The sequence below is a fragment of the Nocardiopsis ganjiahuensis DSM 45031 genome (assembly GCF_000341085.1).
GTDB classification, from domain to species: domain Bacteria; phylum Actinomycetota; class Actinomycetes; order Streptosporangiales; family Streptosporangiaceae; genus Nocardiopsis; species Nocardiopsis ganjiahuensis.
Genome location: NZ_ANBA01000006.1, coordinates 113,719 through 225,504, shown reverse-complemented (window position 1 = coordinate 225,504; position 111,786 = coordinate 113,719). Strand labels below are relative to the sequence as shown.

The window sequence follows — 111,786 nt, the reverse complement described above, 5'->3', positions numbered from 1 at the left end:
GGGGTGCCGAACCGGACGGAGCCGTTGCCGGAGGCCAGGGTACGGCTGCCCTGGCAGCTGGTGCCCGCGAAGAGGGCGAACCGGGACTCGCCGTCGATCTCGACGACCCCGCCCTGGCCGGTCTCCAGGACACGGCAGCCGCCGTTCTCCACGGTCTGCTCGTGTCCGGACTCGAAGGTGATGCGGACCGGCGCGGTCTCCTCCTTGCTGGTCATCCCCGAAATGGCTCCGGCGATGGTCGCGGACATGGTGGCAAGGTTCGCAGGGCGGATCGGCACGGGATTCCCCTCTTCACCGGGCTCACGCGAGCCCTCAAGACACAGGTACTGAAGACGCGGCCGGGCACCGAAGGCGCTGCCGAGTGCGGAGTTGGTTACTCTGTGTCATTTAGCTACAGGATCACGCGAAAGGAGGGGACCGACGGCGGAGTGTCGGCGGATTTCTCCGTGGGGTGAACAGGGCTTTTGTCGGCATCATGACGGCTGGGTAGGATCGGTTCCCATACACGGGAAGGGAGGGCACGCGTGCACTACCTGCTGCCCCTCTTCGAATTCCTGACCTTCGGCTTTCTCCCGGGCGACCTCCCGCTGCCCGGCGCGGACGGCGGCGCCCTGACCCTCCTGGTCGTGGCGGTCGGCGCGGCCCTGGCCCTGCTCGTCCTGCGCGGTACGGCCCTGTGGCCGGTCGGCGACACCGCCACCGGAGCGGCGCACGCGATGCGCCGCAGGTCGAAGAAGCTCCCGGTCCTCACCCTGTGTGACCCCGACGCGGCGGGCAGACCGCGCCCCCGAGCACCCGGCACGGGGCCCTCGGCCGCTCGCTGACCAGCGTCCGGGGCCGGTCCCCGACGGGACACGACCCGTGGAACAGCCCCTGCCGCGTTGCGGCTCCGAGCGGCCTGACGTCTGAACTTCCCACCCGGACGAAGGGCCTCAACCTTGTACACCCTCGGGCCGATCGCGGCCGCCATCAACCTGCTCTCCGCGGTCCTCGCCGCCCTGACCGAACTGCTCACCCCGCTCACCGGAGCCCTGGCCGCCGGGCTGGCGGTCGTCGGCCTGACCGTGGCCGTCCGCCTCCTGCTCCTGCCTCTGGGGGTGGCCCAGGTGCGAGCGGAGAAACAGCGCGCCCGGATCGCGCCCGAGCTCGCCGAGATCTCCGAGCGCCACGGCAAGGACCCGGAGCGAATGGTCGCCGAACAGCGCAGGGTCTACGCCGAGGCGGGCACCTCGCCGCTGGCCGGATGCCTGCCGGGCCTGGTGCAGATCCCGCTGGTCATCGCCCTGTACGGGCTTTTCGTCGGGGCCGGCCCGGGCGAGGAGCCGCTGCTCGCGCACACCTTCGGCGGTGTCGAACTGGGCTCCACCCTGGTCGGCGGTATCGAAGGGCTCCTGGTCTCCCCGGTCTTCGCCGCACTGCTGCTGCTCCTGGCCCTGGTGGCCTGGGCCCATCGCCGCTACGTGGTCCTGCCGATGACGAAGGCCGGTCCCGCGCAGCCCCCGGTGCTCGGGATGCTGTCCTACATGCCGTTCATGACGGTGGTCATCGCCGCGTTCGTGCCGCTGGCCGCCGGGATCTACCTGTTCGCCTCGACGACCTGGGCACTCGCCGAGAAGGTGGCTCTGCGCCGGATTCTGCCGGACTGACCCGTTCCCGGACGGTGCCGGTCGGAGCCGGCGCCGACTAGAACTCGACGGTCACACAGGCGAGGCGATCGCCGGCGGTCCCCGCGTGGCCCTCGTGGGTGGCGGTGTGCTCGTCGTGCAGCACCAGGGAGTGGGCCTCGCCCTCGCGGAACTCCCACTCGACGGTGGACGTGACGTAGGCGTTGCCGCTGTCGTCGGTGGTCATGTCCAGCCAGACCTCGTTCTCGGGGTTGGCGTACTCGGGGTCGGTGGAGGGCTCGCCCTCCGCCGCCTCGGGGTCGACCTCGTCCTGGTAGTGGGGACCGGCGTCGTCGGGCTCGTCACCGCACGGCTGGGTGTGCACGTGGGCGCCGAAGTCCCGGTCCGCCTCCAGGTCGGTCCCGGTGAACTGCACGAATGTGGAACCGCCCTGGACGCGGACCTGGACGTCCGCGGTCGCGCCCTCGGGCACCGCGGTCTCGTCGTAGGTGATCGCCCCGGCACTCTGCCCCGGGGGGAGGAAGATCGAGGCGGTCACGCTCGGGGAGGTCGTGGGCTGGGCGGCGGGGTTGTCCGTGGAGGACGCGCCGCTGGTGGAGGGTGCGCCCTGCGAGCATCCGGTGGCGAGAAGTGCGGTCAGGATCAGACCGACGGCGGGCGGGGTGGTGCGCATGTCGGGACTCCCGGGTGTTCGGCGCTGTGGATGTCCGCAACGTTACCCAAGGTGCATACCAGATAACTACGAGTGCGGGAACTGTGGTGTGGCCGGAGGGTCGAAGCTGTCCCTGAGGGTGAACGCCTCTGCGGTGGGGCCCTTGGTGTGCAGGGTGTCCAGGCGTTGTCGGCCCTCCTCCAACGTGGGGACCGTACCAGCCGGAATCCACCACAGCACCAGGTGAGCTCCGGAGAACCGGTCGAACCAGGTCCTCCGCCTGCGCAGGAGCTCCAGGTGCTCCGTGCGGTAGGTGAAATCCCACAGCGCCCCGACGCTCTCCCACACCGAGAAGTTGACCAGCAGGTCGTCGCCGAACGGCCGCAGCCGGGTCGCGTCCGGCTCGCCCTCCTCGGTCAGTCGCCAGACGAAACCGGGGGAGCGGTCCGCCAGGGCGTTGATCGGGTCGAGGAGTTCGACGAACGCCGCCATCGACGGCTCGTCCAGCGGTGCCTTGAGCAGGCCGACGTTGATCTGCGCGAGGTGGTGGGAGACGGATTCGGGGTGCGGGGAGGGGGAGGGCGGGGAGTGGCTCATGGCGTCAGGAGACCACGGCCCGCACTTCTATGTCAATCAATATTGTTTTTGGAAATCAGCACGCAGCAGCGACCGCTCCCGGGGGCCAACCGGGTCTCGGGGGCCGCCCCGCCCCGTCTTTCGGCGTGGGCTGCGAGCATGCCCCTGACCAACTCCAGGTTGAGGCCGCAGGCCAGCGGCGGGAAGTCCCGGGCCAGCCGGTGGAACGGGCAGTTGCGCAGGCTGACCTCCGCCTCGCCGCCGGAGCCGTCCCCCCGCTCGTCCCGGGGCCCGTCCTCCGGTTCGTAGCCCCGGGCGCGCAGCAGCTCCAGCACCGATTCCGCGTCGGTGCCCGCGCCGATCCGCCGCCCCTCCTCCCGGGCGGCCGCGTGCAGGGCCTCCTCGGCGCCGTGCCGCTCCACCGCCTCGGCCAGGACCCGGGCGGCCAGTTCGTAGTCGCGCGGCGGCAGCTGGATGGACACCTCGCGCTCGGAACGCCGGTACAGCTTGGCCGGGCGCCCCGACCCGGGACCCTCCCGGCCGCTCACCTTGCGCCGCACCACGTCCAGCAGCCCCGCCTCCACCAGCCGGTCCAAGTGGTGCGCGGCCAGGGTGCGCTGGATGCCGAGCGCCTCCGCGGCCTCGGCGCGGCCGACCTCGCCCCCCGAGTCCGCGACGTGCTCGTACAGCCGGCGCCGAAGGGGATCGCCGAGGGCCCGGGCGGCGTCGATCGATGAGTCGTCCATGCCCCCATTGTGCTCCCGGAGAGGGTCGGGCCCGGAGGGCTCAGGCCGGGTCGTTCCCTCGCACCCGGCCCGGTCGGCCGTGTTCGGGCGCGACCGGGCGGGTGGCGGTCACGCACAGTCCGACGATCAGCGCCACCTCGCCCAGGTTGGCCAGGACCAGCGGCACGGCCGGGGCCGCAGCGGCCGCGAACATGACCGCGGCCCCGACGCCCATCCACACGCCGCCCCGGCGCAGAAGGGCCGAGCCGACGAGGACGAGGACCAGGATCGCCGCGATCGAGGGCACCGGAGGGGAGGACTCGACCGCCGTGTAGCGCAGGGCGTCCCCCTCGCGTCCGGCGGCCAGTTCCAGCCCCGACACCTCGAAGGCCAGACCGTAGGCGATGAGGGCGGTCGCCAGGGCGCAGAAGGCTCCGTGGACCCACCGGGGGCGAGCCCAGGGAGCTCCCGCGCGGCGTGCCAGCCCGACCGCGGCGATGATCAGCAGCGGTGTGACCAGGGCGTGGACCAGGAAGCGAGGGTGGTTCAGGCCTTCGAGCAGGGCCCCCTCCCCGACCAGGCGGCCGACCGCCACGATCCCGTTGTCGTAGACCAGTCCGAGCGTGACCAGTGCGACCAGTGCCAGGTAGGGGGAGCGGTCGGTCCAGGCGCGCCGCGCCAGCCACCCGGTCAGGGCCGCGTGGATCGCGGCGACCGCGGCGAAGAGGAGGGAGACCATATCTCTCGCTTTCTAAGTATCTAACTTTTCGAGATAATAACCGGGTGAGGAGGACAACGCCATCCCTTCGGGGCGGGAGGCCGAAGATGGCGGACCCTCCGGGATGGCAGACTGGTGCGGCCCACCACGACCCCTCCTGAACAGGCGACATGCGAACGATCAGACGCGGCGGCGAACACGAGGTCGAGATCAGGAAGTCCCGGTTCATCTGCGCCATGGCCAGGGTGGACAGCGAGGACGCCGCCCGTGCGTTCATCGCCGAACGGCGCAAGGAGCACTGGAGCGCCAACCACAACTGCACCGCCTACGTGCTGGGCGAGGACGGCGGGGTACAGCGGTCCAGTGACGACGGCGAGCCCGCCGGGACCGCCGGGGTGCCCATGCTGGAGGTGCTGCGCCACCGCCGGATCACCGACACCGTCGCCGTGGTCACCCGCTACTTCGGTGGAACCAAGCTCGGTGCCGGCGGCCTCATCCGCGCCTACGGGAACTCGGTGTCCGCCGCGGTCGAGGAGTTCGGGCTGCTGGAGCGCCGCCGTTTGCAGGTGGTGGACGTGTTCGCCGACTACGTGCTCGGCGGCCGGCTGGAGAGCGACCTGCGCGACTCCCCGCTCACCGTCCGGGAGGTCGCCTACGAGGACCGGGTCCGCATCGAGGTGGCCCTGCCCGAAGCGGACCTGCCCGACTTCGAGGTCCGACTGGCCGAGCTCACCGGAGGCAGGGCCGAGTTCGAGGTGAGGGGCACCACGGTCATCGAGGTGGAGCCCGACCCCGGACCCTGACCGACGGGGACCGTGCGTTCACGGAGCGGTAACGAGTGACGGGCTCCGTGTACCCACTTGACCGTTCCCCGGCTTAGGATTTGCCGTAAACGTCATCGTTTCGTGGGGAGAGACCGTCAATGCGCAGCTCACGCGTGCCCCAGGCACTGACCTGGGGCCTTGTGGCGCTGCTGGTCGCGGGCTGTACCGGTGATCCGGAACCGCCCGAACCCGCACCGGAGGAGGAGCCCTCCCCGGTTCCCACCGCCTTCGAGGGCGAGGTGCCCCCCGGTATCGAGGGCGACGTCCTGCGCCACCTGCACGGTGACGACGCCGACGTCCACGACATCCTCGACGACCCCCTGGGCGTGCGGATCAGCCCCGTCGGCGGCGCCTTCCTGATCAGCTCCGGCGGCGAGGACCGCCACCTGCTGCACGACGCGGCCACCGGCGACACCCTCTGGGAGGGTGGGGCGCGGTTCCGCGGTTTCGACGTCGACTCCGAGGGCGACCCCGTCCTGCTCATGGCCGACGACGACACCCCCTTCGTGCTGGGCGCCGACGGCCGGACCCGCTGGCGGCCCGCCGAGGACGGTGACGTCTACCTGGACGGGGTGGCGGTGCGCCGCCCGGCCGAGTGGAGCCAGGAGGAGCCGTACGGCGACTACGCCGTGCTGGACACCGAGGGCGACGAACTGTGGTCCTACACCTTCGAGCCCGAGGACGAGCCCGAGGAGGACGGCGAAGGCGAGGAGGAGGACTCGGAGCCCGGCGGCGACGAGGACGAGGACACGGCCGAGGACGCCCCGGAGCGCTTCGGTGTTCCGGTGGCCGCCTGGGGCGACACCGTCCTGCTGGACTCCGGTGACTCCGCTCTGAACGCCCGCTCCATCGGTCCCGACGACGCGGGCGAACCCCTGTGGTCGGTGTCCGCGGCCGACGAGGAGCTGGATCTTCCCGCCACCGCGCCGGTCCCCGTTCCGCAGATCCTCGGCGTCTTCGCGACCCCGGTCCCCGAGGCCGAGGAGACGGAGGGTGGCGAGGACGCGGAGGACGGCGAGGAAACCGAGGGCTCCGAGGACGGCACCGGTGGCGATGAGGCCCCGCGGACGGTTCTGCTGCGCTGGGCCCAGCCCGAGGCCCCCTCGGTCCTCACCGCGCACGACGCCGACGACGGCGAGCCGCTGTGGGCCCTGGAGGAAGCCGGTACCAACCCGGTCTCCCAGCACTACGCCGAGGCCGGGGTCCCGGGTGTCCTCTACGACGCCGACACCGCGACCCTGCTGCTGCCACAGGCCAGTGGCGAGGCCACGATGGTCGCCGTCGACCTGGTGGCGGGCGAGGTGCGCTGGGGGCTGGAGGAGGACGCCGGTTCGATCTCGCCGGCCTTCGCCCACGCCGGCCTGGTCTACGGCGACTCCCGCTCCAATGAGGACGGCGACCGGCAGCTGGTGCTGGACGCCGAGACCATGGAGGTGGTCGGCGACGACCTCTCCGCCTACGTGGAGGCGATCACCGAGACCGGGCACGCCATCCTCGTCCAGGACCGCCAGCGGTTCGTCTTCGGTCCCGAGCCCGAGGACGAGGACGAGGGCGACGAGGACACCGGCACCGAGTCCCCCGAGGACACCGATCCCGAGGGCAGCGAGTCCCCCGAGGACGACGAGGGCTAGGTCGGGTCCGTTCGGGGTTCGCGGACCCGCCGGGTCGGCACGGGGCGTCACCGCCCGTTCTCTCCGAGGTCCCGATTTCGGGTTTGGCCGGAACCGGACAGGCCCGGGGGCGTCTTTTCGTGCCGCAGGGAGCGACCGGACACGGAAGCAAAGATCCCTTTGGCTACTATTCAGTGCCTGGATAGCTTTGGCACAAGGCGTCCCGGTTTCCTCTGGAACCCCTCCACTCCACCCCCGCATCTGTGAGCACCATGAGTCCTGCCCAGAACGCAGCCCTCCTGCCGGCTACGGCCACCGACCTCCTGCCCACCGACCCCGCCGAGATCGGCCCGTACCGGCTGCTCAAACGCCTGGGCGCGGGTGGCATGGGCGCCGTGTACGCCGCCCGGGCCCAGGACGGGTCCCTGGTCGCGCTCAAGGTCGTCCACCCGGAGTTCGCGGCCGATCCCGAGTTCCGGAGCCGCTTCGCCCGCGAGGTCGAGATGCTCGCCCGGGTCGGCGGCGCCTGCGCGGTGCCGCTGCTGGCCGCGGACACGGAGTGCGCCCAGCCCTGGCTGGCCACCCCCCTGGTCCGCGGGCTGACACTCAACGCCTACCTGCGGGAGAACAAGGGCCCCATGGCCCCGGCACTGGTCCACGGCCTCGCGGTGGGCATCGCCGAGGCCCTCGCGCAGATCCACTCCGCCGGGGTGGTCCACCGCGACCTCAAGCCCGCCAACATCGTGGTCTCCCCGGAGGGCCCCCGGGTACTGGACTTCGGCATCGCGCGCGCCCTTGACCAGACCGCGCTCACACGTACCGGGTCCGTGCTCGGCTCCTCGGGCTGGATCAGCCCGGCGCACTACCGCGGTGACCCGATCAGTACCGCCGACGACATTTTCGCCTGGGGCGCTCTGGTCACCTACGCGGCGACCGGACGGCCCCCGTTCGGCGGCGGCGACCCCGCCGCCGTGGCGCACCGGGTGATGAGCGGCGAGCCCGACACGGAGGGCTTCGACGGCCCCCTCGCCGACCTCGCCCGCCGGGCGCTGGACAAGGACGCCGACCGCAGGCCCACCGCCATGGCCCTGGTGATCGGGGTGATGCAGCTGGTCCACCTGGGCCGTCCGGTCTCCGTCATCGACGGGCCCACGTCCGCGGGGGCCGCTGTCGCCCAGACCCTCCAGGCCACCTGGCACGGGGTACGCGCCCCCGTGGAGCAGGAGGTCGCGGTACCCAGAGGGCGCCGTGGAACGGGCCAGGGCAGGGGGCGCCGAACCGGGCTCGTGGTCGCCGCCGCCGTCACCGCCCTGCTGCTCGTCGGAACGGGTGTCGGCGGGGCCGCGGTGGCCGGCAACTGGGACTCCCTGCCGATCGCGGCCTGGTTCGGCGCCGACGACGAGGGCGGGGACGGTACGGCGGACAAGGGGAGCGCGGGGGACTCCGGCAGATCTGCCGCCACGTCCTCCGGGGGCCCTTCGGAGGAGCCCCCCGGCGACCCCTCCGATGAGGACGGGGACACCGGGGACGAGGCGGGCGGGGAAGGTGCCGGGGAGGAGGACGGCGCCGACGGCGAGGACGGCGGCGCCATCACCACGATGGCCACGGTCGGCGCCGGGGTGAGCGCCTCCGGTCCGCGCCCCCCGGGCACCCACGTGGTGGCCTTCGAGCCCTCGAACGGCTCAGGCCGGTACGCGGTGCTGGACGGCGCCACGGTGGTGTGCGCGTGGAGCTTCTGCCAGGGGCAGGGCGGTGCTGTCGGGGACGGCGACGCCGGTTCGGTGGCCTCCAGCCCGACCGCGCTGACCGGTTACGTCAACAGTGGCAGCCGCACCGTCTCGGCCGAGATCACCTACACCGAGAGCGGCGGCACCGTCACCATCACACGGCTCGTGGAACACCACAGGACCAGCGGCAGCGGAACCCCGCCCTGGTAGGAGGAGGACAAGTGCTGAAGTACCTCGCCCGCTGGGTCTCCTGCGGGCTCGCCATCACCCTGACCGCGGTCCTGGCCAACCCGGCGCCGGCCGCCGCCGCGCCCTACAACGGGGCCTGCGGTGACGGTTACAACGTGAACAACAGCGCCTCCGTCAGCGGCGGCACCGTCTACCTCGCCTACAACAACTCCACCGGGCGCAACTGCGTCGTCGTCGTGCGCTCCGACGCCGGGGCCGCGATGAACATGGACGCGGTCCTCAAGCAGAGCACCTCCACCTCCTGGACGCGGGACCCCGGTGACTGGACCTCCTACGCAGGTCCGGTCCACCTGGAGGCCGCGGGCCAGTGCGTGGACTGGGGCGGCGTGATCGGTGACGAGTGGGTCGTGCGCAACGCCACCAACTGCGGCTGACCCGGGCCGCGGTCCGGGCCCCGGCAGCAGGCGCACGGTCGGGGAAAGCAGGAGCGGCCCCGCCGAACGGCGGGGCCGCTGTGGCCTGTCGGTGCCTCGACCGGACGGTGAGGCCGGTCAGACCCGGTAGAACGAGAAGGCCCCGTACTGGGAGATGCTCAGTTCCCACTCGGTGACGTCCCCGGTCGCCTCGTCCAGGCTCTGGCAGAGGAAGGGCGCCTCCTCGCCGGGCACGCCGCGCTCGAGGTCGGTGGCCATGTCGCAGAGCACGTACTCGGTCTCGGCGCTCACGCGCAGCGTGTCCTCGACGACCTCGCGGATGAGCGGGCCCTCGGGGAGGTCCCACTCGTAGTTGATGAGGACGCCCGAGGACGTGATGTCGATCGAGTAGTCCCAGTCCTCGCCGAGGAAGTTCACCGTGCAGGTGATGGACTCACCCTCCTCACCGGCGATCTCCGGGCAGGTGTAGGTGGCCTCGGGGTCGGTCGTCGACGCGAAGGTGGAGACCGACTCCAGGGCGTCCCAGGCGATCCGGTCACCCAGCGGGGCCGCGGAGTCGGGTTCGGCGGGCAGGTCCGCCTCGTCGATCTCGGGGGCTTCGGCGGGGATGGGGCCTTGGTTGAACGCGGAGGCGTCGACCTCGGGGGCCTCTTCCTCCTCGGGCTCCTCGACAGCGGCCGTGTCGGTCCCGGTGGGCGCGGGCTCGTCGGCACCACAAGCGGCGAGGGCCAGGGCGGAGCCGGCGGCGACGAGACCGAGGGCGACGCGGTGTCTGCGGGCGGAGTTCAACATGGAGGTTCCTGTAGAAAGTGCGGACTGGAGTGAATGTTGGGGTCCCTGACCGGCGCCTTTGGTTCTCCGATCGGGGCCTATGTGTCCCATGTCACACTCTGGGGCCGGGGTGGCGCACTGGGGCCGACCGGCTGACCCCCGACCCCGCCCGGCGCGGAGTCGGCCTGTGCCGAGCACCACACCCCGGCTCGCCCGAACCGAACCCGGTTCTCTACCATCTCGGAGTATGGACGTCCCTGAGAGCGGGGCCGCCGGAACAGCGGCTCCCAACCTGGCCGAAGGCTTCCCGGCGGCCACACGCGAGCGGTGGCGCGAACTCGTCGCCGGAGTGCTCCGCAAGAGCGGTGTCGCCGAGGACCGCCTCGCCGACACCCCCGAGTCCGTGCTGGCCACCCACGGCTACGACGGGTTCGACATCGAGCCCCTCTACACCTCCGAGCCCTCCGCGGCCGACCCCGGCTATCCGGGTCTGGCCCCCTTCGTCCGCGGTTACCGCCCGGGCGGGGGAGTGGCGGGAGGATGGGACATCCGCGCCCGGCACACCGACGCCGACCCCGCCGCACTCCGCCGCCGCGTGCACAACGACCTCATGAACGGCGTGAGCTCGCTGTGGATCGCGGTGGGAGAGGCGGGGGTGCCCACCGACCAGCTGGGCGAAGCCCTCGCCGACGTCTACCTCGACCTCGCCCCGGTGGTGCTCCGCGCCCCCGGCCCGGAGGCCCTCGACGCCGCCACCGCCCTGCTGCGGGCCCACACCGACGCCGACGTCCCCGACGGCCGCGTCATCTCCCACCTGGGCCTGGACCCCCTCAGCACAGCGGCCCTGGCCGGCGAGCGCCCCGACGTGGCGGACCCGGCCCGCTTCGCCGCCGAACACGCGGCCCGGTACCCCCACCTGGGGCTGTTCGTCGCCGACGGCACTCTCGTCCACAACGCGGGCGGCTCCGAGGCCCAGGAGATCGGCTCCGCGATCGCGGCCGGTACCGCCTACCTGCGCGCCCTGGCCGCCGCCGGACTGGATCTGGCCGACGCCGCCGGCCGGATCGAGTTCCGGCTGGCCGCCAACGCCGACCAGTTCTCCGTCATCGCCAAGCTCCGGGCCGTCCGCGCCATGTGGAACCAGGTGCTGGAGGCCTCCGGCGTCCCCGCCGACCGACGCGGCATGAGCCTGCACGCCACCACCTCCGACGCGATGCTCACCCGCCGCGACCCGCACGTGAACATGCTCCGCACCACCGTGGCCTGCTTCGCCGCCGGGGTGGGCGGCGCCGACGCGGTCACCGTCGCGCCCTTCGACTCCGCGGTGGGCCTGCCCGACGACTTCGCCCGCCGCATCGCCCGCAACACCCAGTCGCTCCTCATCGAGGAGTCCCACCTGGCCCGGGTCGTCGACCCGGCCGGGGGCTCCTTCTACGTCGAGGCCCTCACCCGCGACCTCTACAACGCCGGGTGGGCCTTCTTCCAGGAACTGGAGCGCGCCGGGGGCATCGCCGAGGCCATCGGACACGGCGAGCTCCGCACCGCCGTGGACCGCGTCTGGGAGCTGCGCCGCCGCGACCTCGCCCACCGCACCGCCCCGCTCACCGGGGTCAGCGAGTTCCCGGACCCGCACGAGAAACCCCTCGTCCGAGAACCCGATCCCGCCCGCCCTGTCCGGGTCCCCGGCGGTTTCCCGGTCCGCCGCTACGCCCAGGACTACGAGTCCCTGCGCGACCGCTCCGACGCCCACACCGCCGACAGCGGCCGACGGCCCACCGCCTTCCTGGCCACCCTCGGCCCGGTCGCCGCGCACACCGCCCGCGCCTCCTTCGCCACGAACCTGCTCGCCGCGGGCGGGATCGCGGTCCACGACCCGGGCCCGCTCGACGGCGCCGGGGCCGCGGCCGCCGCCTTCACCGCCTCCGGCAGCCGGGTCGCGGTGATCTGCTCCTCGGACAAGGTCTACGCCGAACACGCCGAGGCGGTCGCCCGCGCGCTCAAGGGGGTCGGGGCCCGCCGTGTCCTCCTCGCCGGATCGCCCCGAGACGCCTACAGGGAGGCCGGGGTGGACTCCTTCGCCCACAAGGGCTGCGACGCCGTCGCCCTGCTCACCGACCTGGTCGACGTGATCCTCACCGATCCCCCGCCCACCCGTCGCCCACCATCGCCCGCCGAGGGCGCTTCGCGCGGGGACGGGCTACCGCCCTCAACGGACGCCTCCGGCGCAGTACCGCCCACCCGTCGCCCACCATCGCCCGCCGAGGGCGCTTCGCGCGGGGACGGGCTACCGCCCTCAACGGACGCCTCCGGCGCAGTACCGCCCACTACGAACGACTCCACCCAGGGGGAGAGAGCATGATCCCCGACTTCTCCACCGTGGACCCCCGGCCGCCCGCCTTCACGGCGGACGGCCAGGGCGCCCAGGGCGAGGCCGACTGGCAGCGCGCCCTGGAGGAAGCCACCGGAAAGGCCGCCGACGCCCTGGAGTGGGAGACCCCGGAGGGCATCGGGGTCAAACCGCTCTACACGCCCGCCGACCGCGCGGGCCTGGACTTCGTGGACGGCCTGCCGGGCATCCCGCCGTACCTGCGCGGGCCCTACCCGACCATGTACGTGAACCAGCCGTGGACCATCCGCCAGTACGCGGGTTTCTCCACCGCCCAGGAGTCCAACGCCTTCTACCGGCGCAACCTGGCCGCGGGCCAGAAAGGCCTGTCGGTCGCCTTCGACCTGGCCACCCACCGCGGCTACGACTCCGACCACCCCCGGGTGTCGGGCGACGTGGGCATGGCCGGGGTGGCCATCGACTCCATCTACGACATGCGCCAGCTGTTCGACGGGATCCCGCTGGACCGGATGAGCGTGTCCATGACCATGAACGGCGCGGTGCTGCCCGTCCTGGCGCTGTACATCGTGGCCGCCGAGGAACAGGGTGTGTCCCCCGAGAAGCTGTCGGGGACCATCCAGAACGACATCCTCAAGGAGTTCATGGTCCGCAACACCTACATCTACCCGCCGAAGCCGTCGATGCGGATCATCTCCGACATCTTCGCCTACACCTCGCGGCGGATGCCGCGGTTCAACTCCATCTCCATCTCCGGCTACCACATGCAGGAGGCCGGGGCCACGGCCGACCTGGAGCTGGCCTACACCCTCGCGGACGGTGTGGAGTACATCCGCGCGGGGCAGAAGTCCGGTCTGGACGTGGACGCGTTCGCGCCCCGGCTGTCGTTCTTCTGGGCGATCGGGATGAACTTCTTCATGGAGGTCGCCAAGCTGCGCGCGGCCCGCCTCCTGTGGGCGCGCCTGGTCAAGGACCTGGGCGCCGCCGAGGACAAGTCGCTGAGCCTGCGCACCCACTCCCAGACCTCGGGCTGGTCGCTGACCGCGCAGGACGTGTTCAACAACGTCGGGCGCACCTGTGTGGAGGCCATGGCCGCGACCCAGGGCCACACCCAGTCGCTGCACACCAACGCCCTGGACGAGGCGCTGGCCCTGCCCACGGACTTCTCGGCCCGCATCGCCCGCAACACCCAGCTGCTCCTCCAGCAGGAGTCCGGGACCACGCGCGTGGTCGACCCCTGGGGCGGCAGCTACTACGTGGAGAGCCTCACCCAGCAGCTGGCGGAGAAGGCGTGGGCGCACATCCAGGAGGTCGAGAAGGCCGGGGGCATGGCCGCCGCGATCGACGCCGGACTGCCCAAGATGCGCATCGAGGAGGCGGCCGCCCGCACCCAGGCGCGCATCGACTCGGGCCGCCAGCCGGTGATCGGCGTCAACAAGTACCGGCCGGACACCCCCGACGAGATCGACGTGCTCAAGGTCGACAACTCCAAGGTCCGCACCGAGCAGCTGGACAAGCTCCGCCGCCTGCGCGAGGAGCGCGACGACACCGAGGTGCGCGCCGCCCTGGACGCCCTCACCGAGGCGGCCGGGCGCGAGTCCAGGGCCGACGAGGCCCTCACCGGCAACCTGCTCGCCGCCGCCGTGGACGCGGCCCGCGCCAAGGCGACCGTCGGTGAGATCTCCGACGCCATGGAGAAGGTGTTCAACCGCCACTCCGGCCAGATCCGTACGATTCAGGGTGTGTACAAGAACGAGGCGTCCGGGAGCGCGGACGCGGCCGACCTGATGGACCGGGTGACCGCCCGGGTCGACGAGTTCGCCGAGGCCGAGGGCCGCCGGCCCCGCATCCTCGTCGCGAAGATGGGCCAGGACGGCCACGACCGCGGCCAGAAGGTCATCGCCACCGCCTTCGCCGACCTCGGTTTCGACGTCGACGTGGGACCGCTGTTCCAGACCCCGGCCGAGGTCGCCGTCCAGGCCGTGGAGGCCGACGTGCACGTGGTCGGGGTGTCCTCGCTGGCCGCCGGACACCTGACCCTGGTGCCCGCGCTGCGCGAGGAGCTGGCCGGGCTCGACCGGGAGGACATCATGATCGTGGTGGGCGGGGTGATCCCGCCGGGGGACTTCGACGAGCTCCGGGAGGCCGGGGCCGCCGCGATCTTCCCGCCCGGCACGGTGATCGCCGAGGCCGCGACCGACCTGCTCGACCAGCTGGAGGAGCGGTTGGACCCGGAACGGGCGGAGCAGCCCGAACAGGGGTCCGGCCGGGAAGGGGAGTGACCGTGGCGGTGCGCGGGAGGCGTCCGGTGGACGTGGACGCCCTGACCGAGGGGGTCCTGTCCGGGCACCGGCCGACCCTGGCCAGGGCGATCACCCTGGTGGAGTCGCGCCGCCCGGACCACGCGCGGGCCGCCCAGGAGCTCCTGGTGCGGTTGCTCCCGCACACCGGCAAGGCGCAGCGGGTCGGGATCACCGGCGTGCCCGGGGTGGGCAAGTCGACCTTCATCGACGCGCTCGGCACGCGGCTGACCGCCGCCGGGCACCGGGTCGCTGTGCTCGCCGTCGACCCGTCCTCGACCCGCACCGGCGGCAGCATCCTCGGTGACAAGACGCGCATGGCCGCACTCGCGGTGGACCCGAACGCCTTCATCCGGCCCTCGCCCACGGCGGGCACGCTCGGCGGTGTGGCCCGCGCGACCCGCGAGACCATGCTGCTCATGGAGGCGGCCGGGTTCGACGTGGTCCTGGTGGAGACGGTGGGTGTCGGCCAGTCCGAGGTCACGGTCGCCGCGATGGTCGACTGCTTCCTGTTCCTCACGCTGGCCCGCACCGGCGACCAGCTCCAGGGCATCAAGAAGGGTGTGCTGGAGCTGGTGGACGTGGTCGCGGTGAACAAGGCCGACGGCCCGCACGCCGACGACGCCCGCAAGGCCGCCCGGGAGCTCTCCAGGGCCCTGCGCCTGCTCCAGCAGGTCCATCCGCGGTGGCGGCCGCCGGTGCTGACCTGCAGCGGCATGACCGGTGACGGGCTGGACGAGGTGTGGGAGACCGTGCTGGAGCACCGGCGGGTGCTGGAGCTCGACGGCTCCCTCGCCGACCGTCGCAGCTCCCAGGGGGTGAGCTGGATGTGGGACCAGGTCCGGGACCGGCTCATGGACGCGTTCCTGCGGGACGAGGGGGTGGCAGGGCTCATTCCGAGGATGGAGTCGCAGGTGAGGTCGGGGGACACCACGGCCACCCTGGCCGCGCGCACGCTGTTGGATTCCTTCACTCAGAGTGATGGAGTTCGGGAACGGGAAACGGAACGTGACCGGTCCGAGGGTGACGGCGCGGACGCGTGAGGGATGGTCGATCACACCGGGTTCCATGTCGTGAAATAACCCATGGTGAACGGTCGATAACCGGGCATCCGAAGGGGGTTCTCGCCCATGAGGCGAAAATTTCTTGCCCGATGGCATTCCCGTATGGGCGGTTCGCTTATACCGTGTGTGTCCAACGACTTACCAGATCGTTCGGGCGCGCAGGTGTTTCCCTCACCGGACCGGCTCTGTGGGAGTGGAGCCGGGTCCGGTAGTCGTTCCCGGTCGGGCTGCGTATGGTTAAGCGAGGGACCCCTCACCATCTGAACGTGGGGCCGGGAGGAGTGAACGTGCACAGGCTTGGGCTGAGCACGCGGTTCGAGAGCCGCAGCGTCATCGTCGCGATCGAGGGAGAACTCGACATCGCGACCGCCGCCGACCTCCAGGAACACATCAAGACCGCGATCGACGACCACGGTCCGTGGCTGATCCTGGACCTGTCCGCTCTGGACTTCATGGACTCCAGCGGGCTGAACGTCATCATCAACGCCTATCGGAACGTCCGTGAGCTGGACGGTTCCCTGTCGTTGGCGGCACTCAACGAACGTGTCACCAAGGTCGTCCGCCTGGTCGGCCTGCACCGCCAGGTTCCGGTCCACCAGACCGTCGCCACCGCCGTCGCGGCGATGGAGGCCCTGGAGGCCAAGCGCCAGGCCGGCTGACCGCTCCGCGGACAGCCGGCGCCACACGCAGCAGCCACGACAGGTGTTCCCCTCCCGGGTCCGGTGAGCCCCTCCCGGGACCACGACAGCCGCAGACGCCACCGACCCCGTGCCCGGTCCGGGCACGCGCTCAGCCCTGCCCAAGGCAAAGGGAACGCAGCGTTCCCGGAACGCTGACGCCCGTCTCGCGTAGGGCGCGGACATGAACGGGCACACGGCACACCCCCGGACCGCTCGCCGACATCCCAGGGCCCTCTTCGGCCAGATGCAGATCCACGCGCAGAACCACCCGCGCGCCTACGCCGTCAGGGCCGTCCCCGTCGTCTTCCCGCCGGTCCTCCTCCCGCCACCGGTCTTCTGCGTGATCCTGCTCGACAACTGGTCGCAGACGGTGCCGATCCTCCTCGGGGCGGTTGTTCCCGTGGTGGTCCTCGGTGCCCTGATGGTCCTCTTCGTGCCGTGGCTCACGCGCCGGATGCCGGGCGCCTCGGAGCACAGGGCTTCAGGGGCGGCGCGCCTGAGGGGCGTACGGCCCCGGTGCCTCGTGCCGTGACCGGGGTCCCTGTTCCTTGTTCTCCAGCCGTCCGGCGCTCATCACCCCGACCAGCAGCAGGGCCACACCGGCGGCGACGAGGGCCCCGGACCCGATTCTGACCGCGTAGAGGACGGCCGGGTCGACGGGAAGGACACCGAAGGGTGCCATGGAGGGGTCGGGCATCAGGACGAACCGGGAGTAGATCTCCCAGCCGGTCAGTACCAGGCCCGCGAGGACCAGCAGGCCGCCGCCGACGGCTGCGGGGACCTTGCCGCTGGGGGCGCCGAAGGAGCGCAGGAGGGCGATGGCGCCGACCACCAGCGGCGGCAGGCAGCCGAGCAGGAGGCTGAGGATGAGGTCGATCATGTCCGCGTGTTCTCCGGGTCTCGTGCGGTCAGCGGGAGGAGGGGCCGTGCGGCGGCTGGGGGCCGGAACCGTGCGGCGGACGCGGTCCGGGCTGCTGGGGGTCGGAACCGTGCGGCGGACGCGGTCCGGGCTGCTGGGGCGGCCGCGGGGCCGCTCCGGGTGAGGGCAGGGGGCCCTGTTGCTGCGGCGGTCGGGGGCCCGGGTACTGCGGGCCACCCTGCCGCGGTCCCGGCCGCGGTGCCCCGTGGGGCCCCTGCTGCGCGTACGGGGCCTGGTGCCCGTGGGCCCGGTGTCCGTACGGTCCGTGAGGGCCGGACGGCACCGGCGGTCCCGGGGTGGCGCGTGGCGCTGACAGCCGTTTCGTCGCGGCCAGTGCCACGAGCAGCAGTCCCACCGCCCAGAGGAGGTCGTCGATCCGGTTGAGGACGTTCAGGACGATGAACGCGGTACGGCCGCCGTTGAGGCCGCTCACCGTCTCGTAGATCGGGGCGCTCGCCAGGGCCAGCGTCAGGGAGAGGACGGCGGCCGCCACCAGCAGGGCGCCACCGGAGCAGGTCAGCCCCCGCCTGCCCCGCGGCGCGGTGAAGCCGGTGAACAGCGCGGCCGCACCGGCGATCAGGAGCAGGACGGTGCCGATGAGAAGGATGGGATCCGGGGCCACGCGGGTTCCTTCCGGGTGGGGTGTGGGGCCGGGGCCGGTGGTGCCGGGTTCCCCGTGAGTGGGTAGACGCACGGTTCCGGCCGTCGGTTGCGGACGGCGTCGGGTCGAGTCTGCTGCAGGAGCGGGCCCCGCGCCAGACCGGCACCGTGGCCGCTCGGCATCGGCGGGCGGTGCCGCGGGGCAGTAGGCTCGGCGGGGAGTTCCGCCCGGGGACCGTTTCCTCTGGGCATTGCGCCCGGGGCGGCGAGGTGCGTAACATTCCATCGAATCGATTCGACAACGGACGGGGCGGTGCGGTGCGGATCTCCGATGTGGCCCGGCACGCGGGGGTGTCACCGAGCACGGTCTCCTATGTGCTCAGCGGGAAGCGGTCGATCTCCGAGTCCACCACCCGCCGGGTCCGGGAGAGTATCGAGGCCCTGGGCTACCAGCCCCACGCGGGGGCGCGCTCCCTGGCCAGCCGCCGCAGCAACGTCATCGCGCTGGTCGTCCCGTTGCGCGACGACGTCCACGTCCCCGTCGCCATGCGCTTCGCGGTCTCCGTCGTCACCGCCGCCCGTACCCACGACCACGACGTCCTCCTGCTCACCCAGGGGGAGGGGCCGGACGGCCTGCGCCGGGTCGCGGGCAGCGCCATGGTGGACGGCGTCATCGTCATGGACGTGGAGGCCGACGACGCGCGTGTGCCGGTCCTGCGCTCCCTCGACCTGCCCTCGGTGCTCATCGGGGTCCCCGAGGACACCGACGGCCTGACCTGTATAGACCTCGACTTCTCCGCCGCCGGTGCGCTCTGCGTGGACCACCTGGCGGACCGGGGCCACACCGACATCGCCTTCGTCGGCCAACCGCCGTCGGTCTACCAGCGGCGCACGGGATTCGCCGAGCGGACCCTCGCCGGGTTCGAGTCGGCCGCCGCCCGCCGGGGGGTCCGCGCCACCCAGCGCCCCTGTTCGCCCGAGACCGCCGCTGAGGTCGCGGGCGCCCTTCTGCGCGAGCGGCCCGGTCTGACCGGGCTCATCGTGCACAACGAACCCTCCGTGGCCCCGCTGCTGGAGGCCTTCTCCGAACACGGCCCCACCACCCCTGACCTGTCGACGGTCGTCATCGGACCCGCCCCCGCCGGTCTGCCCGAACTGACCTCCGTGGACCTGCCGGCCGAGGAGCTCGGCGGCCGCGCGGTCGGCCTGCTCATGGACAAGATCGACGGCCTCGGTAAACCGGGGACCACCCTGCTGGAGCCCGGACTCACCGACCGGGGCAGCACCGCGCGCCGGTCCTGAGAACCGGCGGCACGGCCCTTCCGGCCCACCCGCTTCCACCTCTGCCACCCACCCCCTCTCGAACCAGGTTCATCGTCGAAGCGCTTCGACACCCCTGCCACCCCCTACAGGAAGGACCCACGTGTTCAACGAGATCGAGGACGGCTTCGAGTGGCGCGGCAGCCACCAGGTCCTGCGCGCCCAGGCCTGGGGAACCGACGGCATCCGCGTCCGGGCCGCGCTGTCCACCCTCCGTGAGGACCTGCCCGGCGCGCTGGACCGACGGCCGCCGGGCCCGGCCCGGGTGAGCCTCGGTGACTCCGCGGTCCTGGTCAGCGGATCCCTGACCCTGGAGGTGAGCGCGGACGGCATGCTCCGGTTCACCCGCGACGGCGAGGAGCTGCTCGCCGAGGAGCGGGCCCACTTCTGGTGGCCCGGCCCCCGTGTCTACACCTCCACCGGCAACGGCTACTACCGGATCGAGCAGCGCTTCCGGGCCCACGAGGGCGAGCGGATCCACGGCCTCGGGCAGCACACCCACGGACTGTTCGACCAGAAGGGCGCGGTCATCGACCTCGTCCAGCGCAACGCCGAGGTCACCATCCCCTTCCTGGTCTCGTCGCGCGGCTACGGGATGCTCTGGAACAGCCCCGCCACCGGCAGGGTCGAACTGGCCGACAACGGGACCCGCTGGGTGAGCGACAGCGCCCGCCAGATCGACTACTGGGTCACCACGGGCGACGGCCCCGCCGACATCATGGCCCGCTACGCCGAGGCCACCGGCCACCCCCCGATGCTGCCCGAGTTCGCCTCCGGCTTCTGGCAGTCCAAGCTCCGCTACCGCACCCAGGACGAGCTCATGGCGGTGGCCCGCGAGTACCGGCGCCGCGGGCTTCCGCTGTCGGTGATCGTCAGCGACTTCTTCCACTGGACCCACCTGGGCGACTGGAAGTTCGACCCGCGGGAGTGGCCCGACCCCAAGGCCATGGTGGACGAACTCCGCGAGATGGGTGTGGAGCTGATGGTCTCCGTGTGGCCCTCGGTGAGCCCGCTGAGCGAGAACCACGCCGAGATGCTGGCCAGCGGCTACCTCGTGGCCACCGAACAGGGTCCCCCCGTGCACGCGGACTGGGCCGACAAGGGGGTGGAGGCCCACGTCCAGGTGGGCTTCTACGATCCCACCAACCCCGACGCCCGGGCGTACCTGTGGGAGCGGATCCGCCGCAACTACCACTCCCTGGGGATCCGGGTCTGGTGGCTCGACGCCTGCGAGCCCGAGCTGAAGCCCGGCCACCCGGAGAACCTGCGGTACCACGCCGGGCCCGGCACCGAGGTGGGCAACATCTACCCGCTCGAACACGCACGCGCCTTCCACGAGGGCATGCTCGCCGCGGGGGAGGAGCAGGTGATCAGCCTGTGCCGCTCGGCCTGGGCGGGCAGCCAGCGCCACGGCGCGGCCCTGTGGTCGGGCGACATCGCCCCCACCTTCGCCTCCCTGCGGACGCAGGTCCGCGCCGGACTGAACGTCGCGATGTCCGGGATCCCCTGGTGGACGACGGACATCGGCGGGTTCCACGGCGGTGACCAGGACTCGCCGGAGTACCGGGAGCTGATGGTCCGCTGGTTCCAGTACGGGGTCTTCTGCCCGCTGTTCCGTCTGCACGGGTACCGGGAACCGTTCTCGCACGACCTCTACCCGGAGATGTCCGGCGGACCCAACGAGGTGTGGTCCTACGGAGAGGAGGTCTACGAACTCGTGAGCGGGCTGCTGTTCCTGCGCGAGCGGCTCCGCCCCTACGTCATGGAGCAGATGCGCCTCGCGCACGAGAGAGGGCTGCCGCCGATGCGCCCGGTGTTCGTCGACTTCCCTGAGGACCCGAACGCCTGGCAGGAGGGCGACCAGTTCCTCTTCGGTCCGGACGTGCTGGTCGCCCCGGTGACCGAGTACGGGGCGCGGACCAGGGACGTCTACCTCCCGGAGGGCGCCTCCTGGACCGACCCGTGGACGGGGAACGTCCACCCGGGCGGCACGGTGGTCACGATCGCCGCGCCGCTGGACCGGGTCCCCGTACTCCTGCGGGAGGGGGCGGACCTCCCGATCACGGGCTGAGCCGGCCGTGCAGCACCGCGACCCCGCCTCCGGGTACGGTCAGCCCTTCGGCCGCCGTGTCCGTCAACAGGTCCACGGCGCCGGGGGCGAGCCCCAGCGAGGCGGGGGCGACCGGATACGGGGCACCGGTGTGGTTGAGCACGAAGATCCAGGTGAGGGCGCCGTCCTCGCGTCGTACGACCTCCACACCCGCCTCCGGGGCGGAGGGGGTGGCGGGGCCGGCGCGGAGGTCGGCGGCGGTGGCCCGCGCTCCGAGCCCGGCCAACAGGGCGCCCAGGGCGGCGTCGTCCAACCGCGCGGACAGGTACCAGGCGGTCCCCGAACCCCTGCGGTTCCGGGTCAGCACGGGCTGCCCCGCCAGGTCCCCCGACCGGTGGACGGCCACCGGCTCGGCCCCGGTCAGGCGGACCGCCTCGGTCCAGCCGCGGACCGTGCCGAGGTCGGTGTCGGACAGTTCGGTGTCCGGGGCGGGGCGCAGTTCCTCCACCCGGACACCGAGCAGGTCGCGCAGCGCGCCCGGGTGGCCCCCGGTCCGTACGGTGCCGTGGGGGTCGGCGATCCCGCTCAGGGGGGTGGCCACGAGGGTCCCGCCCCGCTCCACGTAGTCCGCCAGGTGCGCGGCGGCGGTGTCGGACACCAGGTAGAGCGAGGGGACGACCAGCAGCGGTACCGGGGGCAGGGGCCGGTCGGGGCGTACGAAGTCGACCGTGCGGCCCGACCGCCACAGGACGCGGTGGACCTGCCGTACGGCGCCCAGGTAGTCGAGGTCCGCGTCGGGCAGGGAGGCCGCGCCCATCGCCCACCAGGACTCCGGGTCCCAGGTGACGGCGGCGTCGACCGGGACACGGGCGTCGGCGGCCCCCGCGACCCTGGGCAGGAGGGCACCGAGCTCGCACACCTCGCGGAAGATCCGGGAGTCGGGGCCGGCGTGCGGCACCATCCCCGAGTACCACTGCTCGGCACCGCCCCGGGAGGCGCGCCACTGGAAGAACATGGCGCCCCGGGACCCCCGCGCCACGTGGGACAGGCTGTGCCGGACCAGCTCCCCGGGGGCCTTGGAGACGGTCCGCCCGGGTGTGTACAGGACCCCGGCGGCCTGCTCCGTCAGCAGCCACGGGCGGCCCTTCGCGGGCACGCGCGCGGCGTAGGAACGGGCCAGGTCGGCGGCGAAGGCGGTCTGGGCGGCGGCCTCGGCGCCGGGCGCGGACGGGTAGTCGTCCACCGCCACCAGGTCCATGTGCTCGGCCCACTTCCAGGCGTCGACCGGGACCCAGTCGCCGAAGGCCAGGTTGGTGGTGACCGGCACGGCCGGGTCCGCGGACTTGAGGATCGTGCGCTGGGCCAGGTAGTGGTCGAGCATCGCGTCGGACAGGAAGCGCCGGAAGTCCAGGACGTGCGCCGGGTTGGCCAGGTACTGGGTGGCGCGCGGGGTCCGGACGTGCTCCCAGTCGGAGTAGTGCTGTCCCCAGAAGGCCGTGGTCCAGGCCTCGTTCAGCGCTTCCAGGTCCCCGTGCCGCTTCCGGAGCCATCCGCGGAAAGCCCGGTCCGCGTGGGCGGAGTGGGACCAGGTGCCGTACTCGTTGTGCACGTGCCACAGGCGCAGGGCCGGGTGCGCGGAGTAGCGCTCGGCGAGCGCCCGGACGATCCGCTCGCAGGCCGCCTGGTAGGCGGGGGCGGTCACGTCGTAGGTGTCCCGGCTTCCGTGGGTGAGGCGTACGCCTTCGGCGGTCACCGGCATGGCGTCGGGGTGGGCCGCCCCGAACCAGGGCGGCGGCGAGGCCGTGGGCGTGGCCAGGGCGACCCCCACCCCGGCGTCCGCGAGCCGGTCCAGTTCGCGGTCCAGCCAGCCGAAGTCGAACTCCCCCTCCCGGGGCTCCAGCAGCGACCACGAGAAGACCCCGACCGTCACCAGGTTCACCCCGGCCCGGCGCATGAGTCCGGTGTCCTCGGCGCGTACCTCCTCGGGCCACTGCTCCGGGTTGTGATCGCCGCCGAACCACAGGACGGACATGGCACACGCTCCCTCGAACCCGCTGACACGACCAGGTAAGGATGCCCCCATGACCCACTCCTGCGACAGACCCCCCGGCCGGACGGTGCGCACCCGTTCGCCCGTCCGGGACTGGGAGGACGCGTTGATCAGCGGGAACGGGCGCCAGGGCGCGCTCGTGCATTCCGGGCCGGACCGGACCCGGATCACCCTGAGCCACGAACGCCTCTTCCTCCCGGTCCGGGAGCCGTTGCCCGCGCCGCACACCGCACCGGTCCTGCCCGAGCTCCGCGCGCTCCTGGGCGAGGGGCGTTCCCGGTCGGCCGCGGAACTGATCACGGAGGTGGCGGCGGGGGAGGGGTACGAGGGCACGCACTGGATCGACCCGCTGGTCGGTGCCGCGGTGCTCTCCTTCGCCCCGGAGCGCCCGGGGTCCGGAGCGGTCACCCGGACCTGTGACCTGGACACGGGGGAGGTCACCGAGGAGCTGCCGGACGGGACCGTCCACCGGGTCTTCGCCTCGCGCGCCGACGACGTGGTGGTCTGCGACCTCCACCGGCCGCACGGACTGGACGGGAGGCTGACCCTGGGGGTGCTGGCGGAGGAGCCGCCGGTGGCCCTGCGGGTCCGTCCGGGGGCCGGCGCCGGCCGGCTCTCACTCACCGTGTCCTTCCCCGACCGGCCGGAGGGCGGCCTCGCCGGGTACACGGTGACCTGCTCGGTCACCGCGGAGGGCGGCACGGCGGAGCCCGACGGGGAAGGGCTCCGCGTACGGGGCGTCCGGCGGCTCGTGCTCCTGCTCCGGACCGAGACGGCCGCTCCGGGCGCCGAACGGGCGCCCGCGACCGCCGAGCTTCCCGCGGGCCCGCCGGCCCTCCTGCTGGAGCGGCACCGCCGGCTGCACGGGGAGCTGATGGGCCGGTTCCGGCTGCGGTTGGCCGGGGCCGCCCCGGACGGAGGCCGCGGGCTCCGGCCGGAGCCCGGTCACGGGGCCGCGCCGGAGCTGGTCACCCGTCTGGTGGACGCGGGACGGTACGCCGTCGTCTCCAGCTGCGGAGACCTCCCGCCCACCCTCCAGGGGGTGTGGAGCGGTACCCACGATCCGCCCTGGCGCTCCGGGTACACCTTCGACGGCAACCTGCCCTCCGCCCTGGCGGGACTGCACCCCACCGGGACCCCCGAGCTGATGACGCCGCTGTTCGACCTCCTGGACGGGTTCGCCGAGGACCTCCGGGAGAACGCGCGGCGTCTGTACGGGTGCCGGGGGATCCTCGTGCCCGCGCACGCCTCCACCAGCGGCCGCCACAACCACTTCGGCCCCGAGTGGTGCCTGACCTGCTGGACCGCGGGAGGGGCGTGGCTCGCACGGCTGTACTGGGACCACTACTCGTACACCCGGGACCGGGGCTTCCTGCTCCGCAGGGCCCTGCCGTTCCTGACCGAGGCGGCCGAGTTCCACGAGGACTTCCTCTGCGAGGGCGGCTTCTCGCCCTCCTACTCGCCGGAGAACACCCCGGCCGACGGGGACGGTCAGGCCTGTGTCAACGCGACCATGGACGTCGCCGCCGTCCGCGACCTGACGCGCAACCTGGTGCGGGCGCACCGGGCTCTGGGGATACCCGGGGCCCGCAGGTGGGTCCGGCTGGCCGCCCGGCTCCCCGGCTACCGGATCGGCCCCGACGGCTGCCTGGCCGAGTGGGCCGGACCGGCCGGGCCGGTGGCGCAGACCGACCGGCACGCGCACCGGCACGCCTCCCACCTGTACCCGCTCTGGTACGAGCGGGATCCGGCCTTCGCGGACCCCGTCCTGGCCGGGGCGGCGGCCCGCGCGGTGCGCGCCAGGCTCGCCTGGTGGCGGGGGCAGGAGGCGGACGAGATGGCCTTCGGCCTGGTGCAGCTGGGTCTGGCCGCGGCCGGGCTGGGGATGGCCGAGGAGGCCCACGAGGCGCTGTCCCTGCTGGCCGGACGGTACTGGCGGCCGACGATGGTGCCCACGCACAACCGGGGGCGGATCCTCAACGTGGACATCGGCGGGGGGTTCCCGGCTCTGGTGGCGGCGATGCTGGTGGGTTCGGCCGAGGGTCGGATCGAGGTGCTGCCCGCGCTGCCCCGGGAGTGGTCCTCGGGGTGCGTGGAAGGGCTGCGGGCCCGCGGGGGCGTGGTGGTGGACCGGTTGGAGTGGGACGCGGGCGGGGTGTCGGTGGAGCTGCGGTCCCTGGAGGGCGGACCGCTCCTCGTCCGAATGCCGGACGGGGACCGGAGGATCCGATTGTCGGACGGATCGCCGGTGCGGATCATCGGGAAATTGCCGACGAACTGGAAACACTCTTGAGCTCAGGCCAGGTTTCGAAGCGATTCGAAATAATCACCGGAACCCCCGTTGACGTTCTGTCACCGCGAATACACACTGGCAGGGAAATTCCCGCCGGGGGACAGTTCCTCGCACGGACCGGCGGGATGGACCCCCCACCGAGGAGCCCCGCTCATGCCCGGATCCAGGACACCTCTCAACCGAAGATGGAAGCGCTCCCATGAGGGAGGGGACCGCAGAACGAGGACGGTGACGGCCACCGCGACCGCCCTCGCCGCCGCGGCCGCCGTCACCGTCTCCCTCACCGGGGCCGGAGCGGCACCCTCCGCGCACGTCGCCTCCGCCGAAGCGGCCGAAACCCCCTACACCTGGGACAACGCCCAGATCGCCGGCGGCGGCTTCGTCCCCGGGATCGTCTTCAACGAGACCGAGCCCGACCTCGTCTACGCCCGCACGGACATCGGCGGTGCCTACCGTTGGGATCCGGCCACCGAGCGCTGGGAGTCCATGCTCGACTGGATCGGCTGGGACGACTGGGGGTGGACCGGCATCGTCAGCCTGGCCACCGACCCGGTCGACCCGGACCGCGTCTACGTCGCGGCGGGGACCTACACCAACGACTGGGACCCCAACAACGGGGCGATCCTGAGGTCCGAGGACCGGGGCCTGACCTGGGAGGCGACCGAGCTGCCCTTCAAGCTCGGCGGCAACATGCCCGGTCGGGGCATGGGCGAGCGCCTCATGGTCGACCCCAACGACAACAGCGTCGTGTACTTCGGCGCGCGCGGCGGCCACGGCCTGTGGCGCAGCACCGACCACGGCGAGACCTGGGCCGAGGTCGAGGAGTTCCCCAACCCCGGCGACTACGTCGAGAACCCCGACGACGAGTGGGGCGTGCACGACGACATCACCGGGGTGACCTGGGTGGAGTTCGACCCGCGCACCGGCTCCGAGGGCTCGGTCACGCAGGACGTCTACGTGGGTGTCGCCGACCTCGAGAACACCGTCTACCGGAGCCGCGACGGCGGTCAGAGCTGGGAACCGCTGCCCGGAGCCCCCACGGGACACCTGCCCGCGCACGGCGTGCTCGACCACGAGGGCGGGCAGCTCTACGTGGCCACCACGTCCACCCCCGGTCCCTACGACGGGGACTCCGGCGACGTGTGGCGCTACGACACCGAGGAGGAGGCGTGGACGCGCGTCAGCCCGGTCCCCTCCGACTCCGAGGACAACTACTTCGGCTACGGCGGCCTCACCGTCGACCGGCAGAACCCGGACACGCTCATGGTCGCCACCCAGATCTCCTGGTGGCCGGACATCCAGATCTTCCGCAGCACCGACCGCGGCGAGACCTGGACCCAGGCCTGGGACTACGGCGCCTACCCCGAGCGGGAGAACCGCTACGAGATGGACGTCTCCACCGCTCCGTGGCTGGACTTCGGCGGCGGCGCCGAACCGCCCGAGACCCAGCCCAAACTGGGCTGGATGACCCAGGCCATGGCGATCGACCCGTTCGACTCCGACCGGTTCATGTACGGCACCGGGGCCACCGTCTACGGCAGCGACAACCTCACCGAGTGGGACGCCGACGCCACCTTCGACATCGAGGTGAAGGTCCACGGTCTGGAGGAGACCGCCATCCACGACCTGGCGAGCCTGCCCGGCGGCCCGCTGGTGTCGGTGATGGCCGACATCGGCGGCTTCGCCCACCACGACCTCGACGAGGTCCCCGAGCAGATGCACCAGCAGCCCTACTGGGGCAACGGGACCAGCGTGGACTTCGCCGAGCTCGACCCCTCCCTGGTGGTCCGCACCGGTGACGCCGAGGACGAGACCACCTCCCACATCGGGGTCTCCGACGACGGCGGCGACAGCTGGTGGCAGGGACAGGAGCCCGGCGGGGTGACCGGCGGCGGGACCGTGGCCGTCTCCGCGGACGGCTCGGCCGTGCTCTGGAGCCCCGAGGGCACGGGGGTCCACGTCTCCACGACCCGGGGATCGTCCTGGACCGCCTCGACCGGTGTTCCCGAAGGCGCGCGGGTGGAGGCCGACCGGGTCGACCCGGACGTGTTCTACGCCGTCGCCGACGGGGTCTTCCACACCAGCACCGACGGCGGGGCCACGTTCACCGCGTCCGGCTTCGACGGCCTGCCCGCGGAGGGGAACGTCCGCTTCGGCGCGGTTCCGGGCCACACCGGCGACGTGTGGGCCGCGGGCGGGGCCGAGGACGGCACCTACGGTATGTGGCGCACCACGGACGCCGGCGCCACCTTCGAACGGATCGGGGCCGTGGACGAGGGCGACGCCGTCGGCTTCGGCGCCCCGCCGCCCGGGGAGGGCTACCCGGCCGTCTACACCAGCTCCCGGATCGACGGCGTACGCGGGATCTTCCGCTCCGACGACGCGGGGCGGACCTGGGTGAGGATCAACGACGACCTCAACCAGTGGGGCTGGACCGGCTCCGTCGTGACCGGCGACCCGGACGTCTACGGGCGGGTCTACGTCGGTACCAACGGGCGCGGGATCGTCTACGGCGACCCGGCGGAGGGGGACGGCGGGCCCGGTCCCGACCCGACCCCGTCGCCTTCGCCCACCGCGGACCCGGACCCCTCGCCTTCGCCCACCGCGGGTCCGGGCGCGTGCGAGGTCGATTACGACGTCAGCGCCACCTGGACCGGCGGTTTCCGGGCGGACGCGGCGGTGACCAACACCGGTTCGGAGACCGTCGAGGGCTGGGAGCTGGCCTGGGACTTCACCGCGGATGAGCAGGTGACGAGCCTGTGGAACGGTTCCCACACCCAGACGGGATCCACCGTCGTGGTGACCGGCTCCTCCTGGAACGGCCGGATCGAACCGGGCGGGACGGTGTCGGTGGGCTTCAACGGGTCCGCGGACGGTGAGCCCGCCGTGCCCGAAGGGTTCACGCTGAACGGCCGGGCGTGCGACTGACCCGCTGAACCGGAGCGTCCGACACAGGGGGCCGGGAACCGAATGCACGGTTCCCGGCCCCACAACGGTCTCGCTCCGGTCCCTCAGCCCTTCACAGCGCCGATGATGACGCCCTTGGTGAAGTGCTTCTGGACCAGCGGGTAGATGAACGTGACCGGGACCAGGGCCACCACCACGATCGCCATCTGGATGGCCAGGTTCGGCGCCGACGCGGTGCCCTGGACCGCGTCGCCCACCACCGAGTTGGAGCTGAGCTGCTGCCCCTGCTGGACGTACTGGCGGAGCACCAGCTGCAGGGGCCACTTGGCGTTGTCGTTGATGTACAGGATGGCGTTGAAGAAGGCGTTCCAGTAGCCGACCGCGTAGAACAGGCCGATCACCGCGGTCACACCCTTGGACATGGGCAGGACCAGCCGGGTCAGGATCGTCCACTCGTTGGCCCCGTCCACGCGCGCGCTGTCGGAGATCTCCCCCGGCAGGTTCATGAAGAACGCCCGCATCACCACCAGGTTGAACGCGTTCACCGCCGTCGGCAGGATCAGCGACCAGTAGCTGTCGATCAGGCCCAGGTCGCTGACCAGCAGGTACAGCGGAATCATGCCGGGGGCGAACAGGAAGGTCAGCAGGAAGGCGAACAGGATCGGGCGGTGCCACAGCGAACCCGGCTGGGAGAGCCCGTAGGCGGCCAGAATGGTCGCGCCCAGGCTCACCAGGGTCCCGACCAGGGTCACCCCCAGGCTCACCAGCACGGCCCGGCTGACCACGCCGCCGCCGAAGAGGTCGGCGTAGGCCTGGAACGAGAGCCCGTCCGGGACCAGGACCAGGCCGCCCGCCGCGTTGACCGCCGACGCGGGCGACAGGCTGGTCAGGACCACCACGTAGAGGGGGAAGACCACGACCACCGCGATGCCCGCCAGGACGGTGTTCTTCGCGAGGCGTGAGGGGAGGCTGGGGCGTTCCGCCCACACGGGGCGGTCCTTGAAGAGTGTGCTCATGCTCGCCTGTAGATTCCGTTCTCACCCATCCGGTGGGCCATCTTGTTGGCGACCAGGATGAGTACGAGGCCGACCACGCCCTTGACCAGGCCGGCGACCGCCCCCGCGCTGAAGTTCCCGGTGACCAGGGTCTGGTGGTAGATGTAGGTGTCGAGCACCTCGGACACGCCGGAGCCGAAGGCGTCCCGCTGCAGGAAGAACTGCTCGAAGCCGACGTTGAGGATGTCGCCGAGCTTGAGGATGAGCAGCAGGATGATCACCGGGCGCAGGCCGGGCAGGGTGATGTGCCACATGCGCCGCCAGCGCCCCGCGCCGTCCACGGCGGCCGACTCGTAGAGGTTCGGGTTGATCGCGGCCAGCGCGGCCAGGAAGATGATCGTCCCCCAGCCCGCGTCCTTCCAGATCATCTGGGAGGTGACCACGAACAGGAACGCGTCCGGGTCGGACATGATCTCCAGCGGCGCGTACCCGTTCTGCCGCAGCATCTGCGAGAACAGCCCCGCCCCGCCCAGGATCTGCTGGAACAGTGTCACCACCAGCACCCAGGAGAAGAAGTGCGGCATGTACACGACGCTCTGCAGCAGCAGCCGCAGCCGGGGGCTGAGCACGCTGTCGAGCAGGATCGCCAGCGCGATCGGGATGGGGAAGAAGAACACCAGCTGGACGGCGGCGATGGTCAGGGTGTTGCCCGCCGCGCTCCAGAACCGGGGGTCGCTGAAGAGCCGTTCGAACTGGGCGAACCCCACCCACGGGCTGCCGGCCACGCCGTCCCAGGGGTTGTAGTTCTGGAAGGCGATGACGTTGCCCAGGGTCGGCGCGTAGTGGAAGACCGCCAGCAGGACGAGGGCCGGGAGCGCCATCAGCAGCAGCTGCCAGTCACGGCGCAGCCTGGCCCCGAAGGAAGGGCCGCGCCCGGTACCCCGTCCGCGCCCGCTCCCGCGCCGGGGCCCGCGTGCGGTCCGGCCGCCGTCCCCGCCGTCCCCGGGGGACGGGGCGACGGCGGTCGCCGCCCCGCCGGTGCGGTCAGTCACGGCCGTGTTCCTGGAGGACCTCCAGGTAGAACTCCCGGCCCTCCTCACCACCGTCGCGACGCCAGTCGTCGATCACGGTGTCCAGCTCGGACAGGTCCTCGCGGCCCCGGATGATGTTCTCCACCTGGTCGGTCAGCGGCAGCTCAGCGGCGGAGAAGCGCTCGGGCCGCTGGATGCGGATCCCCGCGAAGGGGTCGTCCTCGGCGTAGGCGATCGCGTCGTTGTACCAGGCGGTCTTCCAGTCCACGAAGTCCGGGTACTGGCTCTCGGTGATCGCCGAGGGCCTGCCGCTGATGAAGTAGTAGCCGTCGTTGACCTCCGAGTTGCCGAGGTCGGTGAGCTCGGGGGCGCCGTGCTCGTTGCGTTCGTGGTGGACCCCCTCCTCCCCGTACCGGTAGTCCATGTACTCCTGGGTGCCGAAGGGCGCCGCGCAGAAGTTCACGACGGCGAGAATCTCCTCGATCTGCTCCGGTTCCATGTCCTTGCGGATGAACACGGACTGCGTGGAGGGGTCGTTGCGGTGCAGGACCGGGTCGTTGCCGCCCTGGCCGAAGGCGGGCATCAGGTCCAGGCGGAAGTCGGGGTTGTCACCGAGGACCTGCGAGTAGGCCTCGTGCCATCCGCCCAGGCCGTCCTGGGCGAAGAGGATCTGCCCGGAGTTGAGGAGCTCCTTGGAGTTGTCACCCTGGGACACCATGTCGGGGTGGATGAGCCCGGCGTCGAAGACGCGCCGCATGTACTCCACGCTGGCGCGCCACTCCTCGGTCTCGAACATGTGGGTGAGCTCGCCGTTCTCGTACCGCCACTGCCGGGGGGCACCGAAGATCTGCCGGGCGCTCAGGGTGATGTCGCCGAAGGCCCAGCGGTTGTTGTCGGGGTCGTTGAGCTCCTCCCCGAGCTCGAAGAGCTCATCGGCGCTGGTCGGGGCCGCCAGACCGAGCTCCTCCAGGATGTCGCGCCGGTACAGGACCCAGTTGCTGAAGGGCTCGGAGGGCCAGGGGATGCCCTGGAGGCGCTCGTTGAAGACGTTCGCGCGCCAGGCGTCGCTGTCCAGGTTGGCCAGCAGGGGGTAGGCCAGGGCCGCGTCCCCGGCCAGGTAGGGGGTCAGGTCCTCGAAGAGCTCCCCGACCGCCCGGTTGAACTGGGGGATCAGGTTGATCACCCAGTCCGGGAACATCGTGATGTCGGAGACGTCCCGGCCGGCGACGACGGCGTTCATCTTGTCGATGATCGTGTTGCCGTCCTGGAAGTTGAACTCGACCGTGGTGCCGATCCGTTCGTTGACGTAGTCGTAGAAGGAGTTGTTGCCGAGGCCGGGCGGCAGCGGCCCCCACATGGGTGTCATCGCCGTGTAGTGGCCTCCCGCGCCCCGGACCTCCCCGGCTGCCCGGACGAAGGCGTCGGGGTAGGCGGTGAAGCCGTCGGGTGCGCCGCCGACCCCCGGGATGTCGGGAACGACCGCCTCGAAGGCACGGAAGGTGGGGATCAGGTCGTCCAGGTCAGTGGCTGACGACGCCGAGCCTCCGCCGCCCGTGCCGGCGTCGCCGGAACAACCGGAGAGCAGGCCGGCGGAGAGCGCGGTGGCGCCGGTGGCGCCCATCAGACCGAGGAAGCGACGGCGGCTGTGTGCCGGAGTCGGGGGGAGTGACATCACGGTCGTTCCTTTGGTTGGCCAGGGCGATAATGCCCGGGGGTAGGAAACGCTTGGCCATTTTGCTATGAATTGTGTTGACTGATTTGAGAGTCAAATTACTGCACCGTGATCTAGCACACAAGGCCTCTGTGGCTCGGAGTCGAAGCGGTTCGATTTTGGCTGCGCCCGGCCCGGTCCGAACTGGGAGACACCACCCTGATGAGCACCCCCCACCACCGCCGGCAGACCACCGAGGAGCGGGTCGAGGACCTGCTGCGGAGCCTGACCCCCGAGGAACGCCTGGGGTTGCTCCACCAGCACCAGGCCCCGATCGAGCGTCTGGGGATCCCCGCGTTCCGTACCGGCACGGAGGCGCTCCACGGGCTGGCCTGGCTGGGTGAGGCCACGGTCTTCCCCCAGGCCGTCGGTCTGGCCGCCGCCTGGGACCCGGACCTGCTCCGCCGGGTAGGCGAGGCCACCGCGACCGAGCTCCTCGCCGTCCGCCGCCGCGATCCCGGGGCCGGGCCCAACGTGTGGGCCCCCGTGGTCAATCCGCTGCGGGACCCCCGGTGGGGGCGCAACGAGGAGGGCTACTCGGAGGACCCCTGGCTCACCGGGCTGCTCGCCACCGCCTACGCCCGCGGCCTGGCCGGGGACGGACCCCGTCCGCGTACGGCGCCCACCGTCAAGCACTTCCTCGGCTACAACAACGAGACCGACCGCTGCACCACCTCCAGCGACCTGCCGCCCCGGGTGCTGCGCGAGTACGAGCTCCCCGCCCACCTGCCCGCCCTCCGGGAGGGCGCGGCCGTCGCGGTCATGCCCTCCTACAACCTGGTCAACGGCAGGCCGGCCCACCTGAGCCCGCTCATCAACAGGGTGCTGCGCCGGGCCGCCCCCGACCGGATCCTCGTGGTCAGCGACGCCCACGCGCCCGCCAACCTCTTCGGCCTCCAGGGCTTCCACCCGGACGCGCCCACCGCCTACGCGCACGCCCTGCGCGCCGGGCTGGACAGCTTCACCCAGGACGACGACCGCCCCGAAGCCACCCTCGCCCACCTGAGGGCGGCCCTCGACCGCGGGCTGATCGGCCAGGAGGACGTCGACGAGGCGGTCCGCAACGTGCTCTCCGTCCGGATCCGGCTGGGCGAGTTCGACCCCGAACCCCCGGCCGAGGAGGTGCCCGAAGCGGCGGTGAACAGCCCGGAGCACCGGGCCCTGGCCAGGGAGGCCGCCACCCGTTCCCTCACCCTGCTGCGCAACGACGGCCTCCTGCCGCTGCGGGCTCCGCTGCGGATCGCCGTGGTCGGCCAGCTCGGCGACACCGTGCTGGAGGACTGGTACAGCGGGACCCTGCCCTACGCCGTCACCGCGCGGCAGGGCCTGGCCGAGCACTGCGAGGTGGAGTTCGTCGAGGGGACCGACCGGATCACCCTGGAGACCGCCGCCGGACCGGTGGTCCTCGACGCCGAGGGCCGGCTCCGTGTGCCCGGCGGCCCCGAACGGTCCGGGGAACCCGCCGGGTTCGACCTCTTCGACTGGGGCGGCGGCGCGCACGCCCTGCGTTCGGCCGACACCGGGCGCTACGTGGACGAGGGGACGGGGGGCGCCCTGGCCTGTACCGCCCCCGGACCGGGTACCTGGGAGGTCCGGCAGACCTTCCGGCTCGCCGAACTGCCGGACGGCCGGTTCCGACTCGTGCAGGTGCACACCGGGCGCGCCGTCACCGTCGCCGACGACGGCGGTCTCCGTGTGACTGACGGCGACGCTCCGGAGGAGGAACGGGAGGGGACGGCCTTCCGGATCCACGGCTTCGGAAGCGGGGCCCGGGCGGCGGCCGAGGCCGCGAGCCGTGCCGACGCCGCCGTCGTCGTGGCGGGCGACCACCCCATGGTCAACGGCCGGGAGACGGAGGACCGCGCCGACCTGGACCTGCCCGCCGCGCAGGAACGGGTGCTGAAGGCGGTGCACGGGGCCAACCCGGCCACCGTCCTGGTGCTGAGCAGCGGGTACCCGTACGCCGTGACCTGGGCGGACGAGCACGTCCCGGCGATCGTGTGGTCCGCCCACGGCGGTCAGGAGTACGGAAACGCGCTGGCCGACGTCCTGCTCGGCCGCGCGGAGCCCGCGGGGCGCCTCACCCAGACCTGGTACCGGGACACGGACGGACTCCCCGACCTCCTGGACTACGACATCATCACCTCGGGCGGGACCTACCTGTACTTCGACGGGACGCCGCTGTACCCCTTCGGGCACGGTCTCGGGTACGCGTCGGTCGAGTACGGCCGGGCCGAGGTGACGGTCTCCGGCGGCCGGGTGACCGTCGAGGTGCCCGTCACCAACACCGGGGACCGCACCGCCGAGGAGGTCGTGCAGGTCTACACCCGGCAGCTGGCCTCCCGGGTACGGCAGCCCGCCCGGTCCCTGCGGGGGTTCGCGCGGCTGCGGATCGAACCGGGGGCGGTCGGCGTCGCCTCGGTCTCCTTCGCTGTCGACCGCCTGGCGGTCTGGGACACCATCGGGGACCGCTTCGTGGTGGAGGAGGCGCCGAGGGAGGTGCTGGTGGGGAGGTCCGCGCTGGACATCGCCGCCACCGCCCCCCTGCGGGTTCCGGGGGAGCGGATCCCGCCCCGCGACGCCTCCACCGCGTGGTCGGCGGACCGCTACGACGACGCCTCCGGGATCCGGCTGTGCCCGGTCACACCGGAACCCGAGCCCCCGGCCCCGGACGCCCCCGACTCCGCGGTTCCGGGGGACGCGGTGCGCTCACGGTCCGCCGGGGCGTGGGCGGCCTACCGGGACGTGGACCTCGGCGACGGTGCGACCGAGTGCCGTGTGGCGGTCAACGCCCCCCGGGCCGCCACCGTCCGGTTGCGCCTGGACGCCCCGGACACGGGCCCGGTCATCGGCGAGGTCGCGGTCCCTGAAAGCAAGGGAGCCCACGACTTCACCGAGGTCCGTTCACCGCTCAGCGGCGCCTCCGGTGTGCGGGATCTGTACGTGGTCCTGGAGGACGCGGACACCGCTGTCGCCGAACTGGCCCTGGGAGCTCCCTGAATCGCAGAAGGCCCTGTGGACAACCGGTTCAGGTGTGCCGAACCCGGCGATAATGGGCGCATCGACGCACAGAGCCCCACCCCACGGACCTCCCGCCGTCTCTCCGACCGCCTGATCCGCTCACAGATCCGAGCCCAGAACGACCCCCGCCGCACCGGCCGTGTGGCGGGGGCGGGCTTCGGCCTGCTCCTGTTCCTCGCGATGGGCCTCGGCTTCCTCCTCGCCGCGGGGGACCGGCCGTCGTACCTCCTGCTGGTCCTGGCCGTCGTCGGCGCGGTCCTGGGCGCCGCGGTCTTCGCGGTCGCGGTCAGCGCCCTCGCCCACCGTTCGGTGAGCGGGAACCCCCTGCCCGCCCACGCCGACCCCTCCGAGGTCCGGGCCGCCAGACGGGTGCTCCGTACGGGTGAGCTCTCGGGCAGACCCGCGGTGGACCGGATCGCGCGGATCCTCGCCGCCCAGGCACTGCGCCACGCACCCCACCCGGCGCTCTTCGGGGTGCTCGGAGGTCTGTGGGGCCTGTACTTCTGCGCCCACGGCCTGCCGGGTCTCGTGTACGGGGGAGGAGGCCTCGTGAACGGACTCCAATCCGTCCTCGGGGTGCTCCTCCTGGTCGGTGCGGTCGCCGTGCCGCTCACGGTCGCCGCGCAGAACCGGCGGGCGAGAGCCTTCGCCGGGGCCTACGACGCCCGTTCGCGTGCGGGGGGCAGGCTTCGCCGGCCCGAGACCCGCCGGGAGGAGGGCTGAGCGTTCCCCGACCTCACGGGAACCGGCAGCGCTACAGGGATGACCCCGTCCCGGGCACACCGGCATGCGGCCCGGGACGGGGGGTCGGGATCGGGCCCGGGGTCAGCGGGTGCCGAAGAGGTGCTCCAGGGCGAGCTGGTCCAGCTTCTCGAAGTGGTAGCCGCGCTGACCGACCGACTCCAGGTCCAGCTCCTCCTTGAGCAGGTCCGCGACACTCTCACCGGGGGAGAGCGTGGTCTCGGACAGCTCGGGGACCCGTGCCGCGGCCAGGGCCGCGGTCACCTCGGGGTCGGCCCGGAACGCCGCCGCCTTGTCCTTGAGGATCAGGTAGTTGCGCATGCAACCCGCCGCGGACTCCCAGACCCCCGACATGTCCTCGGTCCGGGGCGGCTTGAAGTCGAAGTGCCGGGGCCCCTCGTAGCCGGAGCGCTCCAGGAGGTCGACCAGGAAGAACGCCTCCTTGACGTCGCCCGCGCCGAAGCGCAGGTCCTGGTCGTACTTGACTCCGCGCTGGCCGTTGAGGTCGATGTGGAAGAGCTTGCCCGCCCACAGGGCCTGGGCGACGCCGTGCGCGAAGTTGAGCCCGGCCATCTGCTCGTGGCCGACCTCCGGGTTCACCCCCACCATCTCGGGGTGCTCGAGCTGGTTGATGAAGGCCAGGGCGTGGCCGACCGTGGGCAGCAGGACGTCGCCGCGCGGCTCGTTGGGCTTGGGCTCGATCGCGAAGCGCAGGTCGTAACCCTGCTCCAGGACGTACGAGCACAGCAGGTCGAAGGCCTCGCGCAACCGGTCGAGGGCGGCGTGGTCGTCCTTGCCCGCCTCGGTCTCGGCGCCGTCCTGGCCGCCCCAGCACACGTACGTCTTCGCTCCCAGGGACACCGCGAGGTCGATGTTGCGGATGACCTTGCGCAGCGCGTAGCGGCGCACGTCGCGGCTGTTGGAGGTGAACCCGCCGTCGCGGAAGACCGGGTGGGTGAAGAGGTTGGTGGTGACCATCGGCACCGCCAGGCCGGTCTCGTCGAGCACGCCCCGGAAGCGCTGGAGGATCGCCTCGCGCTCGGCGGGCGAGCTGCCGGGCGGGACGAGGTCGTCGTCGTGGAAGGTGATCCCGTGCGCGCCGAGGTCGGCGAGGCGGCGGACCGCGTCGACCGGGTCGAGGGGCGGGCGGACCGGGTCGCCGAAGGTGTTGACGCCTCGCCAGCCCACGGTCCACAGGCCGAAGGTGAAGCGGTCCTCGGGGGTGGGCCGGTAGTCGGTCATGTGTGCTCCTGGGGGTCGGTCCGTGGACGGTGCCGGACACGAACAGTTTGTCTAGAGCCACAACTAATTGTCAACGGGGCTGGCCCGACAGCACCGCGATCTCATCCTCCCCGAGGACCGACCCCTTCGCCTCGTCCTCACCGACCAGGTCCGACGCGGCCGTATCCAGCCCCATCCGCTCCGGCCGGACCACGGCCGGCCCCGCCCGTGGGCGACCAGAGACAGCCACGACCGCTCCCCGTCGTCGGGCAGCCGATCGGAGGAAGAGGAGTGATCGGAGGAAGGGGAGGCGGAGCGCGAAGAAGGGGTACGAACCCTGGCGGCGCAGGACCGGCCGTGTCCCGTCCGGCCGACGCGGATCAGGTCTCCTGCGGCTCCGACAGCGGCGGGGACAGCGGTAGGTCGCCCGACTCCAGGCCGTGGATCATCACGGCGGCACCGCCCCGGGCGGCGGCGCTCATTCCCAGGCTGGAGGGCTCCACCCTGCAGCCGCCCGCCTCAGGGGCGAAGGAGTGGGCCCGCGCGGCGGCACGGCAGCGGGGGATCAGCCAGGGGGCCATCGGCACGAAGTAGCCGCCCAGCACCACGGCGCCCGGGTTGACCACGTTCACCAGGGTCGCCACCCCGCGCCCCAGCCAGGTCCCGGCCCGTTCCAGGGCGGAAACGGCCGTGCGGTCGTCGGTCGACGCGCGTTCCACCGCGGCCTCGACCAGGTCGGCGACGTCCCGGCCGTCCAAGGGGCCGTCCGCGACCAGGTCGGGCAGGGCGGCGCGCAGGATCGCCCCGATCCCGGCCAGCGCCTCCAGACAGCCCCGGCGACCGCACGAGCACTCCGGGCCGTCGGGGTCCAGTTCCAGGTGCCCGATCTCCCCCGCGAACCCGCCCGCCCCGCGCAGCAGCGCGCCGCCGGTCAGCACCCCCGCGCCGATCCCCACCTCACCGGTCACGTACACGAGGTCGGGGAGTCCGGCCAGGGGGCCGAACCGGTATTCGGCCATGGCGCCCAGGTTGGCGTCGTTGTCGACCAGCACGGTCGCCTCCGACAGGGCGGAGTCGGCCAGCCGGGAGCGCAGGAGGTCACGGAGGGGGACGTCCCGCCAGCCCAGGTTGGGCGCCCGCGTCACCGTGCCGGAGGGGGCGTCGATCAGACCGGGCACCGCCACGCTCACCCCGACCACGGAACGGCCACGCAGCTCGGGGGCCCCGGTGACCTCCCTCAGGGTGTCCGCGATCCGGTGGGCGCAGTCCCGGGCCCCGGCGGACCGGGCGTCCAGCGGCACGTGGCGGTGGGCCAGCTCCCGGTGGAGCAGGTCCACCGCCACCACCGACAGGTAGTCGACGTTGACCTCCAGGCCGATCGCGGCCACCGCGCGGTCGTCCAGGGCCAGCAGGACCCCGGGGCGCCCCACCCGCCTCTGCGAGGTCTCACCGGTCTCCCGGACCAGGCCGCGCGCCATGAGGTCGGTGACCAGACTGGAGACGGTGGTCTTGTTCAATCCGGTGGTGGCGGCGACGGCGGCGCGCGAGCACGGGGAGAGCTCGCGGACGGTACGCAGCACGGTGCGGAGGTTGGTCTCCCGGACGGTCTGGAAACTCACCGAACCCGTACCGGTCGTCACCCCTGCCCCCTGTCGCAGAAAATCCGTTGCCCGTGTGTGGGGGCGCTGATTGGATTCCCATCATGGTGCCTTCCGACGTCTTCCGCGACCAGCCCGTCCTCGTCGGGGAGCGGGTGAGACTGGAACCGCTCGGCGCCGCCAACGGGGAGGAACTCATCCCCCGCACGGTGGACATGGACCCGGACGTGCGACGGCTCAGCGGCACCCACCGGGAGTTCACCGCCGAACAGCTGCGCACGGTGTTCGCGGACTGGGAGCAGCGGCACGACCGGGCCGACTGGCTGATCCGCTCCCGGGAGGACGGCACGGCGATCGGGGACTGCGCGCTCCTCGACCTGGACCCGGACAACGCCGAGGCGCACTACCGGATCGCGCTCAACTCCATGGCGCACACCGGCAAGGGGCACGGCACCGAGGCCACCGACCTGGTCCTGGAGTACGCCTTCGAGACCGCGGGGCTGCACCGGGTGGCCCTGGAGGTGTTCGACTTCAACACCAACGCCGAGCGGTCCTACGCCAAGTCCGGGTTCGTCCGGGAGGGCGTGTGGCGCCAGCACCTGCGCTGGGACGGCGCCTGGCACGACGCGGTCCTGATGTCGGTCCTCGACCACGAGTACGCCGAGTTCCGTCGGCGGCGTGGCTGACCGGACGAACCCTCCGGCCCCGGCGTTAGTGTCGGGTCCATGCCCGTTCCCGACTTCCTCCTGAAGCTGCGCCAGCACGTCGGCCACGGCCTCCTCCCCCTGGTGGGGGTGAGCGCCGTCGTGCTCGACGACGACGGTCGGCTGCTGCTGCACCGGCGCTCCGACGACGGCCGCTGGGGCGTCCCCGGCGGCATCCTCGAACCGGAGGAGCAGCCCGCCCAGGCCGTGGTTCGCGAGGTACGTGAGGAGACCGGTGTGGAGGTCGAGGTGGAGCGCCTCTCCTCCGTGGTCGGCCAGGAGCCCTACACCTACCCCAACGGCGACCGGGTGCAGATCCTCGACCTCGCCTTCCGGTGCCGCCCGGTCGGCGGTGAGCTCAGGGCGGACGACGACGAGAGCCTGGAGGTGGCCTGGTTCGCGCCGGAGGAGGTGCCGCGGATGGCCGAGCGCATCCACGAACGCATCGGCTGGGCCCGCGAACCCGGGGGCCCGCCCCACTTCGAGCGCTGACTGCGCCGGGCCCCGCCTTCGGGGAAGGCGCCGGCCGGGGAGGACCGCGGGTGCTAACGTGGCGCCCATGCAGCGCGCCGCGATGACGACGACGCCGGAGAGTGTCCCGGCGCGCTGAACCGTGTTTTCGACCAGGCCCCGGGGCGAGTGCCCCGGGGCCTTCGTCTTGCGGTCACTCGCCCTTCTCGAGGAGGAACGAGATGACCGCCAAGCACGATCACCGCAGGCTCGGCCGCGAACTGGAGCTGTTCGGCACCGATCCGCTGATCGGCTCCGGACTGCCCTACTGGCTGCCCGACGGCGCCACCGTGCGCCACGCCCTCGAGGAGTACGTCCGCGCCGTCGAGCGCCGCGCGGGCTACCGCCACGTGTACTCGCCGGTGCTCGGCAAACGGGAGCTGTACGAGATCTCCGGGCACTGGTCCCACTACCGGGACGACATGTACCCGCCGATGGAACCGGGCGACGGGGACGAGCAGTTCGTGCTGCGCCCGAGCCTGTGCCCGCACCACGCGGTGATCTTTCGCTCCCGCTCGCACAGCCACCGCGAACTCCCGCTGCGGATGGCCGAGCTGGGCGGCATGTACCGCTCCGAACGGTCCGGGGTCCTGGGCGGGCTGGGCCGGGTCCGGGCGATCCAGCTCAACGACGCCCACGTCTTCTGCGCCCTCGACCAGGTCGTCGACGAGGCGGGCGCCGCCCTGGAACTGGTCCGGCGGGCGCACCGGGCGATGGGGATCGTCCCCACCCGGTACCGGCTCTCCCTGTCCGGCCCCGGCGGGAAGTACGTCGACGCCCCGGAGTCCTGGCGGCGCGCCACCGAACTGCTCACCGAGGTCCTCGACCGCTCCGGGGCGGCCTACGAGCGGGCCGAGGACGAGGCGGCGTTCTACGGGCCCAAGATCGACGTGCAGTTCACCGACGCCGCGGGGCGGGAGTTCACCCTCTCCACGGTCCAGGTCGACTTCCACCAGCCCGAACGGTTCGACCTCACCTATGTCGGGGCCGACGGGGCGAGGCACCGGCCGGTCATGGTGCACCGGAGCGTGGTCGGCAGCGTGGAGCGGGCGGTGGCCCACCTGATCGAGGTGCACGGCGGGGCGTTCCCCGCCTGGCTGGCGCCCGTCCAGGTCGCGGTCCTGCCGGTCTCGGCCGAACAGGTCCCCGACGCGGCGGCGCTGGTGGAGCGGTGCGAGGAAAGCGGGCTGCGCGCCGAGCTCGCCGACCCGGAACGGGGCAGCCTGGGCGCCCGGATCCGAGCGGCCAGGCTGGTTCCCTACCAGGCGGTGATCGGCGCGAAGGAGGCCGCGGAGGACGAGGTGGCCGTGCGGTTGCGGGACGGCCGCCGCCTGGACCCGATGCCGGTGCGCGCCTTCGCGGAGCGGGTTCTGGGACTGGTCCGGTCGCACACCGCCGAGCTCTGGCCCTGAGCCCTCCGGTCTCCGGGTTCAGGAAACGGGAGCGCCCGCCGGGAACCCGCCCGGCGGGCGCCTCGGTGGGTTCAGCTCCACTGGCGCCGCATGGTCCAGCGGTCGGAGGCGGTGTCCCGCGAGATGTCGATGATGCTGGGTCGGCCCGAATCGGACTCGGCCGAGACGCGGAGCAGATTGATCTGCGTGGCGGGTACACCAGGAGCCCCGGGGCGCGCGGGCCAGTCACCGATGATCCTGCGGACCCGGAAGGTGTGGCCGCGCCAGGTGAACTGGGCGGGGTGTCCACGGTCGGTGGAACGGACGTCGATCTGCTCGTTCAGAAGACTCACACTGGCATCCTATCGAACATGCGTTCGAACAAGTCAAGCCTTTCGGAAATGGCGCGGGTCGTGCCCGGGGGACACCGGGCTAGATGAAGACCCGGCCGCGGCGGTTGCGGTCGCGCAGCGCGGCCATCCTCCTGGTGTTGCTGGGACGCCGTGTGAGCAGGTGGTAGAGCAGCAGGGAGCACCCCCGGTCGGTGTGCGCCCGGGCGGCCATCTCGCCCATGTTCACCCGCGGGTACAGGTGAGGGCCTCCGGCGAACAGCCGTACCGCGTGGGTCCCCTCGGGCAGGTGCGCGTGGGCGTGGTTGTCGGCCGTGTACTCGGCGGCCCGGGACAGCGCGGAGCCCAGCCCCGGGACCAGGTCGGCGCCGACCGTGGCCACCCGGCGCCAGTAACCGGTGTGCCCGGCCGCGACGTGGCCGACCTGGTGCGCGATGAGGAAGGCGAGGGCGTCCGGGTCGGGCAGGCGGCCGTCGCCGTCGAACAGGGCGTCGGGCAGCACCAGGTAGCGCCGGAGTCCGTGGGCGGCCGCGTCGGCGCGCGCCGAGACCGGACCCGGCCGCAGGTACGCCTCCGGGGTCCGGGCCAGCCCCATGTCGGCCGACAGCGACACCACCATCCGGTAGGCCTCGGGGAACTGGGTGGGTGAGATCCGGACCGACTCCGCGCGCTCGCGGGCGTAGCGCAGGCCGCGTGCCGACCAGCACACCAGCGGCACCGAGACCAGTGACAGCGCGGTCCACAGCGCTGATCCCGACACCGACCACACCAGTCTCAGAAGGACCAGGGCAAACGCCAGGGAGACCGTGGCGCACAGCGCGAGCAGCGGCTTCTCCCAGGGGTGGGCGGTCGCCGGAACGACCTCCTCGTCCGTGTCCTCCGAGCACAGTTCCCGCGCGTGCCCGTGCAAGGAGAGCGGGTGCGCCGATCGCTGACCGGGGGTCGTGGTACAGCCGGGAACCCCGTAGACCGCGCAGGTGGGGGTGTGCCCCCCAGGCGGAGTCGCGTGTGGCATGCTGCTCCCCTCATACCGCCCGTGACAAGGGATGACTACCCCCTGTGCCTAAATATTACTTTCCGCATTCCTTTGTGTGGGGCGGCGGAGGCGGCGTGTCCCGGGTCAGGAGCGCTCGTAGTGGCGCAACTCCTCGGAGAGCTGGTCGAGGAAGTGGTCGACCTGGGCCGGGTCGTACCCCGGGCGGGCCCGTGTGGTGGCGAACTGGACCCGTTCCACTTCGGCCGAAGTGAGGGTGGCCCGCTCCGGCCGGCCCTGCTGGAGGACCTCCAGCGTGTACTCGGCGCGGTCCAGGAACTCGTCGACCTCCTGCTCGTTGTAGCCCGTGGTCAGCCGCGTGGTGGCGAAGCGCTTCTCCCGGATGTCCTTGGGGGCCATCCGCGGTCCGGGCGGGGGGCCGGGCCTGGGCGCGGTCGGGTCCGTGGGCGGCTGGACCGGCCTGCCCGGGCCCGCGTACACCTGTCCCTCCTGGGGCCGGCCGGGACCGGTGCTCCGGGGGTCGGCTCGGCCCGGGTGCGGAGGCAGGGGCGGCGGGGCGGGCTGGCCCAGGCCGCGTCCGGCGAGGTCGGCGATGACGAGGTCGAGGAAGTCGTCCACCTCGTCCTCGCGGTACCCGGGGCTCATCCGGGTGGTGCGGAAGCGGGCGTTGCGGATCTCGTCCGCCGTGAGCAGCGGTCCCTTGCGCGGGCCGCCCTCCAGCGCGACCAGGGTCGTCTCGATCCGGTCGAGGAGCGCGTCGACGTCCTCCTCGTTGTAGCCCGGGCGCAGTCGCACCGTGTGGAACTTCTTGTTGCGGATGTCCGCCGGTGTCAGAGGCATGGTCCCCATTGTGCAGTTCACGAGGTTCGTAGGGGCGCTGTCACGAGTCCGCGTGTGACTCGGCGGCCGACCGGGAGGCGGTGGCGCCCGGTCGGGCGACGGCCCGGCGGCCGCCGCGGCCGAGTGGCGCGGCGTCGAACTCGGACGCGGGGGGAGAGGCGGGGGAACTCATGGGTCGCATTATGCCGACGGTGAGTGGCGTACGCCATACCGACCGGTAGTTCTGGCCGGGTGCGGACGTGCCCCGGTCCCGGGCCGGATGCGCCTCCGGCTGGGGAAGTTCCTTATATGACGCACTGGCCGGGCGAAGGTTTACCGGAATCCAAAAGAATTACTGGAATTGTTGGGCACCGTTACCCAGTGCACTCAAAAAGCCATCGTAATCTTTTTGATATCCAGAGACCGACCTTTCGACCTTTGTCGGTATGTATTCTTCTCTCGGAGAATGGAAAGCAACTCGGCCGGTTCTTCCGGCCCTGGCCTTCTGCGGGCCGAAACCGTGCACGCTCTCTGTTTTCGCAGGTCATCGGCTTCTGTGTGCCTTGACCCTCCCCCATCCGACCCTGGTGCGCGATTCCCCGATCCGAGACTTCCCGCCCTCGCGTTCCGGCGGTGGAAGCCGCGACCAGGCCTGGCCCAGACACACGTGGGCCCGGACGATCCAAACGAGGATTGATCTTGAAGAACGCTTCCCGAATCTCGGCTCGACGCGTGCTGCAGGGCGGTGCCGCCTTCGCCGCGCTGGGGGCTCTCACCCTCGGTGCGGCCTCCCCCGCCCACGCCGACACCTACGGCTGGGCCTACGCCTCCGCCGTCGGCGGAGAGGGCGTCTCGGAGACCTACATCACCCAGGACCAGACGGTCTCCACCCCGTTCTCCAGCAGCATCGGTGACTGGCTGGTCGTCGAGGGCACCACCACCGCCACGGTGAACGCCGACGGTGCCACCGCCACCACTGTCATCGACTCCGCCAAGGTCTCCGTCACCGCCGAGAACATCGAGGACATCCTCGACCCCTCTGAGGACGACGAGGACGAGGACGAGGACGACGAGGACGACGAGGACGGCGACGAGGGCGAGGGTGACGACGGCCTCGACGAGGACGGCGGCGCCGGCGAGGGCGACGGCGGCAACGAGGACGACGAGGCCCCGGGCGGCTCCGACGGTGACGACGACGGGACCGACGCCCCGGGCGACGGCGGATCCGAGGACCCGTCCGCGGCGCCCACCGAGCCGGAGGGGACCCCCTCCGAAAGCGTTGAGGAGGGCTCGACCGACGGCCCCTCCTCGCCGCCCGCCGACAGCGACGAGGACGAGGTCAGCGACACCGCCTCGGCCGAGTTCATCGAGCTCGACGACGAGAACTCCGAGCTGGTCGACGGCAGTGACACCGTCATCCTCGAGGGCACCATCACCGGGATCACCGTCACCACCACCCAGAGCTGGGACGGCGAGGTCAGCCACCACGCCGACGAGGGCACCTTCACGTCGGCGCCCAGCGTCCTCTCGGGCGAGGACGGTGAGGAGCTGGTGCTGGACATCCAGCCCTCCGTGGACCAGGGTGTCGTGCAGACCGAGGACGCTGGCTTCCTCTGGAACGACGCCTACACCAACCTGTACATGAACTTCCTGGTTGACGACGAGTTCGTCGCCGGCTACTCCCTCGCCGAGAGCGCCGCTGGCATCACCACCGGTGCGGTCGACGGCGGCGGTGACAACGGCGGTGGCGACGGCGACGGTGACGGTGACGGCAAGAACCCGCCGCAGAAGGAGCGTGACGAGGACACGCTCCCGAAGACGGAGGCCAAGGACGCCGAGCCGCTCGCCCAGACCGGTTCGCCCCTGGGCGGCCTGATCGCCGCCGGTGCCGCGATCGCCGCCGGTGGTGGCGCCGCCGCCTACCTGGCGCGTCGCAAGAAGAAGAACGGCGAGGAGACCGCCGAGACCGAAGAGAGCTAGTCTCTCGGCCGCACGCGGCGCCGTGAGGCGCTGAGCACCGTGCACAGGAGCGGGCCCCGGGGAGAGAGTTCCCCGGGGCCCGCTTTCACGTCGTGTGGGCCTAGTCGCGCATGAGGTAGACGGCCAGTCCGCGGGCGATGGCGTCCGCGGCGTCCGCGCGCCACCGGGGGTCCTCCAGGAGCTCGGCGTCCTCGGCGTTGCGCATGTTCCCGGCCTCCAGGAACACCTTGGGCACCTCGGACAGGTTCAGTCCGCCCAGGTCGGTGCGCTCGTCCAGGCCGTCCTCGGCGAGGTAGTCGGCGTAGGGGACGTCGGTGCCCTCGCGGTACTCGCGGCGGATGTCCTCGGCCAGGAGGGCGGAGGGTTCGACGATGTCCTCGGTGAGCCCGGCCAGCTCCCCGGGTGCGATGACGTGGAAGCCCCGCCCCGACTCCGGTCCGCCGTCGGCGTGGATGGACAGGGCGGCGTCCGCGTCGTTCCTGTTGCCGATCTCCGCGCGCTCGTCGATGCAGGGACCGACGCCCTCGTTGTCCTCGCGGGTGAGGATCACCGTGGCGCCGTCGGCCTCCAGCCGTTCCTGGACGAGTAGGGACAGGTCCCAGTTGAACTCGTGTTCGGAGTAGCCGCCCGCGCTCTCGGTGCCGACGGTGTCGCAGGCCTTCTCGCCGTTTCCGGCGGGTACCAGGGAGTTGATCTCGCTCGCGGCGTCCGCGTTGCCACCGTTGTGACCGGGGTCGATGACCACGACCCGGCCGCCGAGCGGTCCGTCGCCCGGAGGGACGGCCTCGTCGTCGACGGAGGTGTCGCCACCCTCCTCGGAACCGCTCCTCCCGTCCTCGGGGCCGGGCAGCGGAAGCGCTGCGGTGGGATCGGTGCCGGGTGTACCGCCGGCCGGTGACGAGCAGGCCGCGGTCCAGAGGACGGCGAGTGAGATCAGGGACAGGGCGCGGGTGGCGCGGCTCCGGAGCCCTGACGGTGCGCAGACGGGCATGCCCCACAACCTAGCCGCTACTCCCGACCCCGACGTACCTCCGCAGAGCCGGGCGAGTGGCGCAGATCATTTGTCCGCAAACGGCCAGAAGAAATTCCGGGATATCCACAAAGGAATGCGCACGATGGTGTATTGAATGGTCGACGATCCTTCTGGGGGTTCTCGTGTTTCTCCGAGAGGTGCCTCTGGTCGATGGGGAGCGGCCCTGCCGAAGGCAAGCGCGATCGCCGCTGTGGACGGTTGCCGAGGGTGATGAATGATTTCATCATGATCTTTTCGTGATGAGCACTCCGGTGAACAACGCCTACGCACCGACCGTCCGGGGCGACATCTCCGGGCCCACTGAGGGCGACGGCGGCGACGAAAAGAGCCCCCGGGACGGAGAGCGCCGGGACTGTCGAGGGCTGGTCGGCAGCCGACAGACGGCGACCGGCCGGTATCCGACCGGTCGATCACGGGCCCTCGGGGGATCTCCTCCGGGCCCCGTTCGTTGTCCCAGTTCGGAGCGGCCACCGGTGCTTCCGGGACGACGTTCCGTCCTGGGCGGAACGGTTTCCGTTTTGTGATCAAGCGACTAGGCTCACCGTGTGGAACGCCCTGTACACGGCACCCCACGCGCAGGCAGTACCTCGACCGGGCGGACGGGAAATCACCCCGCCCACCTCGGAAGACCGCGTCCGGCCAGCCAGGTCGGCCAGAAAATCCCGGGCCGCCGCTCCAGCGTCGGGACGGGCCCGGTCCCGGAGCCGGGCATCCCCCAGATACAACAGGAGTGTTGTGGTGACTCCCGCCAAACTGTCCGCACGCCGCCTCCTGGCAGCTGGAAGCCTCTTCGCCGCGCTCGGCGCGTTCGGCGTCGCGTCCGCTCTCCCCGCCGCGGCCACCCAGCTGGTCTGGGCCAACGCCCAGGCCTGGGTCGGCGACGGCGACCTCGTCACGGGCTACTCCACCGCGATCAGTTACGGCGGGGAGACCGAGGACGAGACCCGTGCGGAACCGGTTCTCGGACCGCTGGCCGAGTACACGCAGATCCGGGGGGAGAGCCGCACCCTGGTCAACGACAGGGGAGCGCTGTCCGAGGCGGTGGTCGAGCGGGCGACCGTCCGGCTCGGCGTCGACGACCTGATCGACCTCGGCATGATCGACCCGGTGGACGAGACCACCGAGAAGCCTGAGGACCCTCCCTCGGAGGAACCGGAGGAGGACACCGGGCGCAGCGGTGCGGAGGACGACGCGGACAGGGAAGACCTCAGGGACAGGGAGTCCCAGTGGGCGGAGGAGGAACCCGCCCCGGAAACACCCTTCGAGGAGCCCTCCGGGGGCCCCAGCGCCTCGCCCAGCGAGGAGGACGTGATCATGCTCGGGGAGGACGACTCCGAGACCGTCTCCGGTGACGGCAACGCGGTCGAGTTCACCCTCTCGGATGTGCGGACCAGCGCCGCCGCGGCCTATGACGGCTCGACCGAGGCGACCTTCGAGTACGGCGAACTCACCGCCTTCGGTGAGCCCTTGGTGGGGTTCGGCGGTGAGCGCCTGGTCGAGGAGACGCTGGAGGTCCTCGACCAGGACGGCGAGGCCCTGGCCGAGGTGCCCGTCAGCGTCCGTTTCCTGGTCAACGAGTACGCCTTCGAGGACGAGGACGATGACTGGGAGGGGGAGGGGATCCGCTCCTCGCTCACCGTGTGGGTCCAGGTCGGTGACCCCGGAGTGGAGAACGGGTTCGCGGTGAACTTCGCCGACTCCTGGGCGATCGGCTCCACCCATGTCTCGGCCACCGAGCCGGGCAAGGACGAGCGCGGGGAGGGGCAGCAGGAGGTCGCGGCCCCGAACACGCGGCTGGCCACCACGGGCAGTTCCATCGTGGCACTGATCACCGCCGCCGTGGTGGCGGTCGGCGGCGGCACGGCGGCGACCTTCCTCGCCCGCAAGCGCACGACCGCCATGGACGACCAGATCGAGGATTGAGCCCGGGCCGCGCCCTCACGAGGCAGGGGCGGTTGGGGCTGCGCCGCAGGCGTTTGTTGAGGGTGACGAAGAGGGTGGGGCTGCGCCGGCGGCGTCCGTTGAGGGTGGTGGAGGGTGACGAAGAGGGTGGGGCTGCGCCGGCGGCGTCCGTTGAGGGTGGTGGAGGGTGACGGGTGGGCGGGTCACCCCGTCCGGGTGACCCGCCCTTGAACTCTCGCCGGCAGCCAGAGCTCGTCCAGCCGTCCCGCTACCGACCCCACGTGTGGTTTAACGTCTCCGGGCCGCTCCCGACGACGCCGGACCGAGGTCCGGGAACAAAGCGTGTTTCACCTGCCGCCGCAAGGGCTGATCACCCGGAAAGCGGGGTTTCACCTTCCGGACACCTCTGACGATAGGCCCTCTCAGCGGTGTCCTTGGATGATCACAGAAGTTCGCTGAGAAAATTCATACCAGTTGACTACCCCCCGGAGTCAGCACAGGCCGGGGAGATCACTCCGTACGCTGGCTGGGGATTCCGGCCAACAGGGCGCGGACCTCAGTCTCGCGGTAGCGGCGGTGGCCGCCCAAGGTGCGGATCGAGGTCAGCTTGCCCGCCTTGGCCCAGCGTGTCACGGTCTTGGGGTCCACGCGGAACATGGTGGCAACCTCGGCGGGGGTCAACAGGGGCTCCGCCTCGGGCGTGCGAGTTGACATGTGTACGGCCTCTCCTCCTGGATCTGTGTGCCGATCCTTGAGCCTTATTCCTGGCACTTGGCCCGGATGTCCAATAGGTCCCGCTACGAGACCATGATGGCATCACCCGAGGTGATTATGCGACCACTCCAAGCAACTTTGCGTGTGGGAGGCCCATGAAAGCCGCCCGTGGCCGCGTCACGCTAAGTGATTCTAGCGACACGTTTAGTGGCATGTGGCGTATTCGGTCAAAACTTCGTTCTCGGGCCTCGTTTTTCTCGATCCGGAGAGCCCGAAGTGCTAGGGCGGAGCTGACCGAAACCCGATGGCCGAGTCCGGGGGAAGAGGGCGCAGGCCCTGGTCAGTCGCGCTGTGGCGAGAGGTGGGGTGCGGTGGCGCGCCTGGCGCCGGTCCGTTGCGGCTGGTGGCTCAGGCCACGCGCATCCTCGGCGTGGCAAGGGTTTCCTGATTACTCAGAGTGCGCTCAGTTACCGACTCGCTACAGTCTACGTCGATCCCTATCGGGCGTTATGCCCAGTTTCACGACGCTTGATGTCGTGCCTTGGCCGGGTGGGGGTGCACACCGCCGTCACGTGCGAAAAGACGGTTTCGTACGGCCGAGAAACCTGGTGTACCAGGTTGGTCCACGGCGTGGCGCAAGCACGTTCCGGTACTCGGATAGCGACAGCCGGTGGTGCCGTGTCCACGAAAAGCTGGAGCGTTCCTGACTGTCAGTTGGCGTGCTGGAGGGCACGCACCGACCTCCACCGCAGGGTGAGCCTTCTGCGGAGCTCCGCCATGCGGGAGTCCTCGCCCTTGGCGAGCGCCTCCACGGCCTCGGCCACCTCGGCCACCGAGTGGTCCTCGCTCAGGTGGTCGTCGCTCAGCAGGTGCGGCAGCCCTCCGTAGTCCAGCTCGAGGAGGGAGTCGGGGTGCGCCGTCGAGGACAGCCAGTCCATGAGCCGCTCGGTCGCGGAGGACACCGCGTGCTCCCCGATGCGCTCGAGCATGACCGCCGCGGTGTGTTCGAGGCGCCGCCTGGCCTGCGCGGTCCTGGTCAGGTACAGCAGGGTCCTGGTGGACCCGGTGGACAGGACGAGGCAGCGCTCCTGGGGCTCGAACGGAACGAACCACGGGACCGGGATCGTCCAGTTGCTCGACAGGATGCCCGGCTGGGCCTGCGCTCCGGAGTCGCGCCACTGCCGGTACCCGGTCTCGGCCCGATCGGCCTCCCGCGCGGGCACGAACGCCTCGACGAGGGGGCGCGGCATGGCGTCGGTGAACTCCGCGAAGGCGCGCCAGGAGCGCAGGCGGGTCTGCCACGGACAGACGTACAGCTGCTCGTTCACCCGGCGCAGGTACGCGTCCCCGCTCTCCTCGGCGGGCGCGATCACCGGCGGGGTGGTGATGGCCCGGCCCAGGCTCTCGGCGTGCTCGGCGGCCAGGGCGTTCACGCGCTTGGGGCGGTCCGTGGACTCCGAGTACCCTTCCCAGTACCGGCGGTCACGCGGGGAGAAGGCCGTGATCGGCTGGTAGACGCGGAGATAGGCGGTGTAGGGCAGCACGATCGAATCGTGGCACAGATCGTTCCGTCTGGCACTCACCGTGAGAAGTCCCAGGCAGAAAGGGCTTCCGTGCCTACACCACATCCGTCACACCCGGGTGGCGTAGGCACGGTGGGGTCCGACCAGGTACGGTTGTATGTGTACGTAAGCTGGCGCCTGTCGTCAGTCGCGTTTGACGGCCGTCAGCCTGGTAGTGCGGGTTAGTAAGTGATCTGGGGTTCGTCGGAACCCAATCGTTGAGGGGGTCGAGCCAATGGGGCGCGGCCGAGCCAAGGCCAAGCAGCAGAAGGTCGCCCGGAAGCTCAAGTACAGCTCCGGTGGGACCGACCTTGAGCGGCTGCGGTCGGAGCTGGGTGTCGCTGAGGACGAGGGGTCTCCCTCCGGGCCGTCGGGTCCGGACGATTCCTACACGGAACCTCAGGACGACCTGGTCGATCGCTACGCGGATCTTGCCGACAAGTACTCGGAGTCCGACAAGTAGTCGTCGGACGCATCCGAGTCTTTCGGGTCGCTCGGACAACAACCGCTGACCTGTAGCGGTTACGGTTCTCCACCGGGGAGCCGTCGCGGACAGGTGGATATAGCCGGTGCGAACCACTGTGGTGGTTCGCACCGGCTATGTTCGCGTCCCTCACCCGGTTCCCGGGTGCCCGGTGCCGCTTACGCGTTTCGGTACTCGCCGTTCAGCACGGCCTGCCCGGAGGCATCCTCCGCCGCACCGGCCTTCACCACGCCGAGGCGCCACGCCTCGACACCGCGTTCGGCGAGCACGCCCAGCGCGCGCTCCGCGTCGTCCGCGGCGACGATCGCCACCATGCCCACGCCCATGTTGAACGTGGCCTCCATGTCCTCCCGGCTGACCCCGCCCTTCTCGGCCAGGTAGCCGAAGACCGGCAGCGGAGCCCAGGTGGAGCGGTCCAGTTCGGCGTCCAGGCCCTCGGGCAGCGAACGGGACAGGTTCGCGGCCAGTCCGCCGCCGGTGATGTGCGAGTAGGCGTGCACCTCGACCTCGGCGGTCAGCGCCACACAGTCCTTGGCGTAGACACGCGTCGGGGTGAGCAGGACCTCGCCCAGGACCCCGCCCAGCTCCGGGACCCGCGCGTGCAGGTCCAGGTCGGCCCCGTCCACGATGTGCCGGACCAGCGAGTAACCGTTGGAGTGCGGGCCGGAGGAGGCCATCGCGATCACGGCGTCGCCCTCGCGCACCCGGTCCGGTCCCAGGATCGCGTCACCCTCGACCACGCCCGTGCCGGCCCCGGCCAGGTCGTACTCCTCGGGGTCCATCGCACCCGGGTGTTCGGCGGTCTCGCCCCCGACGAGCGCGCAGCCCGCCTGGTGGCAGCCCTCGGCGATGCCGCCGACGATCTCCGCGACGCGCTCGGGCACCACGGCGCCGGTGGCGATGTAGTCGGTCATGAAGAGGGGTTCGGCGCCGCAGACGACCAGGTCGTCCACGACCATTCCGACCAGGTCGATACCGATGGTGTCGTGCTTGTCCATCTGCTGGGCGAGCATGACCTTGGTACCGACCCCGTCGGTGGAGGTGGCCAGGACCGGGTCCTTGTACTTGGCCGTGTCCAGACGGAACAGGCCGGCGAAACCGCTGGCGTCGGTGACCTGTTCGGGCCGGCGCGTACGCGCGACGTGACGCTTCATCAGGTCGACGGCGCGCTCACCGGCGGCGATGTCGACGCCCGCGGCCGCGTACGCGCCCGTCGCCCCTGTGCTGTCGGCTGCCACGCGAGTTCTCCTCGTGTTCGGGGTGGTGTGCGAGTGCTCGCTGGTGCGAGCGTCAGCGGCCCTCTTCCAGGGCACGCCGGAGGATCCGGAGGGGGTTCCGGGACGCGGCGGACCGCGAACGGCCCGCCGCGTGTCTGTTACTTGTGGCTGGTGGCCAGAGTGGAGCCCTCGGGGGTGCCGCAGGCCTTCTCCAGCAGGTACTTGCCCTGGGAGTCGGCGTCGACCTCCAACGGGTAGACCCCGTCGAAGCAGGCCCGGCACAACTGGTCCTTGGGCTGTTCGGAGGCGGCGATGAGCTCCTCCAGGTCCACGTAGGCCAGCGAGTCCGCGTTGACCGACTCGGCGATCTCGTCCACCGACAGGTTCGCGGCGATGAGCTCGGCGCGGGTGGCGAAGTCGATGCCGTAGTAGCAGGGCCACAGCACGGGCGGGCTGGAGATCCGCACGTGCACCTCTGCGGCGCCGGCGTCACGGAGCATCCGGACCAGTGCCCGCTGGGTGTTGCCGCGCACGATCGAGTCGTCCACGACCACCAGGCGGCGGCCCTCGATGACCTCGCGCAGCGGGTTCAGCTTGAGCCGGATGCCCAGCTGGCGCAGGGTCTGGCTGGGCTGGATGAACGTGCGCCCCACGTAGGAGTTCTTCACCAGCCCCTGGGCGAAGGGGATACCGCTCGCCTCGGCGTAACCCACCGCGGCGGGGGTGCCGGACTCGGGGACCGGGATCACCAGGTCGGCCTCGACCGGGTGCTCCTTGGCCAGGCGGCGGCCGACCTCCACACGGGTGGAGTTCACGTTGCGCCCGTTGATGGTCGTGTCCGGGCGCGCCAGGTAGACGTACTCGAACAGGCAGCCCTTGCGGCGGGCCGGGGCGAAGCGGCGGGAGCGTACCCCGTCGCCGTCGATCACGAGGAGCTCGCCCGGTTCGATCTCGCGGACGACCTTGGCGCCCACGATGTCCAGGGCGGCGGTCTCGCTGGCGACGACCCAGCCGCCGGAACCGGAGGTCTCACCCAGGCGACCGAGCACGAACGGGCGGATGCCCTGCGGGTCGCGCGCGGCGTAGAGGGTGTTCTCGTCCATGAAGACCAGGGAGAACGCGCCCCGCACCTTGGGGAGGAGGTCCAGTGCCGCTTCCTCGAGGGTCTGGCCGTCCTTGGCCCTGGCCGCGAGGAGGTTGGTGAGGACCTCGGTGTCGGTCGTGGCACCGCGGCGCTGGTCGGGCAGCATCGCGGCCAGTTCCGGGGTGTTGATCAGGTTGCCGTTGTGGCCGAGTGCCAGACCTCCCTCACGCGCGGTGTAGAAGGTCGGCTGGGCGTTCTCCCACACCGGTGAACCGGTCGTGGAGTAACGGCAGTGGCCGATCGCGAGGTGGCCTCTCAGGGAGTCGAGCGTCGCCTCGTTGAAGACCTGGGAGACCAGTCCCATGTCCTTGTAGACGACGATCCGCTCCCCATCGCTTGTGGCGATGCCCGCGGATTCCTGCCCGCGGTGCTGGAGCGCGTAGAGACCGAAGTAGGTGAGCTTGCTGACTTCTTCGCCGGGTGCCCAGACCCCGAAAACGCCGCAGGCGTCCTGCGGGCCGCGTTCGAGCGGATCGAGGTCCATGGAGAGCCGGCCGTCGGAGTACGACACAGGCACAGCTTAGCCGCTGGCCGACGGCGGGTCGCCACTCGGGGTCGACGAGACCGCTCACCCGGCCGCTCGTTCAGCCGAACTCCCGGCCAGGTGCGCGGTTGTCCATTCCTCCGGCAACCGGCTGTCTGATCCGTCACGAATTCGGAGGTTTGTCCAGTTGTGGTTCCGGCCACAGAGGAAGGTGGGCGGACAGGTCCGAGCGCACACCGCTCGCCCGCACGCCGTGCTCGCCCACCGCGCTCTCCCATCCGGTCCGGCCGTCGACCAGCCGCAGCCAGGTGAGGGGGTCGGTCTCGACCACTCCGGGCGGGGTCCCGCGGGTGTGCCTGGGCCCCTCGATCACCTGGACCGCCCCGTACGGCGGCACACGCACCTCCAGGCTGTGTCCGGGCACGCGGTCGGCCAGGACCGCCAGGCTGCACCGCACGGCGGCCTTCAGTGCGGGGCGCAGGGGCTCCTGCGCGCGCAGGACCGCCCGCACCGCCGCGGCCACGGCCTCCTCGTCGGTGCCCTCGAAGGCGGGTTCGCCCAGGGCGGAGAGCTGTTCGTCCAGCGCGGTGCGCAGCCGCCGCACGGCGCTCGGGGTCAGGGCTGAAGGCATGGAGGAGATCCTAGGGCGAGAGAATGGCCGGGGCGGGGTCCGCCGAGGCCACGGCTTCGGAGGCCAGGATGATCGGACAGGTGAATGCGGGAGGTACTTGTCATTGCGGAGCAATGGCCCGAAGGTGGACATCGGGGGATCTCGGCGGAGCTGTCCGCCGGTCTCCGTTCGATTGGGTGATTCCCGTCTCATCACTCCGCTGGCCAGCGGGGGCAGGACACGGTAGCGTCCCGAACCGTCCCGGTGTCACCCGAGATTGGGAGGATTGCGAGGGAACCCGCGCCCCGTGGCGTTCCACGCGTTGACACAGACAGATGAACGAGGGGTGACCACAGCCGGACCCGCCTCCCCCCGACGGGGCCGGAACGTGGACAGCCCACGCTGTCGCGCTGAAGCAGCTGGTCAGCGCCCTTAACATCCACCAAGGAAGACCACCGCACCATCGGGAGAACGACGTGCGCCTGCGCTTGCGCCCGCGTGATGACAGCTACTACGAGATGTTCACCGACTCGGCGAACAACCTGGTCATCGGGGCCCGCCTGCTGGTGGAGCTGATGAGCGACGGGGCCGACAGGGAGGCCATCACCGAGAAGATGCGTGCTTGCGAGCACGCCGGTGACGACGCCACCCACGCGATCATGCGCCGACTCAACAAGAGCTCGGCGCCCCCGCTGCACCGTGAGGACATCTACCGCCTCGCCTCCAACCTCGACGACGTCATGGACTCCATGGAAGCCGCCGTCGACCTCATCGGCCTGTACGGGCTGGAGCGGCTGCCCAAGGGCATCATCGACCAGATCGAGGTGCTCGAAAGGGCCGCCGAACTCACCGCCGAGGCCATGCCGCGGCTGCGGTCCATGAAGGACCTCACCCGCTACTGGATCGAGATCAACCAGCTGGAGAACCAGGCCGACCGCATCTACCGCAAGCTCCTCGCGAAGCTGTTCAGCGGCGAGTACGACGCGCTGACCGTGCTCAAGCTCAAGGACGTCATCGAGGAGCTGGAGACCGCCGCCGACGCCTTCGAGCACGTCGCCAACACGGTGGAGACCATCGTCGTCAAGAACAGCTGACTGTCTTCGTTTCGCACCTCCGCTTCGCGTGCGGTCCCTCCCGCTCACGGACGCCTTCGGCGCAGTCCTCGCCCTGTGGTTCCCCGCCGGCGGCTCGACTCGTCCTGCCCTGTGTCGCAGGAGACCGGCCTCCCGGTACCCGAACGAAAACCCCCTGGGGCCGAGCTTCGGGGGGTCACTCCCCAGGGACGTAGGCCTCCAGGGCGATGGCCAGGGCGAGCCGCATCCTCGGCTGGTCCAGGCCGAGCGGGGCCACCTCGGCCATCCTCCGCACCCGGTGACGCACGGTGTTGGGGTGCACCCCCAGTTCAGCCGCGGCCGCGTTGGGGTCGCCCTGGGCCCGGAGCCAGGCGCGCAGGGTTCGCGCGTAGTGGGTGCCGTGCTCGGCGTCGTGCCGGGTGAGGTCGGCGACCGGGCCGTCGGCGGGGCGGCGCCCGGAGGCCGAGGCCATCCGCAGGCGGTGGATGAGCACGTCGTCCCAGGACTCGTCGTAGGCCACCGCGGCTCCCTCGGGGCGGGCGGCGTGCAGGGTGAGGCTCTCGTCGGCCTCGCGGCGGCTCGCGGAGAGCCCGGCCAGGTCCGCCGGGGCGCCGATCCCCGCGTTGACCACCACGTGTCCGGGCAGCGCCCGAGCGGTCTCCGTCACCCACTCCCGGGCCGGGGAGGGGTCCGCCCCACAGGGCAGGACCGTGTAGACCGTGCTGCCGAAGACGGTGCTCCGTCCCGGGCGTGACCAGCCGAAACCGGTGGTGGCCCGCTCGAACGCCATCAGGGTCGCGGAGTGGCGCTCGTCGGGCGTGTGCGCCTGGAGGGCGACCACCCGGTGCGGGGTTGCGGCCAGGCCCAGGCGTCCGGCGGCCTCGGTCGGGTCCATCGCGCCTTCCAGCAGGCGGCTCACCAGATCGGACTCCACCTGGCGTTCCAGGTCCGCGCTGACCCGTGTGCGCAGCAGGTGCAGCGCGACGGTGCGGGCGCCCTCGGTCAGCAGTGCCGAGCGCTCGGCGTCCAGCGGCCGGTCGCAGACGGCCCAGAGCGACCCCATGAACTCGCGGCCGACGCGCACGGCCACGGCGGTGCGACCGGACAGCCCGAGCTCCGGTTCCGGCGGTACGAACACCGGCTCGGCGGACGAGGCCAGGTGCGCGATGGCCCCGGAGGCCTCCAGGTGGCGCTGGAGCGCCTCGGGCACCCCGCGCCCCAGGATGGTGTCCCAACGGGCCTGGTCGGCCTCTGCCTGGCGGTCCGAGTAGGCCAGCACGCGCAGGCGCGGGTCCTCGATGGCCACCGGCCCGCCGACCCGGGCGGCGATCGTGTCCGCCAGCGCCGGCAGGTCCGCCGGCCCTCTGCCCGCCTCGGTCTCGCCGCCCTCCAGCACCAGCCCGTAGACCACCCCGGCGACCTGCCCCCAGGACACCGACGGGTCCACGGTCAGCAGCGCGATCCCCGCGCTCCCGGCCCGTGCCGCGGCCTCCCCGTGCGGGTCCACACCGCCCTCGCGCGCGGTCCGCACCACGACCGCCAGGGAGCGGGACCGCTCGGCGAGCCCGACAGCCGCCAGGGGGTCCTGGACGCCCACCGCGAGGAGGACGTCGGCCTCCTCCGGCTCCGGGTCGGCGGCGTCGTGCACGGCCACGCCGCGCAACACCGTGTCCGGGGCCGGGCGCGGGCCGACCAGCCGGGTGCCGTACGTGCCGAGGATGGTGACCAACCGGTCCAGCAAGACCATCAAGACCCCTCATTCGTCCGCCGGACCGGATCGCTCGTGCTGGTCGGCCCCTTCGCGTTGTCGGAACTGAACACGAGCGTACGCCGAGATTGTCCCAGCAGGACAAAGGCCGGCGTGTGCTCCCGGGAGAGACTCTGGACAGGTGCGGCCTCGCACCTGTCACCGAGCACGCACAGGAGAACTCGCCATGTCCGGGAAGGGCGCGGGCGCACCGCGCACCGTCATCGTCGTCGGGGCCGGGATCGTCGGTCTGTCGACCGCCTGGTTCCTCCAGAAGTACGGGGTCGGAGTCACCGTGGTCGAACGCGACACGGTGGCCTCGGGCTCGTCCTGGGGCAACGCGGGCTGGATCTCACCCGGTCTGGCCATCCCGCTGAACGAGCCGGGGGTTCTCGGCAACGGCATCAGGGCGATGCTCGACCCGCTGGCCCCGCTGTCCGTGCCGCCCACCACGGACACGGGCCTCCTGTACTTCCTGGCGTCGTTCGCCCTGAACTCCAGACAGGGGCCCTGGGAGCGGGCGCTGCGCGGCAACGTCCCGCTCAGCTCGGCCTGCCTGGACGCCTTCGAGGAGCTCACCGAGGGCGGGGTGGCCGCCAAGGTCGAGCCGTCCCCGATCACCGCGCTCTTCACCGCGAAGAAGCACGCCGCCCGACTGGTGATGGAACTGGACACCGCACGCGAGGCCGGGCTGCCGCTGACCTACACCGCGCTGGAGGGCGAGGCGGCGCGCGACGGGGTCCCGATCGCCTCGAACGCGGTGCGGGCCGGGGTGCGGATCGACGGGCAGAGCCACGTCAACCCCGGTGTGTACACACACGCCCTCGCGGACTCCGTGCGCGAACGCGGCGGAAGCGTGGTCGAGAAGTTCAGAGTGACCAGGGTCGAGGCCCGCGACGGCGGGTTCCGGCTGCACTCGGCGCACGGCGAGACGGAGTCGGCGGACGCGGTCGTGGTGGCCACGGGGGCCTGGCTCGGCCGCCAGTCCCGGCCCTGGGGCGTCAACGTGCCGCTGCGCGCCGGGCGCGGTTACAGCTTCACGGTTCCCGCGGACCGACCCGTGTCCGGTCCGGTCTACCTGCCCGAGGTGCGGGTGGCCTGCACACCGCACGGCGAGGGGCTGCGGGTCGCCGGAACCATGGAGTTCCGCGGTATCGACGCACCCTTCCGGGCCGAGCGGGTCCGGGCGATCACGGGTTCGGCCGCGCCCTACCTGGACGGCGTGGACCTGAACCGGCGCACCGACGAGTGGGTGGGTTCCAGACCCGTCACCTCGGACGGCCTTCCGCTGGTCGGCCCCACACGCGTCCCGGGACTGTACGTGGCGGGCGGGCACGGCATGTGGGGTCTGACCCACGGCCCGATCACCGGCCGCCTGCTGGCCCGGGCGGTCGCCACCGGCACCCTGCCCCCGGCCCTGCGCCCCATGGACCCGACCCGCTGACGCACCGCTCTCCGAGGCCCGGCCCCGGAGAGCCCGACCGCAGATCCGGTCCGCGCCCCGCCGAACCCCGGCGGGGCGCCTTCGTACAAGGAGACACCATGACCAACCGCACCTGGCTGACCCCGGGCACCCACGAACGGCTCACCGCAGAACTGGCCGTCCTCACCGGCACGGCCGACTACGAGACGAGAGCGGCCCACGGCTTCCCCGTCATCGAGGACAAGGACGCCAGGGAGGCCCGCGTCAACCGCATCCAGGAGATCCTCAAGGACGCCGTCATCGGCGAGGCCCCGCCGGACGACGGCGTCGCCGAACCCGGCATGGTCGTCACCGTCCGCTACGGAACCGACCCCGAGACCGAGACCTTCCTGCTGGGCGTGCGCGACCGCGCCGACTCCGACGGGGTCCCGGTCTGCTCACCGGAGTCGCCTCTGGGCCGGGCGCTGATCGGCGCCGTGCAGGGGGAGGAGCGCACCTACACGGCGCCCAACGGGCGGACCCTGAGCGTCAGCCTGGTGCGCGCCGTGCCGTACGGCACCGTGGCCGCCGAGGTCCCCTGAGGCGATCCGGGTCCGGGGCCGCGCGCATCGGGTGCGGTCCCGGACCGGTTCAGCCGACCTGGCCCTCGAAGACCAGGACCGGGTAGAGGTTCCGGCCCTCCTCGTCGATGAACTGCAGGGTCCACTGCAGCGTCGGGTCGTCCTCGTCCGCCCAGCAGTCCTCGTCCCACGCGCCCGCCTGGTCGGGGGCCAGGGTCATGGGCGGGTCGAGCGCCTCACCCAGGAGCGGGGCCGAGGACAGCGTGAGGGGAGCGCCCACGGAGCAGTCGGTGATGACCGAACCCGTGTGGAGGTCGTCCCCGGTGCCGTTGGTGATCTCGACGGTCCACGCGTAGTAGTCGTCGCCCTCGTCCTCGGGCTCCTCGGAGGACTCCTCTTCGGACTCCTCGACGGGGTCCTCGGCGGGGTCCTCGTCGACGGGCTCGTCCTCGGTCGGATCGTCCTCGGTCGGGTCGTCCTCCACGGGATCGGTGTCCTCGGCCGGCTCGTCCCCCTCGTCCTCCATGGCGGGTTCGTCGGAGGGATCGCCGTCCTGCGGTTCCTCGGCGGGGTCCTCGTCAAGGGGCTCGTCCACCTCCTCCGAGGACTCCTCGCCGCCGGTTTCCTGGTCACCGGAGTCCTCGGTCTCCTCGCCGGCGGGGTCGTCGCCGGGCTCGGTGCCGTCCTCGGTGCCGGTGCCGGAGCGGTCGACCTCGCCCGGTTCGGTGCGCCGCTCCACGGGACCCATGGTGACGGTGAAGCCGTCCTCGAAGCGGTGGCTGTCGCCCAGCGCCAGCAGGACGGGCTCGTCGTTAGGCGCGCCCTCATCCTGCCCCTCGACCCCGTCAGTACCGTCTTCCCCGTCGGTACCGTCGGCCCCGTTCTCGCCGTCCGCCCCGTCGGTACCGTCAGTTCCGTCTTCCCCGTCCGCCGCAGGTGCCGGCGACGCCGGGTCGTCCGTGTCGGAGCCCCCGCCCCCACCGGAGCCCCCGTCGCCTCCGGATCCGCCACCACCTCCGGATCCGCCCGAGCCCCCTCCGCCGCCAGAACCCCCGGAGCCCCCGTCTGAGTCGGAGTCGTCACCGGACGACCCGGGTTCCTCACTGGTCTGCTGCCCGTCACCGGTGGGTGTGAGGAACGTGGGTCCGCAGGCGCATCCGGGAACGACGAGCAGGATTGCGGCGGCTGAGGCCGCTGTGGAAGTACGCACGATCTTCCCCCTTCACTGAGAGGGACGCTAGGCGCCAAAACACCACATTTGGGTCAACTGGCCACAGGTGGACGAACCTGTCCGGAGAGGCAACCGAACCGGGTCCTAGGGTGGCGGTACCGATCGTAGGAGGATCCCCGTGGCCGAAGAGATCACCCCGGAGCTCGCCGAACTCGTCCTGGACGCCCAGCCCTTCAGCAGGCTGGTCCGGGCCAGGGTCGCCGTCTTCGAGCCCGGCAGGGCCGTCCTGGAGGTCGAGGTCCGCGACGAGCTCCTCCAGCAGAACGGCTTCCTGCACGGCGGCGTGCTCTCCTACGCGGCGGACAACGCGCTCACCTTCGCGGGGGGCACCGTGCTGGGGGCGTCGGTGCTCACCAGCGGCTTCTCCATCGAGTACCTGCGCCCCGGCAGGGGCAGCCTGCTCAGCGCCCGCGCCCACGTCCTCGAGTCCACACGCCGACGCGCCGTGTGCCGCTGCGACCTCGTGATGGTCGACGACGGCTCGGAGAGGATCGTGGCCGCCGCCCAGGGCACCATCGCGCTGGTCGGATGAGCGGGGGCCGCTCCCTGCCTCACAAGCCGCTGACGGCCCTCGGCGGATCGGTGTCGCGGGACAGCAGCTCCAGCACGTAGTCGAAGAAGCCCTCCGCGTCGATCTCCTCGACCACGCGGGCGTTCGGCTCCAGCCCGTGCACGCCCCAGGACATCGCCGAGTAACCGCGGGTCAGCTCCCCGGCGGTCTCCACGTCCACGTGGTAGCGCGAAGCCGCGCGAACGAGCTCGGGGTGGAGCAGCACCGCGGCGGTCAGGGAGTCGGGGTGGGTGGTGCCGTCGATGCCGACGCTGCGGTCGAACTCCAGGGTCGGGCCGCAGATCCTCGTGAAGAACCGGGCCAGCGGGGTGCCCAGGGCGGCGATCCGGTCCAGCCGGTCCTGCCCGAACACGGCCTGCTTCAGGGTGAGCGGGTCCCAGGGCACCACGGTGATGTCGAACCCGGCGGCGAACACCGCCTTGGCGGCCTCGGGGTCCACGTAGAAGTTGAACTCGGCGGCGGCCGTGATGTTGCCGCGCCCGTTGTTCGACCCGCCCATCACGTACAGCGTCTTCACGTTGCCCGCGAAAGCCGGGTCCTTGATCACCGCGGCGGCGATGTTGGTCAGGGGACCGATCGCCACGACGGACAGCTCACCGGGGCTCTCGGCGGCCATCCGCACCAGGGCGTCCACGGCGTGCTCGCCGCGGGCCTCCAGTCCGTCCTGGTCCATCCGCAGCCCGCCGGACCCGTCACCGTGCACGTTCTCGGCGCTCACCCACTCCCGCACGAGCGGACGGCGCGAGCCGAGGTACACGGGCACGTCGCGCCCGCCGGCGGCGTTCAGCGTCATGAACGCGTTGCGGACCTGCTGGTCGAAGCCCACGTTCCCGGCGACCATGGTGATCGCCCGCAGGTCGGCCGCGGGGTCCAGGAGGCCCACCAACAGCGCCACGCAGTCGTCCTGCGCGGTGTCGGTGTCGATCACCAGGGGAACGGCCATGGGTGAGTCCTTCCACGGGGCGGGCCAAGAGCCCGGATTCCGGGCACCGTGTGTCTATCAGCCCTGGTCCCGGCTGTCTAACCTGCCCTGCGCACCGGGGCGAGGCTGAGCAGACCACACCCGTAGGCCTTGGCCCTTCCGATCCCGGTGCTCAGCGCGGCGCGGAACGCCTCGGGGCCCGATCAACGGGACCCCCTCAGGAAAACACAGGGCTGTGACAGAACGGATCTGCGCGCAATCGTTCCGTGCGCAGCCGCCCCTGCCAGGACTGAAGAGATGGCCTGTTCGAGGACGCAGGCCTTCGGCCGAAGCAATGTGCTCAGGCCGCGTTCGGAGACTCCAGCCGCACGTTCAGTACCAGTCCCAACGCCTCGGCGAGCCGCTCCAGTGTTGTCAGCGTCGGCTGCGTGCCACCGTGCTCGAACCTGGCGATGCTGGACTGCGGCATCCCGCACCGGCGCCCCAACTCCGCTTGTGACCAGCCGAGCTCCTCCCGCCGGAGCCTGACCGCCTCGCCCAACTCGAACCGCAGCCGCGTCTGCTCGTAGGCCTCCTGGACCTCGGGCTGTCCGAAGCGTTCGGAGGTTCTGAGCTCGGCAAGTGTCACACGATCAGGGATGCTCACGCTTCCTCCTCGTCGGCGGTGTGGCCCGCCTGCACACACATTTCCATCGCGCGCTTGGCCCGCCGGACCTCGGCGGATTCGCGGCGACTGGTCTTGTAGAACACGGTCAACATGATGATGCGTCGTGCACCGGTGATGAAGTAGGAGATACGCACCTGTCGGCCACCACAGTAGAACCGTAGCTCTCGAAGCCTGCCATCAAGCTGGCTTGTGTACGGGAAGCCGAGGTTCACGCCTCGAGACTCCAGGAGGTCCAGGTGGAAAAGCGCCTGAGCCCACTCTTCTTCGGAGAGTCCTGTCAGCCAGGCGTTGACTTCCGTCTCTAGTTCGACCTTACCTCAGGGCATAGCATTGATGCTATAGATCGAGGTGTGGCTACGTGGGCTGTTTCAGGAAGCCGGAGTGAGTCGCTCTGTGGTCTGGGACAGGTTGTCGCGGTTGTCCGTAGGGCGTGATGCCCGGGGAGCCGCAACGGGGTGGCCACGAGGCCCCTCAACGCACAAGGGGGCCCTCTGCGGGACCCCCTCGGGGAAGCGTGGAACTGCGACGGAGGCCCGGTCTACCCGAAGCGCCCGGTGATGTAGTTCTCCGTGTCCTTCTTCTGCGGACGGGTGAAGATCTGGTTGGTCTCGCCCATCTCGATCAGCTTGCCGGGCTTGCCGGGGGCCGACAGGTTGAAGAAGGCGGTCCGGTCGGAGACGCGGGCGGCCTGCTGCATGTTGTGGGTGACGATCACGATCGTGTAGTCCTCCTTCAGCTTGTGAATGAGGTCCTCGATCGCCAGCGTCGAGATGGGGTCCAGGGCGGAGCAGGGCTCGTCCATGAGCAGGACGGACGGCTTGACCGCGGTGGCGCGGGCGATGCACAGGCGCTGCTGCTGGCCGCCGGACAGGCCCGAACCGGGCTTGTTCAGCCGGTCCTTGACCTCTTCCCAGAGGTTGGCGCCGCGCAGCGACTCCTCGACCAGGGTGTCGGCCTCGTCCTTGCTCATCCGCTTGTTGTTGAGCTTGGCCCCGGCGATCACGTTGTCGTAGATCGACATGGTGGGGAACGGGTTGGCCTTCTGGAAGACCATGCCGATCTCGCTGCGGACCATCACCGGGTCGACCTCGCGGCCGTAGATGTCGAGGTCGTCGAGGAGGACCTTGCCCTCGGCGCGGGCGCCGGGGGTGACCTCGTGCATCCGGTTGAGGGTGCGCAGGAAGGTCGACTTGCCGCAGCCGGAGGAGCCGATGAACGCCGTCACGGAGCGGGGTTCGATGGTCATGGACACGTCCTCTACCGCGAGGAAGTCGCTGTAGTAGACGTGCAGTCCGGAGACGTCGATTCGTTTCGCCACAGGGATGTTCCTCGTGTTAGCGGGACTTGGGTGCGAAGAGGCGGCCGATCACACGGGCCAGGACGAACAGCAGCATGACCGTCAGTACCAGCGTCAGCGCCGCGGCCCAGGCCCTCTCGTAGTTGACAGCCCCACCCATGCGGAACTGCGAGTAGATGAACACCGGAAGGCTCATCATCTGCCCGTCGAACAGGTTCCAGTTGATGGACACCGCCGAAGATCCCGCGGTGAGGACCAGCGGCGCCGTCTCTCCGATAACGCGCGCGATGGCGAGCATGATTCCGGTGGTCAGACCGGCGGCCGAGGTGGGGAGCACCACCTTGGTGATCGTGCGCCACTTGGGCACGCCCAGGGCGTAGGAGGCCTCGCGCAGGTCGCGGGGGACCAGGCGCAGCATCTCCTCGCTGGAGCGGACCACGACCGGGATCATCAGCACGGCCAGGGAGATCGCGCCCGCCGCGCCGTTGGTCTTGCCCGGGCCGAAGAGCATCATCCACAGCGCCACCACGAACAGGCCGGCGACGATGGAGGGGATGCCCGTCATGACGTCCACGAAGAACGTGATGACCTTCTTCAGCCGGCCCTGGGCGTACTCGACCAGGTAGACGGCGGTCATGACACCGATCGGCACCGAGATCAGCGTGGCCATGCCGGTGATCGCCAGGGTGCCGACGATCGCGTGGAAGACGCCGCCCGCGTCCATGCTCGGCAGGACGCCGTTCATCGACACGCTCAGGAAGTACCCGTCGAAGCGGTCGAGGCCGTAGCCGGCCACCGTGTACAGCAGCGACACCAGCGGTGCCATCGCCAGCAGGAACGCCGAGTAGACCAGCGAGGTGACCAGGCGGTCCATGGCCCTGCGGCGGCCCTCGACCCGCACCGAGGCGGTCACGACGATGACCACGTAGGAGACGGCGGTCAGCAGGGCCCACAGGATCACGCCGAAGGAGGAGAAGGCGGCCAGCACACCCGCGACCACCATGGCGCAGGCGACCAGCAGGAGCGCGGGGAAGCGGTTCGGCAGGGCGCCGGAGCGCAGGTCGTTCTCGGTCGGACCCGTCTCGGGGGCGGGAGGCTGCGTGGTCGTCATGCTCATGCGGACTCCTTGTTGCCCCGTGCCACGACGTAGCGGGCGCCCATGTTGACGGCCAGGGTGATCGCGAACAGGACCAGGCCGGCGGCGATCAGCGCGGAGACGCCGTAGCCGGTGGCCTCGGGGTACTGGAGCGCGATGTGCGCGGCGATGGTCTGGTTGCCGCTCTGCAGCAGGTTGAAGGAGATCGCCAGGGACGGGGAGAGGATCATGGCGACCGCCATGGTCTCGCCCAGCGCGCGGCCCATGCCGAGCATGGCGCCGCCGACGATCCCGGACTTGCCGAAGGGCAGGACGGCGAGGCGGATCATCTCCCAGCGGGTGGCGCCCATGGCGAGCGCGGCCTCACGGTGGCCCTGCGGGACCTGGTGGAACACGTCGCGGGACATCGCGGTGATGATCGGCAGGATCATGACGGCCAGGACGATCCCCGCGGTGAGCAGGGTCCGGGCGGAGGTGGAGGCGGGGCCCGCGAAGAGCGGGATCCAGCCCAGGTACTCGGTCATGCCCTCGTAGACCGGCACCAGCTCCGGGGCCAGGACCATCATGCCCCAGAGGCCGTAGACCACACTGGGGATCGCGGCGAGCAGGTCGACCAGGTAGCCGAGCGTCGTGGCGAGCTTCCGCGGCGCGTAGTAGACGATGAACAGCGCGATGCCGATCGCCACCGGGGTGGCCAGCAGGAGCGCGATCGCCGCGGCCATGACGGTGCCGAAGGCCAGCGCGGCCACACCGAACGACGGGTTCTCCCGGACGTTGGCGTCCCACGACTGGTCGGTCAGGAAGTTCGAGGTGTTGGCCATCAGCGACGGCCAGGCCTGGACCAGCAGGAAGGCGGCCACACCCGCGAGGATCATCAGGATCAGGAGTCCCGATCCCCGGGCGAGCCCGGCGAAAACGACATCGCCGATCCGGCGCTTGCCCGTGGGCGGCGGGGCCGCCTTGGGCGCGTCCGTGGTCGTCATGGATTCTCCGGTTCGGAAAAGGTTGCGGGGCTGGTCGCTCGGTCCTCGTCCCACCGGGACGGCCGTGAACCACGCGATGGATGACCGCCGTGTCACGGTCAACGCGCGGACAACAGCCAAACCGCGCCGAATGCGAAGGTAGGCGTAGGAGGTGACCAGTTGTCCCAGAGAAGGTGAACGGGAGGTGAACGGGGTGTCGCACTCCCGTGGCGCAAAGGGGTTCGGTCGGTGAATGTGACGAGCCGCACGTCAAACGGGCGCCCGAAGGCGGCCCGTTGCGGTCGTCAGGCCCGGTCGTCGGCCGGGGCGAACATCACGTCCGTGTCCCACATGGAGAACCCGAGGGACTCGTACAGGCGCACCGCGGCCTCGTTGTCACCGTCCACGTACAGGTGCACCCAGGGCAGCCCGGCGTCGCGCAGGTGGACCAGGCCGGCCAGCGTCAGCGCGCGGCCCAGCCCGCTGCCCTGCCAGGCGGGGTCCACACCCACCACGTAGACCTCGCCGACGGTCTCGTCGTCGCTGAGCCCCGCGCCGTCGGCGTGGGTCTTGGTCCAGTGGTAGGCGGCGATGGAACCGCTGTTGGTGGCGGCCACGAAGAAGCCCCGGGGGTCGAACCAGTCCTCGACCTCCCGCTGGAGCAGGTCGTCCAGGGTCAGGGCGCCCTGCTCGGGGTGGTCGGCGAAGGCGCGCGCGTTCGCGTCCAGCCACGCCTGCTCGTCCTGGCCCACCACGAAGGGACGGATGCGGACCTTCTCGGCCACCTCGGGACGCAGCTCGGGTCCGGGGAGCTCCGGCGCGGTCCACGGACCGCCGGGCACCTCGGGTCCGAGGTCGCGCAGGGGCATGCGCATCTTGTGCAGCTCGCGGACGGGGACCCACCCGTCGGCCGCCGCCACCGAGACCGCTCCGGGGGTCCGGCCGTGCGCCCACACCCGCACCCCGTCCGGACCGGCGTCGTCCCGGACCGAGCGCAGCAGGGCGGAGCCGTGTCCGGCGCGGCGGTGCGCGGGGTCGACCACGACCTCGCCGGCGTCGGGTTCACCCTCGACCCGTTCCACGAAGGCGAAGCCCACGACGCGGCCGTCGTCGGAGACCACGTGGAAGCGGCTGCTCCCGGAGGGCGCGCCGTGTCTGATCCGGAGCAGGGTGTGCTCGGACAGGGCGGCGATACCGTCGGCGGCGCGCGCGGCCTCGGCCAGGGCCAGTACGGGCTCGGCCAGTTCCGGGGCGAGGTTGTCGGTGACTAGCGGGGTGCTCATGAGTCTGGATCCTAGATCCTGCGGGCCCCAACCCTGGCTTCGACTCCCTCGTGGCACCGCATCGCCCCGGCACCCGGAGTGTTCCGGGCGCCGGGGCGGCGACGTCGCGGGTCAGCCCTTGCGGCGCTTGCCCTGGTATCCGCTGCCGATCCGCACCCGGCGGGTGGGGGCCAGCGGGGTGGCCAGCAGCAGCGCCAGCAGGAACGCGGCGAGCAGGACGGCCGGGGCGATCGAGGGCCCCATGTCCGAGTGGTCCGCGGCGACCTCGGTCTCCGCGTCCTCGTCCGAGGTGGGGGTGACCAGCGGCAGGTCGGCCAGGTCCTCGGCGGAACCCGGGGCGAGGTCGGGCAGGTCCGCCTCGTTCCGGGGGAGCGTGGGGATGTCCGCGCTGCTGGTGGGCGCGCTGCTCACGTTCGAGCGCGGTGTCCGGTCGGGGGTGTTGGACGGGGTCCGGCTGTTGCCGGAGCCGCCGCCTGTGCTGTTGGAGGGAGTCCGGTTGTCACCGGAGCCGCCGCCGGAGCCGCCGCCTGAGTCACCCCCGGTGTCGCCTCCGGAGCCGCCGTCGGTGCTTTCCTCGGTGGCAGGGGTCGACGGGGACGGTGTGTTCGTCGGAGTACCGGTGGGGGAGGGCGAGGGGGGCCTCGTCGGCGACGGACTCGGGGTCTTGGTCGGCGACGGAGACGGCTCCTCGGTGGGCGTCTCGGACGGCGTGGGGGAGGGCTCGGGCTCGGTGGCCGTCACGGTCCAGGTGCCCGACCGGGCGATCTGGACCGACTCGGGGTCGATGTCCGCGCAGACGCCGTCGGCAGGGGCCGCCGCGTACTCGAGGGTCGCGGTCACCACGGTGACGTCCTGGGTGGGTGAGCCCGAGACGGCGCTGGTGCTCGGCGCGCCCGGAGCGATCAGGCTGGCGGTGGGAGCACCGGCAGGAAAGTCGGAGGCGTCGGTCTGCAGGTCGATCAGGCAGATGTTGAGGCCGCCGATGTTCTTCACGGTGAGCGTGTTGGACACGGCCTCTCCGCCCAGTTGCGCGGTGTCCGCGGAGCTCGCGAAGGAGATTTCGGCCGAAGCGATCGGGTCGGCGTGCGCGGGGGCCATCACGGCGATGAGCGTCGAGCCGACGAAGGCCGCGCCGATGACGCTGCTTAGGCGGGGTCTGTAGGGGGCGTGGGTAGCGGGGGTCGGCATCGGTGCGATCTCACTCCTCCGGGGGCGCGCCATTGCGGCTCTGGCCGCACCCGGCCGCGGGACTCCGCCACGCCTGCCATGCCCCGACTGTCGGGTGCCCCACCGATCTTAGGGCGTGTGACCGCTGAGTACGAGTGCGTGCACCGTGGTTTCGGGAGCGGCCTCGCGAAGGGGGCGCAAAAGGACTCCGGGGCGCCTTCGCGTGAACGCGGGCGCCCCGGGGTGGTCGGGCCGGTGAGGTCTCGGTGCTACTTGGCGCCGGCCTCCGCAGAACGGGCGGCGGGCAGCTGGTCGGCCGCCTCGGCCGGGGTGTTCGGCGCCGGAGCCGCCTTGGACACGGGGTCCGGCACGAAGCGGTAACCCACGTTGCGGACGGTGCCGATGAGGGACTCGTACTCCGAGCCCAGCTTGGCGCGCAGGCGGCGGACGTGGACGTCGATCGTCCGGGTGCCGCCGAAGTAGTCGTACCCCCAGACCTCCTGGAGCAGCTGGGCCCGGGTGAAGACCCGGCCGGGGTGCTGCGCCAGGAACTTGAGCAGCTCGAACTCCTTGAAGGTGAGGTCGAGGATGCGTCCGCGCAGGCGGGCGATGTAGGTGGCCTCGTCGATCACGAGGTCGCCGCGGCGGATCTCGTCCGGGTCGTCCGACCCGGCGTCGGCGGAACCGACGGCGAGGCGGAGGCGGGCCTCGACCTCGGCGGGGCCCGCGGTGGCGAGGATGAAGTCGTCGACCTGCCAGTCCGGGGTCAGCGCCGCGACGCCGCCCTCGGTCAGGACGACCACCAGCGGGCAGTCCAGCCCGGTGGTGTCGAGCAGTCGGCAGAAGTTACGGGCCGCGGCCAGGTCCGTCCGCGCGTCGACCAGAATGGCGTCGACCGGGGCGCTGGAGTTCCCGCCGGCCCCGGAGGCCAGCAGTGCTCCGGCCTCCGCGGGCGCCACCCGCACCGAGTGCAGGAGGAGTCCGAGTGCGGGAAGAACATGGTCGGACGGTTCGTTCGAGTTCGTGAGTAGCAGCAGATGGCTCATGCGTCTCTTCTCGTCGGCCCGCTGGTGTCGGGCGATCGAAGGCGCCATTGCCCCCGGTGAAGATTTGTTTAATACGTCGCCTCCGAGCAACACCAAGGATAATCAATAGATGGCGAAGTGCACTATCCGGTACTGGGCTTCCGCAAAGGAAGCGGCCGGCACAGCCGAGGAGACCGTCGAAGCCGAGACCCTCGCGGCAGCCCTGGAAGCAGCGTGTCAGCTGCACCCCGACGACCGTTTCCTGCGCGTACTGCGGGCTTCCTCCCTCCTGGTGGACGAGCGCCCGGTGGGCAAGCGGGTCCATGGCGAGGTGGCGGTCGCGGACGGGACTGTGATCGAGGTCCTACCTCCCTTCGCGGGCGGATGAGGGGTTCGAAAACATGGCGGAATCGGAGCGAAACATGTCAGAAATCCCGGAGTGGCCGGGGAAGGCGCGCGTGGTCATGCTCGGAAAGTCCGGGTGCCATCTGTGCGAGGACGCGTGGTCGGTCATCGAGCGCGTGACGGACGACCTCGGGGTGGACCGCGCCGAACAGGACCTGGCCGAGGTGTCGGAGGCCGACCGCGAGGAGTACTGGGACAAGGTTCCGGTGACCTTCGTCGACGGCCGCCGCCACGACTTCTGGCGGGTCTCCGAGGGGCGTCTGCGTTCGGCGCTGTCCCCCTGACCTGCCTCGGACCCCTTCCGGTGCTCTCCCCGGCCCTCCTCCCGGGCTCCGCCTGAATCCCTCTCGGTGCCCCGCGAGGGGCAGGCCTTCCGCGGCGGTCTCCGCGGCGCCGTCCCGGGTTCGGGAAAATCCGCTGCGCGGCCGCTCAGGGGCGGCGGGGCGGGGGAAACGGTGCCGTGTGTCCGCGAATGGGCGCCGGCGCCTTTTCCGTCCGCCCGGAATGCGGATGATGTGATCTCTCGTTTCGGTTCGGCCCGCGGAAGCCCCATTTGTGTGAACCTGCTCGCGGCGCGTCACACGGGACCCCACTTTGTGCGTGCTTTCACAAGCACGTAATCTGGGGTTCCCACAATCAGCAGGGCGGGGGAGGTGCGCGGTCGTGGCGGTTGGCGCCGGATCCGCGCGTGCTCCGCACCCCGCCCGAACCGACCGTCCCCCAGGAGCGCCACCCTGTGACCAGTCGTCCACCTCGGCCCCGGGAGAGGGGAATCCCGGAGGCCACCGTCGCCCGACTTCCGGTCTACCTCCGCGCCCTCCAGACCCTGCAGGACCGTGGCACCGCCACCGTCTCCTCCGAGGGACTGGCCGGCGCCGCCGGTGTGAACTCGGCGAAGCTCCGCAAGGACCTCTCCCACCTGGGTTCCTACGGGACGAGAGGCGTGGGTTACGAGGTCGAGTACCTCATCTACCAGATCTCGCGTGAGCTTGGTCTCACCCAGGACTGGTCCGTGGCCATCGTCGGCATCGGAAACCTGGGACGCGCACTGGCCAACTACGGGGGGTTCGGCACCCGCGGGTTCCGGATCGCGGCCCTGCTCGACGCCGACCCCGAGGTGGTCGGACGGACCGTAGCGTCGCTGAACGTGAGGCATATTGACAGCCTGGAAGAGGTTGTGCGTTCCAAGGGTGTGTCGATCGGCGTGATCGCCACGCCGGGCGGATCGGCGCAGGGCGTCGCCAGCCGCTTCGTGGAGGCCGGGGTGACCAGCATCCTCAACTTCGCCCCGGTCGTGCTCAATGTGCCGGACGGAGTCGATGTGCGTAAGGTCGACTTGTCCATCGAACTCCAGATCCTGGCCTTCCACGCGCAGCGCAGGGCCGACGGCGACGGCCACGCGCACCGGTCGGGGCTGGAAGTGACATGAGCAGCAACGGGTCCTGGGACAGGGGTCCCAAGGCCCGTACCGCGGTGGCGGAGAGCGAGCGTACGCCGCGTTTCGGGGGGTAGGCGGCGGGGTTCCTCGACCGCCCCCGAACATGGAGAGACATAATGCCTGCATAGGAGTGCGGATGAGTGTCCTGGCCGTGGGGTTGAGCCATCGGAGTTCGCCGGTGGCGCTACTCGAACGTGTCGCGTTGAACGGGGAGACGCGCGCCAAGGCGGTCGGTGAGATGGTGGGCTCCGACGCGGTCAACGAGGTCATGGTGGTCTCCACCTGCAACCGCACCGAGGTCTACGCCGACGTGGCGGGCTACCACAGCGGCGTCGCGGCCATCACCGAACTCCTCGCCTGGCACACCGGTGTGACCCTCGGCGAGCTGTCCGAGCACCTCTACGTGCACTACGAGGACAGCGCCGTCCAGCACCTGTTCTCCGTCACCTGCGGCCTCGACTCCATGGTCGTCGGCGAGGGCCAGATCCTCGGCCAGGTGCGCAACTCCCTCAAGGAGGGACAGGAGACGGGTTCGGTCGGACGGGTCCTCAACGACCTCGGCCAGCGCGCCCTGCGCGTGGGCAAGCGCGCCCACACCGAGACCCACCTCGACCACGCCGGGGCCGACATGGTCAGCTTCGGCCTCACCGTGGCCGCCCGCGACCTCGCGGTGACCCCGGACCCGTTCCTGCCCGCCGCTGACGTCACCCCGCCCGCCGGGTGCCCCATGTCCGGCCAGGACACGGTGGCCGGTCAGGACACCGCCTCCCGCCCGGCCGCGCCCGCTGCCGGCGACCCCGCCGCGGAGCGTCCCCGCGTCCTCAGCGCCGAGCTCCCCTCCGGCCCGCTCACCGGCACCCGCGTGCTGGTCCTCGGCGCCGGTTCGATGAGCGCGCTGTCCGCCAACACCGTGGCCCGCCAGGGCGCCGGGACGGTCGTCGTCGCCAACCGGACCCAGGAGCGCGCCGCTCGGCTGGCCGAGTGCCTCAACGAGGCCTACGACACCGTGCGGGCCGGCTCCGTCCCCTTCGCCGAGGCGGCCGAGGCACTCGCCGACGTCGACCTCGTCATCTCCTGCACCGGCGCACAGGGCCTCGTGCTCACCGCCGAGGCCGTGGCGGCCGCCACCGAGGGCCGCGTGCGCCCCCTCGTCTTCCTCGACCTCGCGCTGCCCCGCGACATCGACCCCGCCGTGCGCGAACTGCCCGGGGTCCGCCTGGTCGACATCGAGGACCTGCGCCAGGCCGTCGCCGCCGGGACCGACCACGGCGCCGGCCGCTCCAGCGCCCTGCCCCTCGTACGCGGGATCGTCGACGAGGAGGTCAACGAGTTCCGCGCGATCCGCCGCGCCAACGAGGTCGCGCCCACCGTCGTCGCCCTGCGCGCCCAGGCCCGCGACGTCGTGGAGTCCGAGCTCTCCCGCCTCCACGGCCGCCTCCCCGACGACCTCGACGAGCGCACCCGCGAGGAGATCGGCCGCGCCATGCGCCGCGTCGCCGACAAGCTCCTGCACAGACCGACCGTGCGCGTGAAGGAGCTGGCCGCGGCCCCCGACGGGGAGTCCTACGAGGCCGCCCTGCGCCAGCTGTTCGATCTCGACCTCCAGACTCCACAGACCCCGAAGGCCCCCGAACCGGTGGCCGACCCCGGGCGTCCGACCACGGCCGCGCGGCCCGCACAGGAGAAGGCATGACCGCCACACCCGCCAAGCTCGGCACCCGCCGCAGCACGATGGCCACCACCCAGTCCCAGGGGGTCGCCGACACGATCACCGAGCGGACCGGCCAGCCGATCGAACTGGAGCTCATCACGAGCTTCGGCGACGTCACCAAGGCCCACCTGACCCAGCTCGGCGGAACCGGCGTGTTCGTCAACGCCCTGCGTGACGAGCTGGTGGCGGGCACCATCGACTTCGCCGTGCACTCGCTCAAGGACCTGCCCACCGCGCCCTCCGAGGGCCTGGTCCTGGCGGCCATCCCCGAGCGCGACGACCCCCGCGACGCCCTGTGCGCCCGGGACGGCCTCAAGTTCGCCGACCTGCCCGCCGGGGCGAAGATCGGCACGGGCTCCCCGCGCCGCGTCGCCCAGCTGTCCGCGCTCCGCCCCGACCTGGTCTACGTGCCCATCCGCGGCAACGCCGAGACCCGCCTGGGCAAGGTCGCCTCCGGCGAACTCGACGCCGTGGTCCTGGCCTACGCAGGTCTGGGCCGCGTGGGCCGCCGCGACGACGTCACCGACGTGTTCGAGCCCGAGCAGATGCTGCCCGCCCCCGGCCAGGGCGCCCTGGCCGTGGAGTGCCGTACCGAACGCGCCGGCACCGACCTCGCCTACCTGTCCTCCGTGGACCACCCGGCCACCCGCGCCGAGGTCGTCGCCGAGCGCACCGTCCTCTCCGAACTCGAAGCCGGGTGCGCCGCGCCGGTCGGCGCCTACGCCGAGCACTCCGAGGGCCGCCTGCGCCTGCGCGCCGCCGTGGTCGCCACCAACGGCGCCACCGCCGTCCGCCGCGAGCGGACCATCGACCTGGACTCGCCCGAGAACCTCGACGCCGCTGTCGGACTCGGCCGTGACCTGGCCCGACAGATGATCGCCGAGGGCGCCGACCGCATCGTCGCCGAGGCCTTCGCCGAAAGGGACACTCCCTAGACACCCGAGGAACGACCCGGGCAGCACCTCAGCCGCACGGGGGAACACCAGCGCGGGTCGCCCCCGCACCGTCACCGCCCCGGAGTCCGCGCCCCGGGGCGCAGGCGACCCACACACGAGGAGCCAGTACGTGAACGCCAACGCCAGCCCCCAGCCGGAGGAACCGCGTCACCGCGCACGCGTCCCCGGTCATGTCGCCCTGGTCGGTTCCGGACCGGGCGGTGCCGACCTGCTGACCCTGCGCGGCGCCGAGCTGCTGCGCCGCGCCGACGTGGTCATCACCCTCCGCGAGCCCGCTGCCGAGGAGCTCTCGAGCTTCCGCGACGAACTGCTCTCCCACTGCTCCGAGGACGTCTCGGTGGTCGAGGCCGCCGAGTGCGGCGGTGACATCAACGCCCTCGCCGTCACCCGCGCCCGCGAGGGCCTCCGGGTCGTGCGCCTGTACTCGGGCGACCCCTTCTTCGGCTGCCGCGGCGCCGAGCTGGTCGCCGCCTGCAAGGAGGCCGGTGTCGAGGTCGAGGTCGCCCCCGGCGTCTCCTCGGTCACCTCCGTCCCGACCTTCGGCGGCATCTCGCTGCTCACCGAGGACCAGGCCGAACTGCGCATCCTGCACGCCCGCCCCCACGGCGGCAAGGAGGTCGACTGGCAGGAGGCCGCCTCCAGTGACGCGCCGCTGGTCATCCTGGGCGCCGACGCCCCCGCGGGCGAGGCGCCCGAGCACCAGGGGCCCGGCTTCGACGTGGTCTGCAAGAGCCTCATCGCCGGCGGCCGCCCCGCCACGACCCCCGTCTCGGTCGTGCGCGCCGGGGGCACCACCAGGCAGACCACCGTCACCTCGACGCTGGCCCGCCTGGTCGCCGAGCTCAAGTCCACCGACGCCAAGAACCACCACGTCACGGCGCCCGCCCTGATGATCGTCGGCTCCCCGGTGGCCCGCCAGCGCGAGCTCTCCTGGTACGAGACCCGGCCGCTGTTCGGCTGGCGCGTCCTGGTGCCCCGCACCAAGGAGCAGGCCGCGGCCCTCTCCGACCAGCTGCGCGGCTACGGCGCGGTGCCCGAGGAGGTGCCCACCATCTCGGTGGAGCCGCCGCGCACCCCGCAGCAGATGGAGCGCGCCGTCCGCGGGCTGGTGACCGGCCGCTACCAGTGGGTCGCCTTCACCTCCGTGAACGCCGTCCGCGCCATCCGCGAGCGCCTGGAGTCGTACGGCCTGGACGCCCGCGCCTTCGCCGGGGTCAAGGTCGCCGTGGTCGGCGAGGCCACCGCGCAGGCGGTCCGGGACTTCGGCATCCAGCCCGACCTGGAGCCCGCTGAGGACGCCCAGTCCAGCAAGGGCCTGGTCGAGGTCTGGCCGCCCTACGACGCCGAGATCGACCCCATCGAGCGGGTCCTGCTGCCGCGCGCCGACATCGCCACCGAGACCCTCGCCGCCGGTCTCACCGACCTCGGCTGGGAGATCGACGACGTCACGGCCTACCGCACCGTGCGCGCCGCGCCGCCGCCCCAGCCGGTCCGCGAGGCGATCAAGGGCGGTGGCTTCGACGCCGTGCTCTTCACGTCCTCGTCCACGGTGCGCAACCTGGTGGGGATCGCGGGCAAGCCGCACAACACCACCGCCATCGCCGTGATCGGCCCGGAGACCGAGAAGACCGCGATCGAGTTCGGCCTGCGCGTCGACGTCGTGGCACCGAAAGCGTCGGTTTCCGCCCTCGCGGAGGCACTTTCGGAGTACGGTGCCGCCAAGCGCAAGGAGGCGATCGAGGCGGGCAAGCCCGTCCTCAAGCCGAGCCAGAAGCGCCGCGGACGCCGCCGCAAGCTCTGAGCCGAGCCCTCGCCACCAGCAACCCTCACCCAGCCCAACCGGGAGCATCCCATGACCGCCGCCAGCTCCGACGCCGAGTTCCCCGTCGCCCGGCCCCGCCGTCTGCGCCGAGGACCGGCGCTTCGCCGCCTGGTCGCGGAGACGCGGGTGCTCCCGGAGAACCTCATCCTGCCGATGTTCGTCAAGGAGGGGCTCACCGCGCCGGTGCCGATCTCCTCGATGCCCGGCCAGGTGCAGCACACCCGGGAGAGCCTGCGCAAGGCTGCCCGTGAGGCGGTGGACGCGGGGGTCGGCGGGCTGATGCTCTTCGGCATCCCCGAGCACAAGGACAGCGTGGGCTCGCAGGCCGACGACCCGGACGGAGTCGTCCAGGTGGCGCTGCGCGACCTGGCCGCCGAGGTCGGCGACGACATCGTGGTGATGGCCGACCTGTGCCTGTGCGAGTACACCGACCACGGCCACTGCGGTCCGCTGGAGGAGGACGGGCACGTCAACAACGACCTCACCCTGGAGCGGTACGCGTCCATCGCCGTCGCCCAGGCCGAGGCCGGAGCCGCCGTGGTCGCGCCCAGCGGCATGATGGACGGCCAGGTCGGTGCGATCCGCGCCGGGCTGGACCGGGCCGGTTTCCCGCACGTGCCGATCCTCGCCTACGCGGCCAAGTACGCGTCCGTGTTCTACGGCCCCTTCCGGGAGGCCGCCGAGGGCGCTCCCCAGTTCGGTGACCGCTCCGGCTACCAGCAGGACCCGGCCAACGTCCGCGAGTCCCTGCGCGAGGTGGCCCTGGACGTCGCAGAGGGCGCCGACATGGTCATGGTCAAACCGGGCCTGGCCTACCTCGACGTGGTCGCCAAGGTCGCGGAGTCCTCCCCGGTGCCCGTGTCGGCCTATCAGGTGAGCGGCGAGTACGCGATGATCGAGGCAGCGGCCGAGAAGGGCTGGCTCGACCGGGAGCGGGCGATCCTGGAGACCCTGACCTCCTACCGGCGCGCGGGGGCCGAGCAGATCCTCACGTACTGGGCCACCGAGGCCGCCCGCCTGCTCCGGTAACGCGACCAGGCCCACGCCCCGGTCGCGGCCGCCGGGCGCCGGCCCAGTTTCCAGTCGGCCGCGCCCGCACCGATGACGACCGGGGAGATCCAGATGGCCGACGTGCTGTACCGACGGAAACGACGCCACGCTACGGACAGCATGATGGAGTCGGCGCTGCGCTACGCCGGACTGGGCTGGCCGGTGGTCCGGGGCACGGGCCCGGGCGAGGACCGCGCGTGTACGTGCGACCGCATGGGCTGTCCCGATCCGGCGGCGCATCCGGTCACCGCGGCCTGGGGTGTGGAGGCCAGTACCGACACCGACGCGATCCGGCGCTGGTGGACGGCGAGCCCGCAGGCCAACATCGTGCTCCCCACCGGCCGGGTCTTCGACGTCCTCGACGTGCCCCGCGAGGCCGGTGTGATGGCCCTGGCCCGGATGGGCCGCGCGGGCGTACCGGCGGGCCCGGTCGCCGCCCTGGACGCGCGCTACCTGTTCTTCGTCGCCACCCGCTCCCCGATGGACGAGGACGAGTGGTGGTCCTGCCACCTGGACTGCGTCCCCGAGGCCGTCGAGGAGATGCCCGGCCTGCGCTGGCACTGCCGTGACAGCTTCGTCCTCGGGGCGCCCTCCGCCCTGCCCTCCGGCGGGCGCGTCACCTGGATCCGCACCCCGCGCGACGTCGAGGGCGCGGTGGTCCTCCCCGACCCGATCGCGGTGCTGGACATCCTCAACGACGCCAGCGAGGAGTTCGCGGTTCCGGGCGCCTGACCCCGGGGTACCGGAACGCTCAGACCCCCCGCTCGCTGACCCACAGGGCCAGACGGGTGCGGTCGCGCAGGTCCAGCTTGCGCAGGATGCTGGTGACGTGGTTCTTGGCCGTGCCCTCGGTGATGAACAGCGTGCGGGCGATCTCCCTGTTGGTGGCGCCCGTGCCCACCAGACGGGCCACCTCCCACTCCCGCTCGGACAGCGGCGGCGCCTCGGAGGGCGCGGCCGGGGCCGGGGAGCCGATCCCGCCCAGGGCGGCGACGAGGCGGTCGGCGGCCGGGCCGCCCAGGACGGTCTCCCCCCGCGCGGCCTGGCGGATGGCCAGCACCAGTTCGTCGGGCGGGACATCCTTGAGCAGGTATCCCCGGGCGCCCGCGCGCAGGCCGCCGAAGACGAGCTCGTCGTCGTCGAAGGTGGTGAGGACGACGGCCGGCACCCCGGGGTGCTCGGCGCGCATCCGGGTGATGAGCTCGATCCCGTCCATGCGCGGCATCCGGGCGTCCACCAGTGCCACGTCCGGGGGCGGGGCGGATGCCAGGAACTCCAGGGCCTCGACCCCGTCCGCGGCGTCCCCGACGACCTCGATGCCCTCCTCGATCTCCAGCAGCTTCCGCAACCCCTGCCGCAACAGGACCTGGTCGTCCACGATCAGTACCGAAACCGGCGTCACACGGCACCTCCAGCCGCCACCGTAGCGGCCCGCCCGGCCGGGACAGCGGCGGGAACCGACACCCCCAGCCGGAACCCGCCCCCGGGCGGGCTCTCCGCGCTGACGGATCCGTCCACCGAGGCCACCCGCTCACGCAGCCCGCGCAGACCGAACCCGTTCCGGGCCGCGTCCTCCTCGGCGCCGCTCCCGTTGTCGGTCACCGTCACCGAAACCCCCTCCGGCGAGGCCGCCACGGCCACCTCCACCCGGTCGCCGCCGGAGTGGCGCATCGCGTTGGTCAGCCCTTCCTGGAGCGCCCGGTAACAGACCAGCTCGGCCTCCTGGGACAGCTCCGGCCAGATCCCGGAGCCGGTGAAGACGATGTGCGCCCCGCCGCCGTCGAAGGACTCCGCCATCGCCCGCATGGCCGCCGGGCCCGCACGCCCCTCCAACTGGAGCGGGCGCAGGGCGCGTACCCACCGGCGGGTGTCGGTGAGCGCCTCCCGGGCCAGCTCGCGGGCCTGCTCGACCTCGTCCCAGGCGGACTCGGGGCGGGCGGCGCGGAAGCGCAGGGCGTTCGAGAGGGCCATGGTGAGCGCGGTCAGGTAGTGCCCGGTGCTGTCGTGCATCTCCCGCGACATGCGCGCCCGCTCCTCGGCGACGGTCAGTTCGCGCACCCGGTCCGCGTGCCGGCGCAGCTCGGCGTGGGCCTCCTCCAGCTCCGCGAGGAGCTCAAGGGTGCGTTCCGCGCGCTGGGAGGCCACCACCAGGGAGACGTACACCAGTCCCGAGACCAGGACGAGGATCAGGGCGCTTCCGGTCGTCACCAGGCCGATGAGCAGCGGATCTCCGGGCGCGAGCAGGACGAGCGCGAGGTTCGCTCCGCCCAGGAGCGCCGCGTAGCCGAACGCCCCGGCGATCCCGAACACCGAGATGGAGTTCATGGTGGCCAGACACACCAGGATGAGGACGGTGTAGTTGTTGGTGGCCAGGGCGAACACGGAGACGACGAGGAAGAGGACGCTGACGGCCTTGCGCGCCCACCCCGCGGAGGGGGACCAGGCCAGGAGCGGCCAAAGGGCGCAGGACAGGGCCATGCACGCGACACTCGCCACGATGACGGCGTTCAGCGTCGGGTCGGCGGACGGGAACTCCTCCACCTGGGTGGCCAGCGCGATGCCGTACGTCATCCCGGTGGTCACCACCGCCGTCCAGAACAGCAGGTTCAGGACCCGCGGCGGGCGGTCCTCGCGGAGTGTGACCCAGGAGGAGGGGTCGGACAGGGAATCGTTCTTCCGCATTCTCCGAGAGTAACCGGAGCGGATCCCCGGAAAAGGCGGGCCCGGGTCATGGTCGGGGTCATGTTCCGACCATGACCTCCGGCATGCCAAACACACTGGGAAGCACATGACCGGAGCGTGCCACGGGACGGATGCGGCTTCCGGTGAATCTCCGTAGCGTCTTTTCGAAAGAGAAAAGCACCGCGGAGACAACCGGGAATTCGGTAGGTGGGAGAACGATGGTGAACGCTTCGCCGAAAACGGCCGCCGGGGGCGGGGGCGTCCCCGTCCCATGGGTCGGGGCCGCCCTCGCGTCGCTCATGGCCCTGGCCGCGCTGGGGGTGGCCGGGGCGCTCTGGGCGGAGCTGCCGGAGATGGTCCCCAACGGCAGGGTCGGGCTCGACGGTGAGCCCGCGCTGACTCCGCGCTGGCTGTTCGTCACGGCCATGCCGGGGGTCACCCTGCTACTCGTCGCAGTCATGCTCGTCGGACCGCGCGCCGGTGTGCGTTTCCAGAGGGCGCTCCGGCTTCCCGTGCCCTGGCCGGGCCGGGGAGCGCGCCGGTCGATGGACCTGTTCCTGGTCCTGATGGGCGCGTTCCTGCTGGCCACCCACGTGGTGATGCTCCGTTCGGAGGCCGGCCGGGCCCTACCGCTGTCCACCGAACACCTGGTGGTCCTGCTCGTGGCCGGGTTCATGGCTGGCGTCGGCCTGCTGGTGTCGCTCCTGCGGTCCGGGGACGGCCACGACACCGTCGCTGCCCGCTGGTGGGACCGGGCGCGCCGGCCGGTGGGCGTCGGTCTCGCGCTGGTCGGCGTCGCCACCGGGCTGGTCGGGTTCCTGGTTCCGGGGACCCTGTGGGCGGTGCTCATGGGCGTGCTGATGATGCCCGTGATCCTTCTCGGATGCGTATTCCCCTTCATCGGAAAACAGGAATGGATGCACCGGACCAGGAGCAGCGAATGAGAACAGAGGAAACGTCGGTACCCGGAACTCCAGGGGTTCCCGACAACGTGATCACCACCGACGGACTCACCCGTTCCTACGGTGACGGCGCGGGGGTATTCGATATCGACCTCGCCGTTCCCCGCGGCCGTGTTTTCGGGCTGGTCGGACCGAACGGTGCGGGAAAGACCACCCTGTTGTCCGTCATCGCGGGTATGCGCGAGGCCGGGAGAGGAAGCGTGGACCTGGCGGCGGGGCGCACCCTGCTCTGCCCCGACGTCCCCGACTTCGAACCCTGGCTGACCGCCGCCGAGGTGGTGCGCCTGAGCGCGGAGGTCGCCGGGGTCCCGGTGACCGGCCGGGACGTGGCCGACGCCCTCGAACGGGTGGGGATCCCCGAATCCGCCGACCGGCGCAACGGCAGGTTCTCCAGGGGCATGCGCCAGCGCCTCGGCCTGGCCGCCGCCCTGGTGTGCCGACCGGACGTGCTCATCCTCGACGAACCCGCCTCCGGCCTGGACCCCCAGGGGCGCGTGGACGTCCTCGACCTCATCACCTCGCTGCGCGGCGAGTGCACGATCATCCTCGCCAGCCACCTGCTCGGAGACGTGCAGCGCGTCTGTGACGACGTCGCCGTCCTGGTCCGGGGCCGGTTGGTCTACCAGGGCCCGACGGCCGCCATCGCCGACCAGGGGCGGCCCAACGCCTGGCACGTCCGGGTGCGCGGTTCGGCGGAGCGGTTGGCGCAGGCCCTGCGGGAGCAGGACTGGGTCACCCGGGTGGCCCCGGTGGAGGAGGACTGCGTCTACGTGGAGGCCGTCGACGCCGAGTCCGGTGAACTCGGCCTGCCCCGCCTGCTCGCCGGGAGCCGCACACCGCTCGTGTCGATGAACGGCTTCGAGGCGGACCTGGAGTCGGCCTTCCTCTCCCTCACGAACAGGACGGACCGATGAACGCCACCCTCTACCGGCTCGAAGCCACCCGCCTCCTGCGTACGCACACCCTGCTCCTGCTGGTCCTGGCCTTCGCCGCCTTCGGTGCGGTCGGGCCCCTGCTCGTCCACTTCGTGGAGGACCTGGTCCGGTTGGCCGACCCCCAGGGCGAACTGGCCGGGACGGACCTGGGGCTGCCGGAGATGACCGCCGCCGAAGCCCTGGGCTCCCACGTCGAACTGGTCGCACCCCTGGGGGTGCTGCTCGTGGTGCTGGTGGCGGCCACGGCCCTGACTCTGGACGCGAGCCCCGGGCGCTCCGTCTTCTACCGGTCCAGGGTGCGGGGGACGGCGCGGCTGATCCTGCCCCGGGTCGCCCTGCCCGCGCTCGCAGCCGTCTTCGCGCACCTGGTGGGGGCGCTCGTGGCCTGGGGGACCACCGCGCTGCTCTTCGGCGCGCCACCGCTGGCCGCGGTTCTGGCCGGTGCCCTCCTGGGTGGGGTGTACATGGCCTTCGCGGTCGCCGTGGTGGCGTTGTCGTCGGCTCTGGTCCGCAACACCCTCGCCGCGGTCGGCCTCGCCGTCCTGGTGCTGGTGGTGTTCGCGGGGGTCGGGAGCCTGCCGTTCCTCGCCGGATGGTCGCCCGGCGCCCTGCTCCAGGGGCTGGTGCTCCCGGCCGCGGGCATGCCGCTCACCGACCTCCTCCCCGCGGTCGCGACCACCGCGGTGCTCACCGCGGGTGTGCTGGCGCTGGCGCTGAACCGGAGCGCCGCCCGGGAGGTCTGATGGCATCGGACACATGAACGGCGGGCCGATCGTGCGGACCCCGCCGTTCATGTCCGATTCGTCTTAGATCTTCTCTTTGTTGACGACGATGCCGTCGTGGTCGCTGTAGAGCCACTCGCCCGGGACGAACGTGACGTCGCCGAAGGTGACCGGGACGTCCTGGCGTCCGGCGGCGTCCTTGAGGGACTTGCGGGGGTTGGAACCGAGCGCCTTCACGCCGAGCTCCAGCTGCCCGAGGGCGACGGTGTCGCGGACCGCTCCGTTGACGACCACCCCGGCCCAGCCGTTGCGCACGGCCGCCTCGGCGATCATGTCGCCCATCAGGGCGCTGCGCAGGGACCCGTTGCCGTCGACGACCAGGACGGCTCCCTCGCCGGGGGAGTTGAGGATCTGCTTGACCAGACCGTTGTCCTCGTGGCAGCGAACGGTGCGGATCGGCCCGGAGAACACCTCGTGCCGCCCGAACTGCCGGAACTGCGTGGAGCAGCTGCGCAGGGTGTCGCCGTGGTCGTCGATCAGGTCCGCCGTGGTGAAGTTCGTGGCCATGACAGCTCCGGTCTGTGGGAGAGCGGGTGGACCAGGCCAAAGTTACTTCCCGGTATGGCGGGAGTCCCCGCCCGGGGTGCGTGTCCCTTCGGCCGAGGGCCCCGTCTCTTTCGTCGGGATCGGGTTTTCACGGCCTCAGCAGGCTCCGGCAGATGACAGGATAAGGACCTTCCCGTCATCCACACGTGGGAGTCCCGTCACTGGGACGTCGCCCAGCTCTCCCCCTGCTGCCTTCGCGACTCTTCTCCCCGTACGACCCCTGGAGAGAGATGGTCTCCGAGATCTTCGCCATCAGCGCCGCCTGGTCGCGGTCCGTGATCGAGTTCGCCGACGGACTCGACCCCTGGGTGCAGACCGCCGCCGAACTCGGCACCGACCTGTTCCTCGGTGTCTTCGCGATCCTCTTCCTCATGGCCTGGTGGCGAGCACGATCCGTCAGCTCCCGCCTGGTCGGCCTGGCCCTCTTCGCACCGGTCGCCACCGTCATCGCCTACGCGGTCAGCCGGACCGTCAAGTCGTTCTTCGAACAACTGCGCCCCTGCCAGGCCATGACCGACCTGAACACCATCGCCACGTGTGACCCGATCGGTGACTGGTCCTTCCCGAGCAACCACGCCGCCATCGCCGGAGCCGCGGCCGCCGCCGTGATCATCGCCTGGCGCCGCTTCGCCGTCGTCGCGGTCCTCTTCGCGGTCCTGGAGGCCTTCTCCCGGGTCTTCGTCGGCGCCCACTACCCGCACGACGTCACCGTCGGCCTCCTCGTCGGAGCCGCCGCCGCAACCCTCGTCTCGCTCCTGGCGGCCCGCCCGATGACCGCCGTCGTCGACCGGCTCGCCGAGAACGACAGCCTCCGGCCCCTGCTCCGCGCCCAGCCGCCCGCCCCCGGCCCCGAGCACGAGCGGATCCACGAGAGCACCCACAGCAGGGTGTAGCCCCCGTCTCTTCGCAGCACACGTGCCCCGTCGCAACCCCGCGGCGGGGCACACGTGGTGTCCGGGGCGCATCCGACGGGTTCCGGGAGGGCCCGCCGCGTTGCGGGGCGGGTCACGGTCACGGGGGAGGGGACAGCTGACACACTGGTGAGGTGGGTACTCAACAGACTTCAGCAGAGCTTTTCCAGCGGGCGGCCGCCGTTGTTCCCGGCGGTGTGAACTCGCCCGTGCGCGCGTTCGGTGCCGTCGGCGGCACCCCGCCGTTCTTCGTCAAGGGCGAAGGCCCCTACCTCACGGACTCCGACGGCCGACAGTACGTCGACCTCGTCTGCTCCTGGGGGCCGCTCGTCCTGGGCCACGCGAACCCCGCTGTGGTGGAGGCCCTCCACAGCCAGGTCGCGGCCGGGACCTCCTACGGCGCCCCGACCCCCGGCGAGGTCGAGCTCGCCGAGCTGATCGTCGAGCGCACCTCCGTGGAGAAGGTCCGCCTGGTCAACTCCGGGACCGAGGCCACGATGTCCGCGATCCGCCTCGCCCGCGGGTTCACCGGCCGCAGCAAGATCGTCAAGTTCGCCGGCAACTACCACGGCCACGTCGACGCGCTCCTGGCCGCCGCGGGGTCCGGGCTGGCCACGTTCGCCCTCCCGGACTCCCCGGGCGTCACCGGTGCCAGTGCCGCGGACACCCTGGTGCTGCCCTACAACGACGTCGAGGCCGTCGAGCGCGCCTTCGCCGAGCACGGCGACGAGATCGCCTGCGTCATCGCCGAGGCCTGCCCCGCCAACATGGGCGTCGTCCCGCCCCAGGCCGGGTTCAACGCCCGCCTCAAGGAGATCGCGCACGCCAACGGGGCCCTGCTGATCCTCGACGAGGTCCTCACCGGCTTCCGGGTCAGCTCCTCCGGCTGGTTCGGCCTGGAGGGCGTGGCCCCCGACCTCACGACCTTCGGCAAGGTCATGGGCGGCGGCCTGCCCGCCGCGGCCTTCGGAGGCCGGGCCGAGATCATGGACCGCCTCGCCCCGAACGGCCCCGTCTACCAGGCGGGCACCCTGTCCGGCAACCCGCTGGCGACGGCGGCCGGCCTGGCCACCCTGCGCGGCGCCACCTCCGAGGTCTACGCGCACATCGACCGGGTCTCCGCCCAGGTCGAGGCCGAGATCTCCAAGGCGCTCGGCGCCGAGGGCGTGACCCACCGGGTCCAGAGCGGGGGCAACCTGTTCACGGTGTTCTTCACCGACCAGGAGATCACCGACTTCGACAGCGCCCGCACCACGGACACCAAGGTGTTCGCCGCGTTCTTCCACGCCATGCTCGAACAGGGCGTCTACCTGCCACCCGCCGCCTTCGAGGCGTGGTTCTTCTCCTCGGCGCACGACGAGGCCGCCATCGACAGGGTGGTCGCTGCCCTGCCCAAGGCCGCCCAGGCCGCAGCCCAGGCCCAGGGCTGACGATGCCCGAAACCCGGACAGAAAGACTGCCACGATGACCACGACCACCGTCGTCCACCTGCTTCGGCACGGTGAGGTGTACAACCCCGAGAAGGTCCTCTACGGTCGGCTCCCCGACTACCACCTGAGCGACCGGGGCCACCGCATGGCGGAGATGGCCGCCGACTGGTTCGAGGGCCACGACATCGCGGCCCTGTACTCCTCGCCGCTGGACCGCACCCAGGAGACCTCGAAGCCGCTCCAGAAGGCGTTCGACCTCCCGGTGACCCTGGACGACCGGCTCATCGAGGCGACCAACATGTTCGAGGGGATGTCGCTGTCCGCGAAGTCGGCGCGCGACATCCGGGTGGTGAGCCGGCTCTACAACCCCTTCCTGCCTTCCTGGGGCGAGCCCTACCAGGTGATCGTCGACCGGATGGTCGAGGTCATCAAGGCCGTCCGGCGGGCCGCGTGGGGCCGTGAGGCCGTGTGCGTCAGCCACCAGCTGCCGATCTGGATGGCCCGTCGGGCCGCGGAGAAGAAGCGCCTGTGGCACCGACCCGACCTGCGGGAATGTAACCTCGCCAGTGTCACGTCACTGACCTTCGCCGACCAGCGGTTGGCCAGTGTCAGTTACGCCGAACCGGCCGCCGTACTGTACGGCGACGGTCCGGTAGTTCCCGGGGCATGATCCGCCCGGGTTGCCCGTAGCGGTAAGCTGGGGCCACGGGTGCGGTAGACGTGCGTCTTGTGAGCGTCGTCCTCCCCGGGGCCCGCCCCGGTCGCACCGGCCACCCGCGCCCCGCGCGCGTGTGCCCGGGCGAGCCCAGTAACCGCATCCGAGCCAGCAGGTGTTCGTCACCAGTGGTTCGGCATGTCCGTACTCACTCGTCAGCGAGAAGGTGATCCCATGGGTTCCGTCATCAAGAAGCGCCGTAAGCGGATGGCGAAGAAGAAGCACCGCAAGCTGCTCAAGCGCACGCGTGTCGCGCGTCGCAACAAGAAGTAGGAGCGTTCGCGGCGTACGTCGTCTCTCCGCGGGCGCGGGCGGGCCCAGGCACGCCCCGGACGCGGAGAAACTTCACTTTCCTTGCCCGGCGTTTGCCACGCAATGGAATTTTCTGGGTGAACCACTGTTGTGTTTCACGGGTCGCGGTCGCCGGTTCACCCCTTGCGGGTGGACGGTCCGCGGGCCTTCCGGACCACCACCGTCTCCTTCCAAGGAACGTGTCGCCATGGCTCGTGTCGTACTCGTCACCGGGGTCTCCAGCCCCCTCGCCGCCGGGGTCGCCCAGACCCTGAGCAAGGAGCCCGGTCTACGCCGGGTGATCGGCGCGGACTCCTCGCCTCCACCCAGCGGGGCAACGGGGATCGAGTACCAGCACGTCGACCTGCACGACGGCAGCCTGGACCGCATCGTCGCCGAGTCCGGCGCCGAACTGGTCCTGCACCTGGGCCTGGACACATCGACGGGCCCCAACCGGGAGGACAACCTCCTGGGCACCATGAGGGTCCTGGGCGCCGCCCAGCGCTCCTCCACCGTCCAGCGGCTCGTGGTGCGCTCCAGCGCCACCCTGGACGCCGACGACGCGGCCGAGGTCGAGCGGCACACCCGCGGCCTCCAGCGCCGCCGCCCGGACCTGTCCGTGGCCGTCCTGCGGTTCGCGAACCTCATCGGTCCGTCCGTGGACACCCCGCTCACCCGATACATGGACTCCCGTGTCGTGCCCACCGTCATGGGCCGCGACCCGCGCGTGCAGTTCCTGCACGAGGACGACGGGGCCGAGGCGCTGGTGCGCATGGCGCTCAGCGACCGAACCGGCTTCTTCGACGTCTCCGCGGCGGACGCCGTCCCCCTCTCCCACTGCCTGCGCCGCATCGGCGGCCAGCGCCTCCCGGTCCCCGCGCGCGGCCTCAAGGTGCTGCGCGGAGTGGCCAAGCACGGCCGGATCGACTACGCCAGCTCCAGCGCCGCCCGCTCGGTGAGCGCCGGCCTGACCGCCTCCAGGCTGGACCCCGCGCCGCTGAGCCGGGCCCTGGACTGGACGCCCTCCTACAGCTCCGTCGAGGCCTTCGAGTCCTACGCGCACAGCCGCGGCGGCTCCCCCCGAAGGGCCGGACTGCGCCCGGTGCACGTCCTCGCCCTGGCCCGCGCGACCCTCGGGCGCTAGGGCCTGAGCACCCTCCCCGGACGCCGGACACGCGGCCCGGGAGCGTCCCCCCCTCACCAGTCACGCATCTCGTCCGCCCAGGCCCGCAGCCCGGCGGCGAACCCCTCCCTGTCCCGCTCCGGCAGGCGCTCCATCGCGCGCTGGAGCGGTGCGGCCCGTGCCGCCACCAGCGACTCCACCGAGGGCCGGTGCTCGTCGGCCAGGCTCAGCAGTGTGCGCCGCCGGTTGTCCGGGTCCTCCTCGGCCACCACGAGGCCGGCGCGCCTGAGGTCCCCCGCGAGTTCGCTCGCGGTCGGCAGTGACACCGCCATCCGCCTGGCCAGTTCGGACACCCCGACCGACGCGACCACCGCCAGCTGCGCGAGCACTCCGCCGTGCCGTGCGGTCAGCCCGTGCTCGGCGAAGACCGCGGCGACGTCGGCGGGCATGTCCGCCCGGATCCTGCGGAAGTAGACCTCCAGCTGGGGTATCACTCCCAGCTCGGCCACGAGTGCGCGGTTCATGCCGTCGGGGGCCCCGGAGTCCCTGTCATCTGTCATGTCTCCGATCTTATTATTCGGATATCCAAACTGTTTCTTAATCCAAAGTGTTCGGGCTAGGGTCGGTCCCACGAACCGAGCCGGGGCCGCCTCGCGCCCCGCCGAGTGAGGAGCGTCCGATGCCCAGGAACCGCCCGGAACAGCACCGCACCGACTTCCTCGAACCCCACCCGTACGGCTACGTGTACGTCGGCGCGAGCGTCGCCCCGCCGGGGCGGGCACCCCTCGTCCGGAGCAGCCGCGAGAGGGACGACGCCCTGGCGGAGTTCCGGGCGCTCGCGGACGAACTGGAGCGGCTCCCCGCCGTCGTCGCCACCACGGTCTACGAAGCGGTGTTCATGCCGCCCCTGCCGGGCGGGCCGCGCTTCGACGTCGTCCTGCTCGTCACCACGGCCTCACCCGAGGACGTGGCGGACGTACTGGCCTCCGACGCCTACGGGCGGCTCGACGGCGAGCTCGTGATGACCGCCCGGAACACGCGTCGGATCGGGGAGACCGGCGACGCGCCCTCGGCCACGTTCCTGCTCAACCACTTCACCGCGCCCGACCCGGAGCGGGCCGTCGCGGTGTGGGAGGGCTTGACCAGCTGGTACGTGAGCGAGATCGGAGTGGACAACTCGACGCTGCTCCAGCCGCTGGACGGGGCGCCCTACGCGTTGGTCAACCATGTGCGCATCCCCGGCGGCCCGGTCCGGTTCCTGCTGGCCCAGTTCAGCAGGCCGAGCTTCTTCCGGAGGGTGCGCGGCGCGCTGCGGGCCGAGGGCATGCTGGCCCGGCCCGTGTTCTACCGGCGCGCGTGGACGCCTCCGGGGCGCCTCCAGCCCTGAACGGGGGCGGGCGGCGCGGGCCTCAGCGCGGCGTGAGGGCTCTGCGGTGCCTGACCGCGCGTACGGCCACCGCTCCGGCGACGGCACCCGCCACGGCGGCGGGCAGGGCCACCTTGAGCGCGGCCCGGTGCCTGCGGAAGTCGTGCACCGGCCACTCGTGGGTGCGCGCGTACCGGCGCAGGTCCCCGTCCGGGTTGACCGCGTGCGGATCACCGACCAGGGAGAGCAGCGGAAGGTCGTTGGAGGAGTCGCTGTAGGCCGAGCAGGCCGACAGGTCCCACCCCTCCTTCCGGGCCAGCGCGCGCACCGCCACGGCCTTGGCGGGCCCGTGCAGCAGGTCGCCGTTGAGCCGCCCCGTGTACACCCCGTCGATGCTCTCCGCCTCGGTGCCCAGCGCGCCCGTCAGTCCCAGGCGGCGGCGGATGATCTGCGCCAGCTCCACCGGGGTCGCGGTGACCAGCCACACCGGCCGGCCCTTGTCCAGGTGCTCCTGTACGAGCGCGCGGGTGCCCTCCCAGATGCGGTCGGCCATGGTGTCGTCGTAGATCTCCTCGCACAGGGAGACCAGGTCGCCGACGTCGTGCCCGGCGACGAAGGCCAGGGCTGCCTCGCGTGCGGCGTTGATGTGCTCGGGCTGCTCGCTCCCGGTCACCCGGAACACGGTCTGCCCCCACGCGAACCGCATCAGGTCCCGGGTGGTGAACAGGTCGCGGGAGGCCAGGCCGCGGGCGAAGTGGTAGATCGACGCACCCCGCATCAGCGTGTTGTCCACGTCGAAGAACGCGGCTCCGGGGCCGGGCGGGTTCGGGGAAACGGCGTCGTGTGACACGGTTCTCTCCTGGCTTGGCTGGGGGAGGCGGCCCTCCGGATGTCCGGGGTGGCGCTCCCCGCGTACTGCGAGCTTATGACCACCCGCGGGTCGCGTGTGGCGGCTGCGGAAGAGGGTCAAACCTGGTGATGAAGATCACAGTGTTGAACGCGGTTTTGGCCTCCACTCTGCGAGATCTTCCCGGAGACTGTCCGGCCAAAAGTGCACGGGGTGCACATCCACCCGTTGGCGTGCAGCATCATTGTCGAGATGGTCACGGTAGGACTGACATTCATAAGCGCGTTGGTGGGCTGGAGCGCCACCGCCGCGCTGACCGCTTATGCCCAACGCCGTCCCGGTGTCGCCGCGATCGCTTGGCTGGTCGCCGCCCTGGGTATGGCGGTCGGACTCAGCGCCGCGGTGTTCGGGGTGCTCTTCGACTTCGGAGAGCCCACCTTCCGGCTGCTGCACATCGGTGTCAGTCTCCTGGGCCCGCTCTTCATGGCCTGGGGAGCCTTCGAGTACGCCGTCCGCTCGCCGAACGGCCGCTTCACCTCGCGCCTGTTCGTCACCGCCCTGACCATCGTTCCCCTGGTGGTACTGAGCGTCGACCGGATCAGCGGCCGCTTCGCGGACGCCTTCCCCCCGATGGGCGAACACTACGACCTGATCCCCCGCGTGCTGGTGAACGGCGCGCAGGGTCTGGCCGCCGTCCTCCTCGTCCTCGCGATCGTCGCCGTCGCGCGCCGCGGCACCCGGGGCCCCGGAACGACCGACCTGGCAGTACTGGGCCTGCTCGTCCTCGCCACGATCCTCTCCGTGGTGGTCGGACGCGCGGGGCTGGGCGCCTTCGGCCCGCTGCTGATGCTCGGCGCGATCTCCTCCCTCTGGGGCGCCGGGGCGCTGGCCGCGAGGCCCCGTCGCGACCCCTACGACGAGGACGACTACTACGACGACGACTACGACGACTACGACGAACTCGACGAGGACCCCCAGGAGGAGCCCGTGCGCCGCAAGCGCCGCAACGCCGACACCTATGACGACCTCTACGGGGACGCTCCGGCCGCGCCGCCCAGCAAGCTGCGCGGCGTCATCACGATCTACACCCTCGCCGACGGTCAGGGCGGCGGGTTCGACCAGCTCTCCAACGCCGTCGTCGCCGAGGTCTCCAAGCGGGAGCCGGACACCCTGCTGTTCGCCGCGCACACCGTGCCCAGCGCGCCCCTCCAGCGCATCGTCTACGCGATCTACCGCGACGAGCTCGCGCAGGAGGAGCACGAGCAGCAGCCGCACGTCATGGAGTTCACCCGTCGCCTGGCCGGGCACGTGGTGGCCACCAACGTGATCGAGCTCTCCCTCTCCGGAGCATCCGCCAACGACGGCCTCGCAGCCATGCTGATGCCCCGCTGAACAGGCCCTTCCAGTGTTGACGGGACCCTCCGGCACGGCTCGGGGGGACCTCCTCCGCCCGTGAGATCGTCCCGTGGGCGCAACCAACTCCGGGCGCCCGGCGTCTCATGCAGGGTGAAGTACCCTTCCCTACAGGTTTGTCATGACCGGTACCCGTCGGGTGCCGATGGCGTGTGACCGAGACCGGCCGGATGACCCAGCCGAGAGCCGCGCCGGAGCGATAGAAAGTGTGCTGGGAGCCCGATGCGTAAATTTCTTGTCGTCTTCCTGATCCTTGTCGCCGCGCTCGTGGTGGTGGCGGATATCGGGGCGCGTTCGTTCGCGCAGAGCACCCTGGCCGAGCGGCTCTCCCAGCAGATGGAGATGTCCGAGGAGCCGGACGTGGCCATCGAGGGCTGGGCCTTCCTCCCCCAGGTGATCAGCGGTACCTACACCGAGATCAACATCCAGGCGGACAGCGCGACCATGGGCGGGGTGACCGTCGAGAAGATCGAGGCCACCGCCTCCGAGGTCGAGGCCCCGCTGAGCGACCTCATGAACCAGCCCACGGTGACCGCGGGCCAGGTGGACGGATCCTTCGTGGTCCCCTACACCTACTTCAACCCGTACCTGCCCGAGGGCATGACCATCAGCACCGAGAACGGTGAGCCCCGCATCAGCGGCGAGCTGGCCCTTCCGGAGCTGGGTCTGAGCACCTCGGTCTCCAGTGGCGGAGAGTTCACCGTCGACGGCGACACCCTCACCGTGACCCCGGTCGACATCGAGGTGGGCAACGCCCCCATCAACGTCGACGGTGTGGTCTCGAGCATGCTCACCTTCAGCGCCCAGGTGCCGGAGCTGCCCTTCGGGCTGACCGCCACCGACATGGAGGCCACCTCCAGCGGCCTCAAGATCACCGGTACCGGCGACGACGTTCCCCTGATGGGTTCCGAGGCCGCCTGATGACCCCGGAGGCGGAGACGCTCGGCGCCGAGGCCCTCGGCGCCGAGCTGGGCGCGAGAGCCACGCTCGTGCAGTTCTCCAGCGCCTTCTGCCAGCCCTGCCGTGCCACCCGCCGCGTCCTGGAGGACGTGGCGGGCATGGTCGAGGGCGTGGCGCACGTGGAGATCGACGCGGAGTCCCGGCTCGACCTGGTGCGCGAGCTGGAGATCGTCGGAACCCCCACGGTGTTCGTGCTCGCCGCCGACGGCCGGATCGTGCGCCGGGCCGGCGGACAGCCCCGCAAGGCGGACGTGATCGTCGCGCTCGGCGAAGCGCTGCTCTGACAGGGCTCCGGTGCGCCCTCCGACGACCCCGTATCGCGTCTCACATCCTGGACAACCGCCCCGTGGGCCGTCTTGTGATCCAGGCCACCCGTGACAAGAGTGCGCCCCGGCCTGTAGCGTCTAGAACGTGACTTCCTTGACGAGCGCGTATCTGACGAAGCGACGTGCGGTGGACTTCTGCCGCGTCGCTGCCGCGCTCTGTCCGTGTCCATAGGGCGGGCAGGCCACCAGCGCCCCCGCTCGCTCCGTGCGACCGGCCCTTCCCCGTGCACACGGTGGGGATGAGCCCTCTCCTCCCGGAGACGGCTCTCCACAGGCCCCGGCGGATCCCGACGGACGTTCACCGAGTCCGCTCGCCTCCCCGACGGCCTCTCCCCGAAACACCTCCGCTGTGCCCGGAACGGATCGCCACCGCCGCGACCGCCCTTCTCCACGCGTAGTGCTTCCCCTTCGCCGAGCCCGGCCTGAACCGGGCCCTCGACAAGTACCCGACCGGCCGTGCCCGGTGTCGGAGAAGCCGCCTGAAACCCCTGTTCCGGGCACCGCGCTCCCGGAACGCGACGCACCGACCGCACACGCGACACCGCACAGAAACACAGGAGGTTCCCCATGAGCCGCTCCGACGTCCTTGTGGACGCCGACTGGGTGGAGGCTCACCTGGACGACGACAACGTCGTTCTGGTCGAGGTGGACGAGGACACGTCCGCCTACGACAAGGGCCACATCCCAGGCGCCGTCAAGATCGACTGGAAGACGGACCTCCAGGACCCCGTCCGCCGCGACTTCGTGGACCGCACCGGCTTCGAGAAGCTGCTGTCCGCCAAGGGCATCGCCAACGACGACCAGGTCATCCTGTACGGCGGCAACAACAACTGGTTCGCGGCCTACGCCTACTGGTACTTCAAGCTCTACGGCCACGACAACGTCCGCCTGCTCGACGGCGGCCGCAAGAAGTGGGAGCTCGACTCCCGCGAGCTCGTCAAGGAGGTCCCCGAGCGGGCCGCCACCCAGTACGAGGCCAAGGAGCAGGACTCCTCGATCCGCGCCTTCCGCGACGAGGTCGTCGAGGCCATCGGCACCAAGGACCTGGTCGACGTCCGCTCGCCCGACGAGTTCACCGGCAAGCTGCTGGCCCCCGCGCACCTGCCGCAGGAGACCTCGCAGCGCCCGGGCCACATCCCGACCGCGCGCAACATCCCGTGGGCCAAGACGGCCAACGAGGACGGCACCTTCAAGACCGCCGAGGAGCTGCGCGAGCTCTACACCGAGGCCGGGGTGGACCTCGACAAGGACATCATCGCCTACTGCAGGATCGGTGAGCGCTCCTCGCACACCTGGTTCGCCCTGCACGAGATCGTCGGGCTGGAGAACGTCAAGAACTACGACGGCTCGTGGACCGAGTACGGCTCCCTGGTGGGCGTCCCGGTCGAGCTCGGAGAGGCGGAGGCCAAGTGAGCGACAGCTGCGGAGCACCCGAGGGCGGCGTGGCCCTGGCCGACGTCGACGCGGGCAACCAGGCGGTCATCCAGGGCACGGTGACCCGTGACGGTCAGCCCCTGCGCGGCGCCTACGCCCGGCTGCTGAACGAGTCCGGCGACTTCGTCGGCGAGGTCGCCACCGGTGACGAGGGCACCTTCCGCTTCTTCGCCGCCGACGGCGACTGGAAGGTGCGGGTGCTGGCCTCCAAGGGCTTCACCGGCGAGTACCCGGTGACGGCCGAGGTCGGCAAGGTCATCGACGTCCAGGTCCAGGCCTAGGGAACGGGCCATCGGCGCACACGGCGCCGGTGCCGACGGAGCGATCCGTCCGGCACCGGCGCCGCGCTGTTTTCCCGGGCCTCAGCGCTCCCGGGGCGGCGGCGGAGGACCCTCCTCCGGGACCTCGTACCGCTCGGCCAGCTCCCGGTTGGCCGCCAGAGCCAGATCCGCGCGGGCCAGCATCAGCCGGCGCAGGAGGGGTGCGCAGACGGCGAGAGCCGATCCGGCGATCCCGAAGCACAGCAGGCCGACGAATCCGCCGTCGACCGACCTGACGATCACGGCGAGGGACGAACCGAGCAGGAACAGGCAGGCGCCGGCGTGGGGCCAGGGGTTCTCGAGCCGACGGCGCTTGAGCTCGGCGACCCGGACGGTCAGGTGAGCCAGCTCGGGGTCGGGCGCGGTCGCGCCGTGGCGCAGGTAGAGGCTGACCCGGCTCTGCTCCGCGCCGACCGGTGCGTCGAGAGCGAGGGCGCGCTCGCTCCGGACGAGGCGTTTCCTGCGCCGGTTCCAGAGGAAGCCCAGCACCATGCAGACGACGGCGGCGAACTGGAGCACGAAGGAGAACAGGAGCAGCGCGAGCGCGGGGCCGGAGATGGGGGACTCCTCGGTGTCCGGTGGTTCACGCCCCCTCGGGTCCCGGGCGGGGCGGCGAACGGGGGGTGGGGGAGGGGAGCCCGGGCGGTACCGCCCCGGGAGGCCCCGGAGCGGTACGACGCCCATTATGTCGGCTGTGTCGGCTCCGCACCCTCGACCAGGTCCCGGTTGAGCTCGATCGCCCAGGCGCTCCGCCGCAGCACGTGGACCCGGTAGACCGGCACGGCCAAGGCCACCACGAGGAGCAGGGAGGCCGCGACGAGCGCGGCCTCAGGGGTGAGCACGTCGGTCAGGGCGAAAGTCCCCGCAGCCGACGGGGCGAGGAACACCACGGTCCAGGCCGCCCACGGGCTCTGCCAGTTGTAGTAGTTCTTCGTGGCCCAGTGACACACCAGCAGCGCGGTCTCGGGGTTCTCCGCACGCTCTCCCCGACGAAGGAGGCGCGCGGCCCTCTGATGGCGTCCGGCGGGGTCCGGGCCGACATCCTCCCGTCGCTGCTCCTCGGGGCGCGAGTGGGCAGCCGAACCGCGGGCGGGACCCGGCACCCGCAGCGGCGCGAACCCGTGGCGCCGGTTCCAGAGCACGCCCGCCACCGCGCACACGAGCACCCCCGTCACTGTGACGGTCATCAGCAGGCCCAGGGCCACTTCAGCCTGCTCGGTTATCCAGTTCATTCCGGAATCTCCTCCTGCGCGGCCCGCGGCCCCGTCGACCCCGGGCGGGGCGGCGAACGGGGGGTGGGGGAGGGGAGCCCGGGCGGTACCGCCCGGGGAGCCCCGGTCGGCACAGCGCCCATTATGTCGGGGGTGTGGGCTCCGCACCCTCGGCCAGGTCCCGGTTGAGCTCGATCGCCCAGGCGCTCCGCCGCAGCACGTGGACCCGGTAGACCGGCACGGCCAAGGCCACCACGAGGAGCACCACGGCCGTGGACAGTGCGGGAACTGGGTCGAGGCGCTCGGTCAGAGCGAGGAACCCGGCGAACAGCGGTGCCAGGAACACCAGGTTCCAGGCCGTCCACGGGTTCTCCCAGTTCTCATAGCTCTGGGCGGCCCAGCAGCAGACCAGTAGAGCGAGCCCGGGGCTTTCCGCACGCTCTCCCCGCCGGAGGATGCGCTCGGCCCGCCGGTGGCGTTCGGCGAGGCTCGGACCGCTTCCCTCACGCCGGTGCTCGTCGAGGTGCTGACGGTGTCCGAAACCGCGTGCGGCACCTCCCATGTGGAACGGCGCGAACCCGTGGCGCCGCTTCCAGAGCACGCCGGCCACCGTGCACACGAGCACACCTGTCACCGAGAGCACCATCAGCACGTCCAGGACCGTCTCGGCCATCGGACTCATTCCCGCACGCTCCCCTCCGGGGTGAGTGCCCTGGCGAACTCGGCGGCCGGCTCCCGATTCAACTCAAGGGACCTCCGGGCGCGGTTCAGGTAGCGGGTCCGGTGGAACGGTTGGTACGCGGCCGAGACGGCGAGCCCCAGGGCGAGGAAGGTGAATCCGATCCGTATCGGACCCGCTTCGCTGTTCGACGCGAGACCGCCGAACACCAGACCCTGGTAGAGCAGCATCAGCGGATTCACCGCCCTGTGCCAGGGGTTTTCGAACTGGTGGAGTGTCATACGCGCTCACCTCCCAGCGGTGTCGGTGGTCAGTAGGGCTTGAGGAGGGGCTCCCAGCCGTCCGTGCCGTCGTCGGACGGGGCCGGGGCCCGGGCGGCGGGCTCCTCGTTGGCCTCGATCGCCCGGCGGGCGCGGGGTACGGCACGGCGCCGCTTCAGGGGGTAGTAGGCGGCCAGTGCCGCGAGCACGGGCAGGAACACGTAGAGGACACCCGCGGAGGCGTTTCCGGTCACGGTCATGCTGGCAAGGTTGAACAGCATCGCCGCGATGAACAGGAAGTACCCGTACTGCTGCCACGGGTTCTCCCAGACCCGGAGGCGCTCCCGCGCGGTGGCCACCGTCAGGCGGGCCAGTTCGGGATCAGGGGCGGTCTCGCCGGAGCGCAGGTACGGCCGGACCCGCCGCTGCTCCGCGCTCGTCGGAGCCTGGGCGGCCAGCTCCCGCTGTTTCCAGTTCGGACGGCCGTGCAGGCGGTTCCACCGCGCGCCCAGGGCCAGACAGGTCAGAGCGGCGGCCAGGAGCAGAGCCGCGGCTCCCATGGACGCGTAGGTCAGGATCGGTTCCGAGACGGGGGTTCACTCCCTGGGGCGGCGGGTTCGGCGCTTCCTCGGTCCCTTGTCCCCATGCCCGGTCGGTGACGGACAAACATCGGACGCACCGGACAGGGCTCAGGGTGCGAGGTGGGGGCGGGTTTTCCACAGGTGGGAGAGTGGGGCTGGAAAGCGGGGGGCCGCCCTGATTCACTGAAGGTCAAGGCCACGCCGTCCGGAGCGGCCGGACGTCCCTCTGTCCGGCCCGCCGGGCGCGGTCGGCCTGTGGCAAGCACGCCGGGCGCTGGCACCCCCCAGCCCCCGCCTCCGTCCCCGTGGCCGGAGCCCAGCGTGAAGGATTCCCCGGCGGTTCCTCTCTCCCGCCGGTCAGGAGGTGTACGGACGGTGCCCACCCCACGGTCGTCGATGACCGCGGCCAGCAGGCCCCGAAGCGGACCGGGACGCACCTACATCGGATGGCGGCACAAGGTCGTGCTGCCGCCGCCGGGCCCCGCTCCCCGCCGCCCCGCGCCGGCCGACGCGGAGACCCTCAGTGAGGAGTGGATCGCCGGGCAGCTCGACAGCGAGAAGCGGACCAACCGACCGCTCCACTTCGCCCTGGTCGGGCTCGTGCTGTTCGCTCTGCTCTGCCCCCTGCTGTGGACCCTGCGGATCCTCCCGGGCAGCCTGGCCCTGGGCGGGGTGTTCGCCTGCACGGCGATCGCCGCACCGGTCGTCTTCGCGCTGGTGCAGAGCAGACAGGTCATGGCCGCCCGGCTCGCACGCGCCGAGGAGAGACTGGCCGAGGAACGGGCCGAACGGGAGCGGGCCCTCCACGAACAGCAGCAGGAACACGCACGCCGGTACACCGAGTGGCAGTCCGCGGCCCGTGCCTACGAGGCCCAGCCGCGCTGGTACGGCATGACCGTGCCGCCGGGGACCTCGGCGGTGCTCGTGGTCGGCGGCAGCGACGCCGGCTGGTCGGCGCTGCTCACCACCATCGGCGTCTCCCGGCTCCGTGAGGGCGGGGACCTCACCGTCGTCGACCTCACCGGCCACGCCGTCGCCCGTGAACTCGTCCGCCTGGCCCGGCGCTGCGCCGTGGAACCCCGTCAGTGGGTGCTCCCCGCCGATCTGCCCCGCATGACCCTGGGCACCAACCTGGACGCCGGACAGCGCGCCCGCATCCTCTCCGCGGTGGCCGCTGCCACCGGGCAGCTGGAAGGGGTGGACGCCGACGAAACGCTCCTGCTGCGGCTGCTGGAGGTGCTCGGCCCCGACGTCGGCATCGCCCGGCTCATCGGGGGCCTGCGCGCCCTGGTGACCCCGGAGGGGGACGCCGCCGAGGACGACCCGGCCCTGGCCCTGCTCACCGAGGAGGAGCGCGCACGCGTTCGGAAGCGCTGCGCCGACGACCCCGGGGTACGCGAACGCGCCTGGGCCCTGGAGAACCGGCTCAGCCCCTTCGAGGCGGTCGGAACCCGGGCCGACGACGGCGCCTACGCGCAGGTCAAGATCATCTCCACGGACCGGGCCTCGGGGGAGACCGCGGCCCGCGTCTACGGGACCTACGCCGTGGCCGCGCTCAGCGAACTGCTGGAGACCCGCGCCCCCGAACCCGCCTCCGCGGGCGGCCGACCGCCCCGGGCACGGCCCGACCGGACCCGCAGCGTGGTCGTCTGCGGTGCCGAGACCCTCCCCGCCGAGGAGGTGGACCAGGTCCTCACCGCCGCGGCGGACGGCGGGGTCGAGGTGGTCCTCATGTTCCGCACCGCCGCTCCCGCCGCCCTGCAGCGCTTCTCCGAGCCCGACTGCCTGCCGGTCGTGATGGGTCAGCGCGGCGGCGCGGAGGAGGTCGCCCGAGTGGTCGCCGAGGCGCTCCGGGCCGATGGCGAGGGCCCTCAGCGCCTGGAACTGCACCGGCTCACCGAGGTGATCGGCGAAGCGGTGGGCGGCACGGTGAGCGAACCGGACGGCGCCGGCGCCGGGCAGGACGTCGACGACGAACTCTTCTTCCCCTCCCCGCACACCGAGTCCGGCGCGTTGATCCGCAACGCCGCCGCCGCGATCGCCCCGCTCGACCTGGTCCGCCATGTGAGATCCGCCACGGCGTGGGGGCGGGCCACCGCCCAGGCCGCCGAGATCGACACTCCTGTCCGGGCCGACGCGGAGGAGGGGGCGAGTGTGCGCACGACCGGTCTGGACGCCGAGTCGCTGCGTGGGCTACCGTCCACGGCGGCGCTGGTACTGACCCCGCACGGTCCCGTCCTCACGGACACCAACCCGGGTATCCTCACCCTGTCCACAGCCACTCTGGCCACGGTGGAGGACTCCCGGAACACCGGTGCGGGCGGGGACGTTGGGCACAGTGGTGCCACCGACGGCACCACCGGGGGAACCGACCGCAGGGGGAGCTCCGAGCGGGCCCCCGAGACCGGCAGACCCCGGATCGTGCCGCCGGACAGCACCGTGCGGGCCGACACGCCGGAGGTCTCCGAAAAGACCGACGGCAGCGGCGTCCCCGAGACGGTCGGAGCCGCGGACCGGCTCGATCCGGAGCAGGTTCCGCCCAACCTCGGACCACCGCCCGAGCGTTTGGACTGGCGGGTCTGAAGGCCGGTGGACAATAGGCTTGGCCCGACACATCGCCCGCCGCCGAAGCGCGTTCGTGCGGGTGATCTAGCGATCGTGGAGAAATGATGAGCGAGCTTCCCTTGCGCGCCCAACTGGCCTCGGTACTGGGCAGGAGCGCAGCCAGCCTGTCCAGGGCCACCGGACGCGGAGACGGCTCCGTCATCGGTGGGCGCGTCGCCCTCAAGGTCGAACCCGACCTGCTCGCCAAGCTCGCCCAGGGGCGACGACTGGCCCTGGTCAGCGCCACCAACGGCAAGACGACCACGACCCGGCTCATCGCGCAGGCCCTGCGCGAGTTCGGTGACGTGGCCACCAACGAGTACGGCGCGAACATGCCCACCGGGCACATCACGGCGCTGTCCGACAACAAGTCGGCGGTCAACGGTGTGCTGGAGGTGGACGAGAAGTACCTCCCGCAGGTCCTCCTGGCCACCAACCCCAGCTTCGTGGTCCTGATGAACCTGAGCCGCGACCAGATGGACCGCGCCTCGGAGATCAACCTGCTCGCGAAGAAGTGGCGCACCGCCCTCTCGCAGAGCAACGCCCACGTCATCGCCAACGCCGACGACCCGCTCGTGGCCTGGGCGGGGCTGGGCGCCCCGAACGCCACCTGGGTGTCGGCCGGCCAGCGCTGGAAGGAGGACTCCTGGTGCTGCCCCGAGTGCGGCGGCCACCTCAAGCGCGAGACCGACCCGTACTGGGAGTGCCCCGAGTGCGGTCTGGCCCGGCCCCGGGCCACATGGGCGGTGGACAACGCCACCGACACCCTGGTCGCCCCCGACGGCCAGCAGCTCAAGCTCCGGATGAACCTCCCCGGTGACGCGAACCGCGCCAACGCCGCGATCGCCGCCGCCACCGCGGCCGGGTACGGCATCCACCCCGAGCGCACTCTCGAGCGGCTGCGCGAGGTCACCTCGGTGGCCGGGCGCTACACCTCGGTGGTCACCATGGGCGTCGAGGTCCGACTGCTGCTCGCGAAGAACCCGGCCGGGTGGCTGGAGTCCTTCGCGGTCCTGGACCCGCCCCGCGTCCCCGTGATCCTCGCGGTCAACGCCCAGATCCCCGACGGCAAGGACACCTCCTGGCTCTGGGACGTGGACTACACGGTCCTGCGCGACCGGAGGGTGTTCGTCATGGGCGAGCGCCGCACGGACCTCGCGCTGCGCCTGGAGACCGACGGGGTGCCCTTCGAGACCGCCGACCGCGTGGACGAGGTGCTGGGCCGGCTCAAGGCCGACCACCCCGACATCACCAAGGTCGACGTCATCGCCAACTACACAGCCTTCCAGCAGATCCGCACGGCGTACGGCCGCGTCCAGTAGGGGAGACACACCCATGTCGAACACCAGTAGCGCCCTGCGGATCGTGTGGATCTACCCCGACCTGCTCAGCACCTACGGGGACCAGGGCAACGTCCTCATCCTCAAGCGCCGCGCCGAACTGCGCGGCATCCCCACCGAGCTCGTGCACGTCCACTCCAGCGACCCGGTGCCCGAGCAGGGTGACATCTACCTGCTCGGCGGCGGCGAGGACCGGCCGCAGATCCTGGCCGCCGACCGGCTGCGCGCCGACGGCGGCCTGGCCCGGGCCGCCGCGCGCGGCGCGTGCGTGTTCGCGGTCTGCGCGGGCTACCAGATCATCGGTGAGAGCTACGGCGACGACGAGTCCAACCCGCTTCCGGGTATCGGCATCATCGACATCCGCAGCGGCCGCGGCCAGACCCGCGCCGTGGGCGAGATCGTCGCCGACGTCGACCCCGCCCTGGGCGTCGGCCGGATCACCGGGTTCGAGAACCACCAGGGCCGCACCGCGATCGGCCCGCAGGCCCGTGCGCTGTCCACCACGGTGAAGGGCATCGGCAACGACGACCACACCGAGGGCGCCTACCAGGGGCAGGTCCTGGGCACCTACCTGCACGGCCCGGCCCTGCCGCGCAACCCGCAGCTGGCCGACCTGCTGCTGCGCTGGCGCGTGGGCCAGCTGAACCCGCTCCCGCCGTCCTGGGGCGAGCGCCTGCACGACGAGCGCCTGGCCGCCGCCCTGCGGTAGGCCCCGGCCCGGAGCCGGACACGACGGAGCCCGGTGGGACCTCCCACCGGGCTCCGTCGTGTCCGCTTCGCCGTGTCCGGGACACCGGAGTCCTCGGGGCCTGCGGTAAAGAGGGCACAGATCCGGAATGCCGGGGTGGTGGCCCGTGTCACAGGAGTATGAGTGCCAGTGATCCACGAACCCCGTCACGGGGGCGGGCCGCCGCGGTGGCGCGGACCCTCGCCATCCCCGTAGCCGTGGTGCTCGCCGGAGCCGTGTGCGCTGTCACCCTGATCGCGCTGAGTGCGGTGACCGTGCCGAACATGCGGGTGGTGGTCGGGGAGGAACCGGCAGCCGCGCCCGCACCGTCCGGGGATCCCGCGCCCGAGCCCTCCGAGGAGCCGGACGCGTCCGAGGAGGACGAACCGGAGCCCACCAGCGCACCGAGCCCCGCTCCGGAGCCCCAGGAGCCCCGTACCCCGCCGGCGGCGGCGGAGCCCGACTCCGTGCCGCCCTCCGCCTACAACGGGTCCAGCACGTCGGTGGGCACCTTCCGGGTGGTGGTCGAGTTGGCCTACACGGACCCGACCATCACCAACGGTACGGGCTCCTACGCCGAGGCTCCCGCCGGCTGGGAGTACCACATCTACCGGCTCAACGTCACCAACGAGGGTTCCTCCCCGGTGATCTTCGACAGCTCGGGGACGGTGGGCACGGCCACCGACGGGCAGAAGTTCAGCAACGACATCGACGCCGAGCACACCGTCGCCTACGACTACTTCTGGAGCGAGATCGAACCGGGCACGACCGTCACCACGCACATCATGTTCCTGGCGCCGGTCGGTACCCAGTTCGCCCACGTCCTGGTCGCCGGTCAGAGCGACCTGCGCCCCAGCTGAGCACACGTCCACGATCGGGCGCGCGTCCCCGGCCGGGGCGCCCCGCTCTCGGCGGAAGCCCCGCTCTCGGCGGAAACGCCCCGTTCCCGCCTAGCGGGGCCTGCGGCGGAAGTCGTCGAGGTCGGCGTTGGCGCCGGTGTCCGGGTCCACGACGACCTCCTGGCCCGCGGCGATACCGTCGACGGTCAGGTCCGCGTCCACGGGAGCGGTCCGCTTGACCAGGCCGAGGGCGATCGGACCCAGCTCGTGGTGGCGGGCGGAGGTCCCGACCCGGCCGACCTTGCGCCCGTCCAGCTCGATGTCGCTCCCCAGCTTCGGCAGCCGCTCGACGGTCCCGTCCAGGTGCAGCATCACCAGGCGGCGCGGCGGGCGGCCCAGGTTGTGCACACGGGCCACCGTCTCCTGGCCGGGGTAGCACCCCTTCTCCAGGTGCACGGCGGAGCCGATCCAGTCCATCTCGTGCGGGATGGAGCGTTCGTCCGAGTCCAGCCCGGGACGGGCGCGGTGCGCGGCGATCCGGTGCGCCTCGTAGGGCCACATGCCGGCCGGGCGGGCTCCGGCGGCGGTGAGCCTCTCCGCGGCGGCGACGAGGTCACCGGAGGGCACGAACAGGTCGGTCTCGTCGTCGGCGGACCGGCGCACCACGCCCTCGACGGCGTCCGCCACCCGGGAGCGCTCCGGGCCGAGCACGGTCAGCACGGAGAACGACTCCGAGAGGTCCTCGACCTCCACGCGCAGCATGAACACCATGGAGTCCAGGAACTCGGCCAGCCCCGGGCCGCCGCCGGGTTCGGTGTGCACCCACGTCGCCTCGCCGTCGTCCACCAGGGACAGGTGGTGGCGCAGGTGGCCGCGGGTGTCCAGGACCAGGGCCTCGGTGGCCGTGCCGGGGGCCAGGCCACTGGTCAGCTGGCTGGTGATGTCGTTGAGCCAGCCCAGGCGGTCGGGCCCGCTCACCCGGACCACGCCCCGGTTGCTCCGGTCGACCCAGGCGCTGGAGCGTTCCATCGCGCGGGCCTCGTGGGAGGGGTCGCCGTAGTGGGCGGCGACGTCGGAGTCAGGGCTGTCGGCGTTCACGGCACCGGGTGTGATCAGCAGCGGCGAAGTCATACCGCCGAGGTTATCCGGCCCGCAAAACGTCCCGGGAGCACCCCTCTGACCTGGGGATCCAGATCACAGAAAATCACTTGCCCCACCCCTGCCGGGGGACGTACCTTCGGAGGCACGCAGGAAAGGAGGTGGTCCGAGAAATGATTCACTCAAGGACTGGCGAGGTGGCCGTCCGCTAGGGCGACGCTGAGCATTCGCTCGACGTCGCTCGTGCGAATCCCAGACGGACACCCGAACCCCGGGCTGCTGGACCTTGTCCGATCCGGCTCCGCGAACGCGGAACACAGCCCGGGGTTCGTTCTTGCCCTCTAGTAGTTGCACAGTGCTTGTTCTCGACTACTGGGAGTCCGACTTCTTTCCCGGGACCTTCTTGAGCTGTGCCGACATGTACGAGCGCAGTTCGTGGCCGCGGGCGGCCAGGTCCCAGGCGTAGCCCAGGGTGTCGCGGTTGTCGCCGAACAGCCCGTAGAGGCGGTGCGAGGCCTGCACCTCCAGGCCGGTGATGGTGTGCATCACCGCGTTGGTGGCCATCTCCGCCCGGTTCGCGAACACGTTGCCCAGGTAGGACTCGATGAAGCCCTCGTTGTGGGCGATCAGAATTTCCAGGTGGATGATGTTCTTGTCGTCGTCCTTGGCGTACGTGGCGGTGTCCTCCTCGGACAGGGCCCGCCAGTAACCCGACTCCTCCGTGATGAGCTCACCGAGCGTGCCGTCGGCCTTCATCCGCCAGGCACTGCTCCGGTAGTCCAGATACGGCGCACCGTCCCTGACGGTGAACTCGATCTCCTGTCCGAACTGGAGCTCTTCCTCGTCGGCGTAACCGGCGACGCCGACGCCCTCCCAGCGCCCGAACAGGAACGACAGTTTCTCCAGATCGGGGTGTACCTCAGCGTCCATAACCATCGAGCCTAGGGCATACTCGATGGATACTTGCCCTGCTGAGCGTCGCCCCAGCGGCACTTTCGCTGCGCATCTCTCGGTCGACAGCCGAACCGGGCGGGCCCGCCCGTCGCCCGCCACCCACCCTCAACGGTCGCTTCCAGCACGGTTCCCCCTTCACGGCGGACAGCACCCGCTGAGCACGCCCCGGCGGCGCCACGACCATGACGGTGACGACCCGCCCGCGGCTGCCTTCTGTGCAACCGGGGAGCCTTGGACTGGACATGCCCAATTGGCCCCGCTTTCCCGGAGAACTGGTAAAGATTGTCAGCAGACACGGTGTGGCCACGGGGCTCGGCGCCCGCCGTCGTCCTCGACCTCCGACGCGCTTTCAAAGGGGCTGCCTGTGTTAATGGTGATCGGTGTGGCGCTGCTCGCCATCGCGGTGGTCCTCCTGCCGCTGACCGTCATCGGGCTGCGCCGCTGGCTGCGGCAGCGCGGGCTCGCCCAGCTCCTCCCCAGCGCCCTCGCGGCCCGTCAGGGCCAGCGCGTGACGCTCACCGGTGTGGCGGCCCCCGGCCCCACCGGCCCCATCGAGTCCGGGCTGGCCGGGGCGGAGTGCGTGTGGCACGGCCACGAGGTGCTCCGCCACTACCGCCCGCTCGCCCGCGACCGGGCCGATGGCGCGGTCAGCGAGCGGGCCTGCGACTCGATCGCCGACTACGGCTCCGAGGACCTCTTCGGGCTGGTCGCCGAGGGGCGCTCCGGTGAGTCCCAGCGCATCTACGTGGACCCCAAGGACACCGAACCCCGAGACGCCGAGCTGTGCCTCAAGCGCCTGGTCGGCCGCCCACAGCCGGGCGTGGCCGCCTCCGCGGACGACCTCCTGCCGCGCGTCCGCGGCCGGATCTCGGGCGTCTTCCGCGGCGAGACCATCGAGTTCGAGTACCGCGAGTGGATCATCCGACCGGGCGCGCGCCTGCGCGTCACCGGCGAGCTCAGCGTGCGGGACGGCCGTGTGGTGCTGGTGGCCCCGCAGGACGGTTCCCTCAGCGTGGAGCACGGGGTGCAGGAGCGCCCGACCCGGGTCTCGCCCCGCCGCCGTGAGGCGCTCCTGCTCCTGGTGGCCTTCGCGCTCTGCGCGATCGCGGGGGCGGTCCTCACCGCCGCCGGACTCTCAGTAGGCTGACGGCATGACTCGTTCCCTGGTGATCAAGGTCACTTCCGGTGAGGACTCCCCGGAGCGGTGCAACCAGGCCTTCACGGTCGCCGCCGCCGCTGTCGCGAGCGGGGTGGACGTGTCGCTCTGGCTGACCGGGGAGTCCGCGTGGTTCGCGCTGCCCGGCCGCGCGGAGGAGTTCGAACTCCCGCACGCCGCCCCGCTCCAGGACCTGCTGGCCGGCGTGCTCGCCGCGGGCCGCGTCACGGTCTGCACCCAGTGCGCCGCCCGCAGGGAGCTCACCCAGGCGGACCTGATCGAGGGCGTACGCATCGCGGGCGCGGCCACCTTCGTGGAGGAGACGCTCCAGGACGGTGCCCAGGCCCTGGTCTACTGACGCGCCGCGCCCACCGGCAGGCACGGACCCCGCCCGGAGACGGACCTGCGAGTCCGCCCGGAGCGCCCTCTCGGAGTTCACCCGGACACAGGTGTGCCCGCGCTGCCTTGCGGCGGCGCGGGCACGGGGCGGGTACGGGCTACTTCTTGCCCTGGTTGGCGACGGCCTCGATGGCGGCCTTGGCGGCCTCCGGGTCGAGGTAGGTGCCGCCCGGGTTGGTGGGCACGAACTGGTCGTCCAGCTCGTACACCAGCGGGATGCCGGTGGGGATGTTCAGTCCGGCGATGTCGGCGTCGCTGATCCCGTCCAGGTGCTTGACCAGGGCGCGCAGCGAGTTGCCGTGCGCGGCGACCAGAACGGTCTTACCGGCGGCCAGGTCCGGGACGATGCTGTCGTACCAGTACGGCAGGGCGCGGTCGAGGACGTCCTTGAGGCACTCGGTGCGCGGCAGCAGCTCCGGCGGGAGCAGGCCGTAGCGCGCCTCACCCGCCTGGGAGTAGGGGTCGTCGTCGGCGATGGGCGGCGGGGGCGTGTCGTAGGAGCGCCGCCAGGTCATGAACTGCTCGTCACCGTACTCCTCACGGGTCTGGGCCTTGTCCTTGCCCTGGAGGGCGCCGTAGTGGCGCTCGTTGAGGCGCCAGGAGCGCTCGACCGGCAGCCAGTGCAGGTCGGCTGTCTCCAGCGCGAGGTTCGCGGTGCGGATCGCGCGCTTGAGCAGAGAGGTGTGCAGGACGTCCGGGGTCACCCCGGCGGCCTTCAGGAGATCACCGCCGCGGCGGGCCTCCTCCTCGCCCTGAGCGGACAGGTCCACGTCCACCCAACCGGTGAAGAGGCCCTTCGCGTTCCAGACACTCTCACCGTGTCGAAGCAGTACCAGAGTTCCCATGGGGACAAGCCTAGCCAGCCCGCTCCGGTGATCGTTCCCCGGCAGGCCCTACTACCCGGTAGCGGGGTCGATCATCTCCTCGGTCACGTTCTCGGTGAAGCGCTCGGCCGGGGGTTCGGCCAGGTGGGCGAAGGCGCGCAGGTTGCGGGTGTCGTGGCCGCGGTCGGTCCGCCACTTCCACTCCTTGCGGATCGCCGTGGCGAACCCCAGCTCCAGCGCGGTGTTGAAGTTCTCGTCGGAGTAGGTGAGCACGCAGCCCAGCAGGCGGTCCACCTCCTCCGGGGTCACCCCGCCCAACGGCAGCCGCCCCCGGATGTACACGTCTCCGACGTCGTCGGAGACGAACGCCATCCCGTACATGTCCGAGCTGCGCCGGGTCAGCCACTGGTAGAACCCGGCGTGGTTCTCGTCGGGCTGGCGGCAGAAGAACGAGGTGAGGGTCAGGCTGTGCGGGCCCGCCTCCAGCCACACCATGGTCTTGAGCTTGGCGGTGCCGGGGACCGTCACCAGGAACGACCCCTCGCGCGGGCGCTCGACCTCCAGCCCGGCCTCCGCGACGGCCTCGGCGATCGCCCTGATGGCGCTGTCGCGCTCTGTTTCCGCTCCCACGTTCTCGCCTTTCGTCACGTCGGTTCCGCTCGCCCCGTCCGTTCGCCGGTTCCCACCGGTCGGCCGGTCCGCGCCCGTTCGCCGTTCCCCGTGGGTCACCGGGCCTCGGCCAGCCTGACCTCGCGCGGCGTGAGCGCGTCCCGGTACACGTCCAACAGTTCGTCCACGGTCCGCGACCACCCCAGGGTGGCGGCGTGCAGGGGCGCCGCCTCGGCCAGCTTGGCACGCCAGGCCGGTTGCGTGATCAGCCGGTGCAGTTCGGCCGCGTAGTGCTGGGGATCGTGCCCCTCCACCAGGACACCGGAGACCCCGCCCGAGACCGCCGTGGCCAGACCGCCCACCCGGGCGGCCAGCACCGGGGTGCCGCAGGCCTGCGACTCCACGGCCACCAGCCCGAAGGACTCGGAGTAGGAGGGCACCACCGTCACCGTCGCCGCCCGGTAGTAGTCGGCCAGGCGGTCGCGGCTCTGCGGCGGTTCGATCCGCATCACGTCGGCCACGCCCAGCGAACGGGCGAGGTCGGCGAGCAGGCGGGGTTCGCGCTTGCCGCCGCCGGACAGCCCGCCGACGATCCCGACCACCAGGCGGGAGCGCAGTGAGGGATCGCGTTCGAGGAGGTCCGCGGCGGCGCGGATGAGCACGTCCGGAGCCTTCAGGCGCTGGACCCGGCCCACGAACAGCAGCAGTTCGGCGTCGCGGGGCAGCCCGATCCGCTCCAGGGCCGCCGAACGCGAACCGGGGGTGAAGGTCTCCAGGTCGACACCGGGCGGGATCGTGTTGATCTGCTCGTTCCGGGCGCCGTAGTGGTGGATGAGCTGGCGGGCCTCGTCGTCGGTGTTGGCGATGAGCCGGTCGGCCTGGCGGACCAGCTGGTCCTCGCCCCTGACCCGCGCCTCCGGTTCGGGGGTGTCCCCGGCGGCCAGGGCGGCGTTCTTGACCCTGGCCATCGTGTGCATGGACTGCACCATGGGCACGCCCCAGCGGCGGGCGGCCACCACCCCGGCCTTGCCGGAGAGCCAGTAGTGGCCGTGCACGAGGTCGTAGTGCCCCGGGTCGCCCTGGGCCTCGGCGCGCAGCATCCCGAAGATGAACGGGCACAGGTGGTCGGCGAGGGTGTGCTTGTCGAGGTGGCCGTAGGGGCCGGCGGGCACGTGCCGGACGTTCACGCCAGGAGCGAGCTCGACCACCGGAGGGAGCTCGGGGCTGGTCGCCCGGGTGAACACGTCCACCGCCACGTTGCGCTCGGCCATCCGGCGCGCCACCTCGACCACGTACACGTTGAGCCCGCCGGCGTCGCCGGTGCCGGGTTGGTCGAGCGGGGAGGTGTGCAGACTGACGGTCGCGATCCTCGAGGGAACCGCCGTCTGATCTCCCAACGGGGCGGGTCCGAGCACCGGTGGTTCCTCCAGGTCGTGTACGCAACATGTGTGCAAGCCGTAGTCGTCAACAGCGACGAAGGTACACACTGTTCCCCACCGGACCGTCCGAGGGGTGCGGGGTTGACCCGCCCCCGGTCACGGTGTAGAGGCCCACCCGGACACCAGGAAGTCCACTGTCTCGGGAAAGGTGCGCTTCCAGGTGCCCAGGTCGTGCCCGCCGCGCGGGTGGAGGGTGGTGACCGTCATACCGTGCCCGGTGAGCAGCTCGGAGAACCGTTCGGCCTCGCCGTGGATGCTGCCCCGCTGGAGCGGCGTGTGGTCGTCGCGCCCCTCCACCAGCATGAACCTGAGGTCGCGCACGTCATCCGACTCCAGCAGCAGGTCCGGCGAGTGCGGGTCGGTGTCCTCGCCGAAGGTCCCGTCGGGGTCGTCGACGCGGAAGTACCCGGCCCAGCTGACCACCTGCGAGTAGAGGTCGGGGTTGCGCAGGCCCAGGGCGGCGGCGCCGTAGCCGCCCATGGAGAAACCGCCGATCGCCCGCAGCGACCGGGGCCGCGGGTGCTCGCCCTCGACCGCGGTCACGGCTGCCCCGGTGACGAAGCTCTCCAGCGCGAACCGGCCGTCGTGGGCGTCGCCCCATTCGGTGGCGGACCCGCCGCTCTCCTGTCCGTGCGGGGCGGCGATGACGAACTCGACCCCCGAACGGCACATCTGCCGGTCCAGTTGGGCGCCCACGTCCGCGTCCATGAGGGTGCGGTGGGTGGAGGCGGATCCGTGCAGCAGGTAGAGGACGGGCAGGTCGGCGCTGTCGGGGCCGGGCGGCCGCCGTATCCACAGCGGTCGCTCCTCCTCGGGGGCGCCGGGGTCCGGGAGGGTGACGATCTCGTCCCGGCCGGGTTCCTCGCAGACAGCGACCTGGCCGGGGTGGGGGATGGGCGCGGGGGTGGAACCGGGGGCAGGGGGCAGGAACGCGTGCCTGTGGGCCAGTTCCGGTTCGGGGGCGCTCAGGTGGTGTCCGATCCGCTCCCTCAGCAGTTCCTGCGGCGCGGTGGCCAGGGACGCGGCGATCAGGGCGACGGCGCAGGAGGCGACGAGCACGGCGGCACGTCGGGGGAAGGAGACGAACACGGCGAAGACCTCGGGGGGTCGGGGGCAACCGGGAACCGCGCTCGACGCGGCCGAGAACAGTGACCCACTGTAGTCGACTGTGCTCTCTGTGTGTGGAATTTGTGCTGTGCCTGCGACGGCCGACCCGGCCCGCGGCCTCCGCCCCCGTCCTCCTCTCCGGTCAGACCGCCACCGGGTGCCGCAGCCGCAGGGCGTCGGGGTAGGGGCGCAGGTAGGTCTGGTCGCCGGCCCAGGCCACGTCCTCAGCCGAACAGTGGTGCCGCAGCAGGGCCACCGGCAGGCTGAGCGGAGCCACTCCCACCCGGTAGTCCTCGATCCCGGCCAGCAGGTCGTGCCTGCGCGCGTCGTCCAGCAGCGGGCTGATCATGCCGAACGCGTGCTGGAGCGCGTTGGCGTGCTTGCCCCGGCTGGTCCTCACCGCCAGGGCCCGGTGGAAGGCCTCCGCGTAGGTGGCCGCCACCTCGTCGCGGTCGCTGCCGCCGACCCGCGCCACGATCCGCCCGGTCTCCCGGTAGCCGTCCGGGGAGTGCGCCATCAGCTGGAGCTTGTGCCGGGTGTGGAACTCCACCAGGTCGCGGGGGCGCCACTCCGTGTCGAGCAGGAAGCGCAGCCGGGCGTGCGCGAACACCCGCTCCACGAAGTGCTCGCGCAGCGCCGGGTCGGACAGGCGCCCCTGCTCCTCCACGGGCAGGTGCGGCAGCAGGCCGGTGAGCCGGGCGGCGAAGGCGCCCCGGCCGGTCCCGTGCACCCGCTCCGCGTTGTCGTCGAACACCGGCAGCGCGTACAGGCCGCAGCTCGGCGACTTGTTCTTGAGCACGTAGCCGTCCAGGCGGCGCAGCTCCCGCAGGTGCCGGTCGGCGACGTTGGCGAGGTCGTCCGTGTGGTCGGCGCCGTCCTTGCTGGAGATCACCCGGTCCGCACGCGCCCCCTCCGCGTCCTTGCGGTCCTGGAGGCGCAGGGTCGGACGCGGCACACCGAGCCCGATCTCCGCCTCCGGGCAGACCGGCAGCCAGTCCACGTGCCTGTCCAGCTCGTCGGTGAGGAACTTGTACCGCGAGTGCCCGCCGTTGTAACGCACGGGTGCGCCGATGAGGCAGCTGGAGACCCCGACGACGGGGCGGGAAGGCGTGTTCGCAGACGGGTCCATGACGGGGCCTTACCCGGTCTGACATGGGACAACCGCCGACGCACACACAGTAGTGTGATGAACCCGAAAAGTGAAGGAGTCCAGTTGGGTACCCCCGTCCTCGTCCTCTTCACCCAGGACCTGCGCCTGCACGACCATCCCGCCCTGACCGCCGCCCTCCGCGGCTCCGGCCCGGTCGTCCCGCTCTTCGTGCTCGAGCCCGCACTCCTGCGCCGCGCCGCCCGCAACCGCCGCGCCCACCTGGGCGAGGCCCTGGCCGACCTGCGTGCCGGGTTGCGCGCACGCGGCGGAGACCTCGTCCTGCGCCGGGGCGACACGGCCGCGGAGGTCCTCGCCCTGGCCCGGGAGACCGGGGCCGACACCGTCCACCTGAGCGCGGGCGTGACGGGGTTCGCGGCGCGCCGGGAGGAGGGGCTGCGCGCCACCGGACTGCAGGTGCGCACCCACCCCGGGCTGACCGTGGTCCCGCCCGGTGCCGTCACCCCGGCCGGCGGCGACCACTACAAGGTGTTCACGCCCTACTGGCGGGCCTGGGAGGCGTCGGGGTGGCGCGAGGTGCTGCCCGCCCCCGATCGCCTCCGGCTGCCCGACGGCCTCGAAGCGGGGGAGCTGCCCGACCTGGAGGACGGCGCGGAAGGGGTGGGCGTCCTAGCACCGGACCGGGTCCGCGGCGGCGAGGCCCCGGCCCGCGAACGCCTGCGCTCCTGGCTCGGCCTCGGACTCGCCGACTACGGGGACCGGCACGACGACCTCCCCGGCGCGGCCACCTCCGGGCTCTCCGCGGACC

General features: G+C 71.6%; 110 protein-coding genes and 1 pseudogene (2 of these 111 cut by a window edge). 57 read left to right on the top strand and 54 right to left on the bottom strand.

What is annotated here, in order from left to right:
• Positions 1–278 carry the 5' portion of a hypothetical protein gene (locus D458_RS0106335; protein WP_026119047.1) on the bottom strand. Its footprint begins 31 nt before the window's first position, so 278 of the gene's 309 nt are visible here — the first part of the coding sequence; its start codon is at positions 276–278; its stop codon lies off the left edge, out of view.
• Between the two features lie 246 nt (positions 279–524).
• Here D458_RS0106335 and D458_RS0106330 point away from each other — a divergent pair, with 246 nt between their 5' ends.
• Both D458_RS0106330 and D458_RS0106325 read left to right on the top strand, forming a co-directional pair.
• Positions 525–824, top strand: a complete 300-nt coding sequence (locus D458_RS0106330) for a DUF6412 domain-containing protein (protein WP_017585879.1) — start codon at positions 525–527, stop codon at positions 822–824.
• Between the two features lie 114 nt (positions 825–938).
• On the top strand, positions 939–1,646 hold the full coding sequence (locus D458_RS0106325; protein WP_017585878.1) for a YidC/Oxa1 family membrane protein insertase: 708 nt from the start codon (positions 939–941) through the stop codon (positions 1,644–1,646).
• A gap of 37 nt (positions 1,647–1,683) precedes the next feature.
• Here D458_RS0106325 and D458_RS0106320 read toward each other — a convergent pair whose 3' ends face one another.
• The 4 genes from D458_RS0106320 to D458_RS0106305 form a co-directional block, all read right to left on the bottom strand.
• Positions 1,684–2,298: a superoxide dismutase family protein gene (locus tag D458_RS0106320; protein ID WP_017585877.1), complete on the bottom strand. Its 615-nt coding sequence runs from the start codon at positions 2,296–2,298 to the stop codon at positions 1,684–1,686.
• A gap of 66 nt (positions 2,299–2,364) precedes the next feature.
• The gene (locus tag D458_RS0106315) at positions 2,365–2,874 is read right to left on the bottom strand and encodes a DUF3291 domain-containing protein (RefSeq protein ID WP_017585876.1); all 510 of its coding nucleotides are present in this window, start codon (positions 2,872–2,874) and stop codon (positions 2,365–2,367) included.
• A 32-nt stretch (positions 2,875–2,906) separates the two neighbouring features.
• Positions 2,907–3,599: a helix-turn-helix transcriptional regulator gene (locus D458_RS0106310; RefSeq protein ID WP_017585875.1), complete on the bottom strand. Its 693-nt coding sequence runs from the start codon at positions 3,597–3,599 to the stop codon at positions 2,907–2,909.
• Between the two features lie 40 nt (positions 3,600–3,639).
• Positions 3,640–4,317 carry a hypothetical protein gene (locus tag D458_RS0106305; RefSeq protein ID WP_017585874.1) on the bottom strand — a complete coding sequence of 226 codons (678 nt, stop codon included), beginning with the start codon at positions 4,315–4,317 and terminating at the stop codon, positions 3,640–3,642.
• A 149-nt stretch (positions 4,318–4,466) separates the two neighbouring features.
• Between D458_RS0106305 and D458_RS0106300 the strand changes: the two genes are divergently transcribed.
• The 4 genes from D458_RS0106300 to D458_RS0106285 all read left to right on the top strand — a co-directional run bounded on the left by D458_RS0106300 (position 4,467) and on the right by D458_RS0106285 (position 9,080).
• The gene (locus D458_RS0106300; protein WP_017585873.1) at positions 4,467–5,099 is read left to right on the top strand and encodes a YigZ family protein; all 633 of its coding nucleotides are present in this window, start codon (positions 4,467–4,469) and stop codon (positions 5,097–5,099) included.
• 119 nt (positions 5,100–5,218) lie between these two features.
• Entirely contained in the window at positions 5,219–6,751 is a 1,533-nt protein-coding gene (locus D458_RS0106295; protein ID WP_017585872.1) for a hypothetical protein, read from the top strand.
• Positions 6,752–7,002: 251 nt separating this feature from the next.
• Positions 7,003–8,667: a serine/threonine-protein kinase gene (locus tag D458_RS0106290; protein WP_017585871.1), complete on the top strand. Its 1,665-nt coding sequence runs from the start codon at positions 7,003–7,005 to the stop codon at positions 8,665–8,667.
• An 11-nt stretch (positions 8,668–8,678) separates the two neighbouring features.
• Positions 8,679–9,080, top strand: a complete 402-nt coding sequence (locus D458_RS0106285; protein WP_017585870.1) for a hypothetical protein — start codon at positions 8,679–8,681, stop codon at positions 9,078–9,080.
• A 117-nt stretch (positions 9,081–9,197) separates the two neighbouring features.
• On the opposite strand, the gene D458_RS0106280 is transcribed toward D458_RS0106285, so the two are convergent.
• A complete protein-coding gene (locus D458_RS0106280; protein ID WP_017585869.1) occupies positions 9,198–9,872 on the bottom strand; it encodes a hypothetical protein in 675 nt (224 codons plus the stop codon).
• A 226-nt stretch (positions 9,873–10,098) separates the two neighbouring features.
• Here D458_RS0106280 and D458_RS0106275 point away from each other — a divergent pair, with 226 nt between their 5' ends.
• From D458_RS0106275 to D458_RS33050, 5 genes are all read left to right on the top strand, one after another.
• Positions 10,099–12,210: a methylmalonyl-CoA mutase family protein gene (locus D458_RS0106275; protein ID WP_017585868.1), complete on the top strand. Its 2,112-nt coding sequence runs from the start codon at positions 10,099–10,101 to the stop codon at positions 12,208–12,210.
• Entirely contained in the window at positions 12,207–14,477 is a 2,271-nt protein-coding gene (scpA, locus tag D458_RS0106270; protein ID WP_017585867.1) for a methylmalonyl-CoA mutase, read from the top strand. The genes D458_RS0106275 and scpA overlap by 4 nt, the downstream gene beginning before the upstream one ends.
• Positions 14,474–15,538, top strand: a complete 1,065-nt coding sequence (gene meaB / locus D458_RS0106265; RefSeq protein ID WP_017585866.1) for a methylmalonyl Co-A mutase-associated GTPase MeaB — start codon at positions 14,474–14,476, stop codon at positions 15,536–15,538. Before scpA ends, meaB begins: the two co-directional genes overlap by 4 nt.
• Before the next feature lie 308 nt (positions 15,539–15,846).
• A complete protein-coding gene (locus D458_RS0106260; protein WP_017585865.1) occupies positions 15,847–16,218 on the top strand; it encodes an STAS domain-containing protein in 372 nt (123 codons plus the stop codon).
• 202 nt (positions 16,219–16,420) lie between these two features.
• Positions 16,421–16,771 carry a hypothetical protein gene (locus D458_RS33050; protein ID WP_017585864.1) on the top strand — a complete coding sequence of 117 codons (351 nt, stop codon included), beginning with the start codon at positions 16,421–16,423 and terminating at the stop codon, positions 16,769–16,771.
• Here D458_RS33050 and D458_RS0106250 read toward each other — a convergent pair.
• Complete coding sequence (locus D458_RS0106250; protein WP_017585863.1) at positions 16,721–17,119, bottom strand: hypothetical protein; 399 nt, start codon at positions 17,117–17,119, stop codon at positions 16,721–16,723. The two genes, D458_RS33050 and D458_RS0106250, sit on opposite strands and share 51 nt — an antisense overlap.
• Positions 17,120–17,147: 28 nt before the next feature.
• Positions 17,148–17,780, bottom strand: a complete 633-nt coding sequence (locus D458_RS34765) for a hypothetical protein (protein ID WP_051049606.1) — start codon at positions 17,778–17,780, stop codon at positions 17,148–17,150.
• A 296-nt stretch (positions 17,781–18,076) separates the two neighbouring features.
• On the opposite strand from D458_RS34765, the gene D458_RS0106240 reads away from it, so the two are divergent.
• Positions 18,077–19,060 (top strand): LacI family DNA-binding transcriptional regulator, encoded by a 984-nt coding sequence (locus D458_RS0106240; RefSeq protein ID WP_017585862.1) that lies wholly within the window; start codon positions 18,077–18,079, stop codon positions 19,058–19,060.
• 121 nt (positions 19,061–19,181) lie between these two features.
• Positions 19,182–21,149 (top strand): glycoside hydrolase family 31 protein, encoded by a 1,968-nt coding sequence (locus D458_RS0106235; protein ID WP_017585861.1) that lies wholly within the window; start codon positions 19,182–19,184, stop codon positions 21,147–21,149.
• Here the strand turns inward: D458_RS0106235 and D458_RS0106230 are convergent.
• Positions 21,139–23,160: a beta-galactosidase gene (locus D458_RS0106230; protein ID WP_017585860.1), complete on the bottom strand. Its 2,022-nt coding sequence runs from the start codon at positions 23,158–23,160 to the stop codon at positions 21,139–21,141. The genes D458_RS0106235 and D458_RS0106230 overlap by 11 nt on opposite strands.
• Positions 23,161–23,209: 49 nt before the next feature.
• Here D458_RS0106230 and D458_RS0106225 point away from each other — a divergent pair, with 49 nt between their 5' ends.
• Positions 23,210–25,471 carry a glycosyl hydrolase family 95 catalytic domain-containing protein gene (locus tag D458_RS0106225; protein ID WP_017585859.1) on the top strand — a complete coding sequence of 754 codons (2,262 nt, stop codon included), beginning with the start codon at positions 23,210–23,212 and terminating at the stop codon, positions 25,469–25,471.
• 228 nt (positions 25,472–25,699) lie between these two features.
• Positions 25,700–28,399: a cellulose-binding domain-containing protein gene (locus tag D458_RS0106220; RefSeq protein WP_017585858.1), complete on the top strand. Its 2,700-nt coding sequence runs from the start codon at positions 25,700–25,702 to the stop codon at positions 28,397–28,399.
• Positions 28,400–28,482: 83 nt separating this feature from the next.
• On the opposite strand, the gene D458_RS0106215 is transcribed toward D458_RS0106220, so the two are convergent.
• The 3 genes from D458_RS0106215 to D458_RS0106205 are packed head-to-tail and all read right to left on the bottom strand — an operon-like array spanning position 28,483 to position 32,076.
• On the bottom strand, positions 28,483–29,394 hold the full coding sequence (locus D458_RS0106215; RefSeq protein WP_017585857.1) for a carbohydrate ABC transporter permease: 912 nt from the start codon (positions 29,392–29,394) through the stop codon (positions 28,483–28,485).
• Positions 29,391–30,425: an ABC transporter permease gene (locus D458_RS0106210; RefSeq protein ID WP_017585856.1), complete on the bottom strand. Its 1,035-nt coding sequence runs from the start codon at positions 30,423–30,425 to the stop codon at positions 29,391–29,393. The genes D458_RS0106215 and D458_RS0106210 overlap by 4 nt, the downstream gene beginning before the upstream one ends.
• A complete protein-coding gene (locus D458_RS0106205) occupies positions 30,418–32,076 on the bottom strand; it encodes an extracellular solute-binding protein (protein WP_017585855.1) in 1,659 nt (552 codons plus the stop codon). The genes D458_RS0106210 and D458_RS0106205 overlap by 8 nt, the downstream gene beginning before the upstream one ends.
• Positions 32,077–32,277: 201 nt before the next feature.
• On the opposite strand from D458_RS0106205, the gene D458_RS0106200 reads away from it, so the two are divergent.
• Positions 32,278–35,115, top strand: a complete 2,838-nt coding sequence (locus D458_RS0106200; RefSeq protein WP_017585854.1) for a glycoside hydrolase family 3 protein — start codon at positions 32,278–32,280, stop codon at positions 35,113–35,115.
• A gap of 15 nt (positions 35,116–35,130) precedes the next feature.
• On the top strand, positions 35,131–35,859 hold the full coding sequence (locus tag D458_RS0106195; RefSeq protein WP_017585853.1) for a hypothetical protein: 729 nt from the start codon (positions 35,131–35,133) through the stop codon (positions 35,857–35,859).
• 102 nt (positions 35,860–35,961) lie between these two features.
• Here D458_RS0106195 and xylA read toward each other — a convergent pair whose 3' ends face one another.
• The 3 genes from xylA to D458_RS0106180 all read right to left on the bottom strand — a co-directional run bounded on the left by xylA (position 35,962) and on the right by D458_RS0106180 (position 38,738).
• The gene (gene xylA, locus D458_RS0106190; protein WP_017585852.1) at positions 35,962–37,119 is read right to left on the bottom strand and encodes a xylose isomerase; all 1,158 of its coding nucleotides are present in this window, start codon (positions 37,117–37,119) and stop codon (positions 35,962–35,964) included.
• Positions 37,120–37,189: 70 nt separating this feature from the next.
• Positions 37,190–37,348, bottom strand: coding sequence for a hypothetical protein (locus tag D458_RS36690; RefSeq protein WP_160168043.1), 159 nt, complete (start codon positions 37,346–37,348; stop codon positions 37,190–37,192).
• A 130-nt stretch (positions 37,349–37,478) separates the two neighbouring features.
• A complete protein-coding gene (locus D458_RS0106180; RefSeq protein WP_017585850.1) occupies positions 37,479–38,738 on the bottom strand; it encodes an ROK family transcriptional regulator in 1,260 nt (419 codons plus the stop codon).
• Positions 38,739–38,800: 62 nt separating this feature from the next.
• Here D458_RS0106180 and D458_RS0106175 point away from each other — a divergent pair, with 62 nt between their 5' ends.
• From D458_RS0106175 to thrS, 3 genes are all read left to right on the top strand, one after another.
• Positions 38,801–39,382: a GNAT family N-acetyltransferase gene (locus D458_RS0106175; protein WP_017585849.1), complete on the top strand. Its 582-nt coding sequence runs from the start codon at positions 38,801–38,803 to the stop codon at positions 39,380–39,382.
• 39 nt (positions 39,383–39,421) lie between these two features.
• Positions 39,422–39,892: an NUDIX domain-containing protein gene (locus tag D458_RS0106170; RefSeq protein WP_017585848.1), complete on the top strand. Its 471-nt coding sequence runs from the start codon at positions 39,422–39,424 to the stop codon at positions 39,890–39,892.
• 101 nt (positions 39,893–39,993) lie between these two features.
• Complete coding sequence (gene thrS / locus D458_RS0106165) at positions 39,994–41,322, top strand: threonine--tRNA ligase (protein WP_275042279.1); 1,329 nt, start codon at positions 39,994–39,996, stop codon at positions 41,320–41,322.
• A 71-nt stretch (positions 41,323–41,393) separates the two neighbouring features.
• Here thrS and D458_RS0106160 read toward each other — a convergent pair whose 3' ends face one another.
• From D458_RS0106160 to D458_RS37855, 4 genes are all read right to left on the bottom strand, one after another.
• Positions 41,394–41,654, bottom strand: coding sequence for a DUF6504 family protein (locus D458_RS0106160; RefSeq protein ID WP_017585846.1), 261 nt, complete (start codon positions 41,652–41,654; stop codon positions 41,394–41,396).
• A 79-nt stretch (positions 41,655–41,733) separates the two neighbouring features.
• Entirely contained in the window at positions 41,734–42,666 is a 933-nt protein-coding gene (locus D458_RS0106155) for a M48 family metallopeptidase (protein WP_239647901.1), read from the bottom strand.
• A 105-nt stretch (positions 42,667–42,771) separates the two neighbouring features.
• Positions 42,772–43,494, bottom strand: coding sequence for a DivIVA domain-containing protein (locus D458_RS0106150; RefSeq protein ID WP_026119046.1), 723 nt, complete (start codon positions 43,492–43,494; stop codon positions 42,772–42,774).
• Between the two features lie 31 nt (positions 43,495–43,525).
• A complete protein-coding gene (locus D458_RS37855; RefSeq protein WP_275042278.1) occupies positions 43,526–43,657 on the bottom strand; it encodes a hypothetical protein in 132 nt (43 codons plus the stop codon).
• Between the two features lie 506 nt (positions 43,658–44,163).
• Here D458_RS37855 and D458_RS0106145 point away from each other — a divergent pair.
• Positions 44,164–45,444, top strand: coding sequence for an LPXTG cell wall anchor domain-containing protein (locus tag D458_RS0106145; RefSeq protein ID WP_160168042.1), 1,281 nt, complete (start codon positions 44,164–44,166; stop codon positions 45,442–45,444).
• Positions 45,445–45,544: 100 nt separating this feature from the next.
• On the opposite strand, the gene D458_RS0106140 is transcribed toward D458_RS0106145, so the two are convergent.
• Complete coding sequence (locus D458_RS0106140) at positions 45,545–46,435, bottom strand: N-acetylmuramoyl-L-alanine amidase (RefSeq protein WP_017585843.1); 891 nt, start codon at positions 46,433–46,435, stop codon at positions 45,545–45,547.
• A gap of 780 nt (positions 46,436–47,215) precedes the next feature.
• On the opposite strand from D458_RS0106140, the gene D458_RS0106135 reads away from it, so the two are divergent.
• Positions 47,216–48,400 carry a hypothetical protein gene (locus D458_RS0106135; protein ID WP_051049605.1) on the top strand — a complete coding sequence of 395 codons (1,185 nt, stop codon included), beginning with the start codon at positions 47,216–47,218 and terminating at the stop codon, positions 48,398–48,400.
• A gap of 489 nt (positions 48,401–48,889) precedes the next feature.
• On the opposite strand, the gene bldC is transcribed toward D458_RS0106135, so the two are convergent.
• Both bldC and D458_RS0106125 read right to left on the bottom strand, forming a co-directional pair.
• Positions 48,890–49,093, bottom strand: coding sequence for a developmental transcriptional regulator BldC (bldC, locus tag D458_RS0106130; RefSeq protein WP_013155387.1), 204 nt, complete (start codon positions 49,091–49,093; stop codon positions 48,890–48,892).
• A gap of 710 nt (positions 49,094–49,803) precedes the next feature.
• The gene (locus tag D458_RS0106125) at positions 49,804–50,637 is read right to left on the bottom strand and encodes a hypothetical protein (protein ID WP_017585841.1); all 834 of its coding nucleotides are present in this window, start codon (positions 50,635–50,637) and stop codon (positions 49,804–49,806) included.
• A gap of 253 nt (positions 50,638–50,890) precedes the next feature.
• On the opposite strand from D458_RS0106125, the gene D458_RS0106120 reads away from it, so the two are divergent.
• Entirely contained in the window at positions 50,891–51,118 is a 228-nt protein-coding gene (locus D458_RS0106120) for a DUF3073 domain-containing protein (RefSeq protein ID WP_017581391.1), read from the top strand.
• A 179-nt stretch (positions 51,119–51,297) separates the two neighbouring features.
• Here D458_RS0106120 and purM read toward each other — a convergent pair whose 3' ends face one another.
• The 3 genes from purM to D458_RS0106105 form a co-directional block, all read right to left on the bottom strand.
• Positions 51,298–52,377 carry a phosphoribosylformylglycinamidine cyclo-ligase gene (gene purM, locus D458_RS0106115; RefSeq protein WP_017585840.1) on the bottom strand — a complete coding sequence of 360 codons (1,080 nt, stop codon included), beginning with the start codon at positions 52,375–52,377 and terminating at the stop codon, positions 51,298–51,300.
• A 137-nt stretch (positions 52,378–52,514) separates the two neighbouring features.
• Positions 52,515–54,011 (bottom strand): amidophosphoribosyltransferase, encoded by a 1,497-nt coding sequence (gene purF / locus D458_RS0106110; RefSeq protein WP_017585839.1) that lies wholly within the window; start codon positions 54,009–54,011, stop codon positions 52,515–52,517.
• A 136-nt stretch (positions 54,012–54,147) separates the two neighbouring features.
• A complete protein-coding gene (locus D458_RS0106105) occupies positions 54,148–54,615 on the bottom strand; it encodes a sterol carrier family protein (RefSeq protein WP_017585838.1) in 468 nt (155 codons plus the stop codon).
• 455 nt (positions 54,616–55,070) lie between these two features.
• On the opposite strand from D458_RS0106105, the gene D458_RS0106100 reads away from it, so the two are divergent.
• Positions 55,071–55,688 carry a DUF47 domain-containing protein gene (locus D458_RS0106100; RefSeq protein ID WP_017585837.1) on the top strand — a complete coding sequence of 206 codons (618 nt, stop codon included), beginning with the start codon at positions 55,071–55,073 and terminating at the stop codon, positions 55,686–55,688.
• Between the two features lie 175 nt (positions 55,689–55,863).
• Here the strand turns inward: D458_RS0106100 and D458_RS0106095 are convergent, their stop codons facing one another.
• Positions 55,864–57,414, bottom strand: a complete 1,551-nt coding sequence (locus D458_RS0106095) for a PucR family transcriptional regulator (protein WP_017585836.1) — start codon at positions 57,412–57,414, stop codon at positions 55,864–55,866.
• 187 nt (positions 57,415–57,601) lie between these two features.
• Here D458_RS0106095 and D458_RS0106090 point away from each other — a divergent pair, with 187 nt between their 5' ends.
• Both D458_RS0106090 and D458_RS0106085 read left to right on the top strand, forming a co-directional pair.
• Positions 57,602–58,858 carry an NAD(P)/FAD-dependent oxidoreductase gene (locus D458_RS0106090; protein ID WP_017585835.1) on the top strand — a complete coding sequence of 419 codons (1,257 nt, stop codon included), beginning with the start codon at positions 57,602–57,604 and terminating at the stop codon, positions 58,856–58,858.
• Between the two features lie 98 nt (positions 58,859–58,956).
• Positions 58,957–59,418, top strand: coding sequence for a GreA/GreB family elongation factor (locus D458_RS0106085; RefSeq protein WP_017585834.1), 462 nt, complete (start codon positions 58,957–58,959; stop codon positions 59,416–59,418).
• 49 nt (positions 59,419–59,467) lie between these two features.
• Here D458_RS0106085 and D458_RS36030 read toward each other — a convergent pair whose 3' ends face one another.
• On the bottom strand, positions 59,468–60,607 hold the full coding sequence (locus D458_RS36030) for an ICP22 family protein (RefSeq protein WP_017585833.1): 1,140 nt from the start codon (positions 60,605–60,607) through the stop codon (positions 59,468–59,470).
• A 139-nt stretch (positions 60,608–60,746) separates the two neighbouring features.
• On the opposite strand from D458_RS36030, the gene D458_RS0106075 reads away from it, so the two are divergent.
• The gene (locus D458_RS0106075) at positions 60,747–61,160 is read left to right on the top strand and encodes a PaaI family thioesterase (protein ID WP_017585832.1); all 414 of its coding nucleotides are present in this window, start codon (positions 60,747–60,749) and stop codon (positions 61,158–61,160) included.
• Between the two features lie 19 nt (positions 61,161–61,179).
• On the opposite strand, the gene D458_RS0106070 is transcribed toward D458_RS0106075, so the two are convergent.
• The 10 genes and pseudogenes from D458_RS0106070 to D458_RS0106030 all read right to left on the bottom strand — a co-directional run bounded on the left by D458_RS0106070 (position 61,180) and on the right by D458_RS0106030 (position 69,639).
• Positions 61,180–62,142: a nucleoside hydrolase gene (locus tag D458_RS0106070; RefSeq protein WP_017585831.1), complete on the bottom strand. Its 963-nt coding sequence runs from the start codon at positions 62,140–62,142 to the stop codon at positions 61,180–61,182.
• A 77-nt stretch (positions 62,143–62,219) separates the two neighbouring features.
• Positions 62,220–62,318 (bottom strand): annotated as a pseudogene (locus tag D458_RS35305) (type I-E CRISPR-associated protein Cas6/Cse3/CasE); the annotation flags it as partial.
• A gap of 143 nt (positions 62,319–62,461) precedes the next feature.
• Entirely contained in the window at positions 62,462–62,767 is a 306-nt protein-coding gene (locus D458_RS0106065) for a helix-turn-helix domain-containing protein (RefSeq protein ID WP_017585830.1), read from the bottom strand.
• Positions 62,764–63,069, bottom strand: a complete 306-nt coding sequence (locus D458_RS33035; protein ID WP_051049604.1) for a type II toxin-antitoxin system RelE/ParE family toxin — start codon at positions 63,067–63,069, stop codon at positions 62,764–62,766. The genes D458_RS0106065 and D458_RS33035 overlap by 4 nt, the downstream gene beginning before the upstream one ends.
• A gap of 257 nt (positions 63,070–63,326) precedes the next feature.
• A complete protein-coding gene (gene pstB, locus D458_RS0106055; RefSeq protein ID WP_017585828.1) occupies positions 63,327–64,106 on the bottom strand; it encodes a phosphate ABC transporter ATP-binding protein PstB in 780 nt (259 codons plus the stop codon).
• A gap of 16 nt (positions 64,107–64,122) precedes the next feature.
• Positions 64,123–65,202 (bottom strand): phosphate ABC transporter permease PstA, encoded by a 1,080-nt coding sequence (pstA, locus tag D458_RS0106050; protein WP_017585827.1) that lies wholly within the window; start codon positions 65,200–65,202, stop codon positions 64,123–64,125.
• Positions 65,199–66,164: a phosphate ABC transporter permease subunit PstC gene (gene pstC / locus D458_RS0106045; protein WP_017585826.1), complete on the bottom strand. Its 966-nt coding sequence runs from the start codon at positions 66,162–66,164 to the stop codon at positions 65,199–65,201. The genes pstA and pstC overlap by 4 nt, the downstream gene beginning before the upstream one ends.
• Positions 66,165–66,448: 284 nt before the next feature.
• Complete coding sequence (gene mshD, locus D458_RS0106040) at positions 66,449–67,426, bottom strand: mycothiol synthase (RefSeq protein WP_017585825.1); 978 nt, start codon at positions 67,424–67,426, stop codon at positions 66,449–66,451.
• Between the two features lie 111 nt (positions 67,427–67,537).
• Positions 67,538–68,614 (bottom strand): hypothetical protein, encoded by a 1,077-nt coding sequence (locus D458_RS34755; RefSeq protein ID WP_026119045.1) that lies wholly within the window; start codon positions 68,612–68,614, stop codon positions 67,538–67,540.
• A 248-nt stretch (positions 68,615–68,862) separates the two neighbouring features.
• Positions 68,863–69,639 carry a winged helix-turn-helix transcriptional regulator gene (locus tag D458_RS0106030; RefSeq protein WP_017585824.1) on the bottom strand — a complete coding sequence of 259 codons (777 nt, stop codon included), beginning with the start codon at positions 69,637–69,639 and terminating at the stop codon, positions 68,863–68,865.
• A gap of 109 nt (positions 69,640–69,748) precedes the next feature.
• On the opposite strand from D458_RS0106030, the gene D458_RS0106025 reads away from it, so the two are divergent.
• From D458_RS0106025 to D458_RS0105990, 8 genes are all read left to right on the top strand, one after another.
• On the top strand, positions 69,749–70,006 hold the full coding sequence (locus D458_RS0106025; RefSeq protein WP_017585823.1) for a MoaD/ThiS family protein: 258 nt from the start codon (positions 69,749–69,751) through the stop codon (positions 70,004–70,006).
• A gap of 34 nt (positions 70,007–70,040) precedes the next feature.
• Positions 70,041–70,307 (top strand): glutaredoxin family protein, encoded by a 267-nt coding sequence (locus D458_RS0106020; protein ID WP_026119044.1) that lies wholly within the window; start codon positions 70,041–70,043, stop codon positions 70,305–70,307.
• 452 nt (positions 70,308–70,759) lie between these two features.
• Positions 70,760–71,452, top strand: a complete 693-nt coding sequence (locus D458_RS0106015; RefSeq protein WP_017585821.1) for a redox-sensing transcriptional repressor Rex — start codon at positions 70,760–70,762, stop codon at positions 71,450–71,452.
• Between the two features lie 145 nt (positions 71,453–71,597).
• Positions 71,598–73,154 (top strand): glutamyl-tRNA reductase, encoded by a 1,557-nt coding sequence (locus D458_RS0106010; RefSeq protein ID WP_040702203.1) that lies wholly within the window; start codon positions 71,598–71,600, stop codon positions 73,152–73,154.
• The gene (hemC, locus tag D458_RS0106005; protein WP_017585819.1) at positions 73,151–74,107 is read left to right on the top strand and encodes a hydroxymethylbilane synthase; all 957 of its coding nucleotides are present in this window, start codon (positions 73,151–73,153) and stop codon (positions 74,105–74,107) included. Before D458_RS0106010 ends, hemC begins: the two co-directional genes overlap by 4 nt.
• Positions 74,108–74,237: 130 nt before the next feature.
• Complete coding sequence (locus D458_RS0106000; RefSeq protein ID WP_017585818.1) at positions 74,238–75,929, top strand: bifunctional uroporphyrinogen-III C-methyltransferase/uroporphyrinogen-III synthase; 1,692 nt, start codon at positions 74,238–74,240, stop codon at positions 75,927–75,929.
• Between the two features lie 51 nt (positions 75,930–75,980).
• Complete coding sequence (gene hemB, locus D458_RS0105995; protein ID WP_017585817.1) at positions 75,981–76,979, top strand: porphobilinogen synthase; 999 nt, start codon at positions 75,981–75,983, stop codon at positions 76,977–76,979.
• 93 nt (positions 76,980–77,072) lie between these two features.
• Positions 77,073–77,732 (top strand): bifunctional DNA primase/polymerase, encoded by a 660-nt coding sequence (locus D458_RS0105990; RefSeq protein ID WP_239647900.1) that lies wholly within the window; start codon positions 77,073–77,075, stop codon positions 77,730–77,732.
• 19 nt (positions 77,733–77,751) lie between these two features.
• Here the strand turns inward: D458_RS0105990 and D458_RS0105985 are convergent, their stop codons facing one another.
• Both D458_RS0105985 and D458_RS0105980 read right to left on the bottom strand, forming a co-directional pair.
• Positions 77,752–78,402, bottom strand: coding sequence for a response regulator (locus tag D458_RS0105985; RefSeq protein ID WP_017585815.1), 651 nt, complete (start codon positions 78,400–78,402; stop codon positions 77,752–77,754).
• Positions 78,399–79,682, bottom strand: a complete 1,284-nt coding sequence (locus tag D458_RS0105980) for a sensor histidine kinase (protein WP_017585814.1) — start codon at positions 79,680–79,682, stop codon at positions 78,399–78,401. The genes D458_RS0105985 and D458_RS0105980 overlap by 4 nt, the downstream gene beginning before the upstream one ends.
• Positions 79,683–79,900: 218 nt before the next feature.
• On the opposite strand from D458_RS0105980, the gene D458_RS0105975 reads away from it, so the two are divergent.
• The 3 genes from D458_RS0105975 to D458_RS0105965 are packed head-to-tail and all read left to right on the top strand — an operon-like array spanning position 79,901 to position 82,322.
• On the top strand, positions 79,901–80,626 hold the full coding sequence (locus D458_RS0105975; protein ID WP_017585813.1) for a hypothetical protein: 726 nt from the start codon (positions 79,901–79,903) through the stop codon (positions 80,624–80,626).
• Positions 80,623–81,558 carry an ABC transporter ATP-binding protein gene (locus D458_RS37850; RefSeq protein WP_051049603.1) on the top strand — a complete coding sequence of 312 codons (936 nt, stop codon included), beginning with the start codon at positions 80,623–80,625 and terminating at the stop codon, positions 81,556–81,558. The genes D458_RS0105975 and D458_RS37850 overlap by 4 nt, the downstream gene beginning before the upstream one ends.
• On the top strand, positions 81,555–82,322 hold the full coding sequence (locus D458_RS0105965) for a hypothetical protein (protein WP_017585811.1): 768 nt from the start codon (positions 81,555–81,557) through the stop codon (positions 82,320–82,322). Before D458_RS37850 ends, D458_RS0105965 begins: the two co-directional genes overlap by 4 nt.
• 63 nt (positions 82,323–82,385) lie before the next feature.
• On the opposite strand, the gene rraA is transcribed toward D458_RS0105965, so the two are convergent.
• Complete coding sequence (gene rraA / locus D458_RS0105960) at positions 82,386–82,868, bottom strand: ribonuclease E activity regulator RraA (protein ID WP_017585810.1); 483 nt, start codon at positions 82,866–82,868, stop codon at positions 82,386–82,388.
• A gap of 269 nt (positions 82,869–83,137) precedes the next feature.
• Here rraA and D458_RS0105955 point away from each other — a divergent pair, with 269 nt between their 5' ends.
• The 5 genes from D458_RS0105955 (at position 83,138) to D458_RS0105935 (ending at position 87,398) form a co-directional block, all read left to right on the top strand.
• Entirely contained in the window at positions 83,138–83,800 is a 663-nt protein-coding gene (locus D458_RS0105955; RefSeq protein WP_017585809.1) for a phosphatase PAP2 family protein, read from the top strand.
• Positions 83,801–83,952: 152 nt separating this feature from the next.
• Positions 83,953–85,248, top strand: coding sequence for a glutamate-1-semialdehyde 2,1-aminomutase (hemL, locus tag D458_RS0105950; protein WP_083936247.1), 1,296 nt, complete (start codon positions 83,953–83,955; stop codon positions 85,246–85,248).
• Between the two features lie 34 nt (positions 85,249–85,282).
• A complete protein-coding gene (locus D458_RS0105945) occupies positions 85,283–85,918 on the top strand; it encodes a histidine phosphatase family protein (protein ID WP_017585807.1) in 636 nt (211 codons plus the stop codon).
• Positions 85,919–86,137: 219 nt separating this feature from the next.
• Entirely contained in the window at positions 86,138–86,236 is a 99-nt protein-coding gene (locus tag D458_RS35300) for a 30S ribosomal protein bS22 (RefSeq protein WP_013155353.1), read from the top strand.
• A gap of 226 nt (positions 86,237–86,462) precedes the next feature.
• On the top strand, positions 86,463–87,398 hold the full coding sequence (locus D458_RS0105935; protein ID WP_017585806.1) for an NAD-dependent epimerase/dehydratase family protein: 936 nt from the start codon (positions 86,463–86,465) through the stop codon (positions 87,396–87,398).
• Positions 87,399–87,451: 53 nt separating this feature from the next.
• On the opposite strand, the gene D458_RS0105930 is transcribed toward D458_RS0105935, so the two are convergent.
• A complete protein-coding gene (locus tag D458_RS0105930; protein WP_026119041.1) occupies positions 87,452–87,937 on the bottom strand; it encodes a MarR family winged helix-turn-helix transcriptional regulator in 486 nt (161 codons plus the stop codon).
• Positions 87,938–88,056: 119 nt separating this feature from the next.
• Here D458_RS0105930 and D458_RS0105925 point away from each other — a divergent pair, with 119 nt between their 5' ends.
• Positions 88,057–88,764 carry a hypothetical protein gene (locus D458_RS0105925; RefSeq protein ID WP_017585804.1) on the top strand — a complete coding sequence of 236 codons (708 nt, stop codon included), beginning with the start codon at positions 88,057–88,059 and terminating at the stop codon, positions 88,762–88,764.
• Positions 88,765–88,786: 22 nt separating this feature from the next.
• On the opposite strand, the gene D458_RS0105920 is transcribed toward D458_RS0105925, so the two are convergent.
• Positions 88,787–89,593, bottom strand: coding sequence for an HAD family hydrolase (locus D458_RS0105920; protein WP_017585803.1), 807 nt, complete (start codon positions 89,591–89,593; stop codon positions 88,787–88,789).
• 249 nt (positions 89,594–89,842) lie between these two features.
• Between D458_RS0105920 and D458_RS0105915 the strand changes: the two genes are divergently transcribed.
• From D458_RS0105915 to D458_RS0105895, 6 genes are all read left to right on the top strand, one after another.
• Positions 89,843–90,982: a putative quinol monooxygenase gene (locus D458_RS0105915; protein ID WP_051049613.1), complete on the top strand. Its 1,140-nt coding sequence runs from the start codon at positions 89,843–89,845 to the stop codon at positions 90,980–90,982.
• Positions 90,983–91,225: 243 nt separating this feature from the next.
• Positions 91,226–91,924, top strand: a complete 699-nt coding sequence (locus D458_RS0105910; RefSeq protein WP_017585801.1) for an LmeA family phospholipid-binding protein — start codon at positions 91,226–91,228, stop codon at positions 91,922–91,924.
• On the top strand, positions 91,924–92,247 hold the full coding sequence (locus D458_RS0105905; protein WP_017585800.1) for a TlpA family protein disulfide reductase: 324 nt from the start codon (positions 91,924–91,926) through the stop codon (positions 92,245–92,247). Before D458_RS0105910 ends, D458_RS0105905 begins: the two co-directional genes overlap by 1 nt.
• 127 nt (positions 92,248–92,374) lie before the next feature.
• The gene (locus D458_RS38145) at positions 92,375–92,461 is read left to right on the top strand and encodes a putative leader peptide (protein ID WP_355267795.1); all 87 of its coding nucleotides are present in this window, start codon (positions 92,375–92,377) and stop codon (positions 92,459–92,461) included.
• A gap of 395 nt (positions 92,462–92,856) precedes the next feature.
• Positions 92,857–93,702 (top strand): sulfurtransferase, encoded by an 846-nt coding sequence (locus tag D458_RS0105900; protein WP_017585799.1) that lies wholly within the window; start codon positions 92,857–92,859, stop codon positions 93,700–93,702.
• Positions 93,699–94,004 (top strand): DUF1416 domain-containing protein, encoded by a 306-nt coding sequence (locus D458_RS0105895; protein WP_017585798.1) that lies wholly within the window; start codon positions 93,699–93,701, stop codon positions 94,002–94,004. The genes D458_RS0105900 and D458_RS0105895 overlap by 4 nt, the downstream gene beginning before the upstream one ends.
• An 81-nt stretch (positions 94,005–94,085) precedes the next feature.
• Here the strand turns inward: D458_RS0105895 and D458_RS0105890 are convergent, their stop codons facing one another.
• From D458_RS0105890 to D458_RS0105870, 5 genes are all read right to left on the bottom strand, one after another.
• Positions 94,086–94,727: a hypothetical protein gene (locus tag D458_RS0105890; RefSeq protein ID WP_017585797.1), complete on the bottom strand. Its 642-nt coding sequence runs from the start codon at positions 94,725–94,727 to the stop codon at positions 94,086–94,088.
• A complete protein-coding gene (locus tag D458_RS0105885; protein ID WP_040702202.1) occupies positions 94,727–95,275 on the bottom strand; it encodes a hypothetical protein in 549 nt (182 codons plus the stop codon). Before D458_RS0105885 ends, D458_RS0105890 begins: the two co-directional genes overlap by 1 nt.
• Positions 95,276–95,396: 121 nt before the next feature.
• Positions 95,397–95,936, bottom strand: a complete 540-nt coding sequence (locus tag D458_RS0105880; protein WP_026119038.1) for a hypothetical protein — start codon at positions 95,934–95,936, stop codon at positions 95,397–95,399.
• Positions 95,933–96,214, bottom strand: a complete 282-nt coding sequence (locus D458_RS0105875; RefSeq protein WP_017585794.1) for a hypothetical protein — start codon at positions 96,212–96,214, stop codon at positions 95,933–95,935. Before D458_RS0105875 ends, D458_RS0105880 begins: the two co-directional genes overlap by 4 nt.
• Before the next feature lie 29 nt (positions 96,215–96,243).
• Positions 96,244–96,753, bottom strand: coding sequence for a hypothetical protein (locus D458_RS0105870; protein WP_017585793.1), 510 nt, complete (start codon positions 96,751–96,753; stop codon positions 96,244–96,246).
• Between the two features lie 417 nt (positions 96,754–97,170).
• On the opposite strand from D458_RS0105870, the gene D458_RS0105865 reads away from it, so the two are divergent.
• The 4 genes from D458_RS0105865 to D458_RS0105850 all read left to right on the top strand — a co-directional run bounded on the left by D458_RS0105865 (position 97,171) and on the right by D458_RS0105850 (position 102,305).
• Positions 97,171–99,357 carry a hypothetical protein gene (locus tag D458_RS0105865; protein WP_017585792.1) on the top strand — a complete coding sequence of 729 codons (2,187 nt, stop codon included), beginning with the start codon at positions 97,171–97,173 and terminating at the stop codon, positions 99,355–99,357.
• 86 nt (positions 99,358–99,443) lie between these two features.
• On the top strand, positions 99,444–100,700 hold the full coding sequence (locus tag D458_RS0105860) for a Mur ligase family protein (protein ID WP_017585791.1): 1,257 nt from the start codon (positions 99,444–99,446) through the stop codon (positions 100,698–100,700).
• 13 nt (positions 100,701–100,713) lie between these two features.
• Positions 100,714–101,427, top strand: coding sequence for a type 1 glutamine amidotransferase (locus tag D458_RS0105855; RefSeq protein ID WP_017585790.1), 714 nt, complete (start codon positions 100,714–100,716; stop codon positions 101,425–101,427).
• A 158-nt stretch (positions 101,428–101,585) separates the two neighbouring features.
• The gene (locus tag D458_RS0105850; protein WP_083936246.1) at positions 101,586–102,305 is read left to right on the top strand and encodes a DUF4352 domain-containing protein; all 720 of its coding nucleotides are present in this window, start codon (positions 101,586–101,588) and stop codon (positions 102,303–102,305) included.
• Between the two features lie 90 nt (positions 102,306–102,395).
• Here D458_RS0105850 and ygfZ read toward each other — a convergent pair whose 3' ends face one another.
• Both ygfZ and D458_RS0105840 read right to left on the bottom strand, forming a co-directional pair.
• The gene (ygfZ, locus tag D458_RS0105845) at positions 102,396–103,415 is read right to left on the bottom strand and encodes a CAF17-like 4Fe-4S cluster assembly/insertion protein YgfZ (protein ID WP_017585789.1); all 1,020 of its coding nucleotides are present in this window, start codon (positions 103,413–103,415) and stop codon (positions 102,396–102,398) included.
• 336 nt (positions 103,416–103,751) lie between these two features.
• The gene (locus D458_RS0105840; RefSeq protein WP_017585788.1) at positions 103,752–104,312 is read right to left on the bottom strand and encodes a nitrobindin family protein; all 561 of its coding nucleotides are present in this window, start codon (positions 104,310–104,312) and stop codon (positions 103,752–103,754) included.
• A 394-nt stretch (positions 104,313–104,706) separates the two neighbouring features.
• On the opposite strand from D458_RS0105840, the gene D458_RS0105835 reads away from it, so the two are divergent.
• Together D458_RS0105835 and D458_RS0105830 are read left to right on the top strand one after the other, a co-directional pair.
• Positions 104,707–105,483: a GIDE domain-containing protein gene (locus tag D458_RS0105835; protein WP_017585787.1), complete on the top strand. Its 777-nt coding sequence runs from the start codon at positions 104,707–104,709 to the stop codon at positions 105,481–105,483.
• Between the two features lie 4 nt (positions 105,484–105,487).
• Complete coding sequence (locus tag D458_RS0105830) at positions 105,488–105,850, top strand: DsrE family protein (RefSeq protein WP_017585786.1); 363 nt, start codon at positions 105,488–105,490, stop codon at positions 105,848–105,850.
• 139 nt (positions 105,851–105,989) lie between these two features.
• Here D458_RS0105830 and D458_RS0105825 read toward each other — a convergent pair whose 3' ends face one another.
• The 5 genes from D458_RS0105825 to D458_RS0105805 form a co-directional block, all read right to left on the bottom strand.
• Positions 105,990–106,736, bottom strand: a complete 747-nt coding sequence (locus tag D458_RS0105825; protein ID WP_017585785.1) for a phosphoglyceromutase — start codon at positions 106,734–106,736, stop codon at positions 105,990–105,992.
• Positions 106,737–106,787: 51 nt separating this feature from the next.
• Positions 106,788–107,345 (bottom strand): type III secretion system chaperone family protein, encoded by a 558-nt coding sequence (locus D458_RS0105820; protein WP_051049612.1) that lies wholly within the window; start codon positions 107,343–107,345, stop codon positions 106,788–106,790.
• 95 nt (positions 107,346–107,440) lie between these two features.
• On the bottom strand, positions 107,441–108,739 hold the full coding sequence (mshA, locus tag D458_RS0105815; RefSeq protein ID WP_017585783.1) for a D-inositol-3-phosphate glycosyltransferase: 1,299 nt from the start codon (positions 108,737–108,739) through the stop codon (positions 107,441–107,443).
• A 120-nt stretch (positions 108,740–108,859) separates the two neighbouring features.
• Positions 108,860–109,852, bottom strand: a complete 993-nt coding sequence (locus D458_RS0105810; RefSeq protein WP_017585782.1) for an alpha/beta hydrolase — start codon at positions 109,850–109,852, stop codon at positions 108,860–108,862.
• Between the two features lie 160 nt (positions 109,853–110,012).
• A complete protein-coding gene (locus tag D458_RS0105805; RefSeq protein WP_017585781.1) occupies positions 110,013–110,999 on the bottom strand; it encodes a YbgA family protein in 987 nt (328 codons plus the stop codon).
• Positions 111,000–111,083: 84 nt separating this feature from the next.
• Here D458_RS0105805 and D458_RS0105800 point away from each other — a divergent pair, with 84 nt between their 5' ends.
• Positions 111,084–111,786, top strand: the 5' portion of a protein-coding gene (locus D458_RS0105800) for a cryptochrome/photolyase family protein (RefSeq protein WP_017585780.1). Its footprint extends 611 nt past the window's final position; the window shows 703 of its 1,314 coding nt (coding positions 1–703); its start codon is at positions 111,084–111,086; its stop codon lies beyond the right edge, outside the window.

What these genes read in the sequence shown, in the direction of transcription:
- D458_RS0106095 (WP_017585836.1), bottom strand. Translation starts at nt 57,414, where the DNA reads ATGGTCTTGCTGGACCGGTTGGTCACCATCCTCGGCACGTACGGCACC.
- D458_RS0106120 (WP_017581391.1), top strand. Translation starts at nt 50,891, where the DNA reads ATGGGGCGCGGCCGAGCCAAGGCCAAGCAGCAGAAGGTCGCCCGGAAG.
- D458_RS0106275 (WP_017585868.1), top strand. Translation starts at nt 10,099, where the DNA reads ATGGACGTCCCTGAGAGCGGGGCCGCCGGAACAGCGGCTCCCAACCTG.
- D458_RS0105860 (WP_017585791.1), top strand. Translation starts at nt 99,444, where the DNA reads ATGAGCGAGCTTCCCTTGCGCGCCCAACTGGCCTCGGTACTGGGCAGG.
- D458_RS0106155 (WP_239647901.1), bottom strand. Translation starts at nt 42,666, where the DNA reads ATGCCACACGCGACTCCGCCTGGGGGGCACACCCCCACCTGCGCGGTC.
- D458_RS0106290 (WP_017585871.1), top strand. Translation starts at nt 7,003, where the DNA reads ATGAGTCCTGCCCAGAACGCAGCCCTCCTGCCGGCTACGGCCACCGAC.
- D458_RS33050 (WP_017585864.1), top strand. Translation starts at nt 16,421, where the DNA reads ATGAACGGGCACACGGCACACCCCCGGACCGCTCGCCGACATCCCAGG.
- D458_RS0106030 (WP_017585824.1), bottom strand. Translation starts at nt 69,639, where the DNA reads ATGAGCCATCTGCTGCTACTCACGAACTCGAACGAACCGTCCGACCAT.
- D458_RS0106085 (WP_017585834.1), top strand. Translation starts at nt 58,957, where the DNA reads ATGACCAACCGCACCTGGCTGACCCCGGGCACCCACGAACGGCTCACC.
- hemB (WP_017585817.1), top strand. Translation starts at nt 75,981, where the DNA reads ATGACCGCCGCCAGCTCCGACGCCGAGTTCCCCGTCGCCCGGCCCCGC.
- D458_RS0105910 (WP_017585801.1), top strand. Translation starts at nt 91,226, where the DNA reads ATGCGTAAATTTCTTGTCGTCTTCCTGATCCTTGTCGCCGCGCTCGTG.
- D458_RS0106225 (WP_017585859.1), top strand. Translation starts at nt 23,210, where the DNA reads ATGACCCACTCCTGCGACAGACCCCCCGGCCGGACGGTGCGCACCCGT.
- D458_RS0106200 (WP_017585854.1), top strand. Translation starts at nt 32,278, where the DNA reads ATGAGCACCCCCCACCACCGCCGGCAGACCACCGAGGAGCGGGTCGAG.
- D458_RS0105975 (WP_017585813.1), top strand. Translation starts at nt 79,901, where the DNA reads ATGGTGAACGCTTCGCCGAAAACGGCCGCCGGGGGCGGGGGCGTCCCC.
- scpA (WP_017585867.1), top strand. Translation starts at nt 12,207, where the DNA reads ATGATCCCCGACTTCTCCACCGTGGACCCCCGGCCGCCCGCCTTCACG.
- pstA (WP_017585827.1), bottom strand. Translation starts at nt 65,202, where the DNA reads ATGAGCATGACGACCACGCAGCCTCCCGCCCCCGAGACGGGTCCGACC.
- D458_RS35300 (WP_013155353.1), top strand. Translation starts at nt 86,138, where the DNA reads ATGGGTTCCGTCATCAAGAAGCGCCGTAAGCGGATGGCGAAGAAGAAG.
- D458_RS0106310 (WP_017585875.1), bottom strand. Translation starts at nt 3,599, where the DNA reads ATGGACGACTCATCGATCGACGCCGCCCGGGCCCTCGGCGATCCCCTT.
- D458_RS0105825 (WP_017585785.1), bottom strand. Translation starts at nt 106,736, where the DNA reads ATGGGAACTCTGGTACTGCTTCGACACGGTGAGAGTGTCTGGAACGCG.
- D458_RS0106205 (WP_017585855.1), bottom strand. Translation starts at nt 32,076, where the DNA reads ATGTCACTCCCCCCGACTCCGGCACACAGCCGCCGTCGCTTCCTCGGT.
- D458_RS0105885 (WP_040702202.1), bottom strand. Translation starts at nt 95,275, where the DNA reads ATGAACTGGATAACCGAGCAGGCTGAAGTGGCCCTGGGCCTGCTGATG.
- D458_RS0106150 (WP_026119046.1), bottom strand. Translation starts at nt 43,494, where the DNA reads ATGGGGACCATGCCTCTGACACCGGCGGACATCCGCAACAAGAAGTTC.
- D458_RS0106300 (WP_017585873.1), top strand. Translation starts at nt 4,467, where the DNA reads ATGCGAACGATCAGACGCGGCGGCGAACACGAGGTCGAGATCAGGAAG.
- D458_RS0106280 (WP_017585869.1), bottom strand. Translation starts at nt 9,872, where the DNA reads ATGTTGAACTCCGCCCGCAGACACCGCGTCGCCCTCGGTCTCGTCGCC.
- xylA (WP_017585852.1), bottom strand. Translation starts at nt 37,119, where the DNA reads ATGACCGACTACCGGCCCACCCCCGAGGACCGCTTCACCTTCGGCCTG.
- D458_RS0105850 (WP_083936246.1), top strand. Translation starts at nt 101,586, where the DNA reads ATGAGTGCCAGTGATCCACGAACCCCGTCACGGGGGCGGGCCGCCGCG.
- D458_RS0105905 (WP_017585800.1), top strand. Translation starts at nt 91,924, where the DNA reads ATGACCCCGGAGGCGGAGACGCTCGGCGCCGAGGCCCTCGGCGCCGAG.
- D458_RS0106230 (WP_017585860.1), bottom strand. Translation starts at nt 23,160, where the DNA reads ATGTCCGTCCTGTGGTTCGGCGGCGATCACAACCCGGAGCAGTGGCCC.
- D458_RS0106175 (WP_017585849.1), top strand. Translation starts at nt 38,801, where the DNA reads ATGGTGCCTTCCGACGTCTTCCGCGACCAGCCCGTCCTCGTCGGGGAG.
- D458_RS0105900 (WP_017585799.1), top strand. Translation starts at nt 92,857, where the DNA reads ATGAGCCGCTCCGACGTCCTTGTGGACGCCGACTGGGTGGAGGCTCAC.
- D458_RS0106315 (WP_017585876.1), bottom strand. Translation starts at nt 2,874, where the DNA reads ATGAGCCACTCCCCGCCCTCCCCCTCCCCGCACCCCGAATCCGTCTCC.
- D458_RS0105855 (WP_017585790.1), top strand. Translation starts at nt 100,714, where the DNA reads ATGTCGAACACCAGTAGCGCCCTGCGGATCGTGTGGATCTACCCCGAC.
- D458_RS0105990 (WP_239647900.1), top strand. Translation starts at nt 77,073, where the DNA reads ATGGCCGACGTGCTGTACCGACGGAAACGACGCCACGCTACGGACAGC.
- D458_RS0105925 (WP_017585804.1), top strand. Translation starts at nt 88,057, where the DNA reads ATGCCCAGGAACCGCCCGGAACAGCACCGCACCGACTTCCTCGAACCC.
- hemC (WP_017585819.1), top strand. Translation starts at nt 73,151, where the DNA reads ATGACCGCCACACCCGCCAAGCTCGGCACCCGCCGCAGCACGATGGCC.
- D458_RS0105865 (WP_017585792.1), top strand. Translation starts at nt 97,171, where the DNA reads ATGACCGCGGCCAGCAGGCCCCGAAGCGGACCGGGACGCACCTACATC.
- D458_RS0105805 (WP_017585781.1), bottom strand. Translation starts at nt 110,999, where the DNA reads ATGGACCCGTCTGCGAACACGCCTTCCCGCCCCGTCGTCGGGGTCTCC.
- rraA (WP_017585810.1), bottom strand. Translation starts at nt 82,868, where the DNA reads ATGGCCACGAACTTCACCACGGCGGACCTGATCGACGACCACGGCGAC.
- D458_RS0106215 (WP_017585857.1), bottom strand. Translation starts at nt 29,394, where the DNA reads ATGAGCACACTCTTCAAGGACCGCCCCGTGTGGGCGGAACGCCCCAGC.
- ygfZ (WP_017585789.1), bottom strand. Translation starts at nt 103,415, where the DNA reads ATGACTTCGCCGCTGCTGATCACACCCGGTGCCGTGAACGCCGACAGC.
- D458_RS0106140 (WP_017585843.1), bottom strand. Translation starts at nt 46,435, where the DNA reads ATGCCCGTCTGCGCACCGTCAGGGCTCCGGAGCCGCGCCACCCGCGCC.
- D458_RS0106025 (WP_017585823.1), top strand. Translation starts at nt 69,749, where the DNA reads ATGGCGAAGTGCACTATCCGGTACTGGGCTTCCGCAAAGGAAGCGGCC.
- bldC (WP_013155387.1), bottom strand. Translation starts at nt 49,093, where the DNA reads ATGTCAACTCGCACGCCCGAGGCGGAGCCCCTGTTGACCCCCGCCGAG.
- D458_RS0105830 (WP_017585786.1), top strand. Translation starts at nt 105,488, where the DNA reads ATGACTCGTTCCCTGGTGATCAAGGTCACTTCCGGTGAGGACTCCCCG.
- D458_RS37850 (WP_051049603.1), top strand. Translation starts at nt 80,623, where the DNA reads ATGAGAACAGAGGAAACGTCGGTACCCGGAACTCCAGGGGTTCCCGAC.
- D458_RS0106305 (WP_017585874.1), bottom strand. Translation starts at nt 4,317, where the DNA reads ATGGTCTCCCTCCTCTTCGCCGCGGTCGCCGCGATCCACGCGGCCCTG.
- D458_RS0106320 (WP_017585877.1), bottom strand. Translation starts at nt 2,298, where the DNA reads ATGCGCACCACCCCGCCCGCCGTCGGTCTGATCCTGACCGCACTTCTC.
- D458_RS0105945 (WP_017585807.1), top strand. Translation starts at nt 85,283, where the DNA reads ATGACCACGACCACCGTCGTCCACCTGCTTCGGCACGGTGAGGTGTAC.
- D458_RS0105870 (WP_017585793.1), bottom strand. Translation starts at nt 96,753, where the DNA reads ATGGGAGCCGCGGCTCTGCTCCTGGCCGCCGCTCTGACCTGTCTGGCC.
- D458_RS0106295 (WP_017585872.1), top strand. Translation starts at nt 5,219, where the DNA reads ATGCGCAGCTCACGCGTGCCCCAGGCACTGACCTGGGGCCTTGTGGCG.
- D458_RS0106020 (WP_026119044.1), top strand. Translation starts at nt 70,041, where the DNA reads ATGTCAGAAATCCCGGAGTGGCCGGGGAAGGCGCGCGTGGTCATGCTC.
- D458_RS0106250 (WP_017585863.1), bottom strand. Translation starts at nt 17,119, where the DNA reads ATGATCGACCTCATCCTCAGCCTCCTGCTCGGCTGCCTGCCGCCGCTG.
- D458_RS0105930 (WP_026119041.1), bottom strand. Translation starts at nt 87,937, where the DNA reads ATGACAGATGACAGGGACTCCGGGGCCCCCGACGGCATGAACCGCGCA.
- D458_RS0105980 (WP_017585814.1), bottom strand. Translation starts at nt 79,682, where the DNA reads ATGCGGAAGAACGATTCCCTGTCCGACCCCTCCTCCTGGGTCACACTC.
- D458_RS34755 (WP_026119045.1), bottom strand. Translation starts at nt 68,614, where the DNA reads ATGCCGACCCCCGCTACCCACGCCCCCTACAGACCCCGCCTAAGCAGC.
- D458_RS37855 (WP_275042278.1), bottom strand. Translation starts at nt 43,657, where the DNA reads ATGAGTTCCCCCGCCTCTCCCCCCGCGTCCGAGTTCGACGCCGCGCCA.
- D458_RS0106010 (WP_040702203.1), top strand. Translation starts at nt 71,598, where the DNA reads ATGAGTGTCCTGGCCGTGGGGTTGAGCCATCGGAGTTCGCCGGTGGCG.
- D458_RS0105875 (WP_017585794.1), bottom strand. Translation starts at nt 96,214, where the DNA reads ATGACACTCCACCAGTTCGAAAACCCCTGGCACAGGGCGGTGAATCCG.
- D458_RS0106070 (WP_017585831.1), bottom strand. Translation starts at nt 62,142, where the DNA reads ATGGCCGTTCCCCTGGTGATCGACACCGACACCGCGCAGGACGACTGC.
- D458_RS0106170 (WP_017585848.1), top strand. Translation starts at nt 39,422, where the DNA reads ATGCCCGTTCCCGACTTCCTCCTGAAGCTGCGCCAGCACGTCGGCCAC.
- D458_RS0106105 (WP_017585838.1), bottom strand. Translation starts at nt 54,615, where the DNA reads ATGCCTTCAGCCCTGACCCCGAGCGCCGTGCGGCGGCTGCGCACCGCG.
- D458_RS0105965 (WP_017585811.1), top strand. Translation starts at nt 81,555, where the DNA reads ATGAACGCCACCCTCTACCGGCTCGAAGCCACCCGCCTCCTGCGTACG.
- D458_RS0105890 (WP_017585797.1), bottom strand. Translation starts at nt 94,727, where the DNA reads ATGGGCGTCGTACCGCTCCGGGGCCTCCCGGGGCGGTACCGCCCGGGC.
- pstC (WP_017585826.1), bottom strand. Translation starts at nt 66,164, where the DNA reads ATGACGACCACGGACGCGCCCAAGGCGGCCCCGCCGCCCACGGGCAAG.
- D458_RS0105935 (WP_017585806.1), top strand. Translation starts at nt 86,463, where the DNA reads ATGGCTCGTGTCGTACTCGTCACCGGGGTCTCCAGCCCCCTCGCCGCC.
- D458_RS0105955 (WP_017585809.1), top strand. Translation starts at nt 83,138, where the DNA reads ATGGTCTCCGAGATCTTCGCCATCAGCGCCGCCTGGTCGCGGTCCGTG.
- D458_RS0105835 (WP_017585787.1), top strand. Translation starts at nt 104,707, where the DNA reads ATGGTGATCGGTGTGGCGCTGCTCGCCATCGCGGTGGTCCTCCTGCCG.
- D458_RS0105915 (WP_051049613.1), top strand. Translation starts at nt 89,843, where the DNA reads ATGGTCACGGTAGGACTGACATTCATAAGCGCGTTGGTGGGCTGGAGC.
- D458_RS0106090 (WP_017585835.1), top strand. Translation starts at nt 57,602, where the DNA reads ATGTCCGGGAAGGGCGCGGGCGCACCGCGCACCGTCATCGTCGTCGGG.
- D458_RS0105840 (WP_017585788.1), bottom strand. Translation starts at nt 104,312, where the DNA reads ATGGACGCTGAGGTACACCCCGATCTGGAGAAACTGTCGTTCCTGTTC.
- mshD (WP_017585825.1), bottom strand. Translation starts at nt 67,426, where the DNA reads ATGAGCACCCCGCTAGTCACCGACAACCTCGCCCCGGAACTGGCCGAG.
- D458_RS0105880 (WP_026119038.1), bottom strand. Translation starts at nt 95,936, where the DNA reads ATGAGTCCGATGGCCGAGACGGTCCTGGACGTGCTGATGGTGCTCTCG.